This is a genomic window from Paenibacillus monticola (assembly GCF_009664975.1).
Lineage (GTDB): Bacteria > Bacillota > Bacilli > Paenibacillales > Paenibacillaceae > Paenibacillus_AQ > Paenibacillus_AQ monticola.
In genome coordinates this window covers 115344-230686 of sequence record NZ_WJXB01000010.1, presented here as the reverse complement: position 1 = coordinate 230686, position 115343 = coordinate 115344, and the positions used below count along the sequence as shown (strand labels likewise).

Genomic DNA, 115343 nt, shown 5'->3' with positions numbered 1-115343 from the left:
TCCGGCCAACCGGCAATTTTATCTGTTTGAGCACGGGAAGCAGATCTTTTATTCCGCAGACCCCGGAGATGAAGGGATTGAATCGGCGGTCTGTCGGCATTCGCAGAATGCCACCGTCATAAGCTACCGCACCCGCTGCGGTCTGGAAATCACCCGTACCCTCTTTATCCTCCCACACTCTGAAGGGATGCCTCTGGCGACTGAAATGCAGCGGATAGAGATTGCGAACCATGGAGAAGGTGACCGCTGTCTCCGGATCGTCTACACGGGAATGTTCGGTTCCGCGGCTCCGGGCGCACTGTTCGAGGATGTGCTGTACAGCAATGTCATTATGCAGGGCGGTGTGCTTCAGGATTCCTCTGGAGCCGTGGCGGCTATCAGTCCCGATTATTATCCGGAAGGCGGTCGTCATGATCTGCGCTTCCACACGATGATCGTACACGGAGCGGGCGGACCGATACTGCCGCGCGAATACTGCGTCAGTTACAATGAATTCGTTGGTACCGGCTCGCTGCACCGTCCGTCCGGCGCGCTTAGGCTGAGCAACATTCTGCACCGCAAGGGACCGGGCTTCTTCGCCGTAGCCGGCGAGGTTCATATTTCCGCCGGAAGCGCCGTAACGGTTGATCAGTTGACCGGACTTGTCTCTGACAAGAGCGGCGCACACTGGAATGAAACGGTGCTGGCGGACGAGGTAGGGGCGCTGGTTGCCCGTTTCTCCGACCGCAGCGCGGCGGAATCGGCGCTGGCGGAATCGTCCGGCTTCGTGCGGGAGTATGGCAAGTTCCTGCAGGTATCCTCCGGTGACGATAACTTCGATGTGTTTGTCAACCGCAATCTGCCATTTCAGGTGCTCTACCAAACGTTCGTCTCCCGTTCTTTTTGCCAGACACAAAAGGGGTACAGGGAAATTGGTTTCCGCGAAATTCAGGATTTGTATGCCTCCATGTATTATTTTGTTGGTATGGGACGAAGCGGTCTGGTGAAAAGTCTGCTGAAGGAATGGACCGGCATGGTGTTCGAGCTGGGCTATGCGTATCACAATTTCTTCTGGGCCGGCAAGGAGCCAGGCAAATGGTCCGACGACGCATTATGGCTTATTCAAGCCGTCTACCGCTATGTAATGCTCACAGGAGATCTCGAGTTCCTGGATGAGTCTTGCCCGGTGGCGGGTCAAGAAACCTACCGTCCGGTCTTCGAGACATTAAAAGCGATCATTGTATATTCGGGTCAAATTTCGGTCGGCCGACATGGTCTTCCATTGCTGGACTACGCAGACTGGAACGACTGTCTGAAGCTGGATGATACGTATCTGAATGGCCCGGCTAAGGAAGAGCGCTACCGGAAGCAGCTAGAAGCCGGCGGAGTGTTTGGCGACCCGTTGCACAGCGATTATTCCGAGAGCGTAATGAATGCTTTCCTGCTGAAGGTGGCGGTGGATGAATTGTCCATACTGTCCGTCCGGAAGGGAGATCTGAATTATGCTGCCGAGTTGGATCACTTCGGAGCAGAGCTGCGAGGACGCATTCAAGAACATGCATGGAAAGACAATTTCTTCGCACGAGTGCTGTTCAATCGGTATGCAAACGGAGAATACACGTATTTGGGAGCCGCAGGGGATGGTCTGTCTTCAGATCCGGCGTCCGACGGTTCTTACTTCCTGAATTCCTTTAGTTGGAGCATCCTATCCGGCTGTGCGGATGAAGCACAGATTACCGTGATGCTGGACACCATGAAGAAGCATCTCATGACTCCTTTCGGGTTGAAGCTGGTTTCTGCTGTCGCACTGGGACGGGTATCCTCCCATACAGCTTCGGACGAATACTTTCCGGGCGACCGTGAGAACGGCGGCGTGTTCAAGCATGCTTGCATGATGGCTGCTGCAGCGATGTTTAAGGGAGCCAAGGAAGTGTCGGATACAGAACTTGCCGCCGAGTTGGGTCGGTTCGGTTATTGGCTGCTGGACCGGATCATGCCGTTTAAGACTATGGAAGATCCTTATGCAATCTGCGGAAATCCTAGATTCTGTACCCAATACAATAACAGCGAGACCGGTGAGAACATCGGTCCGATGCTAAGTGGCACCTCGACTTGGCTCACCCTCTCGCTGATGGAAGCGCTGGGTATTGAATATACGGCGCAAGGCATTGCGCTAAATCCGATCCTGCGGGAAGAGCAGACGGATTTCGTCTACACGCTGAAGTTCGGAGGTTCTTCATACCGGATTCGAATCATTAAGCCGGAGGGCTTCTGCCGAATGCAGGACGGCACAGTCCGTTTGACACTAGATGGCCGAGTCCTTGAGGAAGGAATTGTGCTGGCGGCAGATGACGGCTTACCCCATGAGGTAGAGCTGCGATTTGAAGGTTAAGGGCGTTACAACGCCCGTTCGCGGAACTCATGTGGGGTCATGCCGGCGTATTCCTTGAAAAGTTTAATAAAATAGTGGGCATTGGAGTAGCCAAGCTCGGCGGAAACTTCATAAATTTTTAGCGGCGTATGAATCAGCAGATACGCCGCTTTTTCCATCTTGACCTGACTGATGTAGTCGCTGATTCGCTTGCCTGTCTCTAGCTTGTACATTTTGGAGAGGTAGACTGGATGCATCTGAACATGATCGGCGATAGCTTGAAGTGAGACATAGTGCAGATTGAGGTTGATATATTCATGGACATTCCGGATCAGGACGGTTCGGCTATTCAGCCGCTCCGATTCAAAATGCTCTTTCAGCAGAACGATTACCTCCAGCGCCCATTCCCGCAGTTTGTCCGGTGTCTGGAATGGAGCCTGCTCCAAGAGCGGATTGCCAACAATCTCGCCCAGCATTTTGTTGTTCTTGTGGGCGAAATAATAGAATGCCGTCTCCAGATGCAGACGGGTTTCATGGATATGCTCAAGCGACCGGTCCGGATTTCGGACCAGCTCCGAAACGATGGCATTCAGTTTCTCTTCGATGCCCTGCCAGTTGTTCGCTTCGAACATATGAAAGAGCAGCGGAGGCTCATAGAGCGGCTGGAGAATCTCTACAGGTTGGGACCCGCTGTTGTCCGTTGCGTCTAGATAGATGCCTGTTTCACTACCGATATGCTGACGGATGGCCGAGATGGCGGATTGATAGAGCGTGTAGACCTGGTCAGGAAATCCTCCCCATCCTGTAGTGACCACGGAGAGGCCGCCACCAATCAGCGTGCCGACATGGTTCTGCAACTGGTAGGCCGCCTGAGCGACCTCATCCGCAGGATTGCCGCTGGATTCGATATCATCCCTGGGCTGCAGCACAAATACGAGATAATCATGCACATCCTTGCAGGACCAGATGTGGAATCGGTTCTGGAACAGCTCCTGTGCGATATTGATGATTGCGTATTCGAACAGCAGCATGCTATTCATGTCCTGGCGCCGGAAGAACTCCTCCGGCCTGACGACCGCGAGGCATATCGGCAGATCGGTTGAGAGCGGTAGATTGAATTGGGACAGCCGTTCTTGCAGTTGCGGCGCGGACATCTTCCGTCCCTGCAGCAGCTCGCTGAGCAGACGGTCCCGCAGGAGTGGAAGATGCTCACGGAAGGTCTGCATGGTCCGCTGGTAGGAGGACCATGTCTCCCATTCACTGCGCAGCTCTTCCTGGAGCTTGCCAATAACTGCGATCAACTGGTCATTGGCAATCGGCTTAAGCAAGTAGGCACTGGCTTGTTCTTCTATTGCCTTGCGGGCATATTCGAACTCGGCATAACCGGTCAGCATAACTACCCGAATATGCTTCCAGTGACTGCGGATGGAGGTAATCAGTTCGATGCCTGAGATTTCCGGCATATTGATGTCAGTGACTACAATGTCGATAGGATAGCGTTGAAGCAGCTCTAGCGCCTCATACCCAGAATAAGCTTTATGAACTTGTTCGAATCCCATCTCCCTCCAAGGAAGCGAGATGGACAGATCATCGACTACGTAGGGTTCGTCGTCAACCAGCAGAATTTGATGCATAGAATTCCTCTTTCTTCTCCATGCGGAGAGTAAGTTTTAGGCCGCCGCTAGGCGAAGGGGTGATTAGAAGGCCTGATGAATCTCCGTAATGAGCCTTGAGGCGCTGCTGTATGTTCCATAGCCCGCAGCCTCCATCCTCTCGTGTAGATTCGGAAATTCTGGCATGCAAAGAGGCAATCGCCTCATCGGTCATACCTGCTCCGTTGTCTTCAACGGTGACGGTGACCGCTTCTTGCGTATGGCTGGCAGTGATCCGAATGAAGCCTGGACCGATCTTTTTCTCAATGCCGTGAATGATACTGTTCTCGACCAAGGGCTGAAGCAATAGCCGAGGAATGCGCAGACCCATGAGATCATCGGCAATATCCATCTCATAACAGATGCGTTGTTTCCGCAAATTCTGGATTTCCAGGTAATTCTCCAGCAGCTTCAGCTCATCCTGAAATGTGGTGAGAGAATGGTCGACTTTGGTGATATAACGGTAGTACTCGCCAAGATTGAGCGCCATGGCTTCCACGGAATCTGTATCACCGATTACGGCCTTGCTCTTGATAAAGAACAGGCAATTGTAGAGGAAATGCGGATTGATCTGCGATTGAAGCTGCTTTAGCTGGGCATCCTTGGCCCGGAGCTGCTCCAGATAGACCTGTTCAATTAGTGACTGGATCTTTTCCGCCATCTCGTTGAACTCTTCATTGAGCATTGTGAACTCAGGATTGGTCTTGGTATGAATGCGGGTAGACCAGCGTCCTTCCTTTATCCTGTTGAGGGAGCGGAGCAAGAGGCTGACCGGACGCTGCACCTGGCGGTAGAGCTGCAGAGAGAACAGAAGACTCATGATCAGAAGTATGGCCGATCCCATCAGGAAGGAATAACGGCTGCTCTGGATCGGCTGAAGAATCTGCTTCAGCGGCGAATAATGCACGACCTGCCAGTTAATGGCCGAAGATGGAACCGAGCTGACAAGAAAGTTGTCTTCCTTGAGGCTAACGATATCCGAGGTCCCTTGTCCGGTTGAAGGGGTCAGCGTTGCAACAATCTGCTTCGCCATTTCCCGGTCAGTATTGCGGAAGAAGATCACCCCGAATGCCGGGTGGAACAGGAAGGTGTCGCCCTTGTTTTGCGACTGGTAGGCATCGAACATCCGTTCAATATTGGATACAGGAAAATACATCGACATCAGCAGTCCCGCCTCTCGGGGGGCATTTCTTCTCTCGACGGGGTCGGACAGCAGCAGACGGAAGCCCGCTTCAGCATTGCTTTTGTCCTCCGGAATATACTCCCAGCCAGCCGGCAGAGGCTTCTCCAGTGCGGAGGAATCAAAGGAAAGAGAGGAATCTGACCCTAGGGTCTCACCGCTGTGCGGCTTGTACAGAACAATCCGGTTCTCCCACGTGCTGGAGCTCGTCTGAAGGGAAAGCTTCTCCAGCACAGTCATAATGGTCTGAGGGGGATCAATGAGATGAGCCAATTTCCGGATCTGCTCATAGTCGCGGACGGTTGGATCTCTCTGAAGTGCGTACATGCTGCCTGCCAATTGGTTGATATTGTTGTCCATCTGCTGGGTCAGGAACTCCAGATGGTTCAAATCGGTCGTTTTGATCTGGCTTGAAATGACCCCGATATCCTTGCTATAGGATAATCCGTAGAATAAAAGTGTGACTGAAATAAGGGAAAGAAGAATCGCCACCATTTTAATGAATAGGTTTGGACGCCAGGCCATAAGATCATCCTTTTCAAAAACTTCGCTGTAATAAAAGAAGTGTATCATACGATGCTGAAGTCGATTATGATACAATTTGTTCGACTTCCAGAATTTTACGAAAAGCAGGTGGATCCATGAAAATCCGTTTACCGCTATTCATCTTGCTCTTGTCGTTGTCGGGATGCGCGTTTCGCAGTACTGGCGAAAGTCTCCCGGTCGGCTCCTCGGAGAGTATAGTGCCTCCTTTCGCCATCAAGGCGGGCAAATATAATCCTCCAGTAGACCTGTATACGGTAGGCTCTGTGAACCCCAATCTGAACTTTAAAAAAGGCGAGAGCCTCGAACATAACGTGCATACAATTTGGGCCGAGAACCGGCTAGGTATCCGTATCCGTTATCTTTGGACCATATCCGGCACGTCCGAGACCTATGCCAACAAGCTGAGGCTTGAACTGGCCAAAGGCAATATGCCCGATGTCGTAACGACCCGGGATGCAGACATCATCCAGGAACTGATCGACTCTGGGCAATTCATGGAAGTCGGTGATTTATTTGAACAGTACGCTTCCAAGGTATGGAAGAAAGCTGTGGCCGAGGATACCTCGGCATGGGATACTTTTGTGCGGGACGGACGCAAGTATGCCATTCCCATTATGGATTACGAATATAACTCCGATCCGTTGCTGTGGATCCGCCAGGATTGGCTAGACAAGCTTCATCTAGCCGCGCCGCGGAATCTGGACGAGCTGGAACGGGTCATGGATGCCTTTGTCAATCGAGACCCAGATGGCAATGGTCTTAATGACACTTACGGTCTTGCGGTTGGTTTCCGCAACGGTCCGAATACCTGGATGGGGGACAGCAGTTGGATCTTTGGTGCGTTCGGCACGGTTCCTGAGCAATGGAATCGCATGAGCGACGGAACATTGGAATACGGGTCCGTGCAGCCCAGCGCCCGCAAGGCTGTTGCACTCATGAAGCATTGGGTGCAGCAAGGCTATTTGTCTACCGACAGTGCGTGGCTTGATGAAGAGGGCGCCGCCAATCTGTTCGTCTCCGGCAAGGCCGGCATCATTGCCGGTCCTTACTGGATGCGCGGATGGCCCTTGTCATCCCTGACCGATACCGACCCGCAGGCGCGCGTCAAGGCCGTCGGCATACCTTCCGGACCGAGCGCTATGGCCATGAGAAGGGGGACCTTGCCTGTCAATGGCGCTATTCTGATTAGTAAGAAAATGAAGCATCCTGAAATCTTTTTTACCTATCAAAATTATTTGTTTGATTATTATGCCACCTCGACCGGCGAGTTCATCAATGGTCTTGCAGAAGACTATGATTGGGCAATGGCCGACGGCAAGCCGACAATTCTCCCTTCCGCTCTGCCGTTGGGCGGCATCCGGGTCGCTTCCTATACGCTAACCTTCGATGGGGCAAGAATTCCCTCCAAAGTGATCAAGGAAATTCCAAAGGAAATTGCCCCTGTGCTGCTCAGCCAGAAGGATGCTTCCCGCAAGGATCAGTTCACGGGACCGCCAACCGCGACGATGAAGAGCGAAGGCGAGCTGCTGAAGAAGCTGGAACAAAAAAGCTTTCAAAAAATTATCTTCGCGGACAGCGGCATCGAGGAATTTGATGAATTCGTCGACAAATGGAAAGCTTACGGAGGATTAACAGAAACCTCAGAAGTCAATACCTGGGACCGCGGCCGCCACTGAGTCCTTAGCGACAAGAAACCGCCTCGATTAAGGCGGTTTCTTGTCGGAGAGACGCCGGATTTTCTTACTTGCCCGACGATTGATCCGGAGTATAGCCGAACTGGTCATAGTAAGCATGGATTGGGACTTTCCGTCATACGGCTCCAACCAGGAATCCACGCCTATCCCGTTCCAGAGATTCATCATAATGCGGCCTGAAGCGGACCCCAGCAGAAGAGGTTTACTCAACGGCCAGGGTTCAACACTCGCTTTTAGTTGCTTGTATATTTCAGCCAATCATAATAGGCGTACAGTGGATTGACGCCATTATATGAACCGAGCCAGGAGTCTACACCGGTTCCGTTCCAGAGGTTCATCATGATTTTGCCGGGATGGGATGGTATATTGCTAGTTGCCGTATGCTTCAATGCACCATCCACATACCATTTAATGTAGCCCTGCTGCCAGTCGAAGGCGTACGTATGATAACTTTGGGAAGCGTCAAATCCAAGATTAACGATCTGCTCATGATTGCCAACGCCGTTCGTGTAATAATTGAACTGGACCTTGGTGGTATCTTTGCCCAGAAACTCGATATCAATTTCATCCCACGGGGTACCATCGGAAGGCCCGGTATAGGTGAAAAAAGAGGAAACGATTCCGCTGTTTTTGGCCGGCATCATGCTGACCTCATATTTGCCGTAGCCATACTTGTTCACAGACCTCATTTCTGCGCCGTCGAATTTATTGTTGCTGGGGCTGGTCAGCGCCAGGCGAAGCTGCCCACCGCTGGTAAACGAGATATTGTTTGCACGCCAGGTGCAGTTAAACATACTACCATTCGAATAGCCGTCGGCTTTTTGCCAGGTTGCGGAATTGAAGTAGGTCAGAGGCTCATAAAAGACGGTGGCTGCCGAAACAGGCGGAGTCCCTGCCAGTAATCCTGCAAACAGCAAAATAAGACCTACAACCCCTAATTTTTTCAACCTTATCATATAAATATCCCTCCTTAAAATGAAAACGCTTTACACTAATGATTTTAGCCATTGCCGATTCTTTCCACCATACCAATTCCTGAACCAGGATAACAAAAAACCAATTTTTGTTGGGAAACAAGAGTATTTCACCACACTCGTACACATATTAATATGGCATGTCTGTTTTGGGCTCAACACGGTCAGGAGGGATAATATGGAGGAGTGGTCCCAAAGTAAATGGTTCCGTTATATGATCGGAGTGCTGCTCTCACTGATCATTTTGTATTTTGTATGGATGCTCCGTCCAATGCTGCAGGGGATATTTATGTTTTTAAAAGCGATCTTTGCCCCGTTCCTGGCGGCTATGATCATCTCATATGTGCTGAATCCCGTAGTGACCATGCTGTCACGGAGAAAAATGCCGCGCAGCGTGGCTGTCCTGCTGATTTATGCGGTATTCCTCACTTCACTTGCGGTGATTCTGATCAACCTGATCCCGATGTTCATCGAGCAGCTTGAGGAGCTTAACGAACATCTGCCGGAGATGACACTACATGCGCAGGGCCTGATGCGGGGGATGAACTCCAGATTGATTCCGCCCGGGGTGGAGACGGGGATGAATAACTGGTTTTATCAGTTGGAAAATCGCTTGGCCGAAGGGATATCCCACTTCCTTGATAATATTGCTTCAACGATAGGCATCTTGTTCAATGCATTCATTGTGCCTTTTCTAGTGTTCTACATCTTGAAGGATTTTGATGTTTTTGAACGAACGGTAGTATCCTGTCTGCCCCGCTCGCGTCGCAAGTCCATCGTGACCTTGTTAAAAGATATCGACGAAGCGCTCGGCAATTACATTCGTGGCCAGTTTCTGGTCTGTCTTATCATCGGGGTGCTCGCTTATATTGGCTATGCGATTATCGGGATGCCTTATGCTCTGCTGTTCGCGTGTGTAGTGGCTGTGTTTAATATCATTCCCTATATGGGCCCATTTCTCGGAGCGGCACCTGCGATAGTCATGGCTTCAACCCTCTCTCTGCGGCTTGTGCTGCTGGTGGCGGTTGTAAATACGCTGTGTCAGATGCTGGAGAGTAATGTCATATCACCACAGGTGGTGGGGCGAAAGCTGCACCTGCACCCATTGCTGATTATTTTCGCATTGCTGGTTGGTGGTGAAGTTGCTGGCATCGTTGGACTGATACTGGCAGTACCGTTATTTGCAGCAGGAAAAGTAGTGATTCAGCACTTTGTGGCCTATTATATTAAGCGGAAGCCCGTGTAACTGGGTTAATCATTGACTGTAGTGGCCGATGTTGTATATAATGTTGGGGAATATTACGATATAATCGTGATCATAGTTATTCGATGATGAGGAGTATTAATTCGTCAGACCGTTATTGCAGAGAGCCGGCGCACAGGTGCGAGCCGGTAACGGACTCACGAATGAACTCACCTCGGAGTAATGGCGTTAGACATAGGATCAACCGTAAGCTTGGCTTGACGGTTCTCTGTGACGAACCGCCGTCGCCTCACCCCCGCTAAAGGGTGCAAAGTGAGTGGCAGAATAAAGTATATTCAGCCGCTAACTAGGGTGGTACCACGGGAATTTGAACCTCTCGTCCCTAGCGATAATACGCTAGGGATGGGAGGTTTTTTAGCGTATTGGTGAGTGAGTAGAACCTTCACGAATTAGCAACACTCCAAGGAGGAGCATAAAATGAGCGACAATAAGACAAACAGCGTACCCGCTGTAGGCTACCAGGCTCAGAGCATTGAGCCGAAATGGCAGAAGTTCTGGGACGATAACAAGGTGTTCAAGACAGTTGAAGAACCGGGCAAACCCAAATATTATGCATTGGATATGTTCCCGTATCCCTCAGGTGCAGGGCTGCACGTAGGCCATCCAGAAGGATATACAGCAACGGATATCGTCTCCCGCTATAAACGAATGCGTGGATTCAATGTGCTGCATCCAATGGGCTGGGATGCTTTCGGGCTTCCTGCAGAGCAATATGCGATGGATACCGGACAGCATCCGCGTGAAATTACAATTAAAAATATTGATAATTTCCGTCGCCAGATTAAATCGCTGGGCTTCTCCTATGACTGGGACCGCGAGATCAGTACTACCGATCCAGGATACTACAAATGGACGCAATGGATATTCATCCAGCTGTACAATCGGGGTCTGGCATATGTAGCAGAAGTATCGGTGAACTGGTGTGAGGCGCTAGGAACAGTACTCGCAAACGAAGAGGTCATAGACGGCAAAAGCGAGCGTGGCGGTCATCCCGTCGTCCGCAGACCTATGCGCCAGTGGATCTTAAGAATTACACAGTATGCAGAACGGTTGCTTGAGGATCTGGAAGAACTGGACTGGGATGAGAGCATCAAGGATATGCAGCGCAATTGGATTGGCAAATCTACCGGTGCAGAGGTAACCTTCGCTATTGAAGGTTATGATGAAACTCTGGAGGTATTCACCACTCGTCCGGATACTTTATTTGGAGCCAGTTATTGTGTATTGGCACCGGAGCATAAGTTAGTAGACATCATTACAACGGAGAGCCAACGTGCAGCAGTGGCAGAATACCGCGATAAAGCTTCACGCAAAAGTGATTTGGAGCGCACGGATCTGGCCAAGGATAAATCAGGAGTATTCACTGGTGCTTATGCGATCAATCCGGTAAATGGAGCACAGGTTCCGATCTGGATTGCAGACTATGTGCTAGCTGGTTATGGAACGGGAGCAATTATGGCAGTTCCAGGCCATGATACACGCGACTGGGAATTTGCGAAGCAGTTCGGCCTGAAGATTATCGAAGTGGTGCAGGGCGGAAACATTGGAGAAGAGGCATATGCCGGTGATGGTCCGCATGTAAATTCCGGGTTCCTGGATGGTCTAACCAATGTCGAGGGTATTGCGAAGATGATTGCTTGGCTGGAAGAGCAAGGAAGCGGCAAAGGCAAGGTTACCTACCGCCTACGCGATTGGTTGTTCAGTCGCCAGCGTTACTGGGGAGAGCCGATTCCGATTCTGCATCTCGAAGATGGCACAATGAAGACAGTACCGATAGATCAATTGCCGTTATTGCTGCCAGACGTTGAGGCTATCAAACCTTCAGGCACCGGCGAATCGCCACTTGCTAACGTAACGGACTGGGTCGAAACCATCGATACGGAGACTGGAATGAAAGCGCGGCGTGAGACGAATACCATGCCACAATGGGCAGGCAGCTGCTGGTACTACTTACGTTACATTGATCCTGATAATGACCAAGAGCTGTGTTCTCCAGAGAAGCAAAAGGAATGGCTTCCGGTAGACCTGTATATTGGCGGAGCAGAACATGCTGTACTTCACCTGCTCTATGCCCGCTTCTGGCACAAGGTATTGTATGATATGGGCGTAGTAGCTACGAAGGAGCCTTTTCATAAGCTGGTGAACCAAGGTATGATTCTTGGGAACAACAACGAGAAAATGAGCAAATCACGCGGCAATGTCATCAACCCTGATGAGATTGTTGGAGCATTCGGTGCAGATACGCTTCGTATTTATGAAATGTTTATGGGGCCTCTGGAAGCTACCAAACCTTGGAATGAAAAAGGTGTAGAAGGGATTCACCGCTTCCTGTCGCGCGTATGGCGTCTGTTCGTAAATGAGGATGGCAGCCTGAGCAGCAAAATCACTGCAGACGGCAGTAGTGAGGAATTCAAGCGGACCTGGCACAAGACACTTAAAAAGGTAACCGAGGATTTCGAGCTTCTACGCTTCAATACGGCGATTAGTCAATTGATGATCTTCATTAACGATGCTTATAAACAGGACACCTTGTCCCATGCAGCGGTGGAGAATTTCACGCAGATGCTGTCGCCGCTGGCACCGCATATTGCTGAAGAGCTGTGGCAGTTGCTGGGTCATGAAGGAAGCATCAGCTATGTGACTTGGCCAACCTATGATGAGGCATATACGGTTGATGCTGAGGTTGAAATCGTCCTGCAGGTCAATGGTAAAATCGTACAGCGCGTTATGATCCCGCAGGATATGGGTCAAGATGAAATGCAAGCCTTCGCTCTGGCACTGCCAAATGTAAATGCCGCAGTTGAAGGTAAAACCGTACGCAAGATTATTGCGGTTCCCGGCAAGCTTGTTAATATAGTAGTGGGTTAAGCGAAGAACGCAATTCTACCCGCAGCAACGGAGTAATCCGTGCTGCGGGTTTTATTTTTAAATATGGACAGGCTTAATTTCTTTTAACGATCCAGAGGACTCTCAACAATGATGCCGCTATGTCCGAATTGCAGATCAAGCTTGGCTACATCCTCATCGTATTTGTCATGAGTAGTCGTGATCAGGCGTTCAAATACGCCTTCCAGACTATTGCGCAAATGGTTCAGCGCTTCTGCTGTAATACCACCGCGAACAGCGACCCGTTCCTGCAGTTCCTGAGGAGTAAATTCACCTTCAGTTAGCAGTTTGCCTGTTCCGAGCAGCATTTCACCTGCCAGCCTGCTGATCAGCATTTCTTCAATTCCGGTGGCTTCCACAGCTGCTTCAATCCATCGTTCAATGAAATAGCTAAGAAACGCAGGTCCGCAACTGGAAAAATCAGAGGCAATGCGCGTATGTGTCTCGCTTATTTCCAAGGGGACACCTATGAAAGACAGGAGATGCAGCAGGACTAGCCTGTCTTCTTTATTAAGTCTGCTGCCGAATACGCAAAGTGAAGTCCCACTCTTGACGCAGTGTGTGATGCTGGGGATGACTTTGGCAATCTTAGACGGCAGAACGGATTCCAGATGGTACAGCTGAACCGGACTGGTGATGGATACGACAATCTGCTCGCTGCGGAGACAGGAGCCGATTTCATCCGTTAGTGCCTTGAATTCTAAAGGCTTTACACATAAAAAGACGATATCACTTCCGGCCGCGGTGTCATGGTTGCTCCCGCATATTGAGAGGCCAGGATGGCGATCAGCAAGCTGCAGCAACCGTTTCGGACTGCGGTTGCTGGCAAGGACATCCTTCGGCTTCAGTGCACCCGAAGAAAGAAAGGCGTCGATCAGCAGGCTGCCCATACTGCCTGTTCCGATAAATCCCACTTTCATCCTGTGGTTCCCTCCTTTCTTGTTTTGCATTGTGTTTTTTTACTTTTATTGACATGAATTCTCTTCGTTAAATGTATGCAGGATAGCCTTGGACCATGACAGGTTTTGGTTGAATAATTGAAGGAGATTGTTACAGATGCTTGATCTTAAAGGAGGAGCACATTGTGAACAAGGGAACTATAGTTTGTGGAATCGCCGCAGCTTTGCTGGGGAGCGGCCTGTTATGGGCTGCGGGCAGTAGGGAAGAAGCCGGTATTTCCGGCTGGAAGACACTAAATGTTAGTATGGAGCAGGCCATTGGCAACACTGATTCGGAGACTAAGGCTAAGAAAACCGAGCAGGAGTCCCTGCCAGCCGTCAGTCGAGCGGAGGTTGGGGGAATTGCTGCAGTGAAACCGGCGGAATCGGCGGTGAGCACTGGGCAGCCTGTGGCTGCAGGCGCAAGTGGAACGGTTTCCACAGTAGTGGAACTGGCCAAACCTGCAGTCACACAGGAAGGCATGGTTAATGTAAATACAGCGGCATCTGCTGAGCTCATGAATTTGCCGGGCATCGGCGAGAAGAAAGCTCAAGCCATTATTGATTACCGCAATAGTAAGGGGCCTTTTCACAGTCTGTCTGACTTGGGTAAGGTAAAGGGAATAGGGACTAAAATGCTAGAAAAGCTAAAGGCGCTTGTCCTATTTTGAACGGAAAATTAGTGGTAAAGGTTACGCAGATAGATGTCCTAGTGAAAGCGCGCGGTATTATGCTACAATAGTTAACAACTATTTACAAGAAAATGGAGATTGATAATGACAGTGGCCTATCGAAAGAACTGGGATACTTATTTCATGGATATTGCCTGTATGGTCTCCACTCGTTCGCGTTGTCCCCGCCGCCATGTTGGTGCAGTGCTGGTGCAGGGCAAGAAGCTGCTGGGCACAGCATATAATGGAGCGCCGATGGGGGTTCCAGACTGCTCGGAAGCCGGATGTATGGTCTCAGAGCAATATGAGCGGGAGATTGTAGACGGTGTAGAGACGATGGTGATGAAGCAGCGCTGCATTCGTACGATTCATGCCGAGCAGAATCTTCTGCTGTTTACGGACCGGAGCGACCGGGAAGGCAGCACCGTCTACGTTACAGACGAGCCTTGCTGGACCTGTGCCAATATGCTGGCGAACAGCGGGATTGTGGAGATTGTTTATTATCGTCCGTATCGTAAGGATATGGAAAAGGTTCGGGCAATGATGGCTGTCAAGGGCATTGTGTTCCGCCAGCTGGAAGGCTACGAACCGCCGCGTGAAACGATGGTTAGCGTAGCGGAGTAATTGAACAACTGAACAATTTAATCACAAATGAACCGGGGAAGAACCTCTGTGCACGCGTAACAATCGCGTATGCAGAGGTTCTTTTTTTCGTTTCAGGAATGGAGTAGGAAAGGAGGTAAAAGCTTGAAGGAGAGACTATTGTTAAGCTTCGCGGTGTGCTGGGTTATCGGAAGTGCAGCCGCCTGTTTATTCTCCGGCAGCCAGCTGATGTGGGTCTGGAGCGGATTGCTGTTGTTGCTCATGGTCTTTGCTATATGTGGAAAGCTAAGCTGGAAATACATGGTGGTATTAGGAGTAGCCATCACCTTAGCGGGTTTCTATTGGGAGTGGAATGAGGAGCGTAATCTCAGTACACTTCCCGTAGCGCTGTCGCATACAACTGCTGAGCTGAATGAAGCCTCCGTGCAAGCCGCTGGGGTGATTATTTCCAGCGTGGAACGGGACGGGGACCGGGTTGATTTTATGGTGAAGCTGTCGCAGCTGGCTTTAAATTCGGAAGAAGGTAGACCCCCAGCCACTGCTATGAATGAATTAAACCGAAAGGAACAGGGAGAGCTGATCGCAGTTCAGGTCAAACTGCAGGTCGAAGAGGAGATTGCAGTAGCCGCCCAGTGGCAGAGGGGAGATCAGGTTGTGCTTACGGGAGTGTTGGAGCAGCCAGCCGTAGCGCGTAATTTCGGGGGCTTTGATTACCGGCAATACCTGCATACGAAGAAAATTCATTGGCTGCTGAAGCCGGAGGGGACGGCTAGTGTAGAGGCTACAACTCCATCAAACTGGAGTCCGCGAATGCTTCTACGTTGGAATGACAAGGCTCGCGTTGCCCTTGGGGCAGAGCTGGATCATTTATTTGAGAAGCGCCATTCCGGCTATATGAAGGGGCTGGTTATCGGCCTGCAAGATGATCTTGATCCTGAAACGTTTCAACAGTTCTCACAGCTTGGGCTCACGCATATTTTGGCAATTTCAGGGATGCATGTGGCAGTCTATGTCGGTGTGCTTTTGTTTATATGGAGGCGTTGTCGTATGACCCGGGAAACCGCGCTGACGCTTACTTTAGTGTTGGTCCCTCTATATGTGCTGCTCTCCGGTGCGGGGCCATCTGTGGTCCGTGCAGGGCTGATGAGTATGATTGCTTTATTAGCTGCGCGGTTAGGTGTGTTAGGAGACGGTTTGAATATTCTAGGGGCGTCAGCACTGGTTATGCTGATCTGGAATCCGTATTTGCTGCTTAGTGTCAGCTTTCAGCTTTCTTTTCTGGTGACGGCAGGGTTGATGGTGTTTGTACCGTTGGCAGAGCCTTTGCTGAGAGGACTGCCCCGCTGGTTGAGGAGTGCCGTCTCAGTCACTATGGTCGCGCAGTTTGTCTCGTTTCCACTGACTATTTATTACTTCAATCAATTCTCATTGCTGTCTTTTGCCGCTAATCTAGTGCTTGTTCCCTTTATCACCTTCATTATATTGCCGCTTGGAACACTAGCCCTGTTATGTGGAAGGTTGTGGGACCTTGGCGCGCGCTTGCTTGCTCATGTGACGGAGTTTTTGAATAACGCCACCTTCAGCGCTGTGGAGTGGATAAATAGCTTCTCTAGTGGCGTAATGATCTGGCGTTCGCCTTCATTGCTGTGGATATCTGCATATTATGTCCTGTTCTATGGTTTGCTTCATGCTGCCAAGCTGCGGACGGAGACCCGTTATGCTCCGCAATATATGGAGGACGAGACCAAACCGTTGGAGGGGCTTTCCTTACCGGATAGCCGAAAGGGAGATATCGGGAGAGTTCGGTATCCTTTTGGGACTCAGACTACTGCACGTTGGAGCGGATTGGTTGTGCTGTTGTGTACAGTAGCTTTAGGGATATTGCTATACAGAGGATACCAGCCGGAGAACCTCTCGGGGGCAGGTTCGATAAGTTATCTAGATGTCGGACAAGGCGACAGTATCCTGATTACAACACCTGAAGGAGCCCATATTCTTGTCGATGGCGGAGGGACCGTGAGTTTTGGTACAAAAGAAGCCTGGCGTATCCGTCATAGCCCCTTCGAAGTGGGTGCTAAAGTTCTGGTGCCCTTGCTCAAGAAACGGGGCATCCACCGCCTGGATGCGCTTATTTTGACTCATGGAGATCAGGACCATGCCGGAGGGCTGCAAGCGGTACTGGAGGGAATTCCTGTCTCGGCACTGCTGTTTAACGGAACCATCGCCGATCGGGAGCCCTACAAGAAACTAATGAGCACAGCCCTTGCGGCTAATGTCCGGTTATATGGCGTGCACCAAGGGATGTCCCTTGCTCCTGATGGTGCTACGGAACTGTCTTTTCTGTGGCCAGAGTCACCAGAGTCGCCAACCCCAACCACTGGACAGTCTGAACTCCCCATCGTCGAGGATCAGAATCATGAATCTGTTGCCTTTCGGCTGGAGATGAACGGACGGAGCCTTTTGTTCACCGGCGATATGGATCTGGAAGCGGAAGAAAGTATTATACAAACGGCCAAGCTGAACGGAATCAGCAGCGGTCCGCAGATTGATGTGCTAAAGGCTGCTCACCATGGGAGTAAAAGTGCAACGGGCGAAGAATGGCTGCAATTCTGGACGCCCACTGCGGCGGTAATCTCGGCGGGGGTCAATAACTCTTACGGTCATCCGAATGGAGCTGTATTGGACCGATTAAAAGCTACCAATACTGCGGTGTTCCGAACCGATTTGCAGGGTGAGATTCAGATGGGGGTGCGGGAACAAGCGATTACAGTGCGCTATAAGCTGAGGTAATTGGAGAGTGGAGTTGAATCCGTTAGTGCTGGTTGTATACTAGAAATATATCAGATCTTTTAGTTAATTATTATTGGATACTATCCAAATATTTATGAAAGGAAAAGGCTATGATAAAAAAACTATCTTACCCATTAATGGTGTTCTCCATTCTTCTTACAGCATGTTCTTCCAAGGATATTACTATAAATCAAGGAAGTATCTCTTCTCAGGTGAATGATACTACGCCTGTAATATCGAATGTTAAAACTAACTTTCCCAAAAAAGATGGTTGGTACGTAGTCCCTAAGAACAGCGGCGAACTGGATGTTTCCGTAAATGCCACAAATGTGGAAACGATTCTTTTTTGGGCGGTTCCAACGGGTACAGAAGCTTGGGGAGAGAGAGAACTTATCGGTTACGATATAAATGGAGAAGATGGTTGGAATCTAACCTGGAATATATCTGAGACATCATTGCATCATCGAATTGCTATCCAAGCATTAGGGAGCGATGGGAAAACAATCACCAATGAAACGATACAAATTACTAACGAATAGATCACGATTTTGTCTTACAAAGAAATAAATGCAGTGAAATGATGAATGGCTTCAATAATTCTTATGGTTATTCGAATGCAGTTGTATTGGACCGATTAGAAGCCAATAATACTGCAATATTCCGAACTGATTTGCAGGGTGAGATTCAAGAAGAGAAAGCATGACTTCTGCTTTCGTTCAGCAGCTTGGCATAATATCCACCTTGCTCAAATAGTTCGCGGGGATGGCCTTTCTCAGCGATCCTACCCTCTTTCATGGCGATAATGAGATCGGCTCCGGCAATCGTGGATAGTCGGTGGGCGATGATCAGGGTAGTTCGGCCGTTTGCGATGTTGTCGACCGCTTGCTGGATCAGCTTTTCAGTGTGGGTATCAATGTTGGCAGTTGCTTCGTCCAATACAAAAATAGCCGGATTATGGGCAATGGCTCTGGCGAAGGAGATTAGTTGCCGCTGGCCCGCGGAAAAGGTGCTGCCCCGTTCGGTGACCGGTTCAGTAATCCCTGCTGGGAAATCCTTGACGAAGGATTCGGCGCAGGAGGCTTGTAGCGCATATTGTACGGCCTCTTCGGCAATGTCATCGCCTAATGTGATGTTGTCGCGGATCGTACCGGAGAACAGAAAGACGTCCTGGAGTACGACGGACACATTCCGTCGCAGATCGTCTAAGCGGATATCGTTGATGTTAACTCCATCGATCAGAATTTCGCCTTTCTGCACCCGGTAGAAGCCGTTGATCAGGTTGATAATGGTTGTTTTGCCTGCGCCGGTTTCACCGATGAATGCGGCGGTCTGGCCTTTTTTAATGACAAAACTTACGTCCTTTAGCACCCAATCTGTATCGTTATAGGAGAACCATACATGCCGGAATTCAATGGTGCCGTTTAGGCGCTCCATGGGGAGTCCGCTATCCGTATCCTCCAGAGAATCTTCTTCATGGATTAGCTCAAAAATACGTTCTGTAGAGACGAGCGCTGACTGAATGGAAGTATACTTGTCGGCAAGGTCGGCGATAGGGGCGAAGAACTGCTTGATATACGTGGTGAACGCATATAATACGCCGATCTGCAGCATGCCGCCGGAGATTTTACCCACGCTGTACCAGACCAGAATGGCAATCGCCAGACTCTGGAACATATCTGAAGCGGGCTTGAGCACGCTGTTCAAGCGGACTTGGATTAGCGTCGTTGCGAAATATTGCCCGTTCAGCTTGAGGAATTGTTCCTCCTTCTCCTTTTCCGCACGGAAAATTTGAATAACTTTCATTCCGGAAATACTCTCGGCAATAAAACCGTTGATTCGACCAATGAAATGTTTCATATAGAAAAAATTCTTTTTGATTCTATTTTTGATATAAAAGACGAGGAAGACAATCACTGGAATCACGGTGAAAGATACAAGTGTAAGTGATAGGCTCAACGATAGCATAATATAGACAATCCCTATCAGCAGCATAATATCTTTGACGAGGGTAATTAGAACATCTGTATAGAACTCGGTAATTTCGGACGTGTCATTGGTTGCCCGTGTGATGAGGCGGCCGGAGGAGGTGCGGTCAAGATACGGAAGTGGGAGTCGCTGGATGATCGAGAATACATTGACCCGCAGTTGGTGGACCAGACTTTGTCCCGCTTTGCCGACTATCAGCGCTTGGATATAGGAGGAAGCTCCGCCTGCCGCAGAAACGGTTAAATACAAGAGCGCCAGACCGCCAATCGAATCGAGACCATGGGAAACAGAGCGGCCGATTAGAAAATGGTCGATCACCCGCTGCAGCAGTAAGGGCTGGATCAGGAAAGCCGCATTTACGACAAAGACGCAGAGGCAAGCGAGCAACAGTTGAGGGGTGTAAGGCTTCGATAACCGCAGCAGTTCTTTCACCGCTCCCGTCGCAGCTTTTTTCTCAACTTGCTGGGAGTCCGTCTTCTTGCTGGGTAGTGTAAATATCATAATACATTCCTCCCTTCTTCAGCAGTTGTTCATGTGTTCCTCGTTCCCGGATCAGGCCTTTATCGAGCACAATAATCTCATCGGCTTCCAGGATGGCCGAGATCCGGTGGGAAATGAGGATGTTGGTCTTGCCTTTCCGTGTTTGCCGCAAGCTGTTAAGGATATGCCCTTCTGTGACGGCGTCAACCGCGGACAGTGCATCGTCCAGAATAAGGACCGCAGGGTTTCGGATTAATGCGCGAGCTATAGCCATCCGCTGTTTCTGGCCGCCGGAAAGGTTAACGCCACGTTCTCCCAGAATCGTGTCATATCCATCAGGGAACCCGTCAATACTGTCGGCAATAAGACTAAGCCGGGCCGCGTTCTCTACTTCGTCGTCGTTATAGACGTCCTTGAAGAAGACAATATTCTCTTTGACGGAGGCGGCAAAAACAAACGTCTCCTGCGGAACAAAGGCGAAGCTCTCCCGCAAAATCTCCAGTGCATATTCGTTGATATCCTGGTTATCAAGTAGAATTTGTCCGGAATCCACATTGTATAAACGGAACAATAAAGCGGCCAGCGTGCTTTTGCCGGAACCAGTTGGACCGATAATTCCTAATGTATGCCCTTTTGGCAGCTGCAGCGAAATATCCCGAAGAGCGGGGACCTCGGCTCCTTCATATTGAAAGGTCAGATGACACAGCTCAATATTACCCGACGGCTGGACTCTTAGCGGATTTGGAATATCGACGATATCTGGTGGAATGGATAGGATGTCATGCAATCTTCCCAGGGAGGCCATGCCGCGCTGGAAAATCGTTACGACCCTTCCGATGGACACAATGGGGCTGGCAATCAGACTTAAATATCCGTTGAAGGCGACAAAATCACCGATGCTAATGTTTCCCCGCAGCACCATGCGGCTTCCGAAGACCAGATTTAACACAAAGCAGACTGCAAAACCGAATTCAATTAAGGGTGGAAGCGCAGCGGAAACTTTGATGAGATCCATGTTCGATTGCAGCATACGGGAGCTTAACCCGCTGAATTTCTCCATCTCCGAATGCTCCTGAACATACGCCTTGATTACCCGGATGCCAGATATGTTCTCCTGAACTCGGTCGGAGATCAACCCAAATTGCTCTTGAACGGTTCTGAACCGCATCTGAATCTTACGACCGGTGAACAGCATGAGTACGATAATAAGCGGCAGAGGGGACAACGTTATAAGTGTTAGTCGGACATCAACCGTGGCAAACATGAAGTAAATGGAGGAGAGGCAGAGGACGATTCCGTTAAAAGACATCGCGGTTGCTGGGCCAAAGGTCATACGGACGGCGGAGATGTCGTTGATGGCGTAAGCGATCAGATCCCCGGTTTTGCGTGTGTTGTAGAAAGAGGGAGAGAGCTTTAACATATGCCGGAATAGTTCTTCCCGATAAAAGCATTCCAGATTACGCGCGTTCGCGATAATCATATTTCTCCAGAGGAAGGTACAGACAAAGACGCCAACAGCGATGAGTGCCATCCACGCTACCAGCACCAGCACCTGCCGGGTTTCAAAACGGCTTTCTTTCATCAGATCAACAGCGCTGCCAAGCAATTTGGGGAACAGTGTCTGAACAAAGGAAGCAGCGAACATAAACATAAAACCAGCTGCGTAACTATATTTGTGATCTTTGAAGAAACGCAGCAAGACAGAAGATTTCATAACAATTCCACCTTTAAATCCGTATGTCACAACCCTCTTACGGATTCTCTTTCCACAAGAGTGCTTAATACAGCAATATTCACTGAAGGCTGTTCGGGAGCGGCAAGTCGTTGCAGCAATGTTGAGACTACAGTTCGGCAAGAATATTCAATATTTAAATCCATGGTGGTCAGTGGAGGCTGTGAGAAAGCCGAGACTTCCGTATTTCCGCTGCTGAGAATCGAGACATCTTCTGGAACCTTAATGTTGTGCTCATTGAGCACCCGCATCAGCTCGACGGCGGTGAAATCATGATCGCATATAAAAGCGGTTGGCAACAGGCCACCCGTAATAAGATCGGACAACCTTGAACGGAAAAGTTCATCCACCTCAAAGAACAGCGACTCATCTACAGGCAAACCCTGCTCTTCCAAGGCCGAAGTGATACCGGTTAGCTTCTCCTTATTCCGATAAAAGCTGCGTTTGCCGATAAAACCAATCCGAGTATGGCCTCTGTCCATCAAATACTTGCATTGTTTGTAGCCGGCATTGAGGAAGCTGAACCATACACTGTCGTAATCATAAGCCGGTGAATAGCCGGTAAAAAAAATAAGGCTACGTATATTTTGATTAATTAAAGCGACGTAATCTAGATTGAAACTGCCGATGAAAATAACACCATCGAACTTGAAGCCTTTACTCAACCGGTAAGGAAGAATCAGCTTATTCTGGTTCTCCTTGTCGAGGAACTCTATGCTGTAATCGGTATTTGCTTTCTGCAACGCCTGCTCAATTCCCTGCATCATGTAGCTGAAATTACTGTTGTCGTGCTCATAAGGTTTCTGGTGCAGTACCAGAATACGGGGCGAAACCTGCTTCTTCAGCTTGATGTAGCCCATTTCTGCGGCCTTTTCCACAATTTTCTGCTTCAGATCATCGCTGATTCCGGGTTGCCCGGTTAAGGCGCGGCTAATGGATACAGGCGAGAGGCCCATCGCTTTGGCAATATGTGTGATCGTTACTTTTTTAGTTTTCAGAATAATCCCCCGATTCACTTTGCTCCTGTTATTATAATCATCTATTAAGCGTAAATCAACGAAAAAAGATACGTAAAATAACTTAATTTATTGCGCAAAAAATATTATTGAAATAATTTTAGTTCCGAAACGTAAATAGAGGGAACTTTTTACAGCTTCGGAAGTCTTATTGGGCAAGAGGTGAGGATACATATGTCAAGTGATGAGTTGCGGTATGCAGCAGCATACGCGCCTGTGATGACACTGCGGGAAATGATGGATACATACGGGCCGGATGTGTGGAATTATGCTTACTTCCTAACCCGCAGCCGTGAGCAGGCGAATGATATCAGCCAGGAGGTGTTCCTGAAGGCGTACCGAAATATTGGAAAATACCGTGGCCAGTCTTCCGTGAAAACTTGGCTGCTGACGATCACCAGAAATACGGCCTTCAGCTGGAGCAAAAACAGCTTTTGGCGCAGATTCATAACGCTTGGTGATCAGCCCTTAGCAGTCAATGCACCTTCTGCAGAACAAGAGGCGCTCGGTAACCAATATGCCAATCGGATCTGGGAGATCATTATGGAGCTTCCGGACAAAAACAGAGAGGTGTTGGTGCTCGATCTCCAGCACGGTCTGTCTATCGCTGAAATGTCCGGACTGCTGGGTATCGCTCAAGGGACGGTGAAATCACGTTTGGCCCGGGCCAGAGACAAGGTTAGAAAGATCATCGAGGAGGAGGAGCAGGAATGAAGCGCAGAACAGATGAAGAGAATCATGTAATGATCGGGCAGACGGATTGGTATGCCCAGGCAGGCAAAAGACCGTTCCGTGAAGATGGTTTCACCCTTGCGCTCATGACGCAGATTGAACAAGCAGCAACAGCAGGCTCAATTAAGACGCATAAGCGATTCCGTGTACGCAAAAGTTTTGTCTTTACTGCGCTGGCGATGCTCCTTCTATTAGGTACTCTGATTTGGCCGTTCCGTGAATGGCGTAATGGACATCTCGCCTCATCACCGTTAACCCCTTTTCAGGCCGCAGCTCCAATGCCTACTGTTACGCCAACCGCAACAGGTAAGGATTACGTACCACCCATTGGTTCAGCGGAGTTTGAGTTCAGTGGCAAGAAGTATTATATGCCTCTGCCGCTTGATCGGAATAAAGAGAGAGCGTATGCTGCTGAAACCTCGGCGGGTATCATCTGGTCACCGGCACCACCAGTGGTCAATTATACAAAGCCCAAGTATACACATCCAACTGAGCCCTACACTCTTTATTTGAGCCCCAAGGATCAGCCGGAATTATCAGCAGCAACAGCACTCAGGGTGTATACTTATCCGCTTTATGCGGGTGGGGCGCAGTCCTATTATGATTTAGGGACAATTTATGGTGTTGGGGATTATGCTTTGATAATAACAGGCACATTTACACTAGGTACTAACAAAAGAACTGAAGCGGAGCTATCTTTGATTGATACTAGAAAGGTATCAGCGAGTAAGGTTGTTGTGCCTAGAAATTTGCTTACTTTTGATTCCTCACTCAGCTTGTACAGATCCTATTTAGCTATTGATAAGCAGAATGAAGAGCTCTTGCTTGTCAATTACACCGATAATAAGAAAGGTGGCTTTGATCAGCATGCTAAGTTGTATGATCTGGAATCCGGCCATATACAGCAGCTTGATTCTGTAATTAGAATTGATATAAATGGAACTGTAGAAACTGTTATTTACGAAGTGAAAGGTGAGAAGCGTACAGCGGAGATGGGTATGAAATTAGGCCAGCAATGGTATCTGGATCAATTTGAACAGCAATAAGGTATTTGCTTGTTACTTTATCAGTAGATAATTTACTAAAAAAAAGCTATACTTTTTGATAAAGTGTTTTTCTTTAGAGAAGAGTGGAGCGGAAGAGATGAAAAAGCTGACGATTGAAGACGTAGCCCAAAAGGCGGGAGTGTCCAAAAGTACGGTCTCGCAATTTTTGAATAAAAGATATAAATATATGAGCGAAGCGACAAGGAACCGCATAGCTGCGGTGATTGAAGAACTGAATTATAAGCCTAACGGCCTGGCCCGCAGCCTGAAGCAGAATCGTACGCATATGGTGGGCATCATTGTCGCCAATATTGACTATTCACTGTCGATCCAATGTATCCGGGCGATAGAGAATGAACTGCAGCGCCACGGAATACAGGTGATTATTTGCAATGCGGATGAGAATGCGGAAAAAGAGAACACTTACGTCGAAACGTTGGTAGCTCGTCAGGTGGATGGTTTGATCATTTTCCCGACAGGCAATAATCCGTCTGTCTACTGCCGACTGATCGAAGCTCAATATCCGCTTGTGTTTATGGACCGGCTGGTTGAAGGTGTAACCACGCAGAGTCTGCTGCTGGACAATGAAATGGCGGTTAAGATTGGGATTGGAGAGCTGGTGCGGCATGGTCATGAACGAATTGCGCTGGTGACCCTTCCGCTGGGAGAACATGGAATTACGCCTCGCAAAGAGAGAATAAGCGGGTACAAGAAAGCGATGGAGGAGGCGGGACTTACTCTGCACGAAGGATATGTATGCAGCGTGCCAAAAGAAGAATTGGCGGCCGAATTGGAACGTCTCTTGGAGCTGCCACAGCCTCCTACCGCACTGTTGGCTGCGAATGATATCGCCCTGGCGGAAATTTTGAAATATGCGAACCGCAGGTCAATTTCCATTCCTAATCAGCTGTCTGTCATTGGCATTGATGATGCGGAGTTCGCTCATATTTATAATCCGGTGATTACGACGATCCGCCAGCCAGCTTATGAGATGGGAATGCAGGCTGCCAAGATTATGCTTTCCTGTATCGAGGATAATGGCTCTTACGTACCTATTACCTACCGCTTCCCTCCGGCTTTACAGCAAGGTCAATCCGTGAAATCGCCTCAATAAGAGAGATAAAACGATTTATCAGATCCCATAACAAACAAAAGAACCAGTCGAACACTTTCGTGTCCTTGACTGGTTCTTTTAGTCTGTAACTATAGTCTATACTTCCTAGTTCATAAATTTCGCAAGACCTTCACGGGTTGGCAGTCCATCCATGTCGCCAGGGGACATAACCGCTAAAGCGCCGATAGCATTTCCGCGTTTCACGGCTTCAGCTATTGGAAGCTTTTCCAGCATGGCGCTGATTACTCCGACAGCAAAACCATCGCCGGCCCCCACAGTATCAATAACCTTCTCTACTTTGAAGCCTTGTACATATCCTTCTTGTTCAGAGGTTTTGTAATAAGCGCCTTCAGGACCCAGCTTGATTACAACGAGAGAAGCACCACGCGCTAGATAATAGGCGGCAATTTCTTCTGGCGTATCCAATCCGGTGAGGATTCTGCCTTCGCTAAGTCCTGGCAAGAACCAGTCACAGCGAGTAGCAAGATCATTAATGGTATTCACCATCGTTTCGGTATCAGGCCATAGGGTTGGACGAAGGTTAGGGTCGAGGGAGACCGTTTTTCCTTTGCTTTTCATAAAGTCCATAGCGTGAATGGAGAACTCATGACAGCTCTTGGAGAGTGCGGACGAGATACTCGTTACGTGCAGGTGTCCAGCGGAAGCGAAATAGGATTCATCAAAATCAGCCAAGCTAAGCTTGGAGGCGGCGGAATTTTTGCGGAAATATTCGACCTTGGGATCACCGGTTAGTACCTTCGATTTGATCAACATGCCTGTGGAATGCTCTTTGGTATAAGTAATACTGTCTGTATTAATATTCTCTTTGTTCATGGCTTGAGTAATAAATTCTCCGAAGTTATCTTCACCAAGCTTGGTAACATATCCAGTTGGGTGTTCGAGACGAGACAAGCCTGTAGCTACGTTACTTTCTGCACCTGCAAGCGCTTTTGAGAATGAAAATACCTCAGACAAGGGTCCAGGTTCATTCGCATAAAACATAGCCATTGCTTCTCCAAAAGTAACAGCATCCAAATGTTTACTCATATAAATTTCCTCCTAAATTTTTATACAGTTAAGTTTTGAGCATACTAGTATAAAATAGTTTATACTTTGAAATTATCATATAAATCGGTTTTGTACAATAAGACATTGCTTAATAAACAAAATTGACTTGTGTGATGGAATTTAATTATATTTGTATAATCCCTTTATATATAAGGGGTTATACGTTATTTCCTACAAATTCATCAACATGTTCACATAAAAATATATTGACTGTTGGCGACATTATTATTACTATTTTATTAGTGGTATTATATTGTGGTTAGTAAATTAGATAAAAAAGTTTATCTAATATAATATGCTGTACTTCAATAATAGAGGTAACTAAGAAAGGGAGTTCAATTCATGAAGAAGATAAAAGTTTTGCAAAATGTAATGTCGGTTGGTGTAGTAGCTGTTATTCGTGCTGATAGTGCTGATGATGCTTTCAAGATGTCCGTAGCTTGTATTGAAGGCGGCCTGAACAATATTGAAGTAACTTTTACTACGCCGGATGCGGATGTAGCCATCAAGAGACTGGTTGCAGAATATGGAGATCGCGCAGTGATTGGTGCAGGCACAGTGTTGGACCCGTTAACAGCAAGAATTGCTATTTTGGCAGGCTCTGAATTTGTAGTGAGTCCATCCTTTGAAGAAGATACGGCGAAGATGTGTAACCTGTATGGTATTCCGTACATGCCTGGCTGTTTGACACTGGGTGAAATGAAAGAAGCGCTGAAGCTCGGGGTAGATGTGCTTAAGCTGTTCCCAGGCAGCGCTTTTGGCCCTGATTATATCAAAGCAGTTAAAGGACCTATGCCACATGTGAACATTATGCCTACAGGCGGCGTGGATCTGAACAATATGGGACAATGGATTGCCAACGGCTGTATCGCTGTAGGTATTGGCGGCAATCTTACGGCTCCGGCCAAGGAAGGCCGTTATGATCTTGTAACTGAGCTTGCTGCGAAGTATGTAGCGAAGTTTAAAGAGATAAAGGGCGTTTAAGCACTTCTTCATCTAATATAAGCGAAACCCGATTTGGGCGACACAATTATATATAGGCTGTGAGACTGATTATTGTCAGTCTGCAGCCTTTTTGATTTTCAGATAATAAACTATATAATAGAAGACGGCTGTTCCATAGACTAATCCCTATGAACAGCCGTTTGGTGTAGGGAGAATCCGAAAGCGATATATCGCCTATTATCCTGCCGGGAGTGAGAAAAATGCCTGATTACAATGACGAGACACTGTATCAAGCTGCCAATCAAGAAGATGCCCGATATGTAGAGATTAGCCGTGCCGCATTTGGCTGCAAGGTGACAGAAGGCCAGATCTACAAATTGGAGAGAAACTTTAATAATCCGTATATCTTTGAGCGCGGAGAGGCCTATATTATTGATGATGAAACTAAGGAGAATTATTCTGTGTTTCTGCTCTGCAAGACCGTTCTATATAAATGAACAGATGTCATGTCTATTTTCAGATATTTTATGTCATTTATGTAATAAAGTTACCTATAAAGAGTATTTGAATGATTAGAGCATCCCCTGTATGATTAGTAAGGATTATTGAACGATCCCAACGAGCCAGAAAAGCTGCAACCTTGGGTATAGCTTGACGTAACTTGTAAAGTTTGGAATTCTAAAAATATTGATTATAGAGTTGCAACAAATTCGCAGTCTTGCGCGTCAGTAAGATTGCATAGAGAGGGGGAACCTTCGTGGTGGAGCAGGTACTCATCAGAGCCGCTCAAGCGGGCGATCGCGACGCTCTAATCACCCTATTGCGGGAAATTGAAGGGCAGGTATATAAGACGGCCTTTTACATTTTGCATAATGAACAGGATGCACTTGATGCATCCCAGGAAGCCTTGATCCGGGTATATACCAAAATTGGTTCCTACGAGGAAAAGGCCCAGTTCAAAACGTGGGTTCAGCGTATCGTTACGAATATTTGCATTGATAAATTCAGAAGAACCAAACCTACAGTTTCTATCGATGAGCACGAAATGGTGTTCAAGGATAAACATAATGTGGAGCGGGAAGTGTTATCTACTTATTTGGCGCAGGATATACAAGAGGCGATCGATGAATTGCCGGAGCATCACCGTACGGTGATCGTACTGCGCTATTTGCAGGATTTTTCTTACAACGAGATTGCAGACTGTCTGGACTTGCCTCTGAACACTGTGAAATCCTACCTGTTCCGGGCTAGACAACAGCTGCAGAATAAACTTCAGGAGTACCAGAAAGGTGGTGTATCGGGATGAATTGCGCGGAGGTGATGGAATGCATGCACCGCTATTTGGATCATGACTTGAGTCAAGATGAGATGATTGAAATGTTCCGTCATATCGACGATTGTCCTTCCTGCGCGGATGTCTTTGATCGTCTGACCATGCTCTCGCAGCAACTGGAGCACTTGCCGGACGTGAAAGCCCCTTTCAGTCTGGTGGACTCCATTATGCCTCAGCTTGATGAATTGGATCGCGGTAGCCGCGAGCAAAGTGGTGCTAGTTCTGGAGAGCAGGGCATGATTCCTTTTTCACGTAAAAGCGCTCGTGGCAAGATGACGAAAGGGAACTCAATGGCATCACGGACAGGCATTGGCGCTGTTGCAGCTGCTGTTATATTAATAATAGCTTTGTTTAATATGCCTGATAAAATGCCTGGTGCAGAGGTAGAACAACTAACTAAAAGTGCAGCGAGTTCAGCTGACAGCAGTGAAGCCGCTCGTAAGATGGATTCTGGATCTGCCAATACTGCAGATGGAACCAATATGGATAGTAACGATAAGGGAATGTTTAGTACTGAACAAAGCCCGATGCCGGCAGTTGAAGGGGATACTGCCCCAGCTGTCGCAGCAGGATCGAGCACACCGGCAGTTACACCGGAAGCAAGAATGGGGGCAGTACCGGCTAAGAGCGATGAGCCTGTGTCTGATAAGGTAGCTTCCCCAACTAAGCAGACTCCAAAGAGTACCGATGCAACTCCGCAAGCCACTGATGCGAGTGCCTTCAACAGCTCTGAGGCTAATCCGAACAAAAGCGAGCCGACAGCGGAAAATAACGCTGCGGCGGATACAGCAGCTCCGCTTCAGGAGACTATGAAGGTTCCTGCGGATCCTCAAGGAATAATGAGCATGTTGCCGAACCTAGTTTCATCACAGCCATCATGGACTTCCCCTGACGGACGCTACGCAGCAGAACTTGCTGGGCAGCAGCTTGTTATTTATAGTCTTGCGCCTAATGGGTCGGAAGAAGGGAAGCTGGCAGTGACTTCTTATCCCCTCTCTGGGACATGGGTTTCTGGCGAATGGTCGCCGGATAGCTTGCAATTTACGTATGTAACAGAGCAAGCTGGTGCCGAGGTTACGAAAGTATATATTGTACAGGCTGAGGCGGCTACTTCTTCACCCACGCCGACGGTAACACCTGGCAGTACTACGTCTCCTACATCGTCCACAAAATAATCTCGAGGTGGAACTTTTTGCTCAGTAGCGGAATATGCTATAGTAAGAGGACAGGAATTTGTAATTACAGGATGTGCAGAACATCGGTATGACCGTCGGCTGGGGAGTTTCTAGAGCTTCTCACACCGTCGTTTATATAGATGCGCCGCTGAAACGGGGAAACTTTGGCCATGGCTGCCGGAGTTTCTCCGTTTTTGCATTTGTTTACACCCACATTTTTGTTACAATGAGGCTCTGGATAAATGTAATAGGGATCAGCTTAGATGAAATGAATTGGAAAAGGAAGTGGCGTGATGGATGCCAAAACGGCGATCAAAGACATCAAGCAAGGAAAGATTTCGCCGATCTATGTTCTATACGGCAGTGAGAAATTTCGGATGAATGAATTTGCGGAATTGCTGGAGGGACAGTTGATCGCAAAAGAGGATCGTGATTTTGCGGTGATCCCTTTCGATCTTTCGGAAACACCAGTTCAATCTATAGTGGAAGAAGCAGAGACTGTTCCATTTATGGTAGAGCGTAAACTGCTGTTGGTTCGGGATGCCTCGCTGTTCACAGCGGGTAAAGAAAATGCTAAGCTTGAGCATCGTATTGATATCTTAAGTGAGTATTTGCAGCACCCTACCGATTTCAGTGTGATCGTGTTTATGGTGAACAACGACAAGCTGGATGAGCGCAAAAAGATTGTCAAAGCTGTCAAAGCCGCCGGAACGGTACTGGCCTTTAATCCTTTAGGCGCTGAGGAGCTACTGCGCTGGGTGGAGAAGGGAATCCGTGATCGTGGCTGCACAACTGCACCTGGTACAGCTGAAGCTCTGATAACGAGTGCAGGGACAGGCCTGCAGGGCTTATCCGCTGAGATGGACAAGCTCTGTCTGTTCGCTGGTACAGGGGGAACGGTCAATGCAGCAGCGGTAGAAAGTCTTGTCCATCGTGGCACAGAAGAGAATATCTTCACACTGGTGGAAGATATTGCTAATCTGCGCCTCGACAAGGCGCTCAATACATTGAATGAGCTGCTCAAGCAGCGCGAGGAGCCGATTAAGATTGCTGCGTTGGTCGCCCGGCAATTCCGGATTATTTTGCAGGTCAAGGATTTATCAGGACATAGCTATTCGCAGGGTCAGATTGCCTCACAAATAGGATTGCATCCTTATGTTGTCAAGCTTGCTGGTGAACAGGCCCATAAGTTTACAAGTGAGCGGCTGCGGCAAATATTGAGTGCCCTGGCCGATCTTGATTATCAAATGAAGACAGGTGCGATAGATAAGGTTCTGGGGCTGGAGTTGTTTATGCTGCGTTTGGGTGCCTAGATCCTAGACAACAAGCCTGCTCGGTGCTGCTTAAGCAGCACCAGCAGGCTTGTTGTACAATATATTTCTTTCTTTGTATAGCTAACACGGATTAACTCACATCCGTAGGTTTCGTGAACTTTGCTATCACATGGTAGAGCTGTTTATTTTAACAGCAATACATGCCGTTATATCATTCGATTTAGGCGCTATTCAGAGATTAACTGCATATAATGCCGTTATTTTCCTCAGGATTCAGGAAATTAGCTTCATAGAGCCGAAATAGAGGCATTAATTCATGTTAATTTGTCTCTAAGAGATATGTGGCTCCAATTAGCAGCATTAATTGTTGTTAAATGATTTGTCGCGTGGTTATGAGCTTGGGAAAATAAACACAAAAAAACCTAACCGTATGAAGCATAGCGGTCAGGTTCTTCAATGCTCATTATGAAAGTCGTCTTACGCTTGAGCCGTAAGAGCGTTCAATTTCTTCGCCAAGCGGGATTTCTTGCGGGCAGCCGCATTTTTATGAACTAGACCTTTAGAAGCAGCCTTGTCCAGCTTTTTGGAAGCAGCTTGGAAAGCAGTTTGAGCTGTTACAACTTCCGTACCTGCTAGTGCGATATCAGCAGTTTTCACAACTGTACGAAGCGCAGATTTCTGAGAAACGTTCAGTGCACGGCGTTTTTCGTTCGTTTTGACGCGTTTAACCGCGGATTTAATATTTGGCATTGAATTTCACCTCCTGGAAGACATTCGGAATCATCGAAATGATTCACAACTTAAAATAGTTTAGCATGATCACTAGTAAAAAGCAACACTAAATGCTTTCAAATTAAACCTCCAGCCTCTGTATAAACAGTGGCTTTCTCTCGCACACTATCGACAGAAGAAAAAGCAAATGCATACGAAGTGAGTTTTGCACGAAGTTATTCAATGGAGATTAGGCTAACAAAACTTAAGCGAATGCTTACGAAGCAGTTTTATTGCGAAGTAACTCATGGATGTGTAGCTCCATAAAACTAAGCGAATGCTTACGAAGCAGTTTTATTGCGAAGTAACTCATGGATGTGTAGCTCCATAAAACTTTTAGGAGGTTGAAATAACAATGGATCTGGACCTGCAGCTGTATTCGGTACGCACGGATTTGGCGGTCGAGGCTAAGGAAATGGCCCAAGGACCGCAGAAGATGCCGATACCCGGTGTGAACGAAGAGGTGGAAGAGTCGGACGGTATTAAGGTTACCCGGCTTGGAGTAGCCAATGCAGCCGGTTCACAGGCCATTGGGCGTGCTATAGGGAATTATGTGACATTGGAAGTTCCTGGCCTGCGTGACGGAGACACGGGGCTCCAGCAAAGAGTATCAGATGTCTTTGCTCGTGAATTCGAGAAGTTCATGACAAAGATTGGCATTGGAAAGGATTCCTCTGTACTAATTGTGGGTCTCGGTAACTGGAATGTTACTCCTGACTCACTTGGTCCCTTAGTTGTAGAGAACTCGCTCATTACGCGGCAGTTCTATGAGCTGGTTCCAGATCAGGTCTCTCCCGGGTACCGTAATGTGAGCGCAATTGCTCCCGGTGTGCTGGGACTGACGGGAATTGAGTCTAGTGAGGTTGTGCAAGGGATCGTGGACCGCACCAAGCCAGACGTTATCATTGCCATTGATGCCCTGGCCTCCCGTTCCTTGGAACGCATCAATACCACGATTCAGATCGCCGATATTGGGATTCATCCAGGCTCGGGCATTGGCAACAAGCGGCGTGGACTGACTCAGGAGATACTTGGGGTCCCTTGTATTGCTATTGGTGTACCTACCGTATGTTATGCCTCAACAATCGTCAATAATGTGCTGGAAATGATGAAGAAACATTTTGGTGGAGAAGGAGCCGCTCATACGAAAGAAATTATGGGTTTGCTAGATGAAATTTCGGAACAGGAGAGGCTGGCGCTGGTTAAAGAAGTATTGGAACCGCTTGGGCATGATCTGATTGTTACACCTAAGGAAATCGATGAGTTCATTGAAGGGATTGCTAATATCGTAGCTAGCGGACTGAATGCGGCCCTGCATGATGCCGTTGATCCCGGAAATGTTGGAGCGTATACCCACTGATTGCTGTATATAACGAAGCCCGTACTAGCCTGCCGAAGTAGCGCAGGCTGGTACGGGCTTCTGCTTTTTAAAATAATATCCTTATATTTCTCGAAGAAACGGATACGGTCCATAAAAGGACGGCGAAGCCGTTTCTTCTTGAGGATTTGCCACACTATTAACTAGAGATACGTGTATGCCTCTTTCTCTTATTTACGGTTCTAGTATTACTCTTGTGCTCATAGATTTGGAGTATAAGAGATTACAGAGGGCTGGAGGAGGACATTACAAACATGAACAAAAAATGGTTTCAGCTATGGAACATCGGCCGTTTACGGGGAAGATTGCTGGATGTTTTATCGCTGGGGAGAACGATGCTGCTGCTGGCTGGGGGGTCACTTGTGTTCTTCGTGTTGCTTGGAGCCGGAGGATTGGCTGGGCAGCAACTGAACTCTTCACCCATTCCGTCAATGAAAGGACTTGCCGCCTCGCTATCCAGCGGGTTTTTCATGGAATTGCTGGGGATGGAGGTTCCACATTTGCCTACAGGCAAGGAGCCAACGGCTTTTTCGGGTGAAAAGGTAACCTCCTTCGTGTTCCAACTGCTGACTAGTGTGAATCTGCATGATCCCAAAAGTCTGCTCTCCCGGGAAGTACCTGGGCTGGCGGGGGATGATCCATTTTTGCTGCGGAGTGGTTCAGGTGGCACAACAGGCGCACCGGCTGATTATCATCCAGAAACTGACGATCTGGCAGCGGGAGAGACAGGAACAGATGTAAATGACCCTTCTTCTATAGTGGATAAATCGGACAAGCCTGAGGATGCCACTCCGAAGCCGCAAACGACTGCAGCACCAGAGGCAACGGGCGAAGCTGCGGGAATAGGCAAAGGTGACTCTAGTAACAATGAGCAAGCTGGGCAGGATACTTCACTCAAACGTATTCTCATCTATCATTCTCATCCACGAGAGGCGTACAATCCTCTGCTCGGTGTAGCAAGCAGCAATCCAAACTCGGCCGTACCTTCTAAAAATGTCATGCTGGTAGGAACATATATCACCAATAGATTGGAACAACGTGGGATTGGAACTATCCACTCACAGGAGGATTATGCGACTAAAGTATCCGATTATAGCTGGAATTTCTCCTATAAGTATTCCCGGATTACGGTCAAATCTGTTCTGGCGGCGAATCAAGAAATGAATGAGATGATTGATATTCACCGTGATTCACAGCGGCATGACAAAACAACGGCTATGGTTAATGGAAAAAGCTACGCACAGGTGTATTTTATCCTTGGTCATGCGAATAAAGATTGGAAGAAGAATGAAGAGTTTGCGAATAAGATTCATCAACTGCTGGAGAAAAGTTATCCTGGCGTATCACGTGGCATTTGGGGCAAAGCAGCGGGCAAAGGCAATAACGGGGAGTACAATCAGACCCTATCTCCAAATAGTGTGTTGATTGAAGTGGGTGGAATTGACAACACGGCAGAGGAACTGAAGCGGACCGCAGATATATTAGGAGATGCCATAGCCGATGTGTATTGGAGCAGTCACGATGCGGAGAAAGCTAATGCTACTGGCACAATAGGTTCCACGAAGCCAGTGGACAGCAAATAGGTCGGCAAAGCCGCAAAAGGCTTCCACATATAATGTACAACGTCTGAAAAAGGGGTGGAGAAATGACGCGTTTTGGGAAAAAGCTGACGATGGTCGGGATATGGGCCGGAATCGGTCTGCTGATTGGTATGCAGTTTAGCGGCACCAATGGGGTGAAGATGTCTCAAGTGTTGCCGGGGGGGAACACCCTCCCGGACACGACGGCTCAGTCCAGCCAAGTGACAGGAATTAAGTCTCAGCCAGTAGCAAATAGTGTGACTCAGGATGGGAAGACCTATGTATATGTACCCGTAACCATTGATCCCGCTACAGGTGCCTATACTGCCCTTCCTGTGCAGAATCAGAACAACGGTACCACGCCAGTATCCGGTGAGCTGCCTCAGCAGGAAGTGGATGATTACAGTACGCAGTCTCCAGAGCAAATTCTAATTCCAGTGGAACAAAAGCCCACTGTGGATGTTCTGGCAGATAAGACTGCAGGACTGCTGCAACGGGCTTCCCAGAAAAGTATCCGCTGGGTAGTTTCCCTGTTCGCTTCTACGGATGAGTGATTCAGCAGAAGAATTTAGAAGAAACGGTTATTACACGTTATCGAGTTATCGTGTTATAGCTGTTTCTTTTTTTTGAAGTCCGTGCGGGATTGATGGGGGAAGCTTGTACTGTTATAATAAGTGGATTAACATCAGGCTGTCTGTGGGGGTAAGGAATGACTGACGTACAGAAAAGACAACAACAAATCCGCAATTTCTCGATTATTGCACATATAGACCATGGTAAATCGACACTGGCTGACCGCATTTTGGAATACACGGGTGCACTTAGCTCACGGGAAATGCAGGAACAGGTACTCGACCAAATGGATCTGGAGCGCGAACGCGGTATAACGATAAAACTGCAGGCCGTACGCCTCACCTATCGCGCTGACGATGGTGTGGATTATTTTCTCAATCTGATCGATACACCAGGGCATGTCGATTTCACTTATGAAGTCTCCCGCTCGCTGGCCGCTTGCGAAGGTGCGCTGCTGGTCGTGGATGCGGCTCAAGGCATCGAAGCACAGACGCTCGCTAACGTGTATCTTGCACTGGATAACAACCTGGAGATTCTCCCGGTTATCAACAAGATCGATCTGCCCAACGCTGACCCGGAACGGGTTAAGCAGGAAATCGAAGACGTTATTGGACTGGATACCAGTGAAGCGGTTATGGCCTCAGGTAAATCCGGTATTGGGATAAAAGAAATACTGGAACAGGTAGTGAAGCAGGTGCCTGCTCCAACGGGTGATTCCACACAACCGCTGAAGGCGTTGATCTTTGACTCCCATTACGATCCTTATAAGGGTGTTATCGTCTATGTTCGCGTTGTGGACGGCAGTATTCGGGCCGGCTCCAAGATTAAGATGATGGCTACCGAAAAAACCTTTGAAGTCATTGAGGTTGGTGCGTTCATGCCGCGTATGACCATCGTGGATGAGCTGAATATTGGCGATGTTGGTTTCATTGTAGCCGGTATCAAGCATGTCGGAGATACCCGTGTCGGTGATACGGTAACGGATGCCAAGAATCCGACACCTGAACCGCTCCCAGGTTACCGCAAAATTAACCCAATGGTATACTGCGGTCTGTATCCCATCGAAACATCCGATTATAACGATCTGCGCGAAGCGCTGGAGAAACTGCAATTGAACGATGCATCGCTTAGTTTTGAGCCGGAAAGCTCAAGTGCACTCGGATTTGGTTTCCGCTGTGGATTCCTTGGTTTGCTGCATATGGAGATTATTCAGGAACGGATTGAACGGGAGTTCGATCTGCCGCTGATCACAACCGCACCGAGTGTTATTTACCGCATTATGCTGACAAGTGGTGAAACGTTAACGATCGACAACCCGTCGCATTATCCGGAAATTGGCACCATTGATTATATTGAAGAACCTTACGTCAAGGCCGGAATCATCGTGCCGAATGACTACGTGGGTACCGTTATGGAACTGTGCCAGAATAAACGTGGCGAGTTCGTTAATATGGAGTATCTGGATACCAGCCGGGTTACGATCACCTATGAGATTCCACTGTCGGAAATCGTCTATGATTTCTTCGATCAGCTGAAGTCCGGTACAAAGGGTTATGCTTCCTATGATTATGAAGTATCCGGCTACCGCCGCTCGAACCTGGTCAAAATGGACATTCTGCTGAACAACGAACAGGTCGATGCTTTGTCCTTCATCGTTCACCGTGACCGTGCTTATAACCGCGGACGCGTCATTTGCGAGAAGCTGCGCGGCATCATCCCACGCCAAATGTTCGAGGTGCCGATTCAGGCTTCTGTCGGGACAAAGGTTGTTGCGCGAGAAACCGTTAAGGCTATGCGCAAGAACGTCCTGGCTAAATGTTATGGCGGTGACATTTCACGTAAGCGCAAGCTGCTTGAGAAACAGAAGGAAGGCAAGAAGCGCATGAAGCAGGTCGGCAGTGTCGAAGTGCCGCAGGAAGCGTTCATGGCTGTGCTGGAAATCGATTAAGTTTAAGACGCGTAAGCAATGCAACTGCAAGGGAAGCCTGACGGCTTCCCTTTTCTGGCTTTTTAGCTAGGTAAGTTAATCTCAAATTTTAAACAGTAAAGGAGACAGCTATGACAACCCAACCTACCAGCCGTCCCCCTGAGGCCGTATATATTCATATCCCTTTTTGCACGAATAAGTGCTTTTATTGTGATTTTAATTCCTATGTCCTGAAGGATCAGCCGGTTATGGATTACCTGCGCGCCTTGGACCGGGAGATGGAACTGACTGTTCAGAACACTCCACCTGGGGTGATCAAGACTATTTTTGTAGGTGGAGGTACGCCAACGGTGCTGAAGCCCGATGAAATGGCCTACTTCCTGAAATCCATACGAACACACTTCCCGAATTGGGATGACAATATAGAGTTCTCGATGGAAGCCAATCCCGGGACAACCGACCCTGATAAGCTGGCTGTGATGAAAGACGGCGGCGTAAATCGGGTGAGCTTCGGTGTTCAAGCCTTTCAGAATGAACTGCTAAGCGGCATTGGGCGGATTCATGATGTAGATGATGTATATCGCAGCCTGGAGAATGCACGTGCGGCTGGACTCCATAACCTGTCGATCGATCTCATGTTTGGGTTGCCGAACCAGACCGTGGCTATGCTGGCCGAGAGCATACGCAAAGCGTTGGAGCTTGATCTGCCCCATTATTCGATATATAGCCTCAAGGTAGAGGAGAACACACTTTTTCATACAATGTTTAATAAGAATAAGCTCCCGCTTCCTAATGAAGAGGATGAGTTGGAGATGTATCTGCTTCTTATGTCTTCGATGAAGGCAGCAGGTTACGATCAATATGAGATCAGCAACTTTGCCAAGCCTGGGATGGAGAGCCGTCATAACATTACGTACTGGCACAATGAAGACTATTATGGTCTGGGTGCAGGGGCGCATGGTTATGTTAAGCGGCAGCGTCATGTAAACATTAAGGGAGTCAATCCTTATATTGAAGCAACCCGTAAGGGGCTGCCACAGCTTGATTCGTTCCCCATTTCGCAGCTAGAGGCGATGGAGGATTTTATGATGGTGGGCCTGCGTCTTCGTGAAGGGGTGTCTAATACGGCGTTCCAAGCGCAATTCGGACAGACGCTTGAGGATGTGTTCGCCAAATCATTGCATAAAATGGTGCATGCGGGCTTACTGGAGCACGTCGGGGGCATCTATCGACTGAGCAACCAAGGCGTCCTTTTTGGAAATGATGTATTTGGCGAATTTGTCGGGGCTCTGACAGAGGTTTAATTTTAAAATAACTCTTGAATTGTAATTCACTCTGTTGTATATTTATTCATATTATCAAACAGAGGGGTGATTCAGAGTGCTTGCCAAAACGGAAATGATCCGCCATTCTTCTTCTAATGGAGATGCAAAAGTGATATGTAGAAATGCCAAGGCGGAAGATGTTGAACCGCTGTATCTGATGATAGAAGAATATGCTCAGCGCGGTATCATGCTGCCCCGTTCTCGCAAAGCTCTGGAGCGCCAGATCGATCAGTTCGTTGTTGCTGAAATTAATGGTAAGTTTGTGGGCTGCGGTTCGCTCTTCAGACTGGGGAATGATCTCGTAGAGGTTCGTTCGATTGGCCTGAGTGACGAAGGTAGAGGCAAAGGAATAGGCACCTTAATTTTGGTGAAGCTGGTTGAAGAGGCCAGACGCCAGAAAATTCCGAAAATCATGGCCCTCACCTATGCCGTCGATTTTTTCCTGAGAAACGGATTCGCAGTGGTCGAGAAAGAGATTTTCCCTGAAAAAGTCTGGACCGATTGCATAAACTGTAAGAAGCAGAACGCCTGCGATGAAATTGCTGTGCTCAAAATACTGAACTAATTGTGGACTACGCAAAGTTACTTTGTATAAGAAAACCACTATCTACTTAGACATTAAATGGTCTAGTAGATAGTGGTTTTTTTTGATGTTCAAATTTAATTTTATAATTAGTGTCGAAGAATATTCATAACTTTCGACATTTATAGCTTGTAAACGCTAATCATATATAATAATATACTAATATACCACTTTTGAAAACGCTATCTAAACTTTTCATCGATTACTCTTATAAATTGGTAAAGGAGATATGAAAACATGGAATTTATCGGAAATGACTTTATTTTAAACAATAAGACGGCGAAAAAACTCTATCATGAGTTTGCGGAACCGCAGCCTATTATCGACTATCATTGCCATCTGGACCCGAAAGAAATTGCCGAGAATAAACCTTTTGCGACAATTACTGATCTTTGGCTGGCGGGAGACCATTATAAATGGAGAGCAATGCGCGCCAATGGCGTTCCTGAAGAGAAGATAACAGGTAATGCAAGCCCTGATGAGAAGTTTAAAGCTTGGGCCGAAACCGTTGAATCCTGCGTGGGCAACCCGCTGTATCATTGGACCCATCTGGAACTGAAGAAGTACTTCGGAATCAATGAAGTATTGAATGGATCGAATTGGGAGAAAGTGTGGAATCAATGCAATGAAATGCTTAAACAACCACAATTCACACCCAGAGGATTGATTGAACAGTCGAACGTGGAAGTAATCTGCACGACGGATGCTCCCTGTGATACGTTGGAATATCATGAAGCTATTTCAAAAGTTGCGGATTTCTCGACCAAGGTACTGCCGACATTTCGTCCGGACGAAGCTTTGGACCCTTCAGCAGAGGTACTTGTGAATTTTGTCACAAAACTACAAAAATGCACTTCCCAAAAAGTAGAGAATTTCAACAGCTTCCTGAGTGCGCTTGATGAACGAGTGGAATACTTTCATCAGAGAGGTGGTCGTTTGTCAGATCACGGCTTAATGAAGATTGAGTATTCGGTATCAAGTGAAGTGGAGCAAGAAGCGATGTTCCAGAAGAAAATGAGCGGAATCGCGTTATCGACAGAAGAAGAAGTGAAATTTACAACAGCTGTGATCTTGTCCCTTGCCAGTTCCTACAAAAAAAGAAATTGGACTATGCAAGTTCATTTCGGAGCTATTCGCAGTAATAATACCGCCATGTATCGTAAGATTGGAGCCAACACAGGGTATGATTCCATTTATGACCAACCCAATATCGCCGAAAACCTGAATCAATTGTTGAACGCGATGGAGGAGAATGACGCTCTTCCCAAAACGATTCTGTACAACCTAAACCCAGGGGTAAACGATATTGTTGCTTCGGCTATCGGGAATTTCCAGAAGTCAGGTTCGGTCAAGTCCAGCATTCAGTTTGGCTCAGGCTGGTGGTTCAGTGATACCAAGCGGGGAATGATCCGGCAATTGACTACTTTGGCCGATCAAGGGCTGTTAATGAATTTTGTGGGAATGCTGACCGACTCACGCAGTTTCATCTCCTATACAAGACATGAGTATTTCCGTCGTATTCTCTGCAATTTGGTTGGCCAATGGGTTGAAGACGGAGAAATACCGGATGATCAGGAGCTACTAAAGAAGCTGATTGAGAACATTAGTTATAACAACGCCAAATCCTTTTTCAAATTCTAAGAAAATATAGCACATTACCTTGTAATCATTCATTAGGAGGAAATTAACAATGTCGAAGAAGAACAAAGTAGTAACCATCCCAGTCAGTATCGGTTACGGATTAACGGATTTGATGGGCGGGGGTGCCTTCACCATTATCGGAGCTTGGCTGCTATTCTACTATACAACGTTTGTCGGAATGTCTCCGGTTAAGGCTGCATCGATAGTAGCGATCGCGCGAATCGTTGATGCCATCGTAAGTTTATTTATGGGCACCATCACCGATCACTTCTACAAAACGAAGTTAGGCAAAAAATTCGGCAGAAGAAAATTCTTTCTGCTGATCGGATCACCCTTAATGCTGATGTACTCATTGCTATGGGTAACGGGTATGAGTTATTGGTTCTACCTGATCTGTTATCTCTTGTTTGAAATCATTGCGGCTATGGTATTGATTCCGTGGGAGACGCTTCCTTCAGAAATGACCAAAAAATTCAATGAACGAACTAAGCTATCTACCGCCCGTATGTTTATCTCTGCACTCGGTACGTTCTTGGCCACGTTTATCCCAGGACGATTGATCGCCTATTTCGGGGATGACAACGCTTATGCCTATTTTCTTAACGGCTTGATCTTCGCTATTCTGTTCGCGATCTGCGTATTTATTTCCTACAAAGTAACTTGGGAAAGAGACCTGACGCCAGCAATGATAGAAGAGATGGAGCAGAAAGTAGTAAAGAAAACGTTTGGCGAGCAATTAAAATCACTTGGAGGCTTATTCAAAGACTATGGCTCCACTTTCAAAGTCAAGGCTTTCCGCAAACATTTAGTTATTTATTTACTGTCTTTTACGGCAAAGGATATATTCAACACCTTATTTGTATTCTTCTGTGTATTCGCTCTGAACATTTCATCGTCCCGGGCAGCCGACTTGCTTTCCTTAAGCATCATTGGTTTGCCAGTTACCCTGCTCGCAGGATTGGCTATTATTAAATTTGGTCCATCGAGATTGTATGCAATCTCCTATACGACGATGTTTATCTGTATTTTAGGTTTCTATAGCGTCTATATGTTTGATCCGAGCTCAAAGATTGCCATCCTGTTTGTTCTCGCGGCATTTTACCAAATCGGCAGATGCTTACTGGAGTTTACGCCATGGAACGTATTTCCGTTCATTCCCGACGTTGACGAGATGATTACTAAAAAAAGACGTGAAGGCTTGTTCGCAGCCGTTATGACTTTTGGTAGAAAAACTACAGTTGCTATTGCGACCTTCTGTGTAGGTCTTGTCTTACAGGAAAGCGGTTTTGTCAAAGGAGAAACAGTTCAATCCGCTCTAGCAATATCAACTATTTCAAATACCTTGTTGATTGGAGCAGGTTCCTTGCTGCTGTTAGCCCTGCTGTTCGCTTTGACCTTCAAACTGAATAAAAGAACACATGGTATCCTGGTGACGGAAGTCGAACGTTTGAAAAACAATGGCTCCAAAAAGGATGTTACTCCGGAAACTAAGGCTGTAGTCGAAAATTTGACAGGTTACCGCTATGAGGATGTCTGGCCAAGCTGATCACCAACATTAATAATAAAGGAGTGATATTTTGTGAAAATGACGTTTCGCTGGTTCGGCAGTACTGATGATAGCGTTACGCTTGAACAAATCCGCCAAATTCCCGGAATGACGGGGATTGTCGGAGCCTTGTTTGATGTACCAGTCGGAGAAGTATGGCCCATAGAGAAAATTGCCAAGTTGAAAAAAGAAGTCGAGGATGCTGGTCTGGAGCTTGAGATCATTGAAAGTGTCAACATTCATGATGACATCAAAATTGGCCTCCCGACTCGGGATAAGTACATCGAAAATTATAGTCAGACCATCCGAAATCTGGCTCAGTATGGGATCAAGGTCATCTGTTACAACTTTATGCCCGTGTTTGACTGGACCCGCACGAACCTGGCGAAAGAGCTGGCTGACAAATCCACCGTCCTGTCCTATGAACAGGGGGTTGTCGACAAAATCGATCCTACAGCTATGCTGGAAACCTTCAAAAGTTCAGCGAATGGCTTCTCCTTGCCAGGCTGGGAGCCGGAACGGATGGCAACTCTGAAGGATCTGTTTAGCAAATATGAAGGGCTTACTGAAGATACGTTATTTGATAATCTGAAGTATTTTTTGGAAGGCGTTATTCCAACTTGCATTGAGTGTGATGTGAAACTTGCCATTCATCCAGATGATCCGCCATGGCCTATCTTTGGCCTGCCGCGTATCGTTAAGAACGAAGCGGATCTGGAAAGAATTGTTGGACTGGTGGACAGCCCTTATAACGGATTGACTTTATGTTCGGGCTGCTTGGGAGCAAATCCTTCCAATGACATTCCGAAGTTGATCCGACGGTTCGGAGCGATGGGCAGAATTCACTTTGCACATGTCCGCAATATCTACATTCACGAGAATGGTGACTTCGACGAATCCTCACATCTGTCCTGTGACGGCTCTCTGGACTTGTTTGAGATCATGAAAGCTTATCATGATATTGGTTTTACCGGCTATATCCGGCCTGACCACGGAAGAATGATCTGGGGAGAGAAAGCCAGACCTGGATACGGATTGTACGACCGAGCGTTAGGAGTAACCTACTTAAACGGCCTCTGGGAAGCGATCGGTAAAATGGCACAAGTTAAATAGACAGCACAAAAATACACCCCTTAGTTTGCAGCGGATAAACCCAAAAGGTTGTCCAATGCTGTTCTAAGGGGTGTATTTTAAAAATAGTCCGGATATTTTTTTAATACGATATCTTTTTCGTCTACCATAAGATGCAAGTGCTCGGAGATCAAATCTTCGGCTCTTTGGGCATCCCCAAGCTTAACGACATTGAGAATTTCATTATGGTGCTCAATCAATAGTTTCAAATCCAGTTCGACAAGTGAGCTTCTGATCCACCGGAATCGATTGAGGTGAGCGTTAAAGGATTGCAGCCAATTCCAGGTGTTTTCTTTGCTTTCGATCTTATAGAAGGCGTAATGGAATTTCTCATCCAAATCGAAAAATTTCTCGGGTTGATTCTTATTGGAGTAAAATTCCTGCAGATCGATGATATCTTGAATACTTGCAATTTGCTCAGGAGTGATATGTTTACAACTGTTAGCAACAATGACTTTTTCAATATTTTGTCTGACAAAACGGGCTTCTTCAGCCATTTTCAAATCAATTTTGGAAACATAGGTTCCGCTTTGGGGAACAATCTGCAGCAATCCTTCTTCACTCAACCGCAGAAAGGCTTCTCTAACAGGTGTTCTGCTGATGTTGGTTTGTTGAGCGATCTCCAGCTCGGAAATCTTTTGTCCAGGTATGTACTCCATGGTCAGGATTCTGTTCTTGATCACACTGTATAAAATATCGCGATTATTTGTATAGGAAGGCATATGTACTCTCCTTATATATTAATAAACAAGTTTGAGAGGGGCTAAATCAGGCTAACACACATAGTATTTTTAGTCAATTATGGGTCTGCTAAGTCTTATCAGATCCTTAATGATAACAGAAATAGTATGGATTGTGCTGTGAAGAAGCTGACACTTAATCTTCCTGAAAAAAACTCTTCATTATAGAGACAAATCACCAAACCTAGATAAATTCCATGAAAAACACTTGAAAAGTAACGGTAATGTCGCGTTTTAAGGCCTGCGATGAAATAGCTGTTCGCAAAATGATGAACTGACTTGACAATGCCAAGGTCAGTTTGGTATTTTTGTATTAGTGGTTAGCACTCATCTGCTTCGAGTGCTAACGAATCGGAGCCACAGCCGATAGGAGGGAATACATGTTAACAGACCGTCAGAGAATGATACTGAATGCTATCGTAGATGATTATATCTCCTCGGCTGAGCCAGTAGGCTCGCGCAGCATTTCTAAACGCGGGGATGTAGGCTACAGTCCTGCTACAATTCGTAACGAAATGGCTGATCTCGAGGATTTGGGATATCTCGAACAGCCGCATACATCGGCAGGAAGAATTCCATCTCATAAAGGGTACCGTTATTATGTGGATCATCTGGTACCGTGGAATTCCGCCGAATCGGCAGAGATGGGCACGATCCGCGCTTTTTTCGCCGAGAAGCTAAACGCGATGGAGCAAGTCATCCAGCATGCGGCACTGGTGCTATCAAATATGACGAATTATACTTCCATCCTGCTGGGACCGGAGGTTTTTCATACTTCATTGCGCCATTTTCAGCTGCTCCCACTGGATGATAGAACCGCTGTCGCAATTATCGTTACCAGCACAGGTCAAGTCGAGAACCGGACCGTAAATATTCCGCCAGAGGTTTCTGTTTCCGAGATGGAGAAAGTGGTTAACCTGCTAAATAGCAAGTTGGTGAATGTACCGCTCTATAAGCTGAAGACCCGACTCTATTCGGAGATTGGCGAGGAGATGCAGCGTCACATTTCTCATTATGAAGAATTAATGCAAGTGCTGGACACTGCGCTGGAAAGCGATCAGGAGCAGCGTATTTACCTCAGCGGAGCAACGAATATGCTGAATCAGCCGGAATTCAAAGATGTCGACAAGGTGAAGACTATTCTTGATCTACTGGAAGAGACGCCTACCCTGCTTAAGATGATGGCTCCAGAATTAGGTGGGACCGGTATTCAGGTCCGCATAGGAACAGAGAATAATCACGTGGCGTTCGCCAATTGCAGTCTTATTACTGCCACTTATTCACTGGACGGACAGGCGCTTGGAAGTATCGGCATCCTGGGCCCGACCCGGATGGAATACGCGCGGGTAATGGGTATCCTGGGCATTTTGTCCCGAGATTTGACAGCGATGCTGGCACACTGGTATAAGTGAACAGAGTCGTGATTGATTATAAGGAGGTGAAGACAACTTGAAAGAGGAACAAGTTCAAGATTCTAATGAAATTAAAGATCAGGTTATAAATGAGGAGCTCACAGCTGATGCTGATGAAGCGGTCTTGGAGGCCGACTCATTTACCGCAGAAGAAGCTAATGAAGAGGCTTCAGGCACCGGTGGAGAGATCCAGCGTCTACAGGAGCTGGCTGATGAATATCAGGGGCGCGCGCTGCGTGTGCAGGCTGATTTTGACAATTTCCGCCGTCGTACCTTGAAGGAGAAGGAAGAGTTCTCCAAGTATGCTACCTCGAAGCTCGTAACAGAATTGCTTACAGTTCTGGACAACTTTGAACGTGCACTGGTCACGGCTCCGGCTAACCCTGAATTTGAGGCTTTTACAAAAGGTGTGAATATGATATTCCGTCAGTTGGATGGGGTATTGAAAGCTGAAGGGCTTACGGCTATGGAAACGGTAGGACAGCCTTTTAATCCTGAATATCATCAGGCTATCATGCAGGTCGAGAGCGAGGAACACGAAGAAGGTATCGTGACGGAAGAGGTCCAGAAGGGCTATCTCCTGAAAGATAAGATCCTTCGTCCCGCCATGGTCAAAGTCAGCATGTAGTCTGTCTATATAGGACGGGCAGTCACTGCCCGCCATGAAGCGGCAAGACCTTCGCCGGAAACATTATCCGGTCGTATGGTTATGCACAGGTGCTTGGACAATTAAACGTATGACACTAGATACTATTTAGGAGCTAAAGCTCCATATAATTTTGAGGAGGCACATTATAGTGAGTAAAGTTATCGGTATTGACTTAGGAACCACCAACTCTTGCGTTGCAGTTATGGAAGGCGGCGAAGCAGTCGTTATTCCAAATCCAGAAGGCGCACGTACAACCCCTTCGGTTGTAGGCTTCAAGAAAGACGGCGAACGTATCGTCGGTGAAACAGCTAAACGTCAGGCTATTACGAACCCTGATCGTACGATCAGTTCGATCAAACGCCATATTGGTACTAACCACAAAGAAACTATCGATGGTAAAGATTACTCTCCACAAGAAATTTCAGCAATGATTCTCCAAAAGCTGAAATCCGATGCTGAAGCTTATCTTGGCCAAACAGTAACTCAAGCGGTTATTACAGTTCCTGCTTATTTTAACGATAGCCAGCGTCAAGCCACTAAGGATGCCGGTAAAATCGCTGGTCTTGAAGTTCTGCGTATTGTGAACGAACCAACAGCAGCGGCTTTGGCTTATGGTTTGGAGAAATCCGAAGATCAGACTATCCTTGTCTACGACCTTGGTGGCGGTACGTTCGACGTATCTATCCTTGAACTCGGCGACGGTTTCTTCGAAGTAAAAGCTACTAGCGGTGACAACCGTCTGGGCGGCGATGACTTTGACCAAATCATTGTCGATTACCTGGTATCCGAATTTAAGAAAGAGCAAGGCATTGACCTTAGCAAGGATAAATCGGCTGTGCAGCGTCTGAAAGATGCAGCTGAGAAAGCTAAGAAGGAACTATCTGGCGTACTATCAACTACAGTTTCACTTCCGTTTATCACTGTTGTTGACGGAGTGCCGCAGCATTTGGAGCTTAACATTACTCGTGCGAAATTTGATGAATTGACTTCAGCTCTGGTTGAACGTACTTTGGGACCTACTCGCCAAGCGCTTACGGATGCTGGCATGACTCCAGCGGATCTGACCAGAATCGTACTTGTAGGTGGTTCTACACGTATTCCAGCTGTACAGGATGCTATTAAGAAGCTTACAGGCAAAGAACCGCATAAAGGTGTGAATCCGGATGAAGTGGTAGCACTTGGTGCTGCTATTCAAGCGGGTGTATTGACTGGTGATGTTAAAGACGTAGTATTGCTCGACGTAACTCCACTCTCCCTGGGTATCGAAACTGCGGGCGGCGTATTTACGAAGATGATTGAACGCAATACAACGATTCCTACAAGCAAATCACAGGTATATTCTACTTTTGCCGATAACCAACCAAGCGTAGAGATTCATGTACTGCAAGGTGAACGCCAAATGGCGAACGGCAACAAGACGCTGGGACGCTTTATGCTGGGTGATATTCCTCCGGCTCCACGCGGCGTACCACAGATTGAAGTTACCTTTGATATTGATGCCAATGGTATCGTTAATGTATCGGCGACAGATAAAGGTACGAACAAGAGTCAGAAGATCACGATCACTTCTTCAAGCGGTCTGAGCGACGCTGAAGTTGAGCAAATGATGAAGGATGCCGAGCTTCACGCTGAGGAAGACCGTCTGCGCAAGGAACTGGTAGAAGCGAAGAACAGTGCTGACCAACTCGTGTATTCAACAGATAAAGTGATCAAAGATCTTGGCGACAAAGCTGAAGCTTCGGAGATCGAAAAAGCCAATGAAGCTAAAGACAAAGTCAAAGCCGCACTAGAAACCGACAATATTGAAGAAATCACAGCTGCTACTGAAGCGCTGACTGAAATCGTCCAACAGTTGTCTGTAAAGCTGTATGAACAAGCCGCTCAAGCTGAACAAGGCGCTGAAGAAGCCGCTGAAGGCACTACTAAGAAAGACAATGTAGTAGATGCTGATTATGAGGTTGTTGACGATGAGAAGAATCAAGGGTAACCTTAAACGAATAGTATAAGCACAAACGGCTCGCCGTCCTGTTCAAGGAAGGCGCCCGAACTAATAAGTTCTTATATTTTGCAAGAAGGGAAGGTCAAGACCGGGGCATCCCGTGTTTTGACTTTCCTTTTATAATGTTAAGAAGCATCAACTTAGTATTGATGTATGGAGGTGAAAGCAGTGGCAGATAAACGCGATTATTATGAAGTACTGGGCCTTGCAAGAGATGCTTCAGACGATGAGGTGAAGAAAGCGTACCGCAAGCTGGCGCGTCAGTATCATCCGGACGTGAACAAAGCAAGCGATTCCGAGGCCAAGTTTAAAGAAGTAAAAGAAGCCTATGATATTCTGAGTGACGGTCAGCAGCGTGCCCGGTATGACCAGTATGGTCACACTGATCCGAACCAAGGTGGCTTTGGTGGCGGCGGAGGCGGTGATTTCGGTGGCGGCTTAGGCGACATCTTCGACATGTTCTTCGGTGGCGGCGGACGTCGTGACCCGAACGCACCGCAGCGTGGTGGCGATTTGCAGTATACGATGACCATTGAGTTCAAGGAAGCGGTATTCGGCAAAGAAAACGATATTACGATTCCGCGCACAGAGAACTGTGACACCTGCTTCGGTTCCGGGGCTAAGCCGGGTACTAAACCGGAAACCTGTTCCGTATGCCGGGGGAGCGGTCAACAAGAATTTGTGCAGAATACACCGCTTGGACAGATGCGCAATCGTCGTCCCTGCTCGCATTGTTCGGGAACGGGTCAGATCATCAAGGAAAAATGTACGACTTGTAACGGCAATGGTAAGGTCAAGAAGCAACGCAAGATTCATGTGCGTATTCCTGCCGGAGTTGATGATGGCGCGCAGCTGCGCATGACTGGCGAAGGTGAAGGCGGCGTGCGTGGCGGCCCTTCCGGTGATTTATATATTGTGATCCGTGTTAAACCACATGATTTCTTTGTTCGTGAGAATGATGATATCCTGTGCGAGGTACCCCTTACGTTCGCTCAAGCCGCGCTTGGCGACGAGATTGAGATCCCAACCCTTACGGAAAAGGTTAAGCTAAAGATCCCTGCGGGTACGCAGACAGGCACCTTCTTCCGCCTCAAGGGTAAAGGCGTTCCGCGTTTACGCGGCACAGGCCAAGGCGATCAGCATGTTCGAGTAATTGTGGTAACCCCAAGTAAGCTTAGTGATGAGCAGAAAGAATTGCTTGGTCAGTTCGCATCTTATAATGGTGAGAGCACACATGGCAAAGAGCAATCCTTCTTTGATCGTGTGAAACGTGCGTTTCGCGGGGATTGATCTATTGTCCATCTTCCGACCCTTTCGATAAAATGAATTAGAGGTTGTCCCACAAGCCATTAAGAATGGCTGGGGACAGCTTCTTTTTTTATATTGGCCAAGCATAAAACAACTTTAATTATGACAATATAATTAGGCAACTATATAAGCTGAACTGGAGAAGTCTGAATTTTAAGCGAGAGCAGGGATATGATGTCAGAGAGATATATACTGGCCTATTTCAAGAGCCCGGAGGAAGCGGAGGGCGTCTCACGAAAGCTACAGGCATTGCGGGTAATTGAACAATCGATTGACCGCTTCAGTAGATATGGGGAGACTGGTTTGAAATCGGGAGTAAACCCGGTGACTGGCAATATAGCCAGTATGGCTTCCATGACTGCTGAGAGAGCACACACAGGCATACTTGCTGCTGCAGATACAAGTGCCAGTGGAATGAGCCATGGAGGCGATGGGGGGCCAACAGGGAGGAACATTTTGCTTACCGTTATATTGAACTCGGATTCCTATGATCAAGTGTTAGGTTTAATTGAAGAGGCTGGTGGAATGATCTGAGGGATTACTTTTATAAAATAGGTGAAAGGAGTCTGAAATTACAATATGGACAGAGAAAATTCTAAAATCTACTCCAAAACGGAAAAGCTTAAAATGCTCTACGAAGCTAAGAATGAGGATGTGGAATTCTCGGCAGCAGAAGCAGACCAAGAGGATGTTGAAGCACAGGCAAGATCCCTAGAAGCGGACAAACGGCAGCTGCATGAGATATTAAAGAAAGAATAATAGGAATTGTTCAAAGGATGCCCCACTGATGTGGGGTGTTTTTGCGCAAATATAAGAATTTTCACACTATAACTTATCCTTCTATTTCTCGCTTCTACTTGTACAGCATGTATAATTAGTTTACATACGAGGATCTATGTAAGGGGGACAATATGGACACAATTATATTATGGGGTGGATTTGCACTAGTTATTGCACTGTTAACCTTTCTGAATCAAAAGCAAATGTATTCTTCCAGAGTTAAGCGGGCTTACCGTGAGCTGCGGGAGCTTTCGGAACAAGTCGGCAATGAGCAATCATCAGCGGCTGATCTAAACCGCTGGGAGTCGGGTCTGGCTGAAATGGAGAAGCATCCGAACGAATACAACAAACTGGATTTTGAAATCGGGCTGCGACGAGCCTTTGTTCTATATCTGGAACGGCATTATCCGCAGGATGCCAGGTTACCTCAGTTACAGGAAGCTGCATCACATCGGAAGGATTCGGTCTGGGGAATTAAAATGGGTGACTACGGTTCAAAAAAATAAAGTTTGACATGTACATACAAGTGGCTTGTGCTATAATAACTTGTATTACTCTATTTGAGCAGTCTGAGGTGTACCATGGGCGATAAACCGATACCGAAATATATGCAGTTAAAGGGTGAATTACTATCCTGGATTCAATCTGGACGACTGAAGCCGGATGATCAAACGCCATCAGAGCATGAGATTGCTGGGCAGTTCAGTATGAGCAGACAGACCGTACGCCAGGCATTGGGTCAACTGGAGAAGGAAGGCTGGTTGTATCGCCTGCAAGGAAAAGGAACCTTTGTTGCCCGCCAGGATACGCGTTCACTGCAGCAGAGCAACATGATTGGGATGATGACCACCCATATTTCCGATTACATCTTTCCGCATATTGTACGTGGAGCAGAAGCACGGCTGCGCGAAGGCGGATATAGCATGATGCTCTCCAGTACGGACAATGATAAGAATAAAGAACGCGAGAACTTAGAAATGATGTTAAGCCAGCCATTCAAGGGGCTTATAATCGAACCGACCAAAAGTGCACAGGGCAACCCCAATTTGCAGTTATTCCTGTCACTGGAAATTCATCGGATTCCATTCATTATGATTAATGAGCGCTATCCAGAGCTGCATTGTCCCTGCCTGAAGCTGGACGATGAAGCCGGAGGATTTATGGCGGCCGAGCATCTTATACAGCTGGGACATAAGGAGATTGCCGGGTTCTTCAAGACAGATGATTTGCAGGGAGCCAATCGGCTAAAGGGATTTACTAGGGCGTTCCATAAATACCGTCTTCCTTTGGGACAAGATACTGTAACCCACTATACGACAGAGCAAAAGCTGACGGTGCCTTATGAAGCGGCGCTCCAAATGTTGCAGCGCCAAATGCGGCCTACTGCATTTGTCTGCTACAATGATGAATTGGCAGTTCTGCTATTGGAAGCGGCGCGGCAGACTGGCCTCAGCGTACCTGAAGATCTGTCCATTATTGGGTTCGATGACTCGACGCTGGCGACAGCGACCGAGGTGAAGCTGACTACTCTGAGTCACCCGAAGCTGGAGATGGGCGTGCGGGCCGCAGATATGCTGATCGATATGATGGAGAAAAGAACGGCAGATGCTCCGAAGGATGTTATTTATAAGCCGGAGATTATTCTGCGGAACTCGACCCAAGCACCGAGAAACTCCAAAGTATAATAGATGAAAGTCACGATGATGAAGTCCACACAGAAAGTGTGGGCTTTTTAACATTCAGACGCTTAAATATAGATTAAAAAGAATATTATGTGACAGACGAGGGATATTGTTGAATATATAGAATAAGTATTCTAGAAATAGAATAAGTACATATGGGGAGTGTTTGTGGATTATGAAAGATAAGGCAAAAGGTTTGGTTTTTGGAATAGTAATAGGCACAATGATAACGGGGACCTCAGCATTTGCCGCAACAAGTTCAAAGCTGAATGTTGTGTTGGAAAATGTTAAATTTATGTTTGATGGTGTGCATAAGCAAACTTCACAGGCTATTATTTATAACGGTCAATTGTATGCACCAGCAAAAAACATAGCACAAGGTGTAGGAGAAAGTTTTACATATGACGGTAGCACCAAAACAGCATGGATTGGTCAGAAACAAGGTATTTTCAAATATTTGGATGAGGTTAGTTATGCTAGAATTGATGGTAAGCAGAAAGATAGTTTATACTTCAAAAACTGGACAAATCCAGATGGATTAAAGTTTCACATCGCAGACCAACAATACTTGCATGGAATAGGTGCAGTCTTAGATAGCAACTACTATACTTCGGATGAGAATATAATATCTGTTGACTATAATCTCAATAGTAAATATAAGAAACTGACAGGTTTCATTGGAGTAGACGATTATACTAAGAATTCAGATAATACTGGCACTTTCATCATATTAGGAGATGGACAAGAGCTTTTTCGAAAAGAAGAAATTCGTGGCGGAGACGTTCCTGTGAAAGTTGATGTAGATGTAAATGGTATTCTGAAACTAGAAATTAAATTTGAAGCAACTCAGGATGAAGGTAAGCAGCTTGATCTAGTTTTTGGTGAAGCGAAACTGATTCAATAAGTCTGTATAAATCAAATCAATAGATTATAAAAAGAGCTCCTGCCTTCTTTTTCTGGCAAGGGCTCTTATTTGTATGTACCTTTGCTACTTCACATCAAATAACTATAGATTAATTGTACGTACAAGTGTATAATGAGAGGGCAAAGTAGGAATGATCAAACCTAAGATAATAGGGAGGATTACGAATGTTGGAGCAATTAAAGCAAGAGGTATTAGAGGCAAATCTTGATCTGCCCAGATACAATTTGGTAACGTTTACATGGGGAAATGTCAGTGGTATTGACCGGGAACAGGGTTTGGTAGTTATTAAACCGAGTGGTGTGGAATACGACAAGCTGCGTCTGGACGATATGGTTGTGCTTGATCTGGAGGGCAATATTGTAGAAGGCAGTTACAGACCTTCTTCTGATACAGCTACTCATTTAGCGTTATACAAAGCTTTTCCGAATATTGGAGGCATTGTCCATACGCATTCACCTTGGGCGACAGGCTGGGCACAGGCGGGCAGAGGTATTCCTGCACTGGGAACGACCCATGCTGATTATTATTACGGAGAGATTCCTTGTACTCGTGCCATGACAGAGGAAGAAATTAAAGGCGCTTATGAGTTGGAGACAGGCAATGTCATCATTGAAACATTCAAGGATCTGGACCCGGATCGAATTCCGGGTGTGCTCGTGCATTGTCATGCTCCCTTTAACTGGGGCAAGGATGCCCATAATGCGGTTCATAACGCAGTTGTACTGGAGGAGGTCGCAAAGATGGCGACCCAAAGCTATCAATTGAATCCGAACCTGCAGCCGATGAGCCAACATTTATTGGACCGCCACTTTCTGCGCAAGCATGGAGCGAATGCTTATTATGGACAAAGCTAATTACTATATATAAAGGAGAATTCGTACATGAGTAAAAAATATGCTATAGGTGTCGATTACGGAACACAATCCGGACGCGCCGTGCTGGTAGATCTGGCCGATGGCACGGAGGTCGCAGATCATGTGACGCCTTATCCGCATCACGTCATTGATGAGATTTTGCCTGTAACAGGCAAGAAGCTGGATTATGACTGGGCTCTCCAGCATCCGGCAGACTACATTGAAGTACTGAAACGTTCTGTACCTGAGGTGATCCGTCAGTCCGGCATTGATCCGGCAGATGTTGTAGGGGTCGGTATTGATTTTACTGCGTGTACGATGCTTCCGGTAAATGAACAAGGGCAGCCGCTTTGCCTGCTTCCTGAATATTCTGAGAATCCGCATAGCTGGACGAAGCTGTGGAAGCATCATGCGGCGCAGGACGAAGCTAATGAGATCAACCGTATTGCCGCAGAACGTGGAGAGAAATGGCTGCCTCGTTACGGCGGCAAGATTTCCTCCGAATGGATGATGGCTAAGGTATGGCAGATTCTGAATGAAGCACCGGAGATTTATGAAGCGGCTGACCAATTCCTCGAAGCAACAGACTGGGTGATTTCGCAAATGACCGGAAATATTGTCCGCAATAGCTGTACGGCGGGCTATAAAGCTATCTGGCATAAAGCGGATGGATACCCGGATAAGGAATTTTTCAAGGCGCTAGACCCCCGTTTGGAGAATTTAACGACTACTAAGCTGCGCGGAGATATCGTTCCGCTGGGAACGAAGGCTGGAGAATTGACAGCGGAAATGGCACAGCTGACCGGTCTTATTGCTGGCACGGCAGTCGCTGTTGGCAACGTAGATGCACATGCTGCTGTACCCGCAGTAGGCGTAGTTACCCCAGGCAAACTTGTTATGGCCATGGGAACGTCAATCTGTCATATGTTGCTGGGCGAGACTGAACAAGAGGTTGAAGGCATGTGTGGCGTGGTTGAAGACGGTATTATTCCAGGTTATTTCGGCTATGAAGCAGGGCAATCGGCCGTTGGCGATATTTTCGAATGGTATGTAGAAGAAGCCGTTCCGGCTTACGTAAAAGAAGCAGCAGCGCTTGAGAATGTGAATGTGCACGAATGGTTGGAGACACGTGCAGCCGCCTATAAGCCAGGTCAAACTGGACTGTTGGCGCTTGACTGGTGGAACGGTAACCGCTCTGTGCTTGTAGATACTAATCTTACAGGTCTGCTGCTCGGCTGCACGCTGCTGACGAAGCCAGAAGAAATTTACCGTACATTATTAGAAGCAACAGCCTTCGGGACTCGTAAGATTGTCGATGCTTTCCACGGAAATGGAGTAGCTGTAGACGTTTTGTATGCTTGCGGTGGACTTCCTCAGAAGAACCGGCTGCTTATGCAAATCTATGCCGATGTGACGAACCGTGAAATTAAGGTAGCGGCTTCCAAGCAGACACCAGCCCTCGGTGCGGCTATGTTCGGCGCAGTTGCAGCAGGAGCAGACAAGGGCGGATACGATTCAATTGTGGAAGCGGCTGAGAAGATGGCTCGTGTACGTGAAGATTCCTATCTACCAATTCCGGAGAATGTAGCTATCTATGAGCTGCTGTTCCAAGAATATTCCAAATTGCATGATTACTTCGGCCGTGGCGAGAACAACGTCATGAAGCACCTGAAAGCCATTAAAGAAGAAGTTACTGAATAAATTTTAGGAGGAAATTATACATGTTAACTATTAAACCTTATCAATTTTGGTTCGTAACCGGCAGCCAGCATTTGTATGGTCCCGAAACTATTCAAGAGGTTAATGATCACTCCAGCCAGATTACAGCAGGTTTGAATACTGATGGTGTCATACCTTTTGAGATTATTTTCAAGCCTGTGCTAACGACTGCTGATGAAATTCGCAAAATGGCGATTGCAGCCAACAGTGACGAGGCTTGTGCTGGTATTATTACTTGGATGCATACCTTCTCTCCGGCCAAAATGTGGATTTCCGGCCTGTCTCAGTTGCGCAAGCCTTTGCTGCATCTGGCTACTCAGTTCAACCGTGATATTCCATGGGATTCCATCGACATGGATTTCATGAATACCAACCAATCTGCGCATGGTGACCGTGAATATGGATTCATCGGTGCCCGGATGGGCATCGCCCGTAAGGTTGTAGTAGGGTATTGGGAAGATAACGAAGTTAGAGCACGGATCGGCAGCTGGATGAATACAGCAGCAGCCTTTAATGAGAGCCAATGTCTTAAGGTTGCTAGATTCGGAGATAACATGCGTTCCGTTGCCGTAACCGAAGGAGATAAGGTCGAAGCGCAAATCAAGCTTGGTTGGACGGTAGATGGATATGGCGTAGGTGATCTGGTAGAACGTGTTGACGCTGTAACTGAAGCACAGCTGGACGAACTGATGGCTGAATATGCTGAAGCTTATGATTTTGCCCAAGGCGGCGATCAAGAGGGTGCTGTTCGTGAGTCGATCCGTTATCAGGCCCGCATCGAGCTTGGCCTGAAATCCTTCCTTGAAGAAGGTGGGTATACAGCTTTCATTACTACTTTTGAAGACTTGCACGGGCTGAAGCAGCTTCCGGGTCTTGCCGTGCAACGCTTGATGGAGCAAGGCTATGGCTTCGCTGGTGAAGGCGACTGGAAGACAGCTGCACTTGTCCGCCTGATGAAGATCATTGCCGGCAATAAGGGCACTTCTTTTATGGAAGATTATACTTATCATCTGGATCCGGCTAACGAGCTTGTACTTGGCTCGCACATGCTGGAGGTATGCCCGACAATCGCCATTGACAAACCAAAGCTTGAAGTGCATCCACTCGGTATCGGCGGTAAGGAAGATCCGGCCCGCATGGTCTTCAACGGTCGTTCCGGTGACGCATTGAATGCATCCATTATTGACCTCGGCAACCGATTCCGCTTGCTCGTCAATGAAGTAGTAGCGGTAGAGCCTATCGAAGCTATGCCGAATCTGCCGGTTGCCCGTGTGCTATGGAAAGTACAGCCAAGTCTCAAAGCGGGCGTAGAAGCCTGGATTCTGGCTGGTGGCGCGCATCATACCGGATTCTCCTATGTAGTTACTACGGAGCAGTTGCTTGATTTTGCTGAAATGGTTGGCATTGAGTGTGTGGTTATTGATAAAGATACGAATACACGGGCCTTCCGCAGTGAGTTGCGCCTGAATGATATCGCTTGGAAGCTTCTATAATTTCATGAATAAATAACACTCAGAAACGGGTGCCTTACTCTTCACGGAGTAGGGTACAGCCGTTTCTTGCTTTATAATGGAGTAAATAAGGTTCCGACAAATAATAAAGTAGAGAGTTTGCAAAAGAAAGGAAGGATTTATTATGAGCAACATACTGGAAAATATGAGAGTAGCGGCGGCAGAAATGGAAGGGGGCGCAGCCTTTGCCCTGCCTCAAGTCATTGTTGTAGAGCCAGGAGCGCTGAATAAGGTAGTTCCGTTCATCGAGGAACAGGACTGGAAAACTCCGCTGCTTGTTGCCGATGTACATACGCTTAAAGCCGCAGGCGGCAGTGTGGAGAAAGGGTGTAAGGAAGCCGGGATTCCGACTCATATTACTCTAGTGCTGCCGAATGCCATGGGAGATGTTATCGCTGACGAAGCTTCGGTAGTTCAGGTACTTTTGGCAGTTCAGCAGAATAAAGCGGATGCGATCATCGTCGTAGGTTCAGGAACATTGCATGATGTAGCCCGATATGCCGCATATACTGCGGGGATTCCGTTTCTGTCCATTCCCACCGCTCCTTCGGTAGACGGCTTTACCTCCAATGGTTCGCCGCTGATTATCCGTGGCAACAAGCTCACGATACCTGCTGCAGGTCCGGTTGCTATTTTTGCGGATACGGATATATTGCGGAAAGCACCAGCAGCGATGATTGCTGCCGGATTTGGGGATATGCTGGGTAAGTATACCTCTTTATTTGACTGGAAATTTGGACGACTAACTGCAGACGAACCGTATTCTCCGGTAGTGGCGGCGATTACTGAAAAAGCACTTTTGGCCTGCGTGAATCATGCGGAGGATATCGGCAGCCATAGTGAGTTGGGTATTCGTATACTGACAGAAGCGCTTATTGAATCCGGTCTGGCCATTCTGCTGTTCGGTCAATCCCATTCCGCTTCGGGGGCGGAGCATCACCTGTCTCATTATTGGGAGATGGAGTACATTCGTACGGGAAGAAGACAGCTGCTGCATGGGGCTAAGGTAGGTGTGGCCTGCGCAGAAATTTCCACGTTGTATCACGAATTGGCAGAGTTGCCGGGCTTGGATAATAATAGCCAATGGGAGCGGGTACGTAACGAAGTTAACCAGTTGCCAACGCCTGAACGGATACGTGAATTGCTGCGTACAGTACATGGTCCTTCTACGCTGGAAGAGCTGGGTGTGAGTAATGATCTATTGCGCAGAAGCCTTGAGGAGGCGCATTTGATCCGGATGAACCGCCATACGTTGCTGCGGGCGTTTAACGAGGGGACGATAGCGACTGTGCTGGCGGAATAAAGAACTAACATAAGCAGGAGTAGATCACCTTAAATTAAGCAAATTTTTATAAAGGCTTCATGTGGCTTTAAGCTAAGTGCTTTATAGTAATCACATGACCCCCCTATAATATATCTGGACCCCGCCAAACGTTGGTGGGGTCACTTTTTTTGTATTAGCAATTATTAATAAAACATCTGCTTGTTTCCGATAAATAACAGATATATGAATTCAACATTATGGGGGAATTATCATGGAAATCTCAGACTCTCAAGAGGTTACCGATCAGCTTATTATCAAATCTATAGAACAAAATTTGGCGATCATACGTTTTGGCCTAGATCGTCGGGTGACCTACGTTAATGATATTTTTGCCCGTTCCATGGGTTATATAAAAGAGAACATGTTTGGAATGCACCATAAAGAATTATGTTTCCCCCAATTTGCGAATAGTCCGGCTTATGAGGAATTTTGGCAGGATCTTCTGTCAGGAAAAAGCTTTCAAGATAAAATTGAACGAATGGATTCGCAAGGTAATACCATTTGGCTCGAAGCTACCTATATGCCTGTGTTCGACGAGCAGCATGAAAAAGTGCTCAGCATATCGAAGGTGGCAACGGATATTACAGAAAGACAAAATAACATTAGCATTGTTGTCGCCCGCATGCAGGAAATGGCAGACAGCCTGAATCAACGCGCCGAGACAGGAATTGCACGAAGTCAGGAATTAATGGTGAGCATCAACAAGATCGCAGAAGTATCTATGGAAAATACCTTGATCCTGACTGAACTGCAGAAGGAAGCGGTAACGATCCATGGAATGGTTCAAACGATTCGTAATATCGCTTCACAGACTCACCTATTAGCCCTTAATGCGGCGATTGAGGCTGCTCATGCCGGAGAGTTTGGTCGAGGGTTTGATGTAGTAGCCAAAGAAGTAAGGAAGTTGTCGTCGATGGTCGAGAATACGATCATTGAGGTGCGGGATAGTGTGGAAGCCATAACCATAGAAGTCGCGAAAATATCCAGTGGCACCAACCGTGTACAAGAAAATGTAGAGAACAGCCAAGAGCAAATTCAAGTGGCGATGAATGATTTCACAACTATTGCCTCCTCTGCACAGGATCTCGATAATCAGGCACGCGAAGTGTTAAATTCCATATAGACCATTGCGAGATCGCAAAAGAAGCGCGTACCTTTCGGGGGATGTGCTTCTTTTTTAGTCTTGTGTTCCTCCCTTTTGTTGTTATACAGTTAGTAGATGCACCCTGCGGGGTTTCAGAAATCATGTGTACAGCAAAGGAGAGAAGTGCCTTGGAAGTTACCCGTTGCGGATGGGTCAATGAAGATCCTCTATATATAGCTTATCATGATGAGGAGTGGGGCAAGCCTCTTTATGAAGACAGAAAGCTGTTTGAATTGCTGATGCTGGAAGGCATGCAGGCAGGACTGAGCTGGTACACCATACTAAAGAAACGAGATCGCTTTAGAATAGCATTCGACGGGTTTGATCCGGGAATTATTGTGCAATATGATGAAGTGAAACTTGAGGAGCTCATGAATGACAGCGGTATTATCAGAAACCGCCTTAAGATAGACTCTATTGTCCGAAATGCAGGTGTGTATTTGCAGATATGCCGGGATGAGGGCAGCTTTGCAGATTATCTCTGGAGTTTTGTAGGCGGCGAACCACGGATTAACCATTGGGAGAAGCGGGCTGAAGTGCCAGCTACGACTCCATGGTCCGATGCCATGAGCAAGGCGTTGAAGAAGAAAGGCATGAAATTTGTGGGCTCGACCATCTGTTATGCTTTCATGCAATCGTCCGGCATGGTGAATGACCATACCTTGAACTGTTTTTGCCGCAATAGCGGTCTTGACCCGTTGCGCTGATCCACAGTTTGGCGCTAGACCAGTAAGAAATGTTATACTGTCCAGAGCAGCAAATGCTCCACAAAACTAAGCGAATGCTTACGAAGCAGTTTTGAACGAAGATAATTCAAGCAGCAAATGCTCCACAAAACTTTTAGGAGGATTCAAAACAATGTTATGGCATGAACTGACGATACATACAACAGAAGAAGCGCAGGAAATGATCTCCAATCTGCTATACGAAGCAGGCGCGGGCGGTGTTTCTATTGAGGAATCCGGTACGCTGAACAAAGTACGTGATACACGTTACGGTGAATTATATGATCAGCCGTTGAATGACATTCCCGAAGGGGAAGCGATCATTAAAGGCTATTATTCCGATACCGTCTCCATGGAAGCAATTATAGAAGAACTGGCCCCAAGAGTTGAAGAACTGCGCGAGTTCGGTATTGATCCCGGCAAAGCGCTGATTTCTTGGACAACCGTCGACGAGGATGAATGGGCGCATGCCTGGAAGCAATATTTTAAGCCATTACGTGTTTCCGAGCGTCTTACGATCAAGCCGACTTGGGAGGAATATACGCCTGAAAGTCCTGAGGAGAAGATTATAGAGCTAGACCCCGGCATGGCATTCGGCACCGGTACCCATCCTACTACGGCACTCTGCCTGCGTGCACTGGAGAAGAATATTAGCGGCGGTGAAGAAGTTATCGACGTGGGTACTGGCTCAGGTATTCTGGCGGTAGGCGCAATGCTGTTGGGTGCGAAGTCCGTACTGGCGCTCGATCTGGACCCAGTGGCTGTAACCAGTGCTCAGGAGAATGTAGCGTTAAACAAACTCCAACATGCCATTACGGTAAAAGAAAGTGACTTACTAACGCTGCTTGGCGGCGCTGGTGTAGCTGATACGGCGGCAGGAGATATGTGGCCGTCCGCCAGACCGGGCCATACCTTGGGAGAGAATGCCTTGCCTGCTGATGCTGAACAAGAAGCCGAAGGCAACCTTGGAGTTACGCTGCCGGTACAAATTGTAGTGGCGAATATTTTGGCAGAAATCATTGTGCTGTTTACAGAGGATGTATACCGTGCGCTTAAACCGGGCGGGATTTATATTACTTCCGGTATTTATAAGGATAAAGAAGGGCTTGTGGCACAGGCGTTGACAGCCTCCGGGTTTGACATTATTGAAGTATCCCATGAAGAAGATTGGGTGGCATTTACAGCCGGAAAGAGGTAAAAATGGATTTATTACAGAGCTTTATACGTATACCACTGGAACAGCTTCCCTTCTTTCTGATTACGTTGCTTATCGCTTTTACGGTGCATGAGTTTAGCCATGCTTATTTTGCAAATAAGTTTGGTGACCCGACAGCACGGCTGCTGGGACGCATGACACTTAATCCGGCCGTTCATTTTGATTTCTTTGGGATCATCCTAATGCTCATCGCGGGCTTCGGCTGGGCGCGTCCGGTTCCGGTAAACCGCGAGAACTTCCGTCGTCCCCGTCTGATGGGCGTCATTGTATCCATTGTCGGACCCCTAAGCAATTTACTATTAGGGATACTGGGTGCATTAATCTACGCAGCACTTGAGGCGAGTGGAGCTTTAAATTCGATCTCCAATGACCGTTTACTCCAGGCTATTTACATGTTTTTTGGTATTTTCATTCAACTCAATTTCTTTCTGTTTCTGTTCAATCTTATTCCGCTGCCGCCACTGGATGGTTATCGAATTGTGGAAGATATCGCTCCACGCCCAATCCGCGGGAAATTACAGCAATACGAGCAGTGGGCTTCGTTTCTTTTTCTGCTGATCGTCTTTCTCCCTGGGTTGCGAGCTTATACCATTACACCTCTTAATAATTGGTCCACTCAAATGGCAGGTGAATTTGTGAACCTTTTCTATAAGTTTTCCCTTCAGATATTTGGCAGCTAAAGAAGCAAATCAAGGAACAGGATGATGATGATATGCAACGATATTTTGTTACACCTGAGCAGTTCAACGATAGCACAGTAAGAATCGACGGTGAGGATGCCCGTCATATTGCCAAGGTGATGCGCGGCAAAGCAGGGGATAAGCTGATCGTCAGCGATGGCATTTCCCGCGAAGCGTTAGTGGAAATTGCTATTATCGAAATTGGAGAAGTAACAGTGAATATATTGGAAGCGCTGGAGATGACCCATGAGCCACGGGTCAAGATTACCGTAGCCCAAAGTTTGCCCAAGGCGGACAAGATGGAGACAGTGATTCAGAAATGTACGGAGATTGGTGCTGTGTCGTTTATTCCGTTTCTGTCAGAACGTACAATCGTGCAATACGATGAGCGTAAAGAGAGCAAACGGCTGGAACGCTGGCGCAAAATCTGCAAAGAAGCAGCGGAGCAAGCTCACCGGAACATCGTGCCGGAGGTGAGCTCCCCACTGACATGGAAGAAGCTGCTGCAATCCTTCGGGGAATATGACGCTATTTATTTTTGCTATGAGAAGGAAGAAGGTCTGCAGCTGCGCAGTGCGGTAGCACCATGGTTTTCTACTTTAGCTCCAATGGCAACTGGCAAGGTGCTGATTGTAGTGGGTCCTGAAGGTGGCTTCAGCCCAGAGGAATGTCTGGGAGCCGAGGAGGCAGGGGCGCTCTCCGTAGGTCTTGGGCGGCGTATTCTGCGCTGTGAGACGGCGGGCATGGTTGCCGTGGCCTGCATTCTGTATGAATCGGGAGAAATGGGGGAGCTTGAGTTATGTCATCCGTAGCATTTTATACTTTAGGTTGTAAAGTTAATTTCTATGATACTGAAGCCATTTGGCAGCTGTTCAAAAACGAAGGCTACGAACAGGTCGATTTTGAAGGGCCTGCCGATGTCTATCTGATTAATACTTGCACTGTAACCAATACCGGGGATAAAAAAAGTCGCCAAATGATTCGGCGGGCCGTTCGCCGTAATCCAGAGGCCATCGTGGCTGTTACGGGTTGCTACGCGCAGACCTCTCCCGGTGAGATTCTAGATATCCCTGGTGTCGATCTCGTGATTGGCAATCAGGATCGCGACCAGATCATGACCCATGTGAAGAATATTCAGGCAACACGCCAGCCCGTCAACGCCGTCCGCAATATTATGAAGACGCGTGAATTCGAGGAAATGGATGTACCTGGTTTTGCTGACCGGACACGCGCTTTCATGAAGATCCAGGATGGCTGCAACAACTTCTGTACGTTCTGTATCATTCCTTGGTCGCGCGGTCTTTCCCGCAGCCGTGATCCCAAGAGCATCATCACTCAGGCTCATCAACTGGTAGCAGCCGGATATAAAGAGTTCGTATTGACGGGTATTCATACCGGAGGTTACGGTGATGATCTTGAGAATTACCGGCTGTCTGATTTGCTGTGGGAACTAGATCAGGTGGAAGGTCTGGAACGGGTGCGTATTAGCTCGATTGAGGCTAGCCAGATTGATGTGAAGTTGCTTGAGGTGCTGAACCGTTCCACCAAAATGTGCCGCCATCTCCACATACCGCTACAGGCTGGACATAACGAGGTGCTGAAAGCGATGCACCGTAAATATACGACCGAAGAGTATTATGCCAAAATCGGGCTGATCCGTCAGGCCATGCCGGATGTTGGGATTACAACAGACGTAATTGTTGGCTTCCCGGGTGAAACCGATGAGATGTTCCGTGCCGGATATGATTTCATGAAGGCGGTGGGCTTCTCGGAAATGCATGTATTCCCGTATTCCAAACGGACGGGTACACCGGCAGCACGAATGGATCACCAGATTGATGAAGAGATCAAGAATGTCCGTGTTCAGCAGCTGATTGATCTCTCCGAGGAAATGCAGCTGGCCTATGCACGTACATTTGTCGGGCAGACGCTGAGCGTCATTGCGGAAAGATCGGCGAAAGGCGCACCTGGCCGGGCTGTTCAGCATGGCTTCAGTGACAATTACCTGCAGATTCTTTTTAATGGTGATGATTCGCTGCAGGGTGAGCTTTGTCAGATTAAAATAACTGAAGCTGGTGTTAACGAATGCCGGGGTGAGCTGATTGGCATAAGTCATGCCAGTTTGCAGTCATCTGCTGGTTAAGGTAAGCATCTTAAGCATATATTTCTCGAAGAAACGGATACCGTCCCTAAAAGGACGGCGAAGCCGTTTCTTCTTGTTATCTTATGAAGTTTAATTTTAAGAAAAGGGGAACTTGTATGGTGCACAAGGAAATTTCGGCTGGTGGTGTTGTATATCGCAAGGGTAACGCAGGCTTGGAAATCCAGCTGATTGTGGACCGTTACGGCAAAGTAGCTCTTCCTAAAGGGAAGATGGAAGTCGGAGAAACCGTAGAGGAGACAGCCCTGCGTGAGATTCTCGAAGAGACAGGTACCATCGGTGTAGTTAAAGCACCCGTGGATATCATTAAATATACGTACCACCATCCGGTACACGGTAAGGTGGATAAAGAGGTTCATTATTTTTTGGTGGAAGCTACGGGTGGTGTAACTGAGGCTCAACTTGCGGAGATCAGCGCTGTGGAATGGCATGAACCGTTAGCTGCTTGGGCGAGAGGAACTAACAATTCCTACTCCAATAATATCCATATTCTGCGTAAGGCACTGGCGTTGCTGGGTATTCAAGTGTTCTAGTTATAAAGTCCTGAATTCAGTCTAAATTCGAAGGAATATGAGAATAAGGTAAACACTTTGGGGCTAGATGTCGATATAAGTGGAAGAGTGTGGAAAATAACATTATAGCCTAAGGAGAGAAATGATGACTGTGTACAGAAAAATGACGAAATTGCTCTTCATAATGATACTACTTGCTACTGCTGTTTTTCCGGTAAGTGTCTTGGCAGCTACGGGCGACGTCAACTCGATTGAATTTGATAGTTCGGCAAAAGTGGAGCTTATTGTAGGCCAGACGCCGAAGCAACTAAAGGTATATGCCAGCGTGGAAGGGTCTTCCTCCAAAAGAGATGTGACTGCTTCGACTTCATGGAGCTCCTCAAAAAGTAACGTTGTGCAAGTGGTCAATGGTCAGCTTACTCCATTGATTAGCGGTACTGCTATCATTACAGCTACGTATAAAGATGCCCTCACCTCAATTGAGGTTTCTGTTACTTATCCCTATAAGGAATTGAAGCTGGTGCCAAGCTCCACTGGTAACTATAAATTAGGTGACGATGAAGCTCAATTGCTCATAAAAGCCAGTGCTCTTGGCGGAAAGTCGGAGACTACCGACAATGATGTAACCGCTGATGCCGATTGGAGCAGCTCCAATACGAACGTATTGAACATCAAAGATGGCAAGATTACGCTAGCTGGTGAAGGAACAGCAACGATCACCGCTAAATACAAAGGCTTGACAGCTACATATAAAGCTACAGTGCAATTGCCATACTCCGCGATTGAGCTTAAGGAGACAGTAAAAGGTACAATCGTTAAAGAACTTGAAATGCTGAATGGAGACAACCCGCTTCAGCTAAGTGCTGTAACCCAAATATCAGCAGTAAATGTTGTGAGCGAGGATATTACTAAGAAGGCTGAATGGAACTCCTCTAACGTGGCTGTGGCTACTGTAAAAGAAGGGTCAGTTAAAGTTCTATCCTCTGGTAAAACTGTGATCTCAGTTACCTACCTAGGTATTTCAGCTTCTGTTGATGTATATGTTCGTGCGCCCTTCGAAGCCATGTTGTTAACGCCATCAGGAGATCATTCCTTGTTCATGGGTGAGAGTTTAAAGGTTGCGGCAGATGTGAGAGATGCAGCAAATTCAACAAAGCCTGTGTCCAAGGATGCGGTGTGGAGTTCCGATAATCAACTGACGGCTACTGCAACAGTAGCGGCTGATGGATTATCTGCTGTGATCACAGCCAAAGCAGTCGGAACCACGACAATCAAAGCAGAATACAAAGGTGTTAACAAAACCTTTAAGCTGACTGTGTATCCAACGATTACAGCTTTGGAAGCTGAGAAGAATGAGAAGACGGATACAACGGATCAGGAATTATATACGGCAGACTCAGTAAGCTTGCCGAAGGTTACTGGTACGAAGTTGGACGGAACGAAGCTTGATCTCAGTCAGGAGATAGAGTGGAATTCCAGCAATGTAGACGTTGCATTGGTTAAGGATGGTAAATTGGTCGCGGTAGCGGCAGGTACGGCCAGTATTATTGGCAAACTGAAGGGCGGGGATGTCTCTGCACCATTAGCAACTATCCGTTCCCAAAACGTTGAAATAAAAGTAACAGTAAAAGATAAGGTGCTTATCCTGATTGGGCCTGAAGATAACTTGGGTCTTGTCACTGGTGAAGAAGATCCGCTTCCTACAATTCAGGCTATTATGGAAAATGGCGAAGAGCGAGATGTCACCGGAACAATCGAATGGACACTTACCGGTACAAATGCCGTTATCAAGCAGACTACTACTGGTAAAGTCCTTAAAGGTCTACTGAAAGGTTCAGCGAGCTTAAAGGGTACCTATGCGAATATGACCATCAGCATTCCGGTTACGATTGAGCAAAAGGTCGTCAAGCTTGTAGTTGAACCGGCCACTTTGGAAATGAACATTAAAGGCTCCAAGACGATCAAGGTGACTGGCTATTATTCCACGGGCAAAACGGCGAATTTCTCCAGCGGAATGAACTGGGAATCTTCGAATCCATTGGTGGCTACCGTGAAGGGTACCTCCGTTAAGGCTGTAGCCGAAGGAACAACTACATTAACCGGATCGTATCAAGGCATAACTGCAACGGTCAAAATTACTGTTGTTCCCAAGCTTACTAAGGTGACAGTCAGCGAAACCAGACTGAAGCTGGCTTCGGGCTATACCAAAACCGTAGTTGTGACAGCACTTTACGACACCGGCAAAGAGGTTAATGTTACAGATAAAGTTATCTGGACAAGTTCTAAGCCTTCCGTAGCGAAGGTGAACGCTTCTGGCAGTATTACAGCTGTGAGCAAGGGTTCAGCATCAATTAAAGGCAAATTCGATACCAAAACAGTGACTGTTTCGGTAACTGTGAATTAAATTATAGTATGGGGTGTTGTCCATAAGGGCGGCACCCCTTTTTTCTGGGGAAATCCATATTTTAATAATATTATCTGTTTGGCCTCTAGTAATTCCCACTAATCCGATGTATAATTCCAAAAACTACATACACAGCTGCAGCATGTAAATAGGGTTAGGAAGCAATACATTCATGGACCAAGGGAGATGAGATCGTTGGGAAAACAAAAAGTGTTATCGATTAAGACGATTGTAGCTATTGGTATCGGATCTGCATTATTCGTAATTTTGGGAAGATTCGGCTCGATTCCATCCGGTGTCCCTAATACTAACATTGAGACAACATACGCTTTGCTTGCGTTGTTTGCACTATTATATGGTCCGGTTGCGGGGCTGTTGATTGGTCTGATCGGTCACACACTGAAGGATGCTATTTTTTACGGTTCGCCTTGGTTCAGTTGGGTCATTGCTTCAGGATTGGTCGGGCTGATTATTGGCTTGCTAACCTCGAGAATATCCATCCATGATGGGGAGTTTGGCAAGAGGGAACTCATCCGCTTTAACCTAGCCCAGATTGCGGCGAATGCAGTGGCCTGGTTCATCGTAGCACCGGTATTGGATATTCTAATCTATGCGGAACCCGCTAATAAAGTATTTACGCAAGGGTTAATTGCTGGAGCGGCGAATATAGTGACGGTAGCGATAATTGGCTCATTACTGGCTGTCGCTTATGCCAAAACAAGAACGAAACAAGGTAGCTTGAGCAGGGAAGCTTAAGCTAGTCCAATCTAAATTTCTCAACAAATCAAATCACTAGAAAAGCCGGTGTAAACTACCGGCTTTTCTCTTTTGCACATAAGGCATAATCATCAGGGGAGGAAGGTCAATATGAAAAAGGCGGTCATTGAATTCGCAGATTTCGGTTTTCAATACCGGGCTCAGAAGGAGCCTACTCTCCATGGAATTACTCTAACAATTACTGAAGGAGAGAAAGTGCTCATTGTCGGGCCATCCGGTTCAGGCAAAAGTACGCTGGCCCACTGCATCAACGGCTTAATTCCTTTTGCCTATTCAGGAGAAATGACGGGCTCGCTGCGGATTATGGGTCAGGAGCAGCAGGAAATGAGTATCGCCGAGCTGTCCGATCGGGTCGGAACCGTACTGCAGGATCCAGACGGACAGTTTGTCGGTTTAACGGTCGGTGAGGATATCGCATTCCGGCTGGAGAATGATGCAATTCCACAGGCGGAGATGCTGGAGAAGGTAAATGCTGCGGCAATAGCTGTCGATATTCATGAATTTCTGTCGTCTTCACCGCAGGAATTGTCAGGCGGACAAAAGCAAAAAACGACATTAGGTGGAGTGCTGGTGGGGGATGTTGACATCCTGTTGTTCGATGAGCCGCTGGCAAGTCTAGATCCGTATACCGGAAAAAAAGCGATTGAACTCATTGACCGGGTGCAAAGGGAGGGCGGCACAACAGTCATTATTATCGAACATCGGCTCGAAGAGGTCCTGCATCGAGCGGTCGACCGTATTATTGTTATGGATGAGGGTCATATTGTTGCAGATCTGCCGGCTGCCGAACTATTGAGCGCTGATCTGCTTCGTAATGTGGGCATCCGGGAGCCCTTGTATCTCACAGCGCTGAAATATGCCGGTTGCAGCATTACGCCGGATATCAATCCGCAACATATTGACGATGTCCGGCTTGATGAGTATGCCGGTAAGCTGAAAGTTTGGTATGAGAACAACAATATCCAACCGACAAGCCTTGAATATCCTCCTCTGCTTGAATTGCGGAACGTTACGTTCGGGTATGAGAAGAATCGACCAGTGCTTCAGGAGCTCACGCTACGCATCGGCAAAGGAGAGATGCTGAGCATTGCCGGGCGGAATGGAGCTGGGAAATCAACCTTGTCCAAGCTCATTTGTGGATTCTATCGGCCAACGTCGGGAACGATCTGGATGAATGGACGGGATATTGGCCCAGACTCGATTAAAGAACGGGCGGATCGGATTGGTTTTGTCATGCAGAATCCCAATCATATGATCTCCAAGACACTTCTTTATGATGAAGTTGCACTGGGGCTCATTCTGCGAGGGGCTTCGGTGGAACATATCCGTGAAAGGGTGCATGCTATTCTGAAGGTATGTGGGCTGTATGCTTTTCGCAGCTGGCCGATTTCGGCGCTAAGTTATGGTCAGAAGAAACGTGTCACTATTGCTTCAATTTTGGTGCTGGAGCCGGAAATTATTATTTTGGACGAACCGACTGCTGCTCAGGATTATCGGCATTATAATGAAATGATGGAGTTCCTGCTGACACTGGTCAACCAAGGCATGACAGTGATGATGATCACCCATGATATGCACCTAATGCTGGAATATGCGCAGCGGACCATTGTACTCGCAGGCGGTGTGAAGCTTGCTGATGATAGTCCGGAGCGGGTGCTCGGCGACACGGAAGTCGTACGAAGTGCCAATTTGAAAGAAACCTCGCTATTTACATTAGCTTTGAGATCCGGCTTGGACCAACCAAGTGAGTTCGTTAGGCGCTTTATTGCGTATGACAGGAGGGTCCGGGGCAGATGAAAGCCAATATGCTAACATTCACAAAGCAGGATTCACCGATTCATCGCCTCACAGGTGCTACCAAGCTGATCATTTTCGTAGTTTGGTCCGTTGCCGCAATGATTACATACGATACCAGATGCTTGGCAGTGATGCTGGTGTTCAGTCTATTTCCATTTATACTCTCCAAGGTTAAATTTCGGGACTATGCTTTTGTATTGTCTTTGATTTTGCTCTTTTTTCTGTTGAATCAACTGGCTATCTTTATCTTTTCTCCTTTGGAGGGAGTGCGTATATATGGTTCGCGTCATGATATCGTTCATCTTGCAGGCAGGTATACCCTGACGTGGGAGCAGTTGTTCTATCAATTCAATATTGCGTTAAAATATGCCGTAGTCCTTCCAATGGCGCTGCTTTTTCTGCTGACCACAGACCCTAGTGAATTTGCCGCCTCGTTAAACCGGCTGGGAGTTAACTATAAGATTGCTTATTCTGTATCGCTCGCTCTGCGTTATATTCCAGATGTTCAGCGCGACTATGAGAACATATCGTTCTCTGCTCAGGCGCGTGGGATTGATATCTCACGCAAAGAAAAGCTGTCCAGACGGGTGAAGAACATCATCTCGATTCTAATGCCCTTAATTCTAACTAGTATTGAGCGGATAGATAAGATTAGCACGGCCATGGAGCTGCGCGGCTTCGGCCGCAAAACGAAACGAACCTGGTATAAGACTCGTCCGTTCTCAAGTCAAGATTATATCGCTTTGGGACTGATCGCCTTGATCGCTATTGCCTCGACTGTGATTACATTTTACGATGGATCGCGGTTTTATAACCTTTTTGAACCCAATTGAAGTATAATAGTACAACGATAGCGTGAACATAAGGGTTAAGTCTGAAGACGTTTTTCCAGCCTAGACCATATAGGCAGATAACATAACGGCAGTGCTATAAGCGAGCAGGCAACATTGAAGATAGTCTGGGAGTGGGCAATTTGCGAGGCGGGGCCGCCGCCGATCCATGACGATATACTGTGCAGCTGAGCGGTAAAAGGCAAGAAGAGCAGCGCACCGCCAACGTTAAGCGCAACATGCGACCAGGCGACGAAGACGCCGGAAGGTGAGCCGCCGATCGAGGCGATGACTGCTGTGACGCAGGTGCCAATATTGGCGCCAAGCACGATGGCGATGCCGAGCTCTGGCGGCATCGCCCCGGAAGCGGCTACGCCCATGGCCATGGCGATGACCGCAGCGCTGCTATGCAGCAGGGCGGTCAGGCAGGCCCCGGCGGCGAGTCCCCATAGCGCGCTTGTGGCGGCGTGGTCCAGGAACCACTCGAACAGGCCGCTGCTCTGCAGCGCGGGGCCGATCGATTGCATTACAGCGATGCCCCATAGGACAAGCGCGAACCCGGCAACAGCCAGGCTGATGAACTGGAGAGGTTCGGCGATTCGCTGGCGAGCTGCCGCTAACCGCGAGTTATTCATCGGCAGCTCGCCAGCGATGACCGCCGCCGCCCATAGACTGAGCGAGGCAGCCAGTAGTGGTGAAGCAGCGGAGCTGATCTGCAGACCGATCAGCTCCGTGGTCAGGCAGGTCCCGATATTGCTGCCGAGAATGATGCCAAGCGTACGGGCATAGGTAAGCAGCCCGGCATTAACCATGCCGATTGTCAACACGGTTACGGCTGTACTACTCTGCAGCAGGGCTGACAGCAGGCTGCTGGCAATCAAACCTTTTAACGGCGTAGCAGTTGCTAGGTCAAGACTTTTTCTCAGCAGCGGACCTGCCAGTCTGGCCATTGCGGCCTCCAGCAGCTTCATTCCAGCCAGAAAAATGATGAGACCATATAGGACAGGGAACAGCAGATCACGGATCATAGGGACAGACTCCTTTATGAACGAGGGTTGTACACCAATATATGAATGTAGTACAAGGGACATGTATAAAACCATTTTTATAAGAATAGGGAGTTGAAGTTATTGGCATCAGTTACTTTAGAACGCAACCGGAAGAAAAGACTGGAGCAGGCCCATCCTTGGGTCTTCGCAGGGGAGATAGCAACGGTAGATGGAAGTCCGGAGGATGGCGGACTGGTGGATGTACTGAACCATCAGGGGCGTTTTCTTGCTACTGGATATTACAATACAGCTTCGCAGATCCGGGTAAGAATTGTCTCTCAAGCACCGCTAGCGGCAATGGATACAGCCTTTTTCGCTGAACGGTTTGCGAATTGTCACCAGCACAGAAACCGTTTTCTGCCAGGAGCTGATGCGTATCGGCTAGTCTATGGGGAAGCAGATTTTCTGCCAGGACTGATTGTTGATCGCTTTGGCGACATCCTTGTTGTGCAGCTGCTAACGCTTGGGATGGACAAGCATCGCGCCGAGATTGTGGAAGCGTTGGTTCAAGTTATGGCTCCACGCGGCATTTATGAGCGTAGTGATGTGAGCGTTCGTGAGCTAGAGGGCCTGGAGCAGAAGACTGGCGTGTTGTATGGGGAGTGTCCCCGCCACGTTACGATAAGCGAAAATGGCTTGAAGCTGATCGTTGATATCGAAGAGGGACAGAAGACGGGTTACTTTTTTGACCAGCGTGAGAATAGAGCCTCTATTGCTCCACTTATGCAAGGCTGGGGTGGACGCAGCGGGATTACCCTGCAGGAAATTGCCACAGAGGACGGCTCGCTGCAGATTCTGCCCGTTAACAAGAGTGGTAAACATGTCACCTTCCCTTATTGGGATGGGGCAACTGTGCTGGAATGCTTCTCGCACACAGGCAGTTTCACGCTGCACGCCTGCAAGTATGGTGCCAAGAAGGTAACCTGCTTAGATGTATCTGCACATGCCATCGAGAGCGCTAAGGTCAATGTGGAGTTGAATGGATACAGTGATCGTGTGGAGTTTGTGGTAGATGATGCCTTTGCTTACCTGCGCAATCACGTCAAGGGAATTGAGGAGCGTTCGGAGCGGGCAACGGTTCCGGGTGCGACTGGAGCGGGAGCCAAACCAGCGACCAAAACCGATACGGCCAAGCCGATGACGGCAGGCGGCGGACGGACTTGGGATGTAGTCATCTTGGACCCTCCTGCTTTTGCCAAAGCCAAAGGCGCCGTAGCAGGAGCTGTTCGCGGCTACAAGGATATTAATCTGCATGGTATGAAGCTGGTTAACGAGGGTGGTTATCTTGTAACCGCAAGCTGCTCGTACCATATGCAGCCAGAGCTGTTCCTGGAGACTATTGCGGACGCGGCGAAGGATGCCGGCAAGATATTGCGATTGATCGAATGGCGGGCCGCTGGCAAGGACCATCCGCAGATCCTCGGCGTCGAAGAGGGGCATTATTTGAAGTTTGCTATATTTGAAGTGCGGAGCAAAAATAAATAAAGCTGGAAACACCTTAGAAGGGTCTCTATATAGAGGCTCTTCTTTTTTTGTATATAGTGTTGTTTTTTAAAGACTGCTTTCAAATTATACATATCTTATCATTAAGAAATCGGTCTTTATCAGCGCAGCGGTCAAAGGAACCCTCAAATCTTAGCATCGTAATTCACGATAAACGGGTATCGTCCATAAAAGAATGGCGAAGCTCTCCTTCATGTTTAACGGCAATTCATGCCGTTAGATTGTCCGATTCAAGCTTAATTCGGTAATTAACTGCCATTAATGCTGTTAATTTCCTCTGATGAGCAAATTTTAGTGATGAATTGACGAATTAGAGGCAGTAACTGCTGTTAATGAGTTACCAAGAGCTGCATGACTCCAATTAACAGCAGACAATGATGTTAATTTATTCCTCTCACCAAAATATTAACATCATTACCTTGATGAATCTCAAGTATATTGCCTCTGAAGCCTTCAAGGAAGGATTTTAGCATTTCCATTCATTTGAAAAAAATCCCAAACGTATGTTCTCTCAAATGAGGTTATGGTATAATTGGAGGATGAGTAAGTTGCAGGAATTATTAGATTTATAAAGGTGGATTCCACCTGTAAGTAGTCTCTTTAAATCTCTTCGCCACGTAAAGGAGTCTTGCGTAATGCCGGTAAACTTTTTAATAGGCCGCTCGGGCAGCGGTAAGACAACAAAGATATGGGAGTCGGTATCCGCCTCCTTAGAGCAGGAGCCGCTAGGGATGCCGATTATTGTGCTTGTTCCAGAGCAGGGCTCTTTTGGTGCGGAACGGGGACTCTTGAGCGCTGGGAATGCCAAGGGAAGCATCCGGGCCCAGACGCTTAGCTTTTCTCGTCTCGCCTACCGGGTGAAGCAGGAAACGGGGGGCAGCGCGAGTCTGCCCATCAGTGAAGAAGGCAAGAAGATGCTGATCTATAGAATCATCAACCGCCGCAAAGAGGAGTTGAAGCTATTTGGTGCTTCTGCGGACAGACCAGGCTTTGTAGAGCGGGTTAGCCAATTGCATACAGAAATGAAACGGTGTTGTCTAGGTGCCGCCGATTTGGACGAGCAATTGTCCAGAATGCGGAATACGATTGGAGGCAGTCCAATTCTCGCGGGGAAGCTGGATGATTTACAACTTGTATTTAGCGACTTGGAGCAGGAAATGTCACGGCTGTATATTGACGAAGAAGACCGTTTGGCTGAACTGGCAGAGCATATCCCAGAGTCCTCCTACATTCGTGGCGCCGAAATATGGGTGGATGGCTTTCATGGTTTTACTCCACAGGAATTTGTTGTGCTGCGCGAATTAATGCTGTGCGCGGCCAAGCTGACCGTGTCGCTTACGCTTGACCGGACATACCCTCAGGGGGAACAGCCGCATGAGTTGGAGCTCTTTCATCCTGCGGCGGTAACTTATATCAAGCTGCGCGGAATAGCGGAGGAACTGGGTGTGGAGATCTGGGACGAGCTGCTGAGCCCGCCTATTCTTCCACGCTTCGCACTGTCTCCCGTGCTTGCCCATTTGGAACAGGGCTACGACCATCGGACTCGCTGGTACGGAGAAGATGCACAAATAGCTGAAGCTGTCTCGATCGGTGCAGCCGCCTCCCGTAGAGCGGAGGTTGAGGGAGCGCTGCGCGAAATGATCAGACTGGCGCGGGACGAAGGGGCAAAATACAGCGATATGGCGGTGTTCATGCGCAATATTGGTGATTATGAGCAGCTAGTGACACCGCTCTTTCAGGATTACGGAGTCCCATTCTTTCTGGATCAAAAAGTAAATGAGCTGCATCATCCGCTCATCGAGTTTATTCGCTCTGCGTTGGATGTGGTGCGTCGCCGCTGGCGTTATGAGGATGTGTTCCGTTGCGTGAAGACCGATCTGCTGCTTCCGCTGGACCACAGTCTAACACGTGAGGATATGGATGTTCTGGAGAATTATGTGCTGGCCTGCGGTATACAGGGGTACCGCTGGACTGATGGACGGTCCTGGAGAGGTATTCCGAGTCTATCGATGGAGGGTGGCCGAGGGGTAGATGAACATCTGCTGCTGACCATGGAGCGTTGTCGGACAGCGATAACGGGTCCATTGTTCGCGTTTGAGAAGCGTGTCAAGAAGAGCCGCAGCGGTCTTGAGCTATGCACTGCGGTCTATAGTTTGCTCCAAGAGACGGATGTAGCACACAAGCTCGAAGCTATGAGCGCAAAGTCTTTGGAGAAGGGGCAGCCAGAGGCTGCACGGGAACATAGCCAGCTATGGGGCGCGACACTGGATCTGCTGGATCAGATTGTCGAAATGATGGGCAATGAGCGGTTAGAGTTTGATGTGTTTGCCGGTGTGCTGGAAACTGGACTTGCCGAGCTGAAGATGGGGCTTGTTCCGCCTGCGCTCGATCAGGTACTCATTGGGAATATGGACCGGACACGCACATCCGGTGTGAAATATGCTTTTTTGCTAGGATTTAATGAAGGCGTTGTTCCTGCTCAGTTTAAAGAGGATGGTATTCTCTCGGAGGGAGAACGTTCTGTGCTGGAGAACGCCGGTATGGAGTTGGCCCCGGGTTCTTCCCGCAAGCTCTTGGATGAACGTTTTCTGATCTATAACGCGCTGACAACGGCGAGCAGAAGATTATGGGTCAGCTATGCATCTGCTGATGAAGAGGGGAAACCCTTGCTGCCTTCCGAGGTTATTCGCCATTTACATAAAATGTTCCCCTCGGCACAGGAGCACTCCCTTGCAGGCTTCCCTCCAGCGGGTCTGACTGCAGATGCTGGGGATTTCATGCATATGGGTTTTGTTGCTCAGCCGGAGCAGACTTTGCGCATGCTGATTATGCAGCTGCGACAATGGCGTCAAGGAGTAGAAATTCCCGAGCTATGGTGGGATGTGTACAATTGGTTCATAGCGAATGATGCGCGTAAGCCACAGCTGGACCGACTGCTGGGCTCGCTGTTTTACCGCAACGACGGGATCAAGTTGAAGCGTGGAACCAGTCTTAGATTATATGGGGGTACAACGCTACGTGGCAGTGTATCGCGTATGGAGAAGTTTGTCGGCTGCGCCTTCTCCCATTTTGCTTCGTACGGTCTCAGACTAAGGGAACGGCAGCTGTATAAGCTGCAAGCGCCTGATATTGGTCAGCTGTTCCATGCTGCATTAAGCGATATGGCGAAGCGGTTGCAGCATGAAGGTCGCGGCTGGGGCAGTATGACACCGGAGGAATGTCGACGTGAGGCTGGAGAGACAGTGGATCGTCTGTCACCGATGCTGCAGGGCGAAATTCTATTAAGTTCCAAGCGTTATGGATACATCTCCCGGAAGCTGAAGAATATCGTTGGAAGAGCAACAGTTATTCTGGGTGAGCACGCGCGTCGGGGCAGCTTTGAGCCGGTTGGGCTGGAGCTTGATTTTGGGCCGGGCAAGGATTTGCCTCCCTTAAGAATAACTTTGCCGAATGGTTGTGTGATGGAGGTAGTGGGCCGGATAGACCGAGTGGATATGGCCGAAGGGGCAAATGGTATCCTGCTGCGGGTAATTGACTATAAATCGAGCCAGAAGGATCTTAAGCTCCATGAGGTTTACTATGGTTTATCCCTGCAAATGCTGACTTATCTAGATGTATTGCTAACCTATTCCGAACAATGGCTGGGCCGCCCAGCGCTTCCTGCCGGGACGCTCTATTTCCATGTGCATGACCCTCTACTTACCTCACCCAATGGGCTGAATCGGGAGCAGGCAGAGCAGGAATTGCTGAAACGCTTCAAGATGAAAGGGCTGCTGACAGCAGACCGCGAGATTGTTTCCCTGATGGATACCAGTCTGGACAAAGGGTATTCCTCAATCGTACCAGTCGCGCTGAAGAGCGATGGCAGTTTTTATAGCAGTGCCTCAGTAGCCACTCCGGAGCAGTGGGGACATTTGCTGTCCTCTGTGCGAAGTACGATTTCAGACATCGGAACCCGTATTACAGATGGAAATGTAGAGATTCAGCCCTACCGTATTCAACAGGAGACGGCTTGTACCTTTTGCTCTTACCGGCCGGTATGCCAGTTCGATGAAGCGGTGGAAGGCAATGATTATAACAATCTTGGTAAGCCAGGCAAGGATATCATTTGGGACCTGCTGTCCCGCAAAGGAGGAGCTACGCTGTGAGCATGAAGGCTGAAATAGAAGTTAAACCGGAAGGCAGCATATGGAGTGATGACCAATGGCGCGCCATCGCCGAGAGCGGTGATGATATCCTGGTAGCGGCGGCAGCAGGCTCCGGCAAGACAGCGGTACTGGTGGAGCGGATTATCCGCAAAATCAGCAAGGAAGAGAATGGCTTTAGCGTGGATAGGCTACTCGTTGCCACCTTTACCAAAGCCGCCGCAGCTGAAATGCGCCAGCGGATTCGAGAAGCGCTGGATCGGGCGCTGGAAGACAATGGTGAGAATGACCATCTGCGCCGTCAGCTTGCTCTGTTGGGCAAGGCCTCCATTACGACACTGCATTCCTTCTGTATGGAAGTGATTCGCCGGTATTATCAGATCATCCCGATTGACCCCGGGTTTCGTATCTTAAATGAGCATGAGGCCGAAATGATGCGGCAGGAGCTGCTGGAGGAACTGCTGGAAGAGAAGTATGGCGTAGTGAGCGAGGACGGAGAAGACACTGTCTTTGTTAGGCTAGCCGATTGGTTCAGCGGAGAGCGGAGCGATGATGCAGTGCATGCGCTAATACAGCGGCTGCATGATTTTGCCCGCAGCCATCCCTGGCCAGCCCAGTGGCTGCGCGATACTGCCGCCGATTTCTCGCTGCCGGATACAGACAGTTTGAGCCAGACACCATGGGTACAGAGCATTCTAGAGGAAGCTAAGTTGACACTCTCCGGGGCAATAAGCCAGCTAATGCAGGGTCAGGAAATTGCCTTGATGCCGGGTGGCCCAGCCCCTTATGCTGATAATTTAGCGGCTGATCTGGTGATGGTTAGAGAGCTCACGGATGCTGTGAATCAGCGGCCTTGGGCAGAGCTGTACGATATTTTTATGGAGGTATCTTTCGGGAAGCTCAAAGCCTGCAAGAAAGACTCTACTGATCCCGGACTTCAGGAAGCTGTTAAAGAGCTGCGCGATAGCGTCAAGAAGAGTATATTGGAGCTTCAAAAGGCGTTATTTGGCCGTCCTGCAGCTGTCTTTCTGGCCGAATTACACGAAGCAGCTCCGCTAATGGATGAGCTGGCCGAGACGGTGATCGAATTCGGCGAACGTTATCGAATAGAGAAATCTGGCCGTGGGCTGGTCGATTTCAGCGATCTGGAGCACTATTGCCTGCAAATATTACGACATCCAGATTCTTTGCCAGGCAGCTCGCTGCCTTCTGATGCGGCCATGGAGTACCGTGCCCAGTACGACGAGGTGCTGCTGGATGAATATCAGGATACGAATAGTGTGCAGGAGGAAATCGTGCGGCTGATATCCCGGGAAGCGCCTGGCAACCGCTTTATGGTTGGAGATATGAAGCAGAGTATTTACCGTTTCCGACTGGCGGAGCCAGGATTGTTTCTGGAAAAATACCATAGCTTCAGCACCAAAAGTGTAAATGCTAGCGGCTCTGATAGTGAGTCGTCTACAGGATCGGTAATCGATCTGGCCCGTAATTTCCGCAGCCGCCGTGAAGTCGTCAACGCCGTAAATATGATTTTTCAGCAGATTATGAACGAGACGGTGGCGGAAATAAGCTATGATGAGCGCGCAGAGTTGGTTTATGGAGCTAATTTTCCAGGGACTGAGGATAAAGGCCCGGATACTAATTTTGCGCCGGAGCTGTTATTAATCGACCGTGGCAAGAACGCAACAGGTAAGGCAGAGGAAGCCTTGGAGGATGGCGAGGATGCCCCACAGGAGAGCGAAGTCATCGAGAGTGAGACAGCTCAGCTTGAAGCGCGGGCAATTGCCCGGCGTATTTCGCAGATGACTGGTATGACTGGCGGTTCACCGCTGCTTATTTATGATAAAGGTCTCAAGATCATGCGTCCCGTCATTTATGGCGATATCGTGATTTTGCTCCGCTCGGCCAGAATATGGACGCCTCTGATGATTGAGGAGCTAAGGCTGGAAGGTATACCGGCATATGGTGACCAGAATAAAGGGTATTTTCAGGCTACAGAAGTAGAAATCGCCCTTTCCCTTCTAAAAGTAGTAGATAACCCTCAGCAAGATATCCCGCTGGCAGGAGTGCTGCGCTCGCCTGTTGTGGGTCTAGGCGAAGAGGAGCTGGCTACTGTGCGGTTATGCAGTCAAGGCTCTTTCTATGAAGCTTTGCAAGCAGCAGTGAAAGAGCAGGGACAGGCTGTAGGGGTTGGTGACAGCGAGGTTGCAGCTACTACGGAGAACGCGTTTGAAGCATCGGTTGCATCTGAAGTGGATAGTTCTTCTAACTTAAGTGAAATCAACGCAGCTTATGAAGAGGAGAAGGCCAGCGGAATTCTGCCATCTATCGCTCCTAAGCTGCGCCGGAAGCTTCAATACTTTCTGAACCAACTGGAAAGCTGGAGAAACGCGGCTCGACAGGGTAGCCTGAGCGGACTGATCTGGCGTATTTACGGAGAAAGTGGCTATCTGGAGTGGGTCGGAGGTCTGCCTGGAGGTTTTCAGCGTCAGAATAACCTCAAAGCCTTGTATGATCGGGCTGTACAATATGAGAATGATACCTCGGCCCGCGGCTTATTCCGCTTTCTGGTGTTTATTAGCCGGCTGCGCGAGAATGGCGGCGACCTTGGGGTTGCTGGCGGAAGCGATGAAGAAGGTAACGGCGTCAGAATTATGACTATCCATAAATCCAAAGGCCTGGAGTTTCCGGTTGTTTTTTTGGCCGGTATGTCCAAGCCTTTTAACCGGCAGGATCTGTATTCGCCGTTTCTGATGCATAAGGAGCTGGGCTTCGGACCCCGTTTTGTGGAACGGGATACAAGAGTGAGCTATCCGACGCTGCCCTTTCTGGCGATTAACCGCCGCTCGAAGCTTGAACTATTGGCAGAGGAAATGCGTGTGCTGTATGTAGGACTGACCCGGCCTAGAGATAAGATGATCCTGGTGGGAACGGTTCGTGATTTACCTCGTAAAATCGCTGGCTGGAGTGCGATTCAGAGCCGGGAGGAATTGCTGCTGCCGGACCATTTACTGGCTCGTGGGCGCTGTTATCTGGACTGGGTTGGACCCGCACTGATCCGTCATCCCAGAGCAACCATCTTACGCAAGCTGGCTGGTTCAGAAGGAACCGTCTCTACAGTGCTGCATACTGATATTTCCAATTGGAGCATCAGTGTGCTGGACGCTACCGAGCTTAGCACTGGCGCTTTCCTTTCCAAGGAGGGCAGCGGTAAGGATGAAGAGCGGCAGTTAGTGCTTCATGCCCTGCAAAGAGGGGAGGCCGCGCCTTCTGGAGGAACCGAAGCTGGGAGGGAAGTGGCCCGAAAGCTGAATTGGCGCTATCCTTATGCAGCAGCCTCGGGTATTCCAGCCAAGACCTCAGTAACGGAGCTGAAAGCCTTGTTATCTATGCAAGAGCAGCCTTCCTTTGATCTCTTGGAGGAAGGGGAGCTTGCTGCTCAGAGAATCGGAGGGCGTAGCGTTGCTAATGCCGACAGTCTTCATTTGCGGCGCCCCAAATTTATGGAGAAGCGTAGTCTGACCTCTGCGGAGCGGGGAACTGCGTACCATACAGTTATGCAGCATATTCCGCTTGAAGGACCGGTTGATCACACTGTTGTCGAGGAAACACTGGCACGTCTGGAGCGGGTAGCGATTGTGACGGCTGAGCAGACGGAGGCAGTAGTTCCAGAGCAAGTCGAGGGTTTTTATAAGAGTGAGCTTGGACAAAGACTACTGGCTTCTACTTGGAAGAGAAGAGAGCTTCCATTTAGTTATATGGTTCCGGCTAGTGAAGCCTACCAAGGCTTGAGTTTTCTAGATGAAGCCGTCTCCAAATTCTCTTCGGCACCAGAAAATGATGCTAAAGCCGAAGCTGTATTGATTCAGGGGGTTATTGATTGTCTTTTCCGTGAGGGAGATCGGTTAATCTTACTAGACTATAAGACTGATACTGTTCTGGAGCATCCGAACGCATTAGACGACCTCAAGGATAAATACCGCTTTCAACTGGAGCTGTACGGCAAGGCGTTAAATGATATTCTAGGAGAACCGATCAGCGAGTTGTGGCTGTACTTTTTTGATGGTGGACATGCTGTAAGCTTATAAATAACTATTCATTGCCGCATAAAGTGCGGAGAAAGAGGCGGAAGATGCGGATATTGCATACGGGAGACTGGCACCTTGGCCGGACGCTGGAGGGAAGAAGCCGGCAGAAGGAGCAAGAGCAGTTCATCGATGAGCTGGTGGAGATTGCCGATGCCCATAAGGTGGATCTCATTTTAATGGCGGGTGACGTCTATGATTCGGTTAATCCTCCGGCGGCAGCGGAGCAATTATTCTACGATGCCGCTGCTCGGTTGACAGCAAATGGTCGGCCACTCGTTGTGATATCCGGAAACCATGACCAGCCCGAGCGCGTTGCCTCCGTATCTCCACTCGTTCTCCGGCAAGGGATTACATTGGTGGGTCTGCCTACCTCGGAACCGGTAACTATTCAGGTCGGACGTACAGGCGAAATCGCTAAGATTGCTGCCCTTCCATATCCCTCCGAGGCTCGCCTCGGGGAATTGCTGGCTGGGGATAGTGGTGAGGATGAGCTGCGTCTCGCTTACAGTGCACGCGTAGGCAAGCTTATGAAGCTGCTGGGTCGGGAATTTACTCCGCAGACCGTGAATCTAGCTATGAGTCACATTTATGTACTTGGCGGAGTGGAAAGCGATTCAGAACGACCGATACAGGTTGGTGGAGCGTATACTGTAGATCCTTCCGCCCTGTCTTGTGGAGCACAGTACACTGCGCTTGGGCATCTGCATCGAGCCCAGCGGGTGAAGGGTGAGGGAATGATTCGCTATAGCGGTTCACCGCTGGCTTATAGCTTCTCGGAAGCAGGGCAAGCCAAGTCGGTTACATTGGTTGATGCTGTTCCGGGCGTAGAGCCCAGCTTTGAAGAAATTTATCTCCGCTGCGGCCGTCCATTGGTCAGATGGAATTCCACTGGCGGAATAGATGAGGTTTACCGCTGGTTGGACGAAGGAAGAGATGCTTCCGCTTTTATTGATTTGGAAATCCGCCTCAGTGAAGCGTTGTCGATGAGTGATATTCAGCGGCTGCGCAAATCACGGGAAGGCATTATACATATTCGACCGATTTATCCGCAGATGGAACAAGAGCTGGAGCAAATCTCCCGCTCGCGTATGCCCGTGCAGGAATTGTTCCGTAAATTCTATCAGCGGCAGACGGGTGGGGCAGAGCCAGAGGATAGCTTGATTGAGCTGTTTCTGGAGCTGACACAGGAAGAACGGCATCAGCCGGAGGAAGGGGAGGAGAACTAAGGTGAAGCCGATTCTATTAAAAGTAGCTGGATTACAGAGTTATAGAGAGATGCAGGAAATTGACTTTGAAAGTCTAACGGAAACCGGTCTGTTCGGTATATTTGGACCGACGGGCAGCGGGAAGTCAACTCTGCTGGATGCGATTACGCTGGCTATGTATGGCAAAGTGGAGCGTGCGGTGAATGGCACGCAGGGAATTATGAACCATTCCGAGGATTCGCTGAGCGTGGCTTTTACCTTTGAGCTCACCTCCTCCGAAGGGACTCGCCGCTATCGTGTTGAACGGAAGTTTAAGCGCACGGGTGAACAATCGGTCAGTAATACGATCAGTCGGTTTATCGAAGTTACCGCTGACGGGGACAACGTCATGGCTGATAAGCTGGCAGATGTCACGCGTTGTGTGGAGGAGCATATCGGGCTGAAAATGGACGACTTCACCCGGGCAGTCGTGCTGCCGCAAGGGAAATTCGCTGAATTTCTGTCCCTGCGCGGCGTGGACCGCCGACAGATGCTGCAGCGCCTGTTTCATCTGGAGCAATATGGGGATCAGCTAGCGCTTAAGCTCAGCCGCCGGGTGAAGGATAACGAAGCTGCGCTGCGCGCGCTGGAAGCAGAGCAGCAGGGGCTTGGCAGCGCAGGCAAAGCGGATATGCAGGCCGCGGCTGAGCGGCTGCAGGAGGCTATTGCCTATGCCGTGGAGTGCCGCCAGAAATTGGAGGCGGCTGTTCAGGTTGCTGAGCGCTTTGCGAGAATCCGCGAGCTGCAGGAGGAGCGTTCCCGCCGCGAGCTGCAGCGGCAGGGTCTATTAGCCCGTCAGGAGGAGATCCTTCTCCTGGAGGGTAAGCTCGGCAAGGCTGACGAAGCCGAGAAAAGGCTGCCTGCGCTGAAAGCCTGGCGCAGCGCGGAAGAGACTTGGCAGAACCTCTTGGCCCGCGCGGAGGGCCAAGAGGTATTGGCCGCCGTCGCGGAAGCGGAGGCGGCGGCAGCCACAGCGACCGAGGCTGCTGCGCAGGCCGCGCTGGCCTTGGAAGAGCCGGCCCTCCGGCAGGGGGCCGACACCTTCCGCCGCGCGCTCGAGCTGGAAGCCGAGCTCGGCGGGCTGCGCCGTGAGCTTGGCGCGCTGCGCGAGCGCCGCGAGGAGGCCTCCCGCAAGCTTGGCGCGCTGCGGGAGAGCATGGCCCGGGAGCGGGAGCTTTTGGCCAAGGGCCAAAAGCGGCAGCACGAGCTGCAGCAGAGCCTGCAGCCGCTGGCGGTCCGCTCCCAGGAGCGGCAGTCTCTGCAGGAAGCCATGCAGAGACTGCAAGGGCTGCGCTCCGCCGAATCCCAGTGGAATTCGGCGGATACGGAACGCCGTGAGCGCGCAGCAGCGCTCACGGTGTCGCAAGCCCGTCTCGCCGAGGCCGAACTCCGGCGGGATGGGCTCGAAGCAGCGCGCGCGGAGCTAATCCGCGAAGCTGCACTGCATCTTGAGAAATTGCTGGCGGCAGAAGCAACCGCCGCAGCCGCAGCCGAGAGCCTTGAGCTCCATGGCGGCACGCTGGAGGCGGCTCTGAAAGGCCAAGAGATTCATAGGCTGTCACTTACCTTAGCCAGTGAGCTGGAAGAAGGCCAGCCTTGTCCTGTATGCGGCAGTCAGCATCATCCTGCACCTGCTCAAATGCAGGGCAATGAGGAGCATGCAGAGCTGGAAATTCAGCTCCAGCAGGTCAGAAGTATGTCCAGACGAGCACTGGAAGCACGTCATGTATTTCATAGCCTGTGGGAGCAGGACCAGGCATGGCTGCAGCAAGTCTACGGCGATGGGGCTGCAGATTTACTGAAGCTTCCAGCGGCCGCAGGACTGGAACAAGAACAGAACAGAAGTAACAGTTCGAACACTTTATCTATTGTTTCCGCAGCCGTAGCATTGAAGCCCCTGACTGAGAACAATCTGACCGAACTGGAACATGCTATAGCGGAACTGAAGGAGCTCTCTGGAGAACTGCGGCGCGGAGCAGGCGAGTGGCAGCGTTCCATGCAGCATAACCAGCAGCAATGTCTCCAAGAAGCTGCAAGTGTGGCAGCCGAGCGGAGCTGGGTAGATGGGATTACAGTCAAGGCTGAGGAATTGAGCGTCCAGCTGTCGGCGTTACAACAAAGTTGGACACAACAGTTCCCTGAGCTGGTACCAGGTGAAGCAGAGAATGCCTACCGTGAGTTGCTGAAGAAGGACGAGCAGGCGGAGGAGATTAGGGGACGTCTAGAGATCAGCGTCAAGTTTCTCGACGACAAGAGCATAGCCGTGCAGAATCTGCAAGAAGGAATTGCTGAACTGGATAAAGAGCTGGTCCAGTGGAATGCCCAGCTGGAAGGCAAGGAAGAGCTGCTGCGTGAGAAGGAACAACGGCTGTTAGAGTGGACAGAAGGGCGAGCAGCCGGTCCCCTACTGGCCGAATGCGAACGGCGGTTGCAGGAACTCTTATCTGCACTGGAAGGCTGCCGAAAGACCTTGCGGACTGTCTCAGACAAGGCTCAGCATGAAGTCAAAGCTGCAGCTATTGCCCGGCAGGCTGCAGACTCTGCGCATGAGCATTTCTTAATTGCAGCCAGCCAGTGGGAGCAAAGTCTGAATTCTTCGCCGTTTGCCTCTGCGATTGAAGTGGAAAGAGCAGCGCTCACATCTGAAGAGCGGGAGAAGGCGGCTTCCCGTGTGTTTAACCATCGAACAGATGAAGCAGAAGTCGCTTTGCAGCTGCGGCATATTGCAGAGAAGCTGGATGGAGCTGTAATGAGTCCGGAAGAATGGCTGGAGAGTCAGAATAAGCTTCGCCAGTGCCGGGAAGACGACGAAAGCTCTCTCCAGAACCGGGCGCGCAGCGAACGTGATCTGGAGGATTTGCGTCATCGGCATAATCGCTGGATGGAGCTCGAAGCCCAGCGGACCGAGCATGCAGCTCTTCAGGATCAGTTATCTAAGCTGCAGTCCGTGCTGCGTGGAAATGCTTTTGTGGAATATATTGCTGAGGAGCAACTGATGCAAGTATGCCAGGCCGCGTCCCAGCGTCTTCGTTTCTTAAGCAAGCAGCGGTATGCCTTGGAGGTCGATTCTGCTGGTGGCTTCGTTATTCGTGATGATGGGAATGGTGGAGTGAGACGGCCTGTCTCAACGTTATCCGGTGGAGAGACCTTTTTAACCTCCCTGTCGCTGGCGCTGGCCCTATCAGCCCAGATCCAGCTGCGGGGACAATATCCGTTGCAATTTTTCTTCCTGGATGAAGGATTTGGCACCCTAGACCCGGATTTGCTCGATACTGTAATTACATCACTCGAGAAATTACACAACGATCAGCTGTCCGTAGGCATTATCAGCCATGTTCCGGAGCTTCGGGCACGTCTGCCACGCAAGCTCGTTATTGTGCCTGCTGAACAAGGTGGTGGGGGTTCGCGTATTATTTTGGAAAAAATGTGATCCATAGAGAAGTTTGTGATATCTGTCACAGATACAGCACTATCGCCTTGTTATAATACAGCTAAGCCGACATCATTTTAGAAACACCTCGGCGGACGTATGACCGGGAACAAATCTCCTTTTCATACGTCCGCCGCCGAATCAGCTTTATGAGCTGTGAAGGGTGTTTCTTTTTTTTTTTTTTTTTGAAATAAACTACCCCTAATCTCAGAATTCGCCCGTTTATCAGCGCCTGGAGCCGCGCAGTCATCTACTCCATCAGAAATTCCACAAAACTTTATCCCAACCACTTTGACTTTCCTCTTCTTAAATTCCTGATTACTAAGTAAGCATTTTTTGCTATCCACTCAATACTAGCTGATCCTAAGGGTAATTCTGAAATGTTTTATCTGTTACTGATACAGCAACATGTTTGTCGAATTTGTAATTTCCAATCCATAATTGCAGCTTGAGCATTGGTGGTAACTTCATAACTTCTTAGTTTTCTTAGCTCCATGTCCGTGCGAACATTTGGATCTGTTTGAGATTATAATCTCAAGTTATTGTTATTGTGAATAGATAGCATCCAGAAGTTCGATCGATTGGAGCTAATATCTATTGTGGAATTAGGCTTAATAGATTCCTGTATCTTTTACAACATATTATCCTGAGGCAGCCTGTTAAAGTTACATTGTTGTATTAAATCCATGATTTCAAGCAAATATGGACTTCCAAGTTAGTATAATCTGTATTTCGTACAACATTTCTCCTTTGCAGAGTGATTGGCGATGAAATGTTGTATTTACTACATCAATTGCTGCTGCTGAGGATGGGATCATCTATGTATAGTCTTGGGCAGTAGACGATATCCCTAACCCTAAAATAAACAAGTTCTCCTATTTCCTGTACCTAGTCCTTACTTTCGCATTCGATCAATATCCTGTATGATTAGAGACATAAAATTCCACAACAACGCTCCCACAATTAATGCTTTCGAAGCGATTTTTATGATGAAGTATCCCAAACAACTAAGCTCCATAATAATTTTAGGAGGAAAAGATATGGAAACCGTGTTTAGCAAAATTATCGAGGGGACTATTCCTGCGCATAAAGTATATGAGAATGAACGGATTCTCGCGTTCTATGATATTGAGCCTGCTGCACCCGTGCATGTGTTGATTATTCCGAAGAAGTTCATTGCTTCAATGAACGAGGTCACCCCTGAGGATCTGCCGTTGATCGCTGAAATTCATAGCGTAGCGCAGCAGCTTGCCAGAGAACTTGGGATAGCAGAATCCGGTTACCGTCTGATTAACAACTGCGGGCCTGATAGTGGACAAGCGGTTCCTCATCTTCATTATCACTTGCTTGGAGGAACCAAGCTTGGTGCCCTGGTTGGGAATTCAGCTTCTCACGCCTAATAGAAAGTTCGGGATTTAAAGGCTTGTCCGAAAAAATAATGACGCGAAGGTTGACACCTTATTTCCGTTTGACCTATAATGGAATTTGATAAACCGTGTTATGCTCTTTTGACGGTATGGTCGGAGGGAGGGGAAACTGTGTCTGAAACGAAAGTTCGCAAAAACGAGACAATTGATGCTGCACTTCGTCGCTTTAAACGTTCCATCGCAAAAGATGGTGTCTTGGCTGAGGTGAAGAAACGCAAGCATTACGAAAAGCCAAGCGTTAAGAAAAAGCTGAAGTCCGAGGCTGCTCGTAAGAGAAAGTTTTAGGAGGATTACCCACGCATGAATCTTAGCGAACGATTGAACGAAGATATGAAGCAAGCGATGAAGAGTAGGGACAAGTTCACACTCTCCACGATTCGAATGGTTCGATCTACAATAAAGTATCTTGAAATAGATTTGAAGAGAACATTAGACGACAACGAAGTGCTTGATATCCTAAGTCGTGAAATCAAACAGCGCAAAGATGCCCTCCAAGAATTTGAATCAGCGGGTCGCGATGAGCTTGTTGCGAGTACGAAGGCAGAAATCGAGATTATTATGAAATATCTTCCTGAACAACTTTCTGAAGAAGAGATTAACCTCATTGTACAGCAAACTATCCAGGAAACTGGTGCTTCTTCGAAGAGCGAGATGGGTAAGGTCATGAGCGCACTGATGCCTAAGGTTAAAGGGCGCGCTGATGGTAAACTCGTGAACCAAGCGGTTCAACAATTTCTGCAATAATAAAACGCTAGCACCCCTTTTTTAAGGGGTGTTTTTCTTTGTTTTGAAACGTATCGCCATCTTCGGCGTACTACAGATAAAGTTAGGGGTCCTATTGAAGAAGGGAGGGAATAGTTTGAAACGATTTCGCAAAATAGCCTTGGCTAGCTTTGCTGCTGTCCTGTTGTTACTGCTTATGATTCCGCTAACAGCTGATGTTAACGCTGACATCGCTCCACCCAAGTCACCTGATGTGTCAGTTGGGGAACTTAAGAAAGGCCCAGTGTTTATTATTCCGGTCGATCAGGAAATCGAAAGAGGACTACAGAGATTCTTGGAACGGGGCTTTCAGGAAGCAACCAATTATGGAGCAGTTTTGATTGTGCTGGAAATAGATACACCGGGCGGACTTGTAGATTCAGCAGAGCAGATTGGCACGATGGTAAGAGATAGCGGAATTCCAACAGCTGCCTATATTAAGGGCGACGCAGCTTCTGCAGGTAGTTACATAGCCTTGAACGCAGGCAAGATTATTATGAAGCCCGGCAGTATGATCGGTTCTGCATCACTGGTGGACATGAACGGCCAAAGCGTGGATGATGCTAAGATGATCTCCTATTGGAAAGCAAAGATGGTTGGCGCGGCTGCGCTGAACGGACGCGACCCAGATATCGCCGCAGGGATGATGGATATTAATGCTGTTGTAGATAAACCTGAACTTGGTATAAGTAAGAGTAAAGGTGAAATTATCGCCCTGACCAGTGATGAAGCGCTAAAGGCTGGTTATGCTGACCAAATTACAGCTACACCGGAAGCCGCCATCACTTGGCTGGGCTACTCAACAGACGACATTTTTCGCGTGGAGCATACCGGTGCCGAGAAAATGTCGCAATTTCTGACCAATCCGATTATTATGACGATTTTGCTGTTCATCGGCATAGCCGGAGTTGTGATTGAAATGCTTGTGCCGGGTTTTGGCGCACCTGGAATTATTGGGACGCTAGCCTTTGCCCTATACTTCTTCGGAAACTATGTGGCTGGCTTTGCCGGTGCCGAAACCCTGCTGCTCTTCATTGTGGGTCTCGTCATGCTAGTGCTGGAGTTGTTCGTACCAAGCTTCGGTATCTTGGGGCTGTTAGGCTCAGTCTGTCTTGTTGCAGGTGTTGTAAGAGCCGCCTTTAGCTATACACATGCCTTGTTCAGTCTGGGAATCGCCTTTGCCGCTGCAGCTGTGGTGATCATTATTGTTGCAGTTGTATTCAAAGAACGCGGGATCTGGAATCGATTTATTTTGAAAGATAGTCTGACTAAGAAACAGGGTTTTGTGCCTGTGGAAGAGAAACGGAACCTGATCGGCGGTACTGGGATCAGTATCACACCGCTTCGTCCCTCCGGAACGGCAATAGTTGGCGGAGAGCGAATAGATGTAGTTACAGAGGGTGGCTTCATTGACATGAATTCTGCCATCTCAGTGATCAAGGTTGAGGGTGGACGGATTGTGGTGAAGGAAATTAAAGCCTAAGGTAAATTAAGAATTGGCACTGTGAATTCCTGAAATATTAAAATGGAGGTTGAGTTAGAGTATGGGTGAAGCTTCTTTAATAACATTTTTGTTGATCGCGGTTGCCGTGATCATTGTGCTTAGCGTCTTTTTCAGCTTCTTTCCAGTCATGCTGTGGGTGTCCGCGTGGGCTTCTGGCGTAAGAATTAGTATTATTACTTTGGTAGCGATGAGATTACGGCGGGTGACGCCAAGCCGGATCGTTAATCCGCTGATTAAAGCTACGAAAGCAGGACTTGGGATTAACATCAATGAGCTGGAGAGCCATTATCTGGCCGGAGGGAACGTGGACCGGGTCGTCAATGCGCTGATTGCTGCTCAACGGGCGGATATTCCACTTGAATTCACACGTGCAGCGGCTATCGACCTTGCAGGTCGCGATGTGCTGCTGGCTGTACAGATGAGCGTTAACCCACGGGTTATCGAGACACCAATAGTCGCTGCTGTCGCTAAAAACGGGATTGAGGTTAAAGTTAAAGCACGGGTTACTGTCCGCGCTAATATTGATCGTCTCGTTGGTGGTGCGGGTGAAGAAACGATCATCGCACGTGTTGGTGAGGGGATTGTTACTACGGTTGGCTCGAGTAATTCGCACAAGGACGTTCTGGAGAATCCGGATTCGATCTCGCGTACTGTGCTGTCTAAAGGTCTGGATTCCGGTACAGCCTTTGAGATTCTATCCATTGATATTGCCGACATCGATGTAGGCAAGAATATCGGAGCCTATCTGCAAACAGAACAGGCCGAGGCGGACAAACGCATCGCACAGGCGAAGGCGGAGGAACGCAGAGCCATGGCTGTGGCCCATGAGCAAGAGATGAAGGCTCGTGTCGTGGAGATGAAGGCGCTTGTCGTGGAAGCTGAATCACAGGTACCACTGGCTATGGCTGAAGCATTGCGGGCAGGCAAACTTGGTGTGATGGATTATATGAATCTTAAAAACATTGAGGCTGATACCCAAATGCGAGGCTCTCTTAGCAAGATGAATGATCAGGACGACAGCAACCATCCAAATAATAATAAATAAGGGGATGTGAGTTCCCATGAGCAGTTGGATCTATATCATTGCGGTAGTTCTATTCGCAGTTATATCCAGACTGAATAAAGCAGGGAAAAACAAGTCTAAGGGACCTTCTAGGGGCGGGATGCCGACCTTTGGCGGGGGGAATGGCAATCCGCTACGCGGGGCTAATCGTCCTAGCGATACTCTGGACAGAGAAAGGCAAGCAACGAAAGGCAGCGGCTTTCCTGTTCCTGGCAATGATTTGCCGCAGCGCAACCGGCAGACCATGCCAAGCGAGGAACGTCAGTATGACGCTTCCCCAGCCTTCCCGGAATCCGCGCGAATACCCACTCCAGATTATGTGACAGGGGAAGGTATGTCTTTGGAACAGCCAGAGGTTAGGGATGGAGTGAAGGAACGTACGGAAAGAATGCAACGTGAGCTGGAGCGTATTCAAGCTACTTTTGACGGAATGGCTGGTGCAGGCTCAGAAAAGGGTGCTTATGAACCGAAGAATTACGTTGTCGGATCAACCGATCAGCCCTATTTTAAGGGGAATCGTGAAGAACTACGCCAAGGTCTGATCTGGGCTGAGGTTTTGGGGGCTCCACGTTCCAAACAGCCTCACTACGTCCGCAGATAAATAGAAATTTTTTATCATTCTTTTTTGATTCATTAAGACTAAAGCCTTCGTATTCCTTAAGGGGAATCGAGGGCTTTTTTTCTTTTCTAAATGATGCATCCATGACTTCAACTCATAAAAAAAAGTGTTGCTGCATAAGGTGTACAGAAGGCAGGAAGGGGGAGCGTCTACTTATGACCCGTATCGGCCGCAGGCTGCGGGGATGGACAAACGGGGTAATGGATCTTCCGCAGGATTTGCTGCAGAATATGCCCCGAATCACCCTGATCGGCAATAAGGAGTTATATATTGAGAACCATCGCGGCGTGCTGCATTTTTCCTCCGAGCAGCTTACGCTTGCATTAGTCAAAGGCTCGCTTGTCATAACAGGTAAAGAGCTTGTAATCCGCAATATTTTGGGCCAGGAGCTGGCCGTCGAGGGCATTATTGGGGAAATCAGGTATATAGAAAGCGAGGAGCACTCATGAAGGAACCGCCTATGTCATCACTGCGGGGGTTCGTTACACTGCATGTGACGGGACCGCAGGTGGAAAAATTCATAAACGCTGTAACCGGAGCCGGCATTGTTATTTGGGATGTAAGGCCTGCTGGGAGCGGCGTTTCTCTGAAGCTTCTGCTGGATGATTTCTTTACTCTCCGGCCGCTTTTAAAAAAGACAGGCTGCCGCATGCATGTCTCTGGTCGGCATGGAGTGCCTTTTATGGCGGCAAGAATGTGGAAGCGTAAATTTTTTACCATCGGGTTATTTCTGTTTGGTGTTTCTCTCCTGCTCCTGTCATCTATGATATGGAGCATTAAAATCGAAGGGAACGAACATATTGCTTCAGAGGATATATTAGCTGCTGCTCACCAGGAGGGGATATACCCTTACCAGTGGATTTGGCGTCTGGACGAACCGGACAAGCTCGCAAGAGAGCTGACAGCCCGTCTGCCGGGCATTACATGGATAGGCCTGGAACGTACGGGGACGAGCATTACCATTCAGGTAGTGGAGGCTGAACAGCCTGAGACCAAGCCTCTGCTCAGTAAGCGTCATCTGATTAGCAGAACTGATGCGGTGGTCACCGAAATATATGCTGAGCAGGGCAGGCCGGTTGTAGCGCGCAACTCGCGGGTCAAGAAAGGTGATATTCTGATTTCCGGTATTCTGGGCGATGAAGAGAATGCACAATATGTAGTTGCCAAAGGGGACGTCAAAGGTCTAGTGTGGCATGAATACAATATAGCTGTACCGTTGAAGACAACGGGCAGTTCCTATACAGGAGAGCGTAAGGACCGAACATATTTAGTGCTTGGCAAATGGGCCATTCAGCTGTGGGGATATGGAAAATCGACGTTCGAGAAGTCACGGACACTCACAGAACATGATCCACTTGTCTGGCGCTCACTGGAACTGCCGCTGGGCTGGATGACTGAGAAGGAGCTGGAGGTCAAGGAAACCACGGATACTCGTACTCCAGAAGCAGCGCAGCAGGCCGGTATGGAGCAAGCTAAGAAAGATATTTTGGCACGTTATGGTATGGATAGCGTAATCAAAAGTCAAAAAATTTTGCATGAGAAGAAAGAGAATGGTAAAGTTTATATGAAAGTACTCTTTGAAGTGGAAGAGAGAATCGCGGAAGAACTTCCAATAGTAAACAACCGAGGAGAATGAGGCTACTTGTCAGAACAGACTGCAAGCATTCGTATATCTTTGCAAAATGCGGGAGAAGCGCAATCCCTGTTCGGCCCGCAGGATGTATTCTTACAAATCATCGAGAGTGAAATTCCCGCCATCATTGATTCGCGCGAAGCGGAGATCACATTGCGCGGAGCCGAACGGGAAGTAGATATGCTGGCACAATTGTTCAATGTGCTGTTGTCCCTGATTCGCGGCGGTTATATACTCAGTGAGCGGGACGTGCAGTATGCTGTGGAGCTGGCGAAGGATTTTCGCGCCGACCAACTGCTCGATTTGTTCAAAGGAGAAATTACAACAACCTTTCGCGGTAAGCCTATCCGCGTCAAAACCATTGGCCAGAAGCATTATGTGACAATGATTAATAAGCGTGATATTGTATTCGGAATTGGTCCTGCGGGAACCGGCAAGACGTATCTCGCGGTTGTGCTCGCGGTTAAGGCGCTGAAGGAAGGTTCCGTCAAGCGTATCTTGCTTACCCGTCCGGCAGTAGAAGCAGGTGAGAGCTTAGGCTTTCTTCCGGGAGATTTGCAGGAAAAGGTAGATCCGTATCTTCGTCCGCTTTATGATGCCTTATATGACGTTATGGGTCCAGATCAGGTTGCCAAGGCGCTTGAACGAGGACTTATTGAGATTGCACCGCTCGCTTATATGCGGGGGCGCACACTGGATGATTCTTTTATTATCCTGGATGAAGCCCAGAATACGACACCTGCACAAATGAAAATGTTTCTAACCCGGCTCGGCTTTGGCTCTAAGATGGTCATTACGGGGGATGTTACCCAGATCGATCTGCCCCGCGGCAAGAAATCCGGTCTGATTGAAGCCCAAGTGATTTTATCCGGCATAGAAGAGCTTGGCTTTGTCTATTTTACCGAACAGGATGTAGTAAGGCATTCCCTGGTGCAGAAAATAATCGTTGCCTATGACCGCTCTGCCGAAAACCTCGAATAAAGGGGATTGTCTTCATGGCTTCAAAGCAACCATTCAAATTAAGTGGATTAGTATATAGTAACAACGGCTGGAAGTATAGCGCGTTAACGCGCTATGCTCTTTTCCTGTTATTAGGGCTTGTCTTCTACTTCAGTCTGGCGCCTGATCTGCTGCCTAAACGGTATGATATTAAAGAGGATACCCACAGCGCCAAGGAAATTACAGCGCCCAAGCAGATCCTCGACAGCAAGGCTAAGCTGAAAGCCCAGGAGAAAGCGGCTGAGAATGTAAAAGAACGGTATGCAATTATTCCGATGAGGTCTGATAACCTGGTAACCTCTCTGTTGGATCGCATTGACCGCCTTAATCAGGATGATCTGATTTCAGAGACGGACAAAACGGCAATTTACCGTGAGGAAATTCCGCAGCGGGCCAATGATTTTATTCTTAATTTTGTAACATCAAACCGGAACAACGGCACTTATTCGGATACGCTTCTGGATGAAATGCAGTCCATTATTAAGGAGCAGGCTTATGTTATTCCTGAGGAGACGTTTATCAAAATACCGCGTCTGACCTCTCAGGATATCATCGAAATGAAGCCGGTTGCCCGTGATATTGTCACCAAGCTGATGAACGATCAGATACAAGATGCTCAGACTGCACGCGCCAAGGTAGCCGAGCAGGTCAGTATTAGCTCTCTGACCCAGCGTACGGCCCGTGAGGTTGTGCAGGAACTGGTGCGGCTTGTTCTAACGAGTAATAAGTTCTACGATGAGGAAACTACAAAGGAAGCGAAGGTTCAGGCCCGTGAGGACACGCCTGATGTGTTCATAGAGCAAGGGGATGTGCTTGTTGCCAAAGGGCAGCTGATTACTGCCGACCTGTACACGCTTCTGGATGAGAACGGCTTGTTGAACAATGAGGTCGATTATTGGCCGCAACTTGGACTGCTGATGCTGGCAGCTTTGCTCTCCGCAGGACTGCTGATGTTTATCCGCTATTCCGGAGGAACCTCGACTTTCAAGTATAATAATTCCCAGTTATTGATGCTGGTGCTGGTATTCGGTATTACCATTATCTCGATGCGTCTGGCTGCTTTTTTGCAGACGGATGTCCGGTCTTATATAGGATTTCTAGCTCCGGTAGCCATTGGCGCGATGCTGATCGCCATGTTGCTGGATATGACACTGGCGTATTTTTGTTCCATTTTGTTCAGTATTCTTTCCAGTATTATTTTGAATGTGCATCAGAATACAGTGTTTGATTTTAACTTTGGATTCTTTGTGCTCATCGTGTCTTATGTGGCTATCTTTGCCACGCACCGTGCCGGTCAGCGTTCGACACTGCTGAAAGGTGGGATCATGGTCTCTCTTTTCGGCTGTGGAACTGTCTTTATGCTGACGCTTCTGGGCGGTGGCGTATGGAACCAGGTGGATACCCTATATGCTATCGGTTTTGCCTTTGCTAGCGGTCTCTTAACCGCAGTGCTGGTCATCGGGCTGATGCCATTCTTCGAGGCTACCTTTGGTATTCTATCAGCGCTGAAGCTGGTAGAATTATCGAACCCGAACCATCCTCTGCTGCGCAAGCTGCTTATGGAAACACCGGGGACCTACCATCACAGCGTAATGGTTGGCAATTTGTCTGAAGCCGCGGCGGAAGCGATTGGCGCGGATGGGCTGCTCTGCCGTGTGGGCTCGTATTATCACGATATCGGCAAAACGAAGCGACCCTTTTATTTTATTGAGAATCAGAATAATATGGAGAACCCGCATGACTCTATTGAACCGATGCTCAGCAAATCCATCATTGTGTCCCATGCCCGCGACGGAGTGGAAATGCTGAGGGAATATAAGTTGCCCAAGCCTATCCGCGACATTGCAGAGCAGCATCATGGGACTACATTCCTGCATTATTTTTATCATAAAGCACTGAAACTAGCCGAAGAAAAAGGGAATGAACCTGATTTTACCGAAGATGACTTCCGTTATCCTGGACCGAAGGCACAATCAAAGGAATCAGCTGTGATCGGGATTGCTGACAGTGTAGAAGCGGCTGTCCGTTCCTTGCGCAAACCGACGGTCGTACAGGTGGAGACGATGATTGAGAAAATTATCAAGAGCCGGCTGGATGACCATCAATTCGACGAATGCGATCTAACGATAAAGGAACTGGATATCATTGCGCGAACGCTGAAAGAGACGGTTATGGGCATTTTCCATTCCCGGATTGAATATCCAGAGGATATACGCAAGCCGAAAAAAGAAGAAGGGGCTGTTACTACATGAGCCTAGGAATTATATGGAATAATGAGCAAGCTGAATACGAGATTAAAGACAGTCTTATCACGCTGCTGGAGAGCATTCTGCAAAAAGCGGCAGAAGCGGAAGGGATTATCAAAGGTGAGGTTGACCTTACGTTTGTCGATAATGAGCGTATCCACGAATTGAATCGGGAGTATCGGGGGATTGACCGTCCAACAGACGTGCTTTCTTTTGCTATGAATGAAGCCGGTGAAGATGAGCCGGAGATTATATATGAAGTAGAAGAGGACGAAGAGCTGGAGGAGTTTCCAGACATGCTTGGAGATATTATTATTTCAGTAACCCGCGCACAGGAGCAGGCTCTAGAGTACGGGCATTCTCTGGAACGGGAACTTGGCTTCCTGTTCGTGCATGGTTTTCTGCATTTGCTTGGCTACGATCACCAAGATGACGCTTCAGAGGCCGAAATGATGTCCAAACAGGAACAAGTATTGATCCAGGTTGGGTTGACCCGCTAATGGTCAAGAACACGGCGGTAGGCCACAAAAAGTTCTGGCACTCTTTCCGCTTTGCGGCACATGGCATTGCCGCAGCATTTAAATCCGAGCTTAACATGAAGGTGCACAGCTTCCTGGCTGTAGTTGTTCTTATTGCTGCCGCCGTATTCAGACTACCAGCTGCCAGTTGGATGCTGTTGCTGCTCGCGATCACACTTGTACTGACCGCCGAACTGCTCAATACGGCCATTGAAGCGACAATTGATCTAGTATCGCCTGCCATACATCCCTTGGCTAAGAAAGCCAAAGATACCGCCGCAGGAGCCGTGCTTCTATCGGCGGTGTTTGCTCTTATAACTGGGCTGTATGTTTTTTACGGTCCCGTGATAGACTGGATTACCGGACTTATGTCATAATCAATATACAACTTAAGCGTATGGAGAGGCGGACGAGCGTTTTGCGACTCCGCCATCTTTTAATGGGGAAGCTTAGTAGCTAAGCTTCATAAAACTTAAGCGTATGCTTACGAAGCGAGTTTTATTGCGTAGAAAATTCAAGTAGCTAAGCTTCATAAAACTTAAGCGTATGCTTACGAAGCGAGTTTTATTGCGTAGAAAATTCAAGTAGCTAAGCTTCATAAAACTTTTAGGAGGACAGGAAACTATGGATTCTGCTCTACTTCTTCAAGAAGCGATTAAAGCACGTGCCAATGCATATATTCCTTATTCCCGTTTCGGAGTCGGTGCTGCGCTGCTTGACCAGGATGGTCATGTTCATCATGGCTGCAATGTGGAGAACGCTGCTTATGGTCCTACCAACTGCGCAGAACGTACCGCGTTGTTCCGGGCGATTGCGGATGGTCATAAAGCCGGCTCTTTTAAGGCTATCGCCGTTATTGCTGATACTGACGGACCCGTATCGCCTTGTGGTGTCTGCCGCCAAGTGATGATTGAACTATGTCCTCCAGATATGTTGGTTATTCTCGGAAACATGAAGGGCGATATCGTTGAAACTACAGTGCGTGATCTACTCCCCGGCGCCTTCGGCCCTGCAGATCTGGAGCAAGGACAAGCTCCCGAGTAGGCGAGGACATGTATTAGGTAAAGTGCTTTAACAAATCAAATAGACGGTTCTAATGTACTTTGTGCAATAGAATCGTCTCGCTATAGCTGCAATTGTAATTCTAGTGTACTTCCTACAGTAGAATTACTTAAATAATCAGTTTATGGCCCTAACCTGCTAAATCTACTGTATAGAATGCAGTAGATTTAACAATCAGCCCGCTTTCCGTCCAATCTACTGCACAAAGTGCAATAGATTGGACGGAAAGCGGATCTAAGCCAGTGGCGATACTCCCACTGGAACAGTAATCCGCCGTTGCCACTCACTCTGTTGTTCTCGCTCTGTCGTTGGAGTAACCTTCACCCGTAAGCACTGCGGCGTAGCCGCCAGCGAATCATTGCACAACATTACGCGTTTTACTCTACAGACTCGCCCAGCTCCCGATTTCTCACACGGAGAGCGGAATGCGAGCCGTGTCGAGTAAGTCTGCACTTGGTAGTCCGCGCCGCAGTCAAGCGTGTTCCCGCAGGGATCGTAAGCGCTCCAGCACCGATCGTCTCTTCTATCCCCCTACGTCGCAGTCACGCCAGTTCCGGGTGTCCAGAGGGCCGGGGCCCTTGGGGTCCCCCTTGGCTAAGGGGGATTTAGGGGGATCGAAAATCTTTTATAAGGTTAAAATGAATTGAAAAAGGCAAGTAGTCGAAAGGAAGATTATATGAAATTCAAATCAGGGTTTGTCGCCATTATTGGCAGACCAAACGTAGGTAAATCGACATTGATGAATCAGGTTATCGGTCAGAAAATTGCCATCATGTCAGATAAACCGCAGACAACCAGAAATAAAATCCATGGTGTCTACACGACCAATGATTCGCAAATCGTGTTCCTAGACACACCGGGTATCCATAAAAGACAGTCCAAGCTGGGTGACTACATGAACCAGACGGCCATGAGCACATTGGGTGAAGTTGAAGCCGTGCTGTTTCTTGTAGATGCTGCAGAGGGAATGGGCGGAGGCGACCGTTATATCGCTGAACATTTGAACGGACTGAAGACGCCCGTTATTCTCGTGCTCAACAAAATCGATAAAATTGAGCCGGAAGCGTTGCTTCCGTTGATGGCGGAATACCAAAAGCTGCATGATTTTGCCCAAATCGTACCCATCTCTGCCAAGTTTGGCAACAATGTGAATACGTTGTTGGAGCAAATCGCCAAATATTTGCCAGAAGGACCTCAGTATTACCCGGCGGATCAGATTACCGACCATCCGGAGCAATTTGTGTGCGCGGAATTGATCCGTGAGAAAATATTGCAGCTGACCCGCGAAGAAGTGCCGCATTCCATTGCGGTAGCTATCGAGGATATGAGCGTAGAACCTAATGGCATTGTGCATATCTCTGCTGTTATTTTTGTAGAACGTGATTCCCAAAAAGGGATCATTATCGGTAAGCAAGGCGCTCTGCTGAAAGAAGTAGGCAGACGGGCCCGCACGGATATTGAGAACCTGCTGGGTTCGAAGATTTTCCTGGAATTATGGGTAAAGGTGAAAAAAGATTGGCGCAATCAGGATCGCGTTCTGCGTGATTTGGGCTTTCATAAAGACCTTTAACTTCTTCACTCTGCTCCCTTGGCAGGAATTGCAAGGATAGAACCTGTCCTAACGCACATCCTAACTTCGAAGAAACATCGTGTTTTCAGAAGAAAGGATGAATACGAATGCGAGACTTTTCGTGGAAGTATTTTGCAATGACTGGAGATGTCGATGCTTATCTGCTGTACAAGGAAGCACGTAGTCCACAGAGCGAGAGTGGAACGCTACTGGTGGAGGAAGAGAAGGTCTGTAATGAAGAAGCACAATAAGGACTGGTTGCTTGCCGAATGGTTGGGGGAAGAGGCATGCTACACAGGGTGGAAGGGATCGTCATCCGCAGCATGGACTACGGTGAGGGGAACGTCATCATTACGCTTTGCACCGAGAACGCCGGCAAAGTAGGCGTTCTGGTACGCGGTGCCAAGAAGGTCAAGAGCCGTCATGCTGCGCTGATCCAGCTGTTCACCGTCGGACAATTTGTTTTTTTTAGAACTAATGGTGGGCTGGGGACGCTAAATTCCGGTGAGATTATTCACTCCCACCACCCACTGCGCGAGGATTTGATCAAAGCTGCTTATGCCTCTTATGCTTGTGAGCTGCTTGATCGTGTGCTGCATGATGATGAAACCGGAAGCTTCTGGTTTCGCCAGCTCTCAGCCTGCCTCAATGCACTTCAGGACAACAAAGAACCAAGTGTGATTATAAATGTGTATGAGATGAAAATCCTGCAGACTGCGGGCTATGGCCCACAGCTGGATGGATGTGTGATCTGCGGAGAAGAGAAGCCCGATGAACAGCTGCTGCTAAGCCCTCGCCTCGGTGGAGTGCTGTGCCGTAGCTGTAAGCATAATGATCCTCCGGCGATGGAGGTTTCTCCTCGTGCTCTGAAGCTGCTGAGACTATTCGCTAGGCTGGATCTGAACCGACTGGGCAATGTGGATGTCAAAGAAAGTACACGTGAGGAGCTTAAGTTAATCATGAGGGCTTTCATGGACATGCAGTTGGGCCTAAAGCTGAAATCACAAAATTTTCTGGATCAGCTCGACAAATACAATATTTGACGAAATCCAAAAATTCCGTTACTATAGTGAAAGTTTCTGTTTGAAGAAATGAATCGTGCATCGATCGGGAAAGTAATGAGTTTTGTTGTCACAAAAGCGAGTCGGGGAAAGTGAGAGCCTGGCGGGACAACGTTCATGAACATGGCACCCGGGAGTACGGAAACGGCATTAGGAAAAGTGGATTTCGTACCTTGAGTCCTGCAGTAAGATATGCTGGAATCACAAGTGCGAGGTCAAGTAGGGTGGAACCGCGGGAGTATATAAGCTCTCGTCCCTATGTCTGATTATCAGGCATGGGGGCGGGAGTTTTTTTGTCATATTAGAATGCCGCCTCCATCGCGAAGTTGCAAGGGATCACAGCACAATACCGTTTCGTAAAAAACTTGTAAGCGAAGGAGTCGGTATCATGAACTTTCAGCAGATGATTTTGACACTGCAGCAGTTTTGGGCAGCACAGAACTGCATTCTCGTCCAGCCGTATGACACGGAAAAAGGGGCCGGCACGATGAACCCCATGACTTTTTTACGGTCGCTAGGACCGGAGCCATGGAAGGTCGCTTATGTTGAGCCTTCCCGTCGTCCTTCAGACGGTCGTTATGGAGAAAACCCGAACCGCTTGTACCAGCATCATCAATTTCAGGTGATTATCAAGCCATCACCCGATAACATCCAAGAGCTTTATTTGGACAGTCTGAAAGCTTTGGGTGTTGATCCATTGCTGCACGATATCCGTTTTGTTGAAGACAACTGGGAGAATCCCTCGCTTGGCTGCGCTGGTCTAGGTTGGGAAGTATGGCTGGACGGGATGGAAATCACACAATTTACTTATTTCCAACAAGTAGGCGGTATTGAGACTAATCCGGTCGCTGTAGAAATTACATACGGCATGGAACGATTGGCCTCTTATATTCAGGATAAAGAAAATGTGTTCGATCTGGAATGGGTTGACGGAATTAGCTATGGTGACGTTTTTCATCAACCGGAAGTAGAGCATTCTACGTATACATTTGAAGTGTCTGATGTCAAAATGTTATTCACCCTGTTCAACACGTATGAAGAAGAAGCACGCAGAGCCATGGAGCATCATCTTGTATTCCCTGCTTATGATTATGTGCTGAAATGTTCGCATACCTTTAACCTTTTGGATGCCCGTGGTGCCATTAGCGTAACCGAACGTACCGGATTTATTACGAGAGTCCGTAATCTTGCCCGTACGGTAGCTGCGACATATCTGGAGGAACGCGAGAAGCTTGGCTTCCCGCTGCTGAAGAAAGAAGGTGCTGACCGTGTCTAAAGATTTATTGTTTGAGATCGGACTGGAAGAAATTCCTGCGCGGTTTATCCGGGCGGCCATGGAGCAGCTGCAGGACAGAACGTCCAAATGGCTGGAATCCTCCCGCATTACGCACAGTGGAGTAACGGCATATGCAACACCACGCCGTCTTGCAGTGCTGGTAAAGGACGTTGCTGAGAAGCAAGTAGATATCAGTGAAGAGGTCAAAGGTCCATCGCGCAAAATCGCTAAGGATGCAAGTGGAGAGTGGAGTAAGGCGGCACTCGGATTTGCCCGTAGCCAAGGTGTATCCCCTGATGATTTTACGTTTAAAGAACTGGCTGGTGTGGAATATATATATGCCACTAGAAGCAGTGCCGGTGTAGAAACCTCGTCTTTGCTCTCAGAAGGACTTACAGGAATTGTAAGTGCGATGACTTTTCCGAAAAATATGCGCTGGGGAGCTTATGATTTCAAATTCGTGCGCCCGATTCGCTGGTTGGTTGCCCTATTCGGCAAAGAAATCATTGATTTGGAAATTACGGGTGTAACAGCGGGTAATGTGAGCCGTGGTCACCGTTTCCTTGGTGCAGAAGCTGAAATTACTGAGCCTGCTCTTTATGTGGAGGTTATGCGTGCGCAGCATGTGCTTGTGGATGTGCAGGAACGCCAAGAGCTTATTCTGGGCGGAATCAACAAGCTTGCTGAAGAGAAGAACTGGACGATTGCCATCAAAGAAGATCTGCTGGAAGAAGTGCTGTTTCTGGTGGAAACACCTACGGTATTGTTCGGTACCTTTGACCCAGCCTTCCTGAATATTCCTCAGGATGTGCTAATTACTTCAATGCGTGAGCATCAGCGTTACTTCCCGGTGTTTGACGCTGCCGGCAAGTTGTTGCCATTCTTTGTAACTGTGCGTAACGGAAATGCGCAATCCCTAGATGTAATCGCCAGAGGGAATGAGAAAGTGCTCCGTGCTCGACTGTCCGATGCCAAATTCTTCTATGAAGAAGATCAGAAGCTGCAAATCAAGGATGCGCTCGCCAAACTGGAGAATATCGTCTATCATGAAGAGCTAGGCAGTATCGGAGACAAAGTTCGGCGCATTCGCAAGATTGCCGATCGTTTGGCCGAGAAGCTGGGCTTGCCTACTGCTGTTGCTTCTGAAGTTAGCCGTACCGCAGATATTTGTAAGTTCGATCTGGTCACACAAATGGTTTATGAATTCCCTGAACTTCAAGGCACCATGGGTGAGGATTACGCCCGTAAAGCTGGGGAGCCGGAAAATGTGGCTAAAGCGATCTTCGAACATTATCAGCCACGATTTGCCGGTGAAGCTGTCCCAACGACAGCAGCAGGTTATGTTGTCAGTCTAGCTGACAAAATTGATAGCATTGTAGGCTGCTTCTCTATTGGCATTATCCCGACAGGCTCTCAGGACCCTTATGCACTTAGACGTCAAGCGGCAGGAATTGTGCAAATTGTGCTGGAGCATAAATTGCCAATCAATCTGCAGGAAATTTTTGCAGCAGCCATCGAAGTACATGAAAATTCCAAAAATTCGAAACATTTTAGTGATGAACTGCGTATAAGCCTTTACGAGTTCTTTGGTCTGCGCGTCAAACGCCTATTATCCGACAATGTCCGCTATGATGTTGTGGATGCGGTTATTGCCGCAGGTTATGATAATGTGGTTGATGTTGTAGCCAGAAGCCGTGCGCTTATGGATGCTGTTTCTAATCAAGAAGACTTCAAAATCACGGTCGATTCCTTTAACCGGGTCAGTAACCTGGCCGCCAAAGCAACTGTGGGGATTATAGAGCCAACGCTCTTGACCGAAGAAGCTGAAGTAAAGCTGTATGAGACATGGCAGACACTGCACACCCCTTACGCACAAGCACTTACAGCAAGAAATGCGGAAGAAGCGCTCCACATTCTTTCCGGATTGAAAGAAACGGTTACCGGATTTTTTGATTCAGTGATGGTCATGGCTGAGGATGAGCAGATACGCGCGAACCGTCTGGCTTTGCTGGCAGGAATTGATGCGGATTGTAAGGCCTTTGCTGATTTCGGCAAGCTGGTCTGGTGAACATCCTTTAAGAAAAGTGTATGTCTTATGGTATAGATTGATGGTTTGGGGTATAAATATACGGAACGGTGCCAATGCGTCAGTTGTCACTCGTTCCGTATTTTATGCTTTTCAAAGAAGGATTTCCTATAAGTAAAGCGTATATATATTACACGGGAAACTGGTGAGAGTCATGAAGAGTTCCCAGGGAAGAACCATAGTGGTGGATGGAGATGCTTGTCCGGTCAAAAAGGAGATTGCTGCAGTTGCTCGTAACTTTGGCATTCCGGTAGTGATGGTGTCTTCCTATAACCATGTGTTGAAAGGTGAAGAAGGTGTCACGGTTGTGCAGGTAGACAGCGGTGATCAGAGTGCGGATCTATATATTGCCAATCACATTTCGGCAGGAGATATTGTGCTGACTCAGGATTATGGACTTGCTGCGCTGGCGCTGGGTAAACGTTGTTCTGCGCTCTCTTTTCGGGGCAAGGTGTATGAGGATTCCGAAATGGATTTTATACTGGAGGGCAGGCATGCCAAAGCTGTAGAACGAAGAAGAGGACATTATTCCAAGGGTCCAAAACCGATTACTGCAGAAGAGAAAATTTTTTTTCAACATAAACTGACAAAACTTTTAACACTTTTGCAGGAGAATGTGCAGCTATAGCGAATTATATTTATTTGTTAAGAGATGAAGGTGGTCGAAGTGGCTAGCGGACAGGGGAATATTCCGGAAGAGGTTATCGAAAGCGTGCTGGCGCGGCATGATATTGTCGATACAGTCGGTAAAGTTGTCCATTTGTCCAAGCAGGGGAAATATTTATGGGGCCTCTGCCCGTTTCATTCGGAGAAGACCCCTTCTTTTACTGTTACTCCGGATCGCGGTGTATTTCATTGCTTTGGCTGCGGTATGGGTGGAAATGCCATCAAATTCAGGATGGAAATCGAAGGTTTATCCTTCCCCGAAGCAGTCCGCATAATGGCTGAAGAAAGTGATATACCCATTCCAGAAGGAAAGGGAGGTATGCTGTCTGCTCCGGACCCGGAACGTGATCGGTTGATTCAAGCGTATGAATGGTCTGCGAAGTTCTATCATTACCTGTTGAAGAATACGGAACACGGCACAGCCGCCATGGATTATTTAAGGTCCCGCAATTTCAGCGACAAAATGATAGACCAATTCCAGATCGGATATGCCCCCGATCGCTGGGACACACTGCTTCAGTTTTTGGAGAAACGGAACTTTGATCTTGCTGAGATGGAGAAAGGTGGACTATTGTCCGCCAGAGGTGAGGGCAAAGGTTATGTCGACCGTTTCCGCGGGCGCATCATCTTTCCAATTGCGAATCGTACAGGTAAGGTAATCGCATTTGCCGGAAGAATTTTGGGAGAGGGTCAACCCAAGTATTTAAATTCTCCGGAGAGCAGATTGTTTAACAAAAGCCGGATTCTCTACAATTTGCACCAGTCCAAAGCATCCATCCGCAAAACGCGGCAAATCGTTCTATTTGAAGGATATGGGGATGTCATATCGGCTTGGGAAGCAGGTGTGCATAACGGTGTGGCAACCATGGGTACCTCGCTGACGGACAGTCATGTGGTGTTAATGAAGAGTCTGGCTGACGAAATTATCCTTTCTTATGATGGTGACCGGGCAGGACAAGCTGCAGCCATTAAGGCAGTACCCATGCTTGAAGGAACTGGCTTGCGCGTGAAGATTGCGTTGCTGCCAAGCGGACTAGATCCGGATGATTTTATTTCCAAGCATGGTGGGGACAGATTCAGAGAACAAGTTATTGAGTCGGCGGTTTCATCCATAAAATTTAAGCTTATATATCTGAAAAAAAACCATATACTCCTAGAGGAAGATGGCAAAATTGCCTACGTCAAAGAGGCTTTGGAAGTCATTGCCTCGCTGCATTCTTCAACAGAGCGAGAGGTATACCTGAGAGAAATCGCCTCCGAGCTGGAACTGTCATATGATAGTTTGAAGCAGGACTGCAATCTTCTGAGGGCCTCGCTGCAAAAAAACATTCCCGAAGGGGATAATAACGATAAAAGGTGGAATAATGGTAGGCATAAAAAAGGGCAAGTGCAGACACCAACGTTGCTGCCCGCTTATCATGTCGCGGAACGGCGTCTGCTGTCCTTGATGATTCAGGACCCGGAAGCTGCCACATATGTGGGTGAACGCCTCGGAGAAGATTTCAACATCGATGATCATGCGGCAATTGCCGCTTATCTATACGCCTATTACGCGCAAGGCAAACCACCAGGCATCAGTCGGTTTCTCTCATCGCTTCAGGATGACCGTCTGGAGAAGGCCGCCACCTCCATTTCCATGATGGATACCCCTCCAGGCTGGAATGAACAGGTACTGGATGATTGCATTCGCGAAGTACGGAAATACCCTATGCAACGCAAGATAGAACCGAAACGTGAAGAGATGATTCAAGCGGAAAAATCCGGTGACTTTTTACGAGCAGCACAAATAGCAAGTGAAATTTTAGCCCTAGAGAGACAATGAAGACTTGACAGGATGTACCTAGGGAGGAGGGAGTCGAATTATGGCGAACGATCAGCATACTGAACTGGAAGCAGAATTTACTTTGGATGAGGTTAAGGATCAGCTTATTGAGAATGGCAAAAAAAGATCATCATTGAATTACAAAGATATCATGGAGAAATTGTCGCCGTTTGATCAAGACCCTGAGCAGATGGAAGAGTTCTATGAGCAGCTCAGTGATTTGGGGATTGAAGTTGTGAACGAGAATGATGAGGAGGTAACGACTCTTCGGCCGAGTGAGGACAACGAGAATAACGAAAGTGAAGAGAGCTTTGACGATGATTTGTCACTTCCACCGGGAATTAAGATTAACGATCCTGTTCGTATGTATCTGAAAGAAATTGGTCGTGTTCCCTTGCTGTCGGCTGATGATGAAGTAGAACTTGCCATGAGAATTAAGAATGGTGACGAAGAAGCAAAGCGGCGGCTTGCGGAAGCGAATCTGCGGCTCGTGGTAAGTATCGCTAAACGTTATGTTGGACGCGGCATGTTGTTCTTGGATCTAATTCAAGAAGGCAATATGGGTCTAATCAAAGCGGTAGAGAAATTTGACCACAACAAGGGCTTCAAATTCAGTACCTATGCCACTTGGTGGATACGTCAGGCCATTACCCGGGCGATTGCGGATCAGGCGCGTACTATTCGTATACCCGTGCATATGGTTGAAACCATCAACAAGCTAATTCGTGTCTCCCGTCAATTACTGCAAGAGTTGGGACGTGAGCCATCACCTGAGGAAATCGCAGCTGAGATGGAGCTGACGGTGGAGAAGGTCAGAGAAATCATGAAGATTGCTCAGGAGCCTGTATCACTCGAAACACCAATTGGTGAGGAAGACGATTCTCATCTGGGTGACTTTATTGAGGATCAGGAAGCATTAGCTCCGGCTGATGCCGCCGCTTATGAATTGCTGAAGGAACAACTGGAGGATGTACTGGACACGCTCACAGAGCGCGAAGAGAATGTACTCCGTCTACGTTTCGGCTTAGATGACGGACGGACGAGAACGCTAGAGGAAGTGGGCAAAGTGTTCGGTGTAACTCGGGAACGAATTCGCCAGATCGAAGCCAAGGCGTTGCGTAAGTTGCGTCACCCAAGCCGAAGCAAACGGCTTAAGGATTTCCTCGAATAGGATTTAAGAACTGGACCTTCTGCTGCACAGTGGCAGGAGGTCTTTTTTATTTCAATGGATGGAAAATATTACAATACTCAAAACTGACCTTTTATGCCTGGAAAGAGGGATGAACTGTTGAATTTGGAGAAACGTGACATCATATTAAGAGAAATTCAGTATTGGAGAAAGAGCCGGCTGTTGCCTGAGCAGTATTGCGATTTCTTGACCAATATTTATGACGATGAAGCTACAGTTAAGGATAATAATCCGATTTCGTTACATAATTTACAACAGGGAAGCATCAAAATTTGGCTGTTTGGTTTTGGAATAATTTCCTTGATTTTCTTGATTAGTCTTTATTTTAGCGTTTTTCCCTGGCCTTTGCAACTCGCAACAGCCCTATCTGTCTTAATCGTTTGTTATGGATATTCGGCAGTTTTGAGGGATCGGCAAAAGGTCTTCAGCCTTATGCTAGCAGGGATTGCCAGCATCTTAACCCTTGGGTTCGGACTATGGATAATTGAGCTGCATAATCTTGATCCGTTGTTCTGGAGACCTATACTAATCGGATTCTGTGGACTGCTATGGTGCATTCTCGGTTTTGTTCTACGGATAGGACTGCTTAATTACTGTGGCTTTGCCTTCTGGGGTTTATTGTATGGCGGGTTCTTCATCAAGATTCGTCCAGATGCTTCTATGCTTGAACTGGAGCTGCTCTGGCTGCCACTCTGTGTGCTTATGGTATGGCTGAGCTGGCTTTTATATCACCGGATCAGTGGAGTTGCCGGGGTTTATTTTGGAGTTGGAGCAACGCTGTGGATCATGCCGGAGATAGATGCTCTTCTGCTAAGACAGGGCTATCCCCAGTGGGTATCATTTTTGTTATTAACTAAAATTGCGGTGGGCTTGGCTCTGCTGTTCCTGTTTCGGAAAAAATGGATAACGTGGGTGACATCATGAATAACGTGAAATTATCAGATCGGCTTCAGTGTGTGCTGGAGCAAATTCCACAGGGAAGCAGACTGGCTGACATCGGTTCGGATCATGCTTTGCTGCCTGTGGCTGCTGTAGAATGCGGTAAGGCTGTATTCGCTATTGCCGGTGAAGTAAACCAGGGTCCCTATGATGCGGCCTGTAAGGGGGTTGCAGAAGCCGGAAAGGGTGCTGTGATCTCCGTGCGGCGCGGGGATGGACTTGAGGTGTTGGAACCTGGTGAAGTAGACTGCATCTCCATTGCCGGAATGGGCGGGGCATTGATAGCTGCTATTTTGGATCGTGGGCAGAGTCAAGGCAAGCTACAAGGGATCAAAATCCTGGCACTCCAGCCGAATGTTGCGGAGGATATTTTACGCCGTTGGCTGTTGAATAATGGTTGGATCCTTGTTGCCGAGAACATCCTTAAGGAAGACGGCAAGCTTTATGAGATCCTGACAGCTATGCCAGAGGATGCTGCACCCGGAATGACGAATGACCATCTATACAGTGATTTGGCACTGGATGGAGGTACAGTAATGTGCAACCGGGAAATGCTAATCGAGATGGGGCCGTGGCTGTTGCGAGCACCTAACGCTGCTTTTTTTGCCAAGTGGCAAGGGGAGATCAATAAGCTTGAAGGCATACTGGCTTCACTATCCCGCTCAGAGCTCGAAACTGCAGAAGAGAAACGAAATGTAATCACAGCACGGATTAAGCAAATTACGGAGGTGCTGCAATGCTTGCCAAAGGACAAACTGTAATTCAATATATGGAACAGCTGGCTCCGAAGCATGTGGCGGAGGAGTGGGATAAGATTGGCCTGCAGCTCGGCAGCCTGCAAATGGAAATCACCGGCTTACTGGTGGCGCTTGATGTGAACGATGAGGTAGTAGAAGAGGCAATCAGTCTTGGCTGCAATCTAATCATTGCCCATCATGCGATTATTTTTCGGCCGCTGCAGGGAATTCAGACAGACACACCTGCAGGCAAGTTATATGAGAAGCTAATTAAGAATGACATAGCGGTTTATATTAGCCATACCAATCTGGATGTCACTGAGGGCGGAATGAATGACTGGATGGCGGAAGCTCTTGGGATTGAGAACGGGGAACCTATCAAGGATATTCATACAGAACAGCTGTTTAAGTTAGTCGTGTTTGTCCCGAAAGAGCAGCACCAAAAGGTCCTAGACGCTGTTCTTAACGCCGGAGCAGGCTCGATTGGAAATTACAGTCATTGCAGCTTTAATATTGAGGGCTATGGAACATTTATACCGCGTGAAGGCGCAGAACCATTTATCGGAGAACAGGGTAAAATGACACATGCCGAGGAAATTCGCATCGAGACCATTGTTCCGCTTGCTTTCCGTAATAAAGTGGTACAGGCGATGCTCAAGGCACATCCTTATGAAGAAGTTGCTTATGATCTATACTCCATGGATTTAAAAGGCCGCAGTCTGGGACTTGGCAGAGTAGGAAAGCTGAAAGAGCCTACTACGCTGCGACAATTCGTTGAAACAGTAAAAAGCGGACTGAAAGTAGATAACGTACGCGTGGTCGGAGATTTGGACCGTCCTATCCGCAAAGCTGCAGTAATGGGCGGTTCAGGGGGCAAGTTCTATAGCAACGCCATTTTCCGTGGTGCAGATGTGCTTGTTACCGGCGATATTGATTATCACACGGCACAAGATGCCTTGCTGGCAGGAATCACTCTGATTGATCCAGGGCATAACGCGGAGAAGATTATGAAGGTGAAGGTAGCCGAATGGATGGCCGAAAAGCTGGCTGAACATAAGTATGACACGAGTGTACATGCTTCCAAGGTGAATACAGAACCCTTCAGTTTCCTCTAACTCCATCTATTTGCACTTGTGCAGAGTTGCAGATATCTGTATAATATATAATGTTGTTCGGAAAGTTTGACAGACAATCGCCGGTGATTCGTCACGGGAGGAAAGTCCGGGCTCCTTAAGGCAGGATGCTGGATAACGTCCAGTCGGCGCGAGCTGAAGGATAGTGCCACAGAAATGGACCGCCGATGGCCACCTTAGGGTGGCACAGGCAAGGATGGAACCGAGGTGTAAGAGACCCCGAGGAACGCTGGTGACTTCGTTCCTGGTAAACCCCATCTGGAGCAAGACCTAATGAGACGCCGCTGATCCTTAACCGGAAGAGGCAGCCTTCGCCTGAGGCGCGTCTAGGTTGGTCGCTGGAGCTGTGCAGTAATGTATGGCCTAGATAGATGATTGTCGCTTATGGTGGGAGGGTAGTTCCCGTTTGAACCACGACGAGCACAGAACCCGGCTTACGGCAAACTTTCCTAACTACAACTACAACGCATACTGAATGGCGACTCTTCCTTGGAAGGTCGCCTTTTTTGTCTTTTTACGGCTGCTTATGCTGCGTCACAAGCTAAATACTTAGTGCGAGAGGTTTAAGCTTTCTTTATACATCGTTAACGCTTGATCTAACCTCTGTACAGCCATTGGCATTAACTGAGGCGGGGTGTGGGTGAAATTGAGGCGCATGGTGTTCTTCAGTGGCTGCGCCGAATAGAACACTTCTCCTGGAACAAAGGCAACCCCGTGATTTACAGCGAGCGGCAAAAGATCAGCGGCATTAATGTCTGCGGAAAGTGTCAGCCACAAGAACATGCCGCCCCGCGGCTCGAGGAAATGGGCACCCTCCCAAGCCCTTGAGGTCAGCTCTGCAGACAGCAGTTTCATCCGGGAACGATATTCCCGGGAGATCACGCGGATATGCTTCTCGATGTCAAATTGCTGCAGCAGCTCATCCAAGGCGCGCTGATCAATGGTACTGGAATGCAGATCCGCCGCTTGTTTGGCCTTGGCAATGACCTTGATTAGCTCAGAGGGGCCGACAATCCAACCCGAGCGTAGCGCCGGGGCCACAATTTTGGAGAAGGTTCCCGTGTAGACGACACAATAATCTCCACCGTAGCTTCTGTCGATCGCAGCTAGTGAAAGGGGATAAAGCTCCTTGTCTTCATCAAACGTAATTTCTCCATATGGATTATCTTCCAGGATAAGCACGCCGTACCGACGACATAACTCCACTGTCTGCTCGCGCCGTTCCTTGCTCCAGGTTGCCCCTGACGGGTTGTTGAAGGTAGGAACAGCGTACAGCAGTTTCGGCCGGAGCCTACGCAGCTTATCCTCCAAATCATCTGGCAGCATGCCTTGTTCGTCATTCTCTACAGTCTGAATATCGGCACGGTAGGAACCGAGCACCTGCAAAGCAGCCAGATAAGTCGGAGCTTCCACGAGGACGGTGTCACCGGGATCAATCATTATTTTGCATAACAGATCTATCGCTTGCTGCGAACCTGTCGTCAGGATCATTTCTGCTGCTGTGACAGGGATTCCCTGCTTGGTAAGTCTTTCAGCAATTTTATCGCGCAGAGGAGTGAAGCCCTCGGTTAATCCGTATTGCAGCACTGAGGAATCGGCAGAGAGCACACGGCTGTAAGCGTTACTAACCGCCTGCAGAGGAAATAAATCTTCTGCAGGTAGTCCGCCTGCCAGTGAAATAATATTCTTGCCTTGAGTAACCTTCAGAATTTCGCGAACAGCTGAAGACCCGAGATGATTGGCTGTCGTTGAGTAATTGATTTCCATAAAAAATTGCTCCCCACCCTATCGATTTTGATGTATCATAACGGCATTGCAGTATAACAGTAAAGCGTTAAATATAACAGTGGAGGCGAAGGAGGATGCACATCGATTTAAACCGCAGCAGCAATAAATCCTTGCCGCAGCAAATTTGCGAAACACTCTCACAGCGGATTTCATCAGGATTACTGCACCAAGGTGCTCAGTTGCCATCTGTTCGAGGGCTGGCTGTATCACTTAAGGTAAGTCAGGTTACCGTGAGCAAGGCCTATGCTGAGCTTGCAAGACGAGGAGTTATTAACTGTAGTCAGGGAAAAGGCTGCTTTGTTGCCGAAACCGAGCATAAACAGAGTCAAGAAGGTGCGGGTTGGCAAAGCAAATACGATGACTATCTACCGAGAGCCCAGCTGTGGCGGAATTTTGATTATTCAGAGGTGAAGTATCCCTTTCATCTGGCAGCGATTCATAGCGAACTACTGCCCTTGGATTATATTGGAGCCACGATGGCATCGTTAGTGACGAAACAGCCAGAATTGATGGCGACTTATGGTAATTTTCAGGGAGATTTTGAGCTGCGGGAAATGATGAGTGGACATTTGCAGTCGCGAGGAATCGCGCTGTCCTCATCTGACCTGATGATTACGAGCGGAGCCCAGCAGGGTATAGATCTGGTAGCACGCACCTTTGTTGGCCCTGGAGATACCGTCTATCTGGAGGCTCCAAGTTACACAGGAGCGATTGACGTTTTTGCGGGCCGAGGCGCAGAAATGATCTTTGTGCCCATGGATAGTGAGGGGATGAGAGTGGATCTTCTTACAAAAATGTGTGATCAAAGACCGCCGAAGCTGATTTATACCTGCCCAACCTTTCAGAATCCGAGCGGAGTCACGATGAGCATGACAAGAAGACAGCGGCTACTGGAATTAGCCCGCAGCTATAGCTGTCTTCTTGTAGAGGACGATCCTTTCAGTGATTTGTATTTCCACACGCCGCCTCCGCCATCCATTAAATCCATGGATTTGGATGGACATGTAGTCTATATGAAAAGCTTCAGCAAGGTGCTCGCTCCGGGCTGCCGAATTGCCTGTGTAGCGGCTGAGGGTAATATTTTATCCCGTCTAATCGCCGCTAAATCCGCAAGTGATTTGGGCAGTCCATTACTAACGCAGCGGGCCGTTCTTCCGTTTATTTCTAAGAAATATGACACGTATGTCGGACAACTACGCAACGCTCTGCGCGGACGTATGGAGAAAGCAGCCAAACTGCTGAAGGAATATGCTCCGCCAGGTGTAAACTGGGTCCTGCCAGAGGGTGGACTTAGTCTCTGGCTGGAGCTTCCATCTGCTCTAGGAGTGGGCAGACTGCATGATCTGGCTGAACGTGAGAGCATTTCTTTTCTACCCGGCGATGTCTGCTATGCTGGCGATACTCCCTCACGTCACATCCGCCTGTGTTATTCACAGATGAATGAAGCGGATATGGAACAGGGGTTGAGATTATTTCTTAGACTACTGAGCAGGTTTCTGGCTTGAAGTTTCAAAAATTATTTTCCAGTCTCTGCTTCAATTGATTCAACTGCAGGCGGACATGCTGTGGCCATAGCTGCAGCGGAACGGGACTGCCGCTAGCGGCTTGAAGTGTTTTTAATACATCTATCTGACCCCAGCCGTAATATTTATCATGACCTGGATCACCGAGATCGACAGCATTTTTGGTCATAAGCTCCATGACCTCTTTATTGGTCAAATCCGGGTTCAGAGAACGTACTAAACCAGCCAGTGCTGCTACATGTGGGCTTGACATGGATGTGCCGGACAGAGCTGCATACTGGCTTTCCGGATACGTACTGGCTATACTATCCCCGGGTGCTGCGACATCAATATAATCTCCGTAGTTGGAGAAAGAGGCTTTTTCCAAGGAAGCATTGGTTGCGGCAACCGCTAGAACCTCTGGATAGGCAGCCGGATAACCGGGACGCTCCGTGTTATCATTGCCGGCAGCAGAGACGATGACGACATCGCGGTCGTATGCATATTTTATTGCGTCATGTAGAAACTGTGAGTCAGCATAATTGCCCAGACTGAGGTTGATTACCTTCGCTTTGTTATCTGCAGCCCATATGATCCCCTCCGCCACAGAGTATGTGGTGCCAGCCCCCGAGTTATCAAGGGCCTTAACTGGAAGTATTTTATTGTACCAGCTAATCCCTGCTACGCCTTCGTTGTTATTGACCAAAGCCCCGATGATTCCTGACACGTGAGTACCGTGCCCAACATCGTCATCTGGCGTTGATCCTTTCGTGATGGCGTTATAGCCAGTAAGAAGTTTTCCCTGCAAATCCGGATGACTCGCCTGCACCCCTGTATCCACAACGGCCACAATAACCTCTTTACTTCCTTTGGACAAATTCCAGCCCAGTTCCGTCTCAATGGCCGGTAAATTCCATTGATAGGTGGAGAATAGCAGGTCATTTGGAGTGACAGTCCCTACTGGTTTTTCGTTCGTTGTATCATTGGTTAAATACATATAGTGAGGTTCTGTATACGCTGGGTGCCACTTGTTAACGAAATAAGTCTTAAGCTGGCTATAATTCTTCTCTTCGGAACGGAAAATGTAAGCATAACCCAGCTTGCGTGGCTGCTTGCAGTGAATATCTGCGACGATCGTCTGCAACTGTCCTTTCGTTGGATGACCATTTTGGAACCGAACGACGATTTCATTCTCGTAATAATGACTGGCATTTTCATTATCATGACCT

At 48.1% G+C, this 115343-nt stretch carries 94 protein-coding genes and 1 other RNA gene (2 of these 95 cut by a window edge); 80 read left to right on the top strand and 15 right to left on the bottom strand.

The window, feature by feature from the left end:
• On the top strand, nucleotides 1-2371 hold the 3' portion of the coding sequence (locus GJB61_RS22580) for a GH36-type glycosyl hydrolase domain-containing protein (protein WP_154121285.1). 599 nt of this gene lie to the left of the window's left edge; 2371 of the gene's 2970 nt are visible here — the last part of the coding sequence; the start codon falls outside the window, past its left edge; its stop codon occupies nucleotides 2369-2371.
• Nucleotides 2372-2376: 5 nt separating this feature from the next.
• Here GJB61_RS22580 and GJB61_RS22575 read toward each other — a convergent pair whose 3' ends face one another.
• Both GJB61_RS22575 and GJB61_RS22570 read right to left on the bottom strand, forming a co-directional pair.
• Nucleotides 2377-3984 (bottom strand): response regulator, encoded by a 1608-nt coding sequence (locus tag GJB61_RS22575; protein ID WP_154121284.1) that lies wholly within the window; start codon nucleotides 3982-3984, stop codon nucleotides 2377-2379.
• Nucleotides 3962-5755: a sensor histidine kinase gene (locus GJB61_RS22570; protein ID WP_229522222.1), complete on the bottom strand. Its 1794-nt coding sequence runs from the start codon at nucleotides 5753-5755 to the stop codon at nucleotides 3962-3964. The genes GJB61_RS22575 and GJB61_RS22570 overlap by 23 nt, the downstream gene beginning before the upstream one ends.
• A 107-nt stretch (nucleotides 5756-5862) precedes the next feature.
• Here GJB61_RS22570 and GJB61_RS22565 point away from each other — a divergent pair, with 107 nt between their 5' ends.
• On the top strand, nucleotides 5863-7404 hold the full coding sequence (locus GJB61_RS22565; RefSeq protein WP_195724431.1) for an extracellular solute-binding protein: 1542 nt from the start codon (nucleotides 5863-5865) through the stop codon (nucleotides 7402-7404).
• A gap of 27 nt (nucleotides 7405-7431) precedes the next feature.
• Here the strand turns inward: GJB61_RS22565 and GJB61_RS31330 are convergent, their stop codons facing one another.
• Both GJB61_RS31330 and bglS read right to left on the bottom strand, forming a co-directional pair.
• On the bottom strand, nucleotides 7432-7632 hold the full coding sequence (locus GJB61_RS31330) for a hypothetical protein (RefSeq protein WP_229522359.1): 201 nt from the start codon (nucleotides 7630-7632) through the stop codon (nucleotides 7432-7434).
• 23 nt (nucleotides 7633-7655) lie between these two features.
• Nucleotides 7656-8378 (bottom strand): beta-glucanase, encoded by a 723-nt coding sequence (bglS, locus tag GJB61_RS22560; protein ID WP_154121281.1) that lies wholly within the window; start codon nucleotides 8376-8378, stop codon nucleotides 7656-7658.
• A 196-nt stretch (nucleotides 8379-8574) separates the two neighbouring features.
• On the opposite strand from bglS, the gene GJB61_RS22555 reads away from it, so the two are divergent.
• Together GJB61_RS22555 and leuS are read left to right on the top strand one after the other, a co-directional pair.
• A complete protein-coding gene (locus tag GJB61_RS22555; protein ID WP_154121280.1) occupies nucleotides 8575-9642 on the top strand; it encodes an AI-2E family transporter in 1068 nt (355 codons plus the stop codon).
• Between the two features lie 435 nt (nucleotides 9643-10077).
• Nucleotides 10078-12528 carry a leucine--tRNA ligase gene (gene leuS, locus GJB61_RS22550; protein WP_154121279.1) on the top strand — a complete coding sequence of 817 codons (2451 nt, stop codon included), beginning with the start codon at nucleotides 10078-10080 and terminating at the stop codon, nucleotides 12526-12528.
• 83 nt (nucleotides 12529-12611) lie between these two features.
• Here leuS and comER read toward each other — a convergent pair whose 3' ends face one another.
• The gene (gene comER, locus GJB61_RS22545) at nucleotides 12612-13466 is read right to left on the bottom strand and encodes a late competence protein ComER (protein WP_154121278.1); all 855 of its coding nucleotides are present in this window, start codon (nucleotides 13464-13466) and stop codon (nucleotides 12612-12614) included.
• A 164-nt stretch (nucleotides 13467-13630) separates the two neighbouring features.
• Here comER and GJB61_RS22540 point away from each other — a divergent pair, with 164 nt between their 5' ends.
• The 4 genes from GJB61_RS22540 (at nucleotide 13631) to GJB61_RS22525 (ending at nucleotide 18087) form a co-directional block, all read left to right on the top strand.
• Nucleotides 13631-14155: a ComEA family DNA-binding protein gene (locus tag GJB61_RS22540; RefSeq protein ID WP_338116033.1), complete on the top strand. Its 525-nt coding sequence runs from the start codon at nucleotides 13631-13633 to the stop codon at nucleotides 14153-14155.
• Nucleotides 14156-14260: 105 nt separating this feature from the next.
• The gene (locus GJB61_RS22535; RefSeq protein WP_154121276.1) at nucleotides 14261-14779 is read left to right on the top strand and encodes a deoxycytidylate deaminase; all 519 of its coding nucleotides are present in this window, start codon (nucleotides 14261-14263) and stop codon (nucleotides 14777-14779) included.
• A 123-nt stretch (nucleotides 14780-14902) separates the two neighbouring features.
• On the top strand, nucleotides 14903-17548 hold the full coding sequence (locus tag GJB61_RS22530; RefSeq protein WP_338116032.1) for a ComEC/Rec2 family competence protein: 2646 nt from the start codon (nucleotides 14903-14905) through the stop codon (nucleotides 17546-17548).
• 110 nt (nucleotides 17549-17658) lie between these two features.
• On the top strand, nucleotides 17659-18087 hold the full coding sequence (locus GJB61_RS22525) for a hypothetical protein (RefSeq protein WP_154121274.1): 429 nt from the start codon (nucleotides 17659-17661) through the stop codon (nucleotides 18085-18087).
• 145 nt (nucleotides 18088-18232) lie between these two features.
• Here the strand turns inward: GJB61_RS22525 and GJB61_RS22520 are convergent, their stop codons facing one another.
• From GJB61_RS22520 to GJB61_RS22510, 3 genes are read right to left on the bottom strand one after another with little or no spacing between them, the layout of a single operon-like run.
• Nucleotides 18233-20035, bottom strand: coding sequence for an ABC transporter ATP-binding protein (locus tag GJB61_RS22520; RefSeq protein ID WP_154121273.1), 1803 nt, complete (start codon nucleotides 20033-20035; stop codon nucleotides 18233-18235).
• Nucleotides 19989-21728 (bottom strand): ABC transporter ATP-binding protein, encoded by a 1740-nt coding sequence (locus tag GJB61_RS22515; protein WP_154121272.1) that lies wholly within the window; start codon nucleotides 21726-21728, stop codon nucleotides 19989-19991. The genes GJB61_RS22520 and GJB61_RS22515 overlap by 47 nt, the downstream gene beginning before the upstream one ends.
• A 26-nt stretch (nucleotides 21729-21754) precedes the next feature.
• Nucleotides 21755-22762 (bottom strand): LacI family DNA-binding transcriptional regulator, encoded by a 1008-nt coding sequence (locus tag GJB61_RS22510; RefSeq protein WP_338116031.1) that lies wholly within the window; start codon nucleotides 22760-22762, stop codon nucleotides 21755-21757.
• Between the two features lie 174 nt (nucleotides 22763-22936).
• Here GJB61_RS22510 and GJB61_RS22505 point away from each other — a divergent pair, with 174 nt between their 5' ends.
• The 3 genes from GJB61_RS22505 to GJB61_RS22495 all read left to right on the top strand — a co-directional run bounded on the left by GJB61_RS22505 (nucleotide 22937) and on the right by GJB61_RS22495 (nucleotide 25654).
• Nucleotides 22937-23476 carry an RNA polymerase sigma factor gene (locus GJB61_RS22505; protein WP_154121271.1) on the top strand — a complete coding sequence of 180 codons (540 nt, stop codon included), beginning with the start codon at nucleotides 22937-22939 and terminating at the stop codon, nucleotides 23474-23476.
• The gene (locus GJB61_RS22500; protein ID WP_154121270.1) at nucleotides 23473-24540 is read left to right on the top strand and encodes a hypothetical protein; all 1068 of its coding nucleotides are present in this window, start codon (nucleotides 23473-23475) and stop codon (nucleotides 24538-24540) included. Before GJB61_RS22505 ends, GJB61_RS22500 begins: the two co-directional genes overlap by 4 nt.
• Nucleotides 24541-24637: 97 nt before the next feature.
• The gene (locus tag GJB61_RS22495) at nucleotides 24638-25654 is read left to right on the top strand and encodes a LacI family DNA-binding transcriptional regulator (protein ID WP_154121269.1); all 1017 of its coding nucleotides are present in this window, start codon (nucleotides 24638-24640) and stop codon (nucleotides 25652-25654) included.
• A 105-nt stretch (nucleotides 25655-25759) separates the two neighbouring features.
• On the opposite strand, the gene GJB61_RS22490 is transcribed toward GJB61_RS22495, so the two are convergent.
• On the bottom strand, nucleotides 25760-26701 hold the full coding sequence (locus GJB61_RS22490) for a sugar kinase (RefSeq protein ID WP_154121268.1): 942 nt from the start codon (nucleotides 26699-26701) through the stop codon (nucleotides 25760-25762).
• A 363-nt stretch (nucleotides 26702-27064) separates the two neighbouring features.
• Here GJB61_RS22490 and GJB61_RS22485 point away from each other — a divergent pair, with 363 nt between their 5' ends.
• The 5 genes from GJB61_RS22485 (at nucleotide 27065) to holA (ending at nucleotide 31488) form a co-directional block, all read left to right on the top strand.
• Nucleotides 27065-27706: a bifunctional 2-keto-4-hydroxyglutarate aldolase/2-keto-3-deoxy-6-phosphogluconate aldolase gene (locus tag GJB61_RS22485; RefSeq protein ID WP_154121267.1), complete on the top strand. Its 642-nt coding sequence runs from the start codon at nucleotides 27065-27067 to the stop codon at nucleotides 27704-27706.
• 221 nt (nucleotides 27707-27927) lie between these two features.
• Entirely contained in the window at nucleotides 27928-28164 is a 237-nt protein-coding gene (locus GJB61_RS22480; RefSeq protein ID WP_154121266.1) for a hypothetical protein, read from the top strand.
• Between the two features lie 260 nt (nucleotides 28165-28424).
• Entirely contained in the window at nucleotides 28425-28973 is a 549-nt protein-coding gene (locus GJB61_RS22475; RefSeq protein WP_338116030.1) for an RNA polymerase sigma factor, read from the top strand.
• On the top strand, nucleotides 28970-30175 hold the full coding sequence (locus GJB61_RS22470; RefSeq protein WP_154121265.1) for a zf-HC2 domain-containing protein: 1206 nt from the start codon (nucleotides 28970-28972) through the stop codon (nucleotides 30173-30175). The genes GJB61_RS22475 and GJB61_RS22470 overlap by 4 nt, the downstream gene beginning before the upstream one ends.
• A gap of 293 nt (nucleotides 30176-30468) precedes the next feature.
• Nucleotides 30469-31488, top strand: coding sequence for a DNA polymerase III subunit delta (gene holA / locus GJB61_RS22465; RefSeq protein WP_154121264.1), 1020 nt, complete (start codon nucleotides 30469-30471; stop codon nucleotides 31486-31488).
• Nucleotides 31489-31926: 438 nt separating this feature from the next.
• Here holA and rpsT read toward each other — a convergent pair whose 3' ends face one another.
• Nucleotides 31927-32199 (bottom strand): 30S ribosomal protein S20, encoded by a 273-nt coding sequence (rpsT, locus tag GJB61_RS22460; protein WP_154121263.1) that lies wholly within the window; start codon nucleotides 32197-32199, stop codon nucleotides 31927-31929.
• Nucleotides 32200-32575: 376 nt separating this feature from the next.
• On the opposite strand from rpsT, the gene gpr reads away from it, so the two are divergent.
• From gpr to uxuA, 9 genes are all read left to right on the top strand, one after another.
• The gene (gene gpr, locus GJB61_RS22455; protein ID WP_154121262.1) at nucleotides 32576-33580 is read left to right on the top strand and encodes a GPR endopeptidase; all 1005 of its coding nucleotides are present in this window, start codon (nucleotides 32576-32578) and stop codon (nucleotides 33578-33580) included.
• 272 nt (nucleotides 33581-33852) lie between these two features.
• The gene (locus tag GJB61_RS22450; protein ID WP_154121261.1) at nucleotides 33853-35181 is read left to right on the top strand and encodes a stage II sporulation protein P; all 1329 of its coding nucleotides are present in this window, start codon (nucleotides 33853-33855) and stop codon (nucleotides 35179-35181) included.
• Between the two features lie 62 nt (nucleotides 35182-35243).
• A complete protein-coding gene (locus tag GJB61_RS22445) occupies nucleotides 35244-35732 on the top strand; it encodes a hypothetical protein (RefSeq protein WP_154121260.1) in 489 nt (162 codons plus the stop codon).
• A 155-nt stretch (nucleotides 35733-35887) separates the two neighbouring features.
• Nucleotides 35888-37699, top strand: a complete 1812-nt coding sequence (lepA, locus tag GJB61_RS22440; protein WP_154121259.1) for a translation elongation factor 4 — start codon at nucleotides 35888-35890, stop codon at nucleotides 37697-37699.
• A 110-nt stretch (nucleotides 37700-37809) separates the two neighbouring features.
• Nucleotides 37810-38982 carry a radical SAM family heme chaperone HemW gene (gene hemW / locus GJB61_RS22435; RefSeq protein WP_154121258.1) on the top strand — a complete coding sequence of 391 codons (1173 nt, stop codon included), beginning with the start codon at nucleotides 37810-37812 and terminating at the stop codon, nucleotides 38980-38982.
• Nucleotides 38983-39076: 94 nt separating this feature from the next.
• The gene (locus GJB61_RS22430) at nucleotides 39077-39568 is read left to right on the top strand and encodes an N-acetyltransferase (protein WP_154121356.1); all 492 of its coding nucleotides are present in this window, start codon (nucleotides 39077-39079) and stop codon (nucleotides 39566-39568) included.
• Nucleotides 39569-39823: 255 nt separating this feature from the next.
• A complete protein-coding gene (gene uxaC, locus GJB61_RS22425) occupies nucleotides 39824-41227 on the top strand; it encodes a glucuronate isomerase (protein ID WP_154121257.1) in 1404 nt (467 codons plus the stop codon).
• 49 nt (nucleotides 41228-41276) lie between these two features.
• A complete protein-coding gene (locus GJB61_RS22420; RefSeq protein WP_154121256.1) occupies nucleotides 41277-42773 on the top strand; it encodes an MFS transporter in 1497 nt (498 codons plus the stop codon).
• A gap of 33 nt (nucleotides 42774-42806) precedes the next feature.
• Nucleotides 42807-43886 carry a mannonate dehydratase gene (uxuA, locus tag GJB61_RS22415; RefSeq protein WP_338116029.1) on the top strand — a complete coding sequence of 360 codons (1080 nt, stop codon included), beginning with the start codon at nucleotides 42807-42809 and terminating at the stop codon, nucleotides 43884-43886.
• 77 nt (nucleotides 43887-43963) lie between these two features.
• Here uxuA and GJB61_RS22410 read toward each other — a convergent pair whose 3' ends face one another.
• Complete coding sequence (locus tag GJB61_RS22410; RefSeq protein ID WP_154121255.1) at nucleotides 43964-44626, bottom strand: GntR family transcriptional regulator; 663 nt, start codon at nucleotides 44624-44626, stop codon at nucleotides 43964-43966.
• Nucleotides 44627-45024: 398 nt separating this feature from the next.
• Between GJB61_RS22410 and hrcA the strand changes: the two genes are divergently transcribed.
• The 24 genes from hrcA to GJB61_RS22290 all read left to right on the top strand — a co-directional run bounded on the left by hrcA (nucleotide 45025) and on the right by GJB61_RS22290 (nucleotide 71056).
• Nucleotides 45025-46056 (top strand): heat-inducible transcriptional repressor HrcA, encoded by a 1032-nt coding sequence (gene hrcA, locus GJB61_RS22405; RefSeq protein ID WP_154121254.1) that lies wholly within the window; start codon nucleotides 45025-45027, stop codon nucleotides 46054-46056.
• 37 nt (nucleotides 46057-46093) lie between these two features.
• On the top strand, nucleotides 46094-46684 hold the full coding sequence (gene grpE, locus GJB61_RS22400) for a nucleotide exchange factor GrpE (RefSeq protein WP_154121253.1): 591 nt from the start codon (nucleotides 46094-46096) through the stop codon (nucleotides 46682-46684).
• Between the two features lie 169 nt (nucleotides 46685-46853).
• The gene (gene dnaK, locus GJB61_RS22395) at nucleotides 46854-48692 is read left to right on the top strand and encodes a molecular chaperone DnaK (protein WP_338116028.1); all 1839 of its coding nucleotides are present in this window, start codon (nucleotides 46854-46856) and stop codon (nucleotides 48690-48692) included.
• 180 nt (nucleotides 48693-48872) lie between these two features.
• Complete coding sequence (gene dnaJ / locus GJB61_RS22390; protein WP_338116027.1) at nucleotides 48873-49994, top strand: molecular chaperone DnaJ; 1122 nt, start codon at nucleotides 48873-48875, stop codon at nucleotides 49992-49994.
• 192 nt (nucleotides 49995-50186) lie between these two features.
• A complete protein-coding gene (locus GJB61_RS22385; RefSeq protein ID WP_154121354.1) occupies nucleotides 50187-50546 on the top strand; it encodes a hypothetical protein in 360 nt (119 codons plus the stop codon).
• Between the two features lie 45 nt (nucleotides 50547-50591).
• On the top strand, nucleotides 50592-50771 hold the full coding sequence (locus GJB61_RS22380; RefSeq protein ID WP_154121250.1) for a YfhD family protein: 180 nt from the start codon (nucleotides 50592-50594) through the stop codon (nucleotides 50769-50771).
• A gap of 152 nt (nucleotides 50772-50923) precedes the next feature.
• Nucleotides 50924-51298, top strand: a complete 375-nt coding sequence (locus GJB61_RS22375) for a hypothetical protein (RefSeq protein WP_154121249.1) — start codon at nucleotides 50924-50926, stop codon at nucleotides 51296-51298.
• Between the two features lie 75 nt (nucleotides 51299-51373).
• A complete protein-coding gene (locus tag GJB61_RS22370) occupies nucleotides 51374-52477 on the top strand; it encodes a GntR family transcriptional regulator (protein WP_154121248.1) in 1104 nt (367 codons plus the stop codon).
• A gap of 172 nt (nucleotides 52478-52649) precedes the next feature.
• A complete protein-coding gene (locus GJB61_RS22365) occupies nucleotides 52650-53378 on the top strand; it encodes an NPCBM/NEW2 domain-containing protein (protein WP_154121247.1) in 729 nt (242 codons plus the stop codon).
• Nucleotides 53379-53563: 185 nt separating this feature from the next.
• Nucleotides 53564-54253 (top strand): L-ribulose-5-phosphate 4-epimerase, encoded by a 690-nt coding sequence (gene araD / locus GJB61_RS22360; protein ID WP_154121246.1) that lies wholly within the window; start codon nucleotides 53564-53566, stop codon nucleotides 54251-54253.
• Between the two features lie 27 nt (nucleotides 54254-54280).
• On the top strand, nucleotides 54281-55954 hold the full coding sequence (locus GJB61_RS22355; RefSeq protein WP_154121245.1) for a ribulokinase: 1674 nt from the start codon (nucleotides 54281-54283) through the stop codon (nucleotides 55952-55954).
• Between the two features lie 20 nt (nucleotides 55955-55974).
• Complete coding sequence (araA, locus tag GJB61_RS22350; protein ID WP_154121244.1) at nucleotides 55975-57465, top strand: L-arabinose isomerase; 1491 nt, start codon at nucleotides 55975-55977, stop codon at nucleotides 57463-57465.
• Between the two features lie 142 nt (nucleotides 57466-57607).
• A complete protein-coding gene (locus tag GJB61_RS22345; protein ID WP_154121243.1) occupies nucleotides 57608-58786 on the top strand; it encodes a sn-glycerol-1-phosphate dehydrogenase in 1179 nt (392 codons plus the stop codon).
• Nucleotides 58787-59018: 232 nt separating this feature from the next.
• On the top strand, nucleotides 59019-59930 hold the full coding sequence (locus GJB61_RS22340) for a methyl-accepting chemotaxis protein (protein ID WP_154121242.1): 912 nt from the start codon (nucleotides 59019-59021) through the stop codon (nucleotides 59928-59930).
• A 149-nt stretch (nucleotides 59931-60079) separates the two neighbouring features.
• Nucleotides 60080-60658, top strand: a complete 579-nt coding sequence (locus GJB61_RS22335; protein ID WP_229522220.1) for a DNA-3-methyladenine glycosylase I — start codon at nucleotides 60080-60082, stop codon at nucleotides 60656-60658.
• Between the two features lie 151 nt (nucleotides 60659-60809).
• Nucleotides 60810-61874, top strand: a complete 1065-nt coding sequence (prmA, locus tag GJB61_RS22330; protein ID WP_154121240.1) for a 50S ribosomal protein L11 methyltransferase — start codon at nucleotides 60810-60812, stop codon at nucleotides 61872-61874.
• 2 nt (nucleotides 61875-61876) lie between these two features.
• A complete protein-coding gene (locus tag GJB61_RS22325; protein ID WP_154121239.1) occupies nucleotides 61877-62572 on the top strand; it encodes a site-2 protease family protein in 696 nt (231 codons plus the stop codon).
• A 32-nt stretch (nucleotides 62573-62604) separates the two neighbouring features.
• On the top strand, nucleotides 62605-63384 hold the full coding sequence (locus tag GJB61_RS22320; protein ID WP_154121238.1) for an RsmE family RNA methyltransferase: 780 nt from the start codon (nucleotides 62605-62607) through the stop codon (nucleotides 63382-63384).
• A complete protein-coding gene (gene mtaB, locus GJB61_RS22315; RefSeq protein WP_154121237.1) occupies nucleotides 63372-64715 on the top strand; it encodes a tRNA (N(6)-L-threonylcarbamoyladenosine(37)-C(2))-methylthiotransferase MtaB in 1344 nt (447 codons plus the stop codon). The genes GJB61_RS22320 and mtaB overlap by 13 nt, the downstream gene beginning before the upstream one ends.
• Before the next feature lie 116 nt (nucleotides 64716-64831).
• The gene (locus tag GJB61_RS22310; RefSeq protein ID WP_154121236.1) at nucleotides 64832-65266 is read left to right on the top strand and encodes an NUDIX hydrolase; all 435 of its coding nucleotides are present in this window, start codon (nucleotides 64832-64834) and stop codon (nucleotides 65264-65266) included.
• 142 nt (nucleotides 65267-65408) lie between these two features.
• Nucleotides 65409-67649, top strand: a complete 2241-nt coding sequence (locus GJB61_RS22305) for an Ig-like domain-containing protein (protein ID WP_229522218.1) — start codon at nucleotides 65409-65411, stop codon at nucleotides 67647-67649.
• A gap of 195 nt (nucleotides 67650-67844) precedes the next feature.
• Nucleotides 67845-68405, top strand: coding sequence for an ECF-type riboflavin transporter substrate-binding protein (locus GJB61_RS22300; RefSeq protein WP_420819765.1), 561 nt, complete (start codon nucleotides 67845-67847; stop codon nucleotides 68403-68405).
• A gap of 111 nt (nucleotides 68406-68516) precedes the next feature.
• Entirely contained in the window at nucleotides 68517-70223 is a 1707-nt protein-coding gene (locus tag GJB61_RS22295; RefSeq protein ID WP_154121234.1) for an ABC transporter ATP-binding protein, read from the top strand.
• Nucleotides 70220-71056: an energy-coupling factor transporter transmembrane component T family protein gene (locus GJB61_RS22290; protein WP_154121233.1), complete on the top strand. Its 837-nt coding sequence runs from the start codon at nucleotides 70220-70222 to the stop codon at nucleotides 71054-71056. The genes GJB61_RS22295 and GJB61_RS22290 overlap by 4 nt, the downstream gene beginning before the upstream one ends.
• A 35-nt stretch (nucleotides 71057-71091) precedes the next feature.
• Here the strand turns inward: GJB61_RS22290 and GJB61_RS22285 are convergent, their stop codons facing one another.
• Nucleotides 71092-72081, bottom strand: a complete 990-nt coding sequence (locus tag GJB61_RS22285; RefSeq protein ID WP_154121352.1) for a Na/Pi cotransporter family protein — start codon at nucleotides 72079-72081, stop codon at nucleotides 71092-71094.
• A gap of 102 nt (nucleotides 72082-72183) precedes the next feature.
• Here GJB61_RS22285 and GJB61_RS22280 point away from each other — a divergent pair, with 102 nt between their 5' ends.
• From GJB61_RS22280 to GJB61_RS22195, 18 genes are all read left to right on the top strand, one after another.
• A complete protein-coding gene (locus tag GJB61_RS22280) occupies nucleotides 72184-73587 on the top strand; it encodes a class I SAM-dependent rRNA methyltransferase (RefSeq protein ID WP_154121232.1) in 1404 nt (467 codons plus the stop codon).
• A 653-nt stretch (nucleotides 73588-74240) separates the two neighbouring features.
• A complete protein-coding gene (addB, locus tag GJB61_RS22275; protein ID WP_154121231.1) occupies nucleotides 74241-77753 on the top strand; it encodes a helicase-exonuclease AddAB subunit AddB in 3513 nt (1170 codons plus the stop codon).
• A 2-nt stretch (nucleotides 77754-77755) separates the two neighbouring features.
• Entirely contained in the window at nucleotides 77756-81838 is a 4083-nt protein-coding gene (gene addA / locus GJB61_RS22270) for a helicase-exonuclease AddAB subunit AddA (protein ID WP_154121351.1), read from the top strand.
• A gap of 44 nt (nucleotides 81839-81882) precedes the next feature.
• On the top strand, nucleotides 81883-83064 hold the full coding sequence (locus GJB61_RS22265) for an exonuclease SbcCD subunit D (protein WP_154121230.1): 1182 nt from the start codon (nucleotides 81883-81885) through the stop codon (nucleotides 83062-83064).
• Between the two features lies 1 nt (nucleotide 83065).
• On the top strand, nucleotides 83066-86512 hold the full coding sequence (locus tag GJB61_RS22260) for an AAA family ATPase (RefSeq protein WP_338116025.1): 3447 nt from the start codon (nucleotides 83066-83068) through the stop codon (nucleotides 86510-86512).
• Nucleotides 86513-87552: 1040 nt separating this feature from the next.
• Entirely contained in the window at nucleotides 87553-87912 is a 360-nt protein-coding gene (locus tag GJB61_RS22255; protein WP_154121229.1) for a histidine triad nucleotide-binding protein, read from the top strand.
• Between the two features lie 138 nt (nucleotides 87913-88050).
• Entirely contained in the window at nucleotides 88051-88224 is a 174-nt protein-coding gene (rpsU, locus tag GJB61_RS22250) for a 30S ribosomal protein S21 (protein WP_036657994.1), read from the top strand.
• A 15-nt stretch (nucleotides 88225-88239) separates the two neighbouring features.
• A complete protein-coding gene (locus GJB61_RS22245) occupies nucleotides 88240-88683 on the top strand; it encodes a GatB/YqeY domain-containing protein (protein WP_154121227.1) in 444 nt (147 codons plus the stop codon).
• Between the two features lie 175 nt (nucleotides 88684-88858).
• Complete coding sequence (locus GJB61_RS22240; RefSeq protein ID WP_154121349.1) at nucleotides 88859-90184, top strand: NfeD family protein; 1326 nt, start codon at nucleotides 88859-88861, stop codon at nucleotides 90182-90184.
• Nucleotides 90185-90245: 61 nt separating this feature from the next.
• Nucleotides 90246-91250 (top strand): flotillin-like protein FloA, encoded by a 1005-nt coding sequence (floA, locus tag GJB61_RS22235; RefSeq protein ID WP_154121226.1) that lies wholly within the window; start codon nucleotides 90246-90248, stop codon nucleotides 91248-91250.
• A gap of 16 nt (nucleotides 91251-91266) precedes the next feature.
• Nucleotides 91267-91869 (top strand): hypothetical protein, encoded by a 603-nt coding sequence (locus tag GJB61_RS22230; protein ID WP_154121225.1) that lies wholly within the window; start codon nucleotides 91267-91269, stop codon nucleotides 91867-91869.
• A 173-nt stretch (nucleotides 91870-92042) separates the two neighbouring features.
• Entirely contained in the window at nucleotides 92043-92336 is a 294-nt protein-coding gene (gene yqfC, locus GJB61_RS22225; protein ID WP_154121224.1) for a sporulation protein YqfC, read from the top strand.
• Nucleotides 92333-93523 (top strand): sporulation protein YqfD, encoded by a 1191-nt coding sequence (yqfD, locus tag GJB61_RS22220; RefSeq protein ID WP_154121223.1) that lies wholly within the window; start codon nucleotides 92333-92335, stop codon nucleotides 93521-93523. Before yqfC ends, yqfD begins: the two co-directional genes overlap by 4 nt.
• Before the next feature lie 6 nt (nucleotides 93524-93529).
• The gene (locus GJB61_RS22215) at nucleotides 93530-94501 is read left to right on the top strand and encodes a PhoH family protein (protein ID WP_154121222.1); all 972 of its coding nucleotides are present in this window, start codon (nucleotides 93530-93532) and stop codon (nucleotides 94499-94501) included.
• A 14-nt stretch (nucleotides 94502-94515) separates the two neighbouring features.
• Entirely contained in the window at nucleotides 94516-96771 is a 2256-nt protein-coding gene (locus GJB61_RS22210; RefSeq protein WP_154121221.1) for an HD family phosphohydrolase, read from the top strand.
• Complete coding sequence (gene ybeY / locus GJB61_RS22205; protein ID WP_154121220.1) at nucleotides 96768-97265, top strand: rRNA maturation RNase YbeY; 498 nt, start codon at nucleotides 96768-96770, stop codon at nucleotides 97263-97265. Before GJB61_RS22210 ends, ybeY begins: the two co-directional genes overlap by 4 nt.
• Nucleotides 97265-97660: a diacylglycerol kinase family protein gene (locus GJB61_RS22200; protein ID WP_154121219.1), complete on the top strand. Its 396-nt coding sequence runs from the start codon at nucleotides 97265-97267 to the stop codon at nucleotides 97658-97660. The genes ybeY and GJB61_RS22200 overlap by 1 nt, the downstream gene beginning before the upstream one ends.
• A gap of 247 nt (nucleotides 97661-97907) precedes the next feature.
• Nucleotides 97908-98327 (top strand): cytidine deaminase, encoded by a 420-nt coding sequence (locus GJB61_RS22195; RefSeq protein WP_154121218.1) that lies wholly within the window; start codon nucleotides 97908-97910, stop codon nucleotides 98325-98327.
• Between the two features lie 252 nt (nucleotides 98328-98579).
• Here the strand turns inward: GJB61_RS22195 and GJB61_RS32245 are convergent, their stop codons facing one another.
• Nucleotides 98580-98714: a hypothetical protein gene (locus GJB61_RS32245; RefSeq protein WP_267490836.1), complete on the bottom strand. Its 135-nt coding sequence runs from the start codon at nucleotides 98712-98714 to the stop codon at nucleotides 98580-98582.
• A gap of 307 nt (nucleotides 98715-99021) precedes the next feature.
• Between GJB61_RS32245 and era the strand changes: the two genes are divergently transcribed.
• The 12 genes from era (at nucleotide 99022) to rnpB (ending at nucleotide 111276) form a co-directional block, all read left to right on the top strand.
• Nucleotides 99022-99915: a GTPase Era gene (era, locus tag GJB61_RS22190; protein WP_154121217.1), complete on the top strand. Its 894-nt coding sequence runs from the start codon at nucleotides 99022-99024 to the stop codon at nucleotides 99913-99915.
• A gap of 107 nt (nucleotides 99916-100022) precedes the next feature.
• On the top strand, nucleotides 100023-100166 hold the full coding sequence (locus GJB61_RS22185) for a YqzL family protein (RefSeq protein WP_154121216.1): 144 nt from the start codon (nucleotides 100023-100025) through the stop codon (nucleotides 100164-100166).
• Between the two features lie 36 nt (nucleotides 100167-100202).
• On the top strand, nucleotides 100203-100958 hold the full coding sequence (gene recO, locus GJB61_RS22180) for a DNA repair protein RecO (protein ID WP_154121215.1): 756 nt from the start codon (nucleotides 100203-100205) through the stop codon (nucleotides 100956-100958).
• A 406-nt stretch (nucleotides 100959-101364) separates the two neighbouring features.
• Entirely contained in the window at nucleotides 101365-102252 is an 888-nt protein-coding gene (gene glyQ / locus GJB61_RS22175; protein WP_154121214.1) for a glycine--tRNA ligase subunit alpha, read from the top strand.
• Nucleotides 102245-104320, top strand: a complete 2076-nt coding sequence (gene glyS, locus GJB61_RS22170; protein WP_338116024.1) for a glycine--tRNA ligase subunit beta — start codon at nucleotides 102245-102247, stop codon at nucleotides 104318-104320. The genes glyQ and glyS overlap by 8 nt, the downstream gene beginning before the upstream one ends.
• 172 nt (nucleotides 104321-104492) lie before the next feature.
• Nucleotides 104493-104966, top strand: a complete 474-nt coding sequence (locus tag GJB61_RS22165; protein WP_154121213.1) for a YaiI/YqxD family protein — start codon at nucleotides 104493-104495, stop codon at nucleotides 104964-104966.
• 24 nt (nucleotides 104967-104990) lie between these two features.
• Complete coding sequence (gene dnaG, locus GJB61_RS22160; RefSeq protein ID WP_154121212.1) at nucleotides 104991-106826, top strand: DNA primase; 1836 nt, start codon at nucleotides 104991-104993, stop codon at nucleotides 106824-106826.
• A 40-nt stretch (nucleotides 106827-106866) separates the two neighbouring features.
• Nucleotides 106867-107997, top strand: a complete 1131-nt coding sequence (rpoD, locus tag GJB61_RS22155; protein ID WP_154121211.1) for an RNA polymerase sigma factor RpoD — start codon at nucleotides 106867-106869, stop codon at nucleotides 107995-107997.
• Nucleotides 107998-108114: 117 nt separating this feature from the next.
• Nucleotides 108115-108939: a hypothetical protein gene (locus GJB61_RS22150; RefSeq protein WP_154121210.1), complete on the top strand. Its 825-nt coding sequence runs from the start codon at nucleotides 108115-108117 to the stop codon at nucleotides 108937-108939.
• Nucleotides 108936-109715 (top strand): tRNA (adenine(22)-N(1))-methyltransferase, encoded by a 780-nt coding sequence (locus GJB61_RS22145; RefSeq protein WP_154121209.1) that lies wholly within the window; start codon nucleotides 108936-108938, stop codon nucleotides 109713-109715. The genes GJB61_RS22150 and GJB61_RS22145 overlap by 4 nt, the downstream gene beginning before the upstream one ends.
• Entirely contained in the window at nucleotides 109691-110806 is a 1116-nt protein-coding gene (locus GJB61_RS22140) for a Nif3-like dinuclear metal center hexameric protein (protein ID WP_154121208.1), read from the top strand. The genes GJB61_RS22145 and GJB61_RS22140 overlap by 25 nt, the downstream gene beginning before the upstream one ends.
• A gap of 61 nt (nucleotides 110807-110867) precedes the next feature.
• An RNA gene (gene rnpB, locus GJB61_RS22135) (RNase P RNA component class A) lies at nucleotides 110868-111276 on the top strand.
• A gap of 97 nt (nucleotides 111277-111373) precedes the next feature.
• Here rnpB and GJB61_RS22130 read toward each other — a convergent pair.
• Nucleotides 111374-112591, bottom strand: coding sequence for an aminotransferase-like domain-containing protein (locus GJB61_RS22130; RefSeq protein ID WP_154121207.1), 1218 nt, complete (start codon nucleotides 112589-112591; stop codon nucleotides 111374-111376).
• A 95-nt stretch (nucleotides 112592-112686) separates the two neighbouring features.
• Between GJB61_RS22130 and pdxR the strand changes: the two genes are divergently transcribed.
• Nucleotides 112687-114117: a MocR-like pyridoxine biosynthesis transcription factor PdxR gene (pdxR, locus tag GJB61_RS22125; protein WP_154121206.1), complete on the top strand. Its 1431-nt coding sequence runs from the start codon at nucleotides 112687-112689 to the stop codon at nucleotides 114115-114117.
• 4 nt (nucleotides 114118-114121) lie between these two features.
• Here the strand turns inward: pdxR and GJB61_RS22120 are convergent, their stop codons facing one another.
• Nucleotides 114122-115343, bottom strand: the 3' portion of a protein-coding gene (locus GJB61_RS22120; RefSeq protein WP_154121205.1) for a S8 family peptidase. Its footprint extends 668 nt past the window's final position; 1222 of the gene's 1890 nt are visible here — the last part of the coding sequence; the start codon falls outside the window, past its right edge; the stop codon is at nucleotides 114122-114124.

Excerpts from the sequence above, each read along its gene's own strand:
- GJB61_RS22575 (WP_154121284.1), bottom strand. The coding sequence starts at position 3,984 with ATGCATCAAATTCTGCTGGTTGACGACGAACCCTACGTAGTCGATGAT.
- GJB61_RS22570 (WP_229522222.1), bottom strand. The coding sequence starts at position 5,755 with ATGATACACTTCTTTTATTACAGCGAAGTTTTTGAAAAGGATGATCTT.
- bglS (WP_154121281.1), bottom strand. The coding sequence starts at position 8,378 with ATGATAAGGTTGAAAAAATTAGGGGTTGTAGGTCTTATTTTGCTGTTT.
- GJB61_RS22555 (WP_154121280.1), top strand. The coding sequence starts at position 8,575 with ATGGAGGAGTGGTCCCAAAGTAAATGGTTCCGTTATATGATCGGAGTG.
- leuS (WP_154121279.1), top strand. The coding sequence starts at position 10,078 with ATGAGCGACAATAAGACAAACAGCGTACCCGCTGTAGGCTACCAGGCT.
- comER (WP_154121278.1), bottom strand. The coding sequence starts at position 13,466 with ATGAAAGTGGGATTTATCGGAACAGGCAGTATGGGCAGCCTGCTGATC.
- GJB61_RS22535 (WP_154121276.1), top strand. The coding sequence starts at position 14,261 with ATGACAGTGGCCTATCGAAAGAACTGGGATACTTATTTCATGGATATT.
- GJB61_RS22525 (WP_154121274.1), top strand. The coding sequence starts at position 17,659 with ATGATAAAAAAACTATCTTACCCATTAATGGTGTTCTCCATTCTTCTT.
- GJB61_RS22520 (WP_154121273.1), bottom strand. The coding sequence starts at position 20,035 with ATGATATTTACACTACCCAGCAAGAAGACGGACTCCCAGCAAGTTGAG.
- GJB61_RS22515 (WP_154121272.1), bottom strand. The coding sequence starts at position 21,728 with ATGAAATCTTCTGTCTTGCTGCGTTTCTTCAAAGATCACAAATATAGT.
- GJB61_RS22505 (WP_154121271.1), top strand. The coding sequence starts at position 22,937 with ATGTCAAGTGATGAGTTGCGGTATGCAGCAGCATACGCGCCTGTGATG.
- GJB61_RS22500 (WP_154121270.1), top strand. The coding sequence starts at position 23,473 with ATGAAGCGCAGAACAGATGAAGAGAATCATGTAATGATCGGGCAGACG.
- GJB61_RS22495 (WP_154121269.1), top strand. The coding sequence starts at position 24,638 with ATGAAAAAGCTGACGATTGAAGACGTAGCCCAAAAGGCGGGAGTGTCC.
- GJB61_RS22490 (WP_154121268.1), bottom strand. The coding sequence starts at position 26,701 with ATGAGTAAACATTTGGATGCTGTTACTTTTGGAGAAGCAATGGCTATG.
- GJB61_RS22485 (WP_154121267.1), top strand. The coding sequence starts at position 27,065 with ATGAAGAAGATAAAAGTTTTGCAAAATGTAATGTCGGTTGGTGTAGTA.
- GJB61_RS22480 (WP_154121266.1), top strand. The coding sequence starts at position 27,928 with ATGCCTGATTACAATGACGAGACACTGTATCAAGCTGCCAATCAAGAA.
- GJB61_RS22470 (WP_154121265.1), top strand. The coding sequence starts at position 28,970 with ATGAATTGCGCGGAGGTGATGGAATGCATGCACCGCTATTTGGATCAT.
- holA (WP_154121264.1), top strand. The coding sequence starts at position 30,469 with ATGGATGCCAAAACGGCGATCAAAGACATCAAGCAAGGAAAGATTTCG.
- rpsT (WP_154121263.1), bottom strand. The coding sequence starts at position 32,199 with ATGCCAAATATTAAATCCGCGGTTAAACGCGTCAAAACGAACGAAAAA.
- gpr (WP_154121262.1), top strand. The coding sequence starts at position 32,576 with ATGGATCTGGACCTGCAGCTGTATTCGGTACGCACGGATTTGGCGGTC.
- GJB61_RS22450 (WP_154121261.1), top strand. The coding sequence starts at position 33,853 with ATGAACAAAAAATGGTTTCAGCTATGGAACATCGGCCGTTTACGGGGA.
- GJB61_RS22445 (WP_154121260.1), top strand. The coding sequence starts at position 35,244 with ATGACGCGTTTTGGGAAAAAGCTGACGATGGTCGGGATATGGGCCGGA.
- lepA (WP_154121259.1), top strand. The coding sequence starts at position 35,888 with ATGACTGACGTACAGAAAAGACAACAACAAATCCGCAATTTCTCGATT.
- hemW (WP_154121258.1), top strand. The coding sequence starts at position 37,810 with ATGACAACCCAACCTACCAGCCGTCCCCCTGAGGCCGTATATATTCAT.
- GJB61_RS22430 (WP_154121356.1), top strand. The coding sequence starts at position 39,077 with ATGATCCGCCATTCTTCTTCTAATGGAGATGCAAAAGTGATATGTAGA.
- uxaC (WP_154121257.1), top strand. The coding sequence starts at position 39,824 with ATGGAATTTATCGGAAATGACTTTATTTTAAACAATAAGACGGCGAAA.
- GJB61_RS22420 (WP_154121256.1), top strand. The coding sequence starts at position 41,277 with ATGTCGAAGAAGAACAAAGTAGTAACCATCCCAGTCAGTATCGGTTAC.
- GJB61_RS22410 (WP_154121255.1), bottom strand. The coding sequence starts at position 44,626 with ATGCCTTCCTATACAAATAATCGCGATATTTTATACAGTGTGATCAAG.
- hrcA (WP_154121254.1), top strand. The coding sequence starts at position 45,025 with ATGTTAACAGACCGTCAGAGAATGATACTGAATGCTATCGTAGATGAT.
- GJB61_RS22385 (WP_154121354.1), top strand. The coding sequence starts at position 50,187 with ATGTCAGAGAGATATATACTGGCCTATTTCAAGAGCCCGGAGGAAGCG.
- GJB61_RS22380 (WP_154121250.1), top strand. The coding sequence starts at position 50,592 with ATGGACAGAGAAAATTCTAAAATCTACTCCAAAACGGAAAAGCTTAAA.
- GJB61_RS22375 (WP_154121249.1), top strand. The coding sequence starts at position 50,924 with ATGGACACAATTATATTATGGGGTGGATTTGCACTAGTTATTGCACTG.
- GJB61_RS22370 (WP_154121248.1), top strand. The coding sequence starts at position 51,374 with ATGGGCGATAAACCGATACCGAAATATATGCAGTTAAAGGGTGAATTA.
- GJB61_RS22365 (WP_154121247.1), top strand. The coding sequence starts at position 52,650 with ATGAAAGATAAGGCAAAAGGTTTGGTTTTTGGAATAGTAATAGGCACA.
- araD (WP_154121246.1), top strand. The coding sequence starts at position 53,564 with ATGTTGGAGCAATTAAAGCAAGAGGTATTAGAGGCAAATCTTGATCTG.
- GJB61_RS22355 (WP_154121245.1), top strand. The coding sequence starts at position 54,281 with ATGAGTAAAAAATATGCTATAGGTGTCGATTACGGAACACAATCCGGA.
- araA (WP_154121244.1), top strand. The coding sequence starts at position 55,975 with ATGTTAACTATTAAACCTTATCAATTTTGGTTCGTAACCGGCAGCCAG.
- GJB61_RS22345 (WP_154121243.1), top strand. The coding sequence starts at position 57,608 with ATGAGCAACATACTGGAAAATATGAGAGTAGCGGCGGCAGAAATGGAA.
- GJB61_RS22340 (WP_154121242.1), top strand. The coding sequence starts at position 59,019 with ATGGAAATCTCAGACTCTCAAGAGGTTACCGATCAGCTTATTATCAAA.
- prmA (WP_154121240.1), top strand. The coding sequence starts at position 60,810 with ATGTTATGGCATGAACTGACGATACATACAACAGAAGAAGCGCAGGAA.
- GJB61_RS22325 (WP_154121239.1), top strand. The coding sequence starts at position 61,877 with ATGGATTTATTACAGAGCTTTATACGTATACCACTGGAACAGCTTCCC.
- GJB61_RS22320 (WP_154121238.1), top strand. The coding sequence starts at position 62,605 with ATGCAACGATATTTTGTTACACCTGAGCAGTTCAACGATAGCACAGTA.
- mtaB (WP_154121237.1), top strand. The coding sequence starts at position 63,372 with ATGTCATCCGTAGCATTTTATACTTTAGGTTGTAAAGTTAATTTCTAT.
- GJB61_RS22310 (WP_154121236.1), top strand. The coding sequence starts at position 64,832 with ATGGTGCACAAGGAAATTTCGGCTGGTGGTGTTGTATATCGCAAGGGT.
- GJB61_RS22305 (WP_229522218.1), top strand. The coding sequence starts at position 65,409 with ATGACGAAATTGCTCTTCATAATGATACTACTTGCTACTGCTGTTTTT.
- GJB61_RS22295 (WP_154121234.1), top strand. The coding sequence starts at position 68,517 with ATGAAAAAGGCGGTCATTGAATTCGCAGATTTCGGTTTTCAATACCGG.
- GJB61_RS22290 (WP_154121233.1), top strand. The coding sequence starts at position 70,220 with ATGAAAGCCAATATGCTAACATTCACAAAGCAGGATTCACCGATTCAT.
- GJB61_RS22285 (WP_154121352.1), bottom strand. The coding sequence starts at position 72,081 with ATGATCCGTGATCTGCTGTTCCCTGTCCTATATGGTCTCATCATTTTT.
- addB (WP_154121231.1), top strand. The coding sequence starts at position 74,241 with ATGCCGGTAAACTTTTTAATAGGCCGCTCGGGCAGCGGTAAGACAACA.
- addA (WP_154121351.1), top strand. The coding sequence starts at position 77,756 with ATGAAGGCTGAAATAGAAGTTAAACCGGAAGGCAGCATATGGAGTGAT.
- GJB61_RS22265 (WP_154121230.1), top strand. The coding sequence starts at position 81,883 with ATGCGGATATTGCATACGGGAGACTGGCACCTTGGCCGGACGCTGGAG.
- GJB61_RS22255 (WP_154121229.1), top strand. The coding sequence starts at position 87,553 with ATGGAAACCGTGTTTAGCAAAATTATCGAGGGGACTATTCCTGCGCAT.
- GJB61_RS22245 (WP_154121227.1), top strand. The coding sequence starts at position 88,240 with ATGAATCTTAGCGAACGATTGAACGAAGATATGAAGCAAGCGATGAAG.
- GJB61_RS22240 (WP_154121349.1), top strand. The coding sequence starts at position 88,859 with ATGATTCCGCTAACAGCTGATGTTAACGCTGACATCGCTCCACCCAAG.
- floA (WP_154121226.1), top strand. The coding sequence starts at position 90,246 with ATGGGTGAAGCTTCTTTAATAACATTTTTGTTGATCGCGGTTGCCGTG.
- GJB61_RS22230 (WP_154121225.1), top strand. The coding sequence starts at position 91,267 with ATGAGCAGTTGGATCTATATCATTGCGGTAGTTCTATTCGCAGTTATA.
- yqfC (WP_154121224.1), top strand. The coding sequence starts at position 92,043 with ATGACCCGTATCGGCCGCAGGCTGCGGGGATGGACAAACGGGGTAATG.
- yqfD (WP_154121223.1), top strand. The coding sequence starts at position 92,333 with ATGAAGGAACCGCCTATGTCATCACTGCGGGGGTTCGTTACACTGCAT.
- GJB61_RS22210 (WP_154121221.1), top strand. The coding sequence starts at position 94,516 with ATGGCTTCAAAGCAACCATTCAAATTAAGTGGATTAGTATATAGTAAC.
- ybeY (WP_154121220.1), top strand. The coding sequence starts at position 96,768 with ATGAGCCTAGGAATTATATGGAATAATGAGCAAGCTGAATACGAGATT.
- GJB61_RS22200 (WP_154121219.1), top strand. The coding sequence starts at position 97,265 with ATGGTCAAGAACACGGCGGTAGGCCACAAAAAGTTCTGGCACTCTTTC.
- GJB61_RS22195 (WP_154121218.1), top strand. The coding sequence starts at position 97,908 with ATGGATTCTGCTCTACTTCTTCAAGAAGCGATTAAAGCACGTGCCAAT.
- GJB61_RS32245 (WP_267490836.1), bottom strand. The coding sequence starts at position 98,714 with ATGTTGTGCAATGATTCGCTGGCGGCTACGCCGCAGTGCTTACGGGTG.
- era (WP_154121217.1), top strand. The coding sequence starts at position 99,022 with ATGAAATTCAAATCAGGGTTTGTCGCCATTATTGGCAGACCAAACGTA.
- GJB61_RS22185 (WP_154121216.1), top strand. The coding sequence starts at position 100,023 with ATGCGAGACTTTTCGTGGAAGTATTTTGCAATGACTGGAGATGTCGAT.
- recO (WP_154121215.1), top strand. The coding sequence starts at position 100,203 with ATGCTACACAGGGTGGAAGGGATCGTCATCCGCAGCATGGACTACGGT.
- glyQ (WP_154121214.1), top strand. The coding sequence starts at position 101,365 with ATGAACTTTCAGCAGATGATTTTGACACTGCAGCAGTTTTGGGCAGCA.
- GJB61_RS22165 (WP_154121213.1), top strand. The coding sequence starts at position 104,493 with ATGAAGAGTTCCCAGGGAAGAACCATAGTGGTGGATGGAGATGCTTGT.
- dnaG (WP_154121212.1), top strand. The coding sequence starts at position 104,991 with ATGAAGGTGGTCGAAGTGGCTAGCGGACAGGGGAATATTCCGGAAGAG.
- rpoD (WP_154121211.1), top strand. The coding sequence starts at position 106,867 with ATGGCGAACGATCAGCATACTGAACTGGAAGCAGAATTTACTTTGGAT.
- GJB61_RS22145 (WP_154121209.1), top strand. The coding sequence starts at position 108,936 with ATGAATAACGTGAAATTATCAGATCGGCTTCAGTGTGTGCTGGAGCAA.
- GJB61_RS22140 (WP_154121208.1), top strand. The coding sequence starts at position 109,691 with ATGCTTGCCAAAGGACAAACTGTAATTCAATATATGGAACAGCTGGCT.
- GJB61_RS22130 (WP_154121207.1), bottom strand. The coding sequence starts at position 112,591 with ATGGAAATCAATTACTCAACGACAGCCAATCATCTCGGGTCTTCAGCT.
- pdxR (WP_154121206.1), top strand. The coding sequence starts at position 112,687 with ATGCACATCGATTTAAACCGCAGCAGCAATAAATCCTTGCCGCAGCAA.